96 protein-coding genes, 1 tRNA gene and 2 pseudogenes (2 of these 99 only partly in view) are annotated in these 115,343 nt (G+C 49.5%); 49 read left to right on the plus strand and 50 right to left on the minus strand.

Annotated elements, in window-relative coordinates; genetic code table 11:
- The 10 genes from cooS to DESTI_RS01215 all read right to left on the minus strand — a co-directional run.
- On the minus strand, positions 1–2,617 hold the 5' portion of the coding sequence (gene cooS, locus DESTI_RS31540) for an anaerobic carbon-monoxide dehydrogenase catalytic subunit (protein WP_014808137.1). 683 nt of this gene lie to the left of the window's left edge; the window shows 2,617 of its 3,300 coding nt (coding positions 1–2,617); it begins with the start codon at positions 2,615–2,617; its stop codon lies beyond the left edge, outside the window.
- 54 nt (positions 2,618–2,671) lie between these two features.
- On the minus strand, positions 2,672–2,905 hold the full coding sequence (locus tag DESTI_RS01175; protein ID WP_014808138.1) for a hypothetical protein: 234 nt from the start codon (positions 2,903–2,905) through the stop codon (positions 2,672–2,674).
- A 310-nt stretch (positions 2,906–3,215) separates the two neighbouring features.
- A complete protein-coding gene (locus DESTI_RS01180; protein ID WP_014808139.1) occupies positions 3,216–4,751 on the minus strand; it encodes a 2-isopropylmalate synthase in 1,536 nt (511 codons plus the stop codon).
- A 544-nt stretch (positions 4,752–5,295) separates the two neighbouring features.
- Positions 5,296–6,363 carry a radical SAM protein gene (locus DESTI_RS01185; protein ID WP_014808141.1) on the minus strand — a complete coding sequence of 356 codons (1,068 nt, stop codon included), beginning with the start codon at positions 6,361–6,363 and terminating at the stop codon, positions 5,296–5,298.
- Positions 6,360–7,358, minus strand: coding sequence for a radical SAM protein (locus DESTI_RS01190; protein WP_014808142.1), 999 nt, complete (start codon positions 7,356–7,358; stop codon positions 6,360–6,362). Before DESTI_RS01190 ends, DESTI_RS01185 begins: the two co-directional genes overlap by 4 nt.
- Positions 7,318–8,457 (minus strand): geranylgeranyl reductase family protein, encoded by a 1,140-nt coding sequence (locus DESTI_RS01195; protein ID WP_014808143.1) that lies wholly within the window; start codon positions 8,455–8,457, stop codon positions 7,318–7,320. Before DESTI_RS01195 ends, DESTI_RS01190 begins: the two co-directional genes overlap by 41 nt.
- Positions 8,435–10,012 carry a lipoyl protein ligase domain-containing protein gene (locus DESTI_RS01200; RefSeq protein WP_014808144.1) on the minus strand — a complete coding sequence of 526 codons (1,578 nt, stop codon included), beginning with the start codon at positions 10,010–10,012 and terminating at the stop codon, positions 8,435–8,437. The genes DESTI_RS01195 and DESTI_RS01200 overlap by 23 nt, the downstream gene beginning before the upstream one ends.
- Positions 10,013–10,029: 17 nt before the next feature.
- Positions 10,030–11,463: a dihydrolipoyl dehydrogenase gene (lpdA, locus tag DESTI_RS01205; protein ID WP_014808145.1), complete on the minus strand. Its 1,434-nt coding sequence runs from the start codon at positions 11,461–11,463 to the stop codon at positions 10,030–10,032.
- A 31-nt stretch (positions 11,464–11,494) separates the two neighbouring features.
- On the minus strand, positions 11,495–12,040 hold the full coding sequence (locus DESTI_RS01210; protein WP_014808146.1) for an OmpH/Skp family outer membrane protein: 546 nt from the start codon (positions 12,038–12,040) through the stop codon (positions 11,495–11,497).
- A 369-nt stretch (positions 12,041–12,409) separates the two neighbouring features.
- The gene (locus tag DESTI_RS01215) at positions 12,410–13,045 is read right to left on the minus strand and encodes a hypothetical protein (protein WP_014808147.1); all 636 of its coding nucleotides are present in this window, start codon (positions 13,043–13,045) and stop codon (positions 12,410–12,412) included.
- Positions 13,046–13,318: 273 nt separating this feature from the next.
- On the opposite strand from DESTI_RS01215, the gene DESTI_RS01220 reads away from it, so the two are divergent.
- Positions 13,319–13,765 (plus strand): universal stress protein, encoded by a 447-nt coding sequence (locus DESTI_RS01220; RefSeq protein ID WP_041285863.1) that lies wholly within the window; start codon positions 13,319–13,321, stop codon positions 13,763–13,765.
- Between the two features lie 341 nt (positions 13,766–14,106).
- Here DESTI_RS01220 and DESTI_RS01225 read toward each other — a convergent pair whose 3' ends face one another.
- The 4 genes from DESTI_RS01225 to DESTI_RS01240 form a co-directional block, all read right to left on the minus strand.
- On the minus strand, positions 14,107–14,931 hold the full coding sequence (locus DESTI_RS01225) for a TatD family hydrolase (RefSeq protein ID WP_014808149.1): 825 nt from the start codon (positions 14,929–14,931) through the stop codon (positions 14,107–14,109).
- A 63-nt stretch (positions 14,932–14,994) separates the two neighbouring features.
- On the minus strand, positions 14,995–15,912 hold the full coding sequence (locus DESTI_RS01230; protein ID WP_041285865.1) for a transporter substrate-binding domain-containing protein: 918 nt from the start codon (positions 15,910–15,912) through the stop codon (positions 14,995–14,997).
- A gap of 53 nt (positions 15,913–15,965) precedes the next feature.
- Positions 15,966–16,985, minus strand: coding sequence for a MinD/ParA family ATP-binding protein (locus DESTI_RS01235; protein ID WP_041285866.1), 1,020 nt, complete (start codon positions 16,983–16,985; stop codon positions 15,966–15,968).
- Positions 16,986–17,234: 249 nt separating this feature from the next.
- Entirely contained in the window at positions 17,235–17,588 is a 354-nt protein-coding gene (locus tag DESTI_RS01240) for a hypothetical protein (RefSeq protein WP_014808152.1), read from the minus strand.
- Between the two features lie 582 nt (positions 17,589–18,170).
- Between DESTI_RS01240 and DESTI_RS01250 the strand changes: the two genes are divergently transcribed.
- The 9 genes from DESTI_RS01250 to DESTI_RS01295 all read left to right on the plus strand — a co-directional run bounded on the left by DESTI_RS01250 (position 18,171) and on the right by DESTI_RS01295 (position 29,396).
- Complete coding sequence (locus tag DESTI_RS01250) at positions 18,171–19,106, plus strand: response regulator (protein ID WP_014808153.1); 936 nt, start codon at positions 18,171–18,173, stop codon at positions 19,104–19,106.
- A 94-nt stretch (positions 19,107–19,200) separates the two neighbouring features.
- Positions 19,201–20,145 (plus strand): GAF domain-containing protein, encoded by a 945-nt coding sequence (locus DESTI_RS28240; RefSeq protein ID WP_014808154.1) that lies wholly within the window; start codon positions 19,201–19,203, stop codon positions 20,143–20,145.
- Positions 20,146–20,169: 24 nt separating this feature from the next.
- Positions 20,170–21,912 (plus strand): ATP-binding protein, encoded by a 1,743-nt coding sequence (locus DESTI_RS01260; protein WP_157212073.1) that lies wholly within the window; start codon positions 20,170–20,172, stop codon positions 21,910–21,912.
- Positions 21,909–23,414, plus strand: a complete 1,506-nt coding sequence (locus DESTI_RS01265; RefSeq protein WP_014808156.1) for a hybrid sensor histidine kinase/response regulator — start codon at positions 21,909–21,911, stop codon at positions 23,412–23,414. Before DESTI_RS01260 ends, DESTI_RS01265 begins: the two co-directional genes overlap by 4 nt.
- Before the next feature lie 36 nt (positions 23,415–23,450).
- Positions 23,451–23,527, plus strand: a tRNA-Arg gene (locus DESTI_RS01270).
- Positions 23,528–23,970: 443 nt separating this feature from the next.
- The gene (locus tag DESTI_RS01280; protein WP_014808158.1) at positions 23,971–24,963 is read left to right on the plus strand and encodes a helix-turn-helix transcriptional regulator; all 993 of its coding nucleotides are present in this window, start codon (positions 23,971–23,973) and stop codon (positions 24,961–24,963) included.
- A 161-nt stretch (positions 24,964–25,124) separates the two neighbouring features.
- Entirely contained in the window at positions 25,125–26,204 is a 1,080-nt protein-coding gene (locus DESTI_RS01285; RefSeq protein WP_014808159.1) for a methyltransferase, read from the plus strand.
- A gap of 143 nt (positions 26,205–26,347) precedes the next feature.
- Positions 26,348–27,448, plus strand: coding sequence for an iron ABC transporter substrate-binding protein (locus DESTI_RS01290; protein WP_014808160.1), 1,101 nt, complete (start codon positions 26,348–26,350; stop codon positions 27,446–27,448).
- A gap of 85 nt (positions 27,449–27,533) precedes the next feature.
- Positions 27,534–29,396, plus strand: coding sequence for a hypothetical protein (locus DESTI_RS01295; RefSeq protein WP_014808161.1), 1,863 nt, complete (start codon positions 27,534–27,536; stop codon positions 29,394–29,396).
- 377 nt (positions 29,397–29,773) lie between these two features.
- On the opposite strand, the gene DESTI_RS01300 is transcribed toward DESTI_RS01295, so the two are convergent.
- From DESTI_RS01300 to DESTI_RS31670, 3 genes are all read right to left on the minus strand, one after another.
- Positions 29,774–30,058, minus strand: coding sequence for a hypothetical protein (locus tag DESTI_RS01300; protein WP_014808163.1), 285 nt, complete (start codon positions 30,056–30,058; stop codon positions 29,774–29,776).
- 188 nt (positions 30,059–30,246) lie between these two features.
- Positions 30,247–30,486: a DsrE family protein gene (locus tag DESTI_RS01305; protein ID WP_014808164.1), complete on the minus strand. Its 240-nt coding sequence runs from the start codon at positions 30,484–30,486 to the stop codon at positions 30,247–30,249.
- Positions 30,487–30,642: 156 nt separating this feature from the next.
- Complete coding sequence (locus DESTI_RS31670) at positions 30,643–31,752, minus strand: arsenite methyltransferase/AhpD domain selenoprotein (protein WP_272483271.1); 1,110 nt, start codon at positions 31,750–31,752, stop codon at positions 30,643–30,645.
- A 476-nt stretch (positions 31,753–32,228) separates the two neighbouring features.
- Here DESTI_RS31670 and DESTI_RS01320 point away from each other — a divergent pair.
- Positions 32,229–33,131 (plus strand): annotated as a pseudogene (locus tag DESTI_RS01320) (LysR family transcriptional regulator).
- Between the two features lie 267 nt (positions 33,132–33,398).
- Here DESTI_RS01320 and DESTI_RS28245 read toward each other — a convergent pair.
- Positions 33,399–33,725 carry a PIN domain-containing protein gene (locus tag DESTI_RS28245; RefSeq protein ID WP_052315979.1) on the minus strand — a complete coding sequence of 109 codons (327 nt, stop codon included), beginning with the start codon at positions 33,723–33,725 and terminating at the stop codon, positions 33,399–33,401.
- Positions 33,722–33,970, minus strand: a complete 249-nt coding sequence (locus tag DESTI_RS01330) for a hypothetical protein (protein WP_014808166.1) — start codon at positions 33,968–33,970, stop codon at positions 33,722–33,724. The genes DESTI_RS28245 and DESTI_RS01330 overlap by 4 nt, the downstream gene beginning before the upstream one ends.
- A gap of 418 nt (positions 33,971–34,388) precedes the next feature.
- Between DESTI_RS01330 and DESTI_RS01335 the strand changes: the two genes are divergently transcribed.
- The 5 genes from DESTI_RS01335 (at position 34,389) to DESTI_RS01360 (ending at position 41,678) form a co-directional block, all read left to right on the plus strand.
- Positions 34,389–35,345, plus strand: coding sequence for a TonB-dependent receptor (locus DESTI_RS01335; RefSeq protein WP_014808167.1), 957 nt, complete (start codon positions 34,389–34,391; stop codon positions 35,343–35,345).
- A 344-nt stretch (positions 35,346–35,689) separates the two neighbouring features.
- The gene (locus DESTI_RS01340) at positions 35,690–36,658 is read left to right on the plus strand and encodes a hypothetical protein (protein ID WP_014808168.1); all 969 of its coding nucleotides are present in this window, start codon (positions 35,690–35,692) and stop codon (positions 36,656–36,658) included.
- A gap of 231 nt (positions 36,659–36,889) precedes the next feature.
- Positions 36,890–39,271 carry a B12-binding domain-containing radical SAM protein gene (locus tag DESTI_RS01345; protein WP_014808169.1) on the plus strand — a complete coding sequence of 794 codons (2,382 nt, stop codon included), beginning with the start codon at positions 36,890–36,892 and terminating at the stop codon, positions 39,269–39,271.
- 44 nt (positions 39,272–39,315) lie between these two features.
- The gene (locus DESTI_RS01350) at positions 39,316–40,704 is read left to right on the plus strand and encodes an aminotransferase class III-fold pyridoxal phosphate-dependent enzyme (RefSeq protein ID WP_014808170.1); all 1,389 of its coding nucleotides are present in this window, start codon (positions 39,316–39,318) and stop codon (positions 40,702–40,704) included.
- 599 nt (positions 40,705–41,303) lie between these two features.
- Entirely contained in the window at positions 41,304–41,678 is a 375-nt protein-coding gene (locus DESTI_RS01360; protein WP_169316362.1) for a hypothetical protein, read from the plus strand.
- A gap of 7 nt (positions 41,679–41,685) precedes the next feature.
- Here DESTI_RS01360 and argJ read toward each other — a convergent pair whose 3' ends face one another.
- The 3 genes from argJ to DESTI_RS01375 form a co-directional block, all read right to left on the minus strand.
- Positions 41,686–42,888 (minus strand): bifunctional glutamate N-acetyltransferase/amino-acid acetyltransferase ArgJ, encoded by a 1,203-nt coding sequence (gene argJ / locus DESTI_RS01365; protein WP_014808173.1) that lies wholly within the window; start codon positions 42,886–42,888, stop codon positions 41,686–41,688.
- Between the two features lie 11 nt (positions 42,889–42,899).
- Positions 42,900–43,526, minus strand: coding sequence for an HAD family hydrolase (locus tag DESTI_RS01370; protein ID WP_014808174.1), 627 nt, complete (start codon positions 43,524–43,526; stop codon positions 42,900–42,902).
- A 194-nt stretch (positions 43,527–43,720) separates the two neighbouring features.
- Complete coding sequence (locus DESTI_RS01375) at positions 43,721–45,580, minus strand: acyl-CoA dehydrogenase (protein WP_014808175.1); 1,860 nt, start codon at positions 45,578–45,580, stop codon at positions 43,721–43,723.
- A gap of 634 nt (positions 45,581–46,214) precedes the next feature.
- Between DESTI_RS01375 and DESTI_RS01380 the strand changes: the two genes are divergently transcribed.
- The 3 genes from DESTI_RS01380 (at position 46,215) to DESTI_RS01390 (ending at position 48,689) form a co-directional block, all read left to right on the plus strand.
- Positions 46,215–46,874, plus strand: coding sequence for a hypothetical protein (locus DESTI_RS01380; RefSeq protein ID WP_014808176.1), 660 nt, complete (start codon positions 46,215–46,217; stop codon positions 46,872–46,874).
- Between the two features lie 154 nt (positions 46,875–47,028).
- Complete coding sequence (locus DESTI_RS01385) at positions 47,029–47,751, plus strand: AMIN domain-containing protein (protein ID WP_014808177.1); 723 nt, start codon at positions 47,029–47,031, stop codon at positions 47,749–47,751.
- Between the two features lie 590 nt (positions 47,752–48,341).
- Complete coding sequence (locus DESTI_RS01390; RefSeq protein ID WP_014808178.1) at positions 48,342–48,689, plus strand: cupin domain-containing protein; 348 nt, start codon at positions 48,342–48,344, stop codon at positions 48,687–48,689.
- A gap of 125 nt (positions 48,690–48,814) precedes the next feature.
- Here the strand turns inward: DESTI_RS01390 and DESTI_RS01395 are convergent, their stop codons facing one another.
- The 3 genes from DESTI_RS01395 to DESTI_RS01405 form a co-directional block, all read right to left on the minus strand.
- Entirely contained in the window at positions 48,815–49,111 is a 297-nt protein-coding gene (locus DESTI_RS01395) for a hypothetical protein (protein WP_014808179.1), read from the minus strand.
- A gap of 100 nt (positions 49,112–49,211) precedes the next feature.
- On the minus strand, positions 49,212–49,742 hold the full coding sequence (locus DESTI_RS01400; RefSeq protein WP_014808180.1) for a universal stress protein: 531 nt from the start codon (positions 49,740–49,742) through the stop codon (positions 49,212–49,214).
- A gap of 72 nt (positions 49,743–49,814) precedes the next feature.
- Entirely contained in the window at positions 49,815–50,756 is a 942-nt protein-coding gene (locus tag DESTI_RS01405; protein ID WP_336884485.1) for a two-component system sensor histidine kinase NtrB, read from the minus strand.
- A 95-nt stretch (positions 50,757–50,851) separates the two neighbouring features.
- On the opposite strand from DESTI_RS01405, the gene DESTI_RS01410 reads away from it, so the two are divergent.
- A complete protein-coding gene (locus DESTI_RS01410; protein WP_014808181.1) occupies positions 50,852–52,213 on the plus strand; it encodes an IS701 family transposase in 1,362 nt (453 codons plus the stop codon).
- Here the strand turns inward: DESTI_RS01410 and DESTI_RS01415 are convergent.
- The 4 genes from DESTI_RS01415 to DESTI_RS01430 all read right to left on the minus strand — a co-directional run bounded on the left by DESTI_RS01415 (position 52,208) and on the right by DESTI_RS01430 (position 56,167).
- Positions 52,208–53,551 carry a PAS domain-containing protein gene (locus tag DESTI_RS01415; RefSeq protein WP_014808182.1) on the minus strand — a complete coding sequence of 448 codons (1,344 nt, stop codon included), beginning with the start codon at positions 53,549–53,551 and terminating at the stop codon, positions 52,208–52,210. The two genes, DESTI_RS01410 and DESTI_RS01415, sit on opposite strands and share 6 nt — an antisense overlap.
- A gap of 58 nt (positions 53,552–53,609) precedes the next feature.
- On the minus strand, positions 53,610–53,999 hold the full coding sequence (locus DESTI_RS01420) for a response regulator (RefSeq protein ID WP_014808183.1): 390 nt from the start codon (positions 53,997–53,999) through the stop codon (positions 53,610–53,612).
- A gap of 68 nt (positions 54,000–54,067) precedes the next feature.
- Entirely contained in the window at positions 54,068–55,447 is a 1,380-nt protein-coding gene (locus DESTI_RS01425; protein ID WP_014808184.1) for a (Fe-S)-binding protein, read from the minus strand.
- A 33-nt stretch (positions 55,448–55,480) separates the two neighbouring features.
- The gene (locus DESTI_RS01430; RefSeq protein WP_014808185.1) at positions 55,481–56,167 is read right to left on the minus strand and encodes a hypothetical protein; all 687 of its coding nucleotides are present in this window, start codon (positions 56,165–56,167) and stop codon (positions 55,481–55,483) included.
- Between the two features lie 490 nt (positions 56,168–56,657).
- On the opposite strand from DESTI_RS01430, the gene DESTI_RS01435 reads away from it, so the two are divergent.
- The 3 genes from DESTI_RS01435 (at position 56,658) to DESTI_RS28250 (ending at position 58,482) form a co-directional block, all read left to right on the plus strand.
- Positions 56,658–57,101 (plus strand): DMT family transporter, encoded by a 444-nt coding sequence (locus DESTI_RS01435; protein ID WP_014808186.1) that lies wholly within the window; start codon positions 56,658–56,660, stop codon positions 57,099–57,101.
- Positions 57,102–57,424: 323 nt separating this feature from the next.
- Positions 57,425–57,880, plus strand: a complete 456-nt coding sequence (locus DESTI_RS01440; RefSeq protein WP_014808187.1) for a metal-dependent transcriptional regulator — start codon at positions 57,425–57,427, stop codon at positions 57,878–57,880.
- Positions 57,881–57,969: 89 nt separating this feature from the next.
- Entirely contained in the window at positions 57,970–58,482 is a 513-nt protein-coding gene (locus DESTI_RS28250) for a FeoA family protein (protein WP_014808188.1), read from the plus strand.
- Between the two features lie 113 nt (positions 58,483–58,595).
- Here the strand turns inward: DESTI_RS28250 and DESTI_RS01450 are convergent, their stop codons facing one another.
- Both DESTI_RS01450 and DESTI_RS28255 read right to left on the minus strand, forming a co-directional pair.
- Positions 58,596–59,537, minus strand: a complete 942-nt coding sequence (locus tag DESTI_RS01450) for a GGDEF domain-containing response regulator (RefSeq protein WP_014808189.1) — start codon at positions 59,535–59,537, stop codon at positions 58,596–58,598.
- On the minus strand, positions 59,534–62,863 hold the full coding sequence (locus DESTI_RS28255; protein ID WP_014808190.1) for a response regulator: 3,330 nt from the start codon (positions 62,861–62,863) through the stop codon (positions 59,534–59,536). The genes DESTI_RS01450 and DESTI_RS28255 overlap by 4 nt, the downstream gene beginning before the upstream one ends.
- A 791-nt stretch (positions 62,864–63,654) precedes the next feature.
- Here DESTI_RS28255 and DESTI_RS01470 point away from each other — a divergent pair.
- The gene (locus tag DESTI_RS01470) at positions 63,655–64,434 is read left to right on the plus strand and encodes an FkbM family methyltransferase (RefSeq protein ID WP_014808191.1); all 780 of its coding nucleotides are present in this window, start codon (positions 63,655–63,657) and stop codon (positions 64,432–64,434) included.
- Between the two features lie 30 nt (positions 64,435–64,464).
- Here DESTI_RS01470 and DESTI_RS01475 read toward each other — a convergent pair whose 3' ends face one another.
- From DESTI_RS01475 to DESTI_RS30425, 3 genes are all read right to left on the minus strand, one after another.
- Positions 64,465–65,523, minus strand: a complete 1,059-nt coding sequence (locus DESTI_RS01475) for an efflux RND transporter periplasmic adaptor subunit (RefSeq protein WP_014808192.1) — start codon at positions 65,521–65,523, stop codon at positions 64,465–64,467.
- A gap of 46 nt (positions 65,524–65,569) precedes the next feature.
- Positions 65,570–66,028 carry a ferritin-like domain-containing protein gene (locus tag DESTI_RS01480; protein ID WP_014808193.1) on the minus strand — a complete coding sequence of 153 codons (459 nt, stop codon included), beginning with the start codon at positions 66,026–66,028 and terminating at the stop codon, positions 65,570–65,572.
- 219 nt (positions 66,029–66,247) lie between these two features.
- Positions 66,248–66,400, minus strand: a complete 153-nt coding sequence (locus DESTI_RS30425) for a CsbD family protein (protein WP_014808194.1) — start codon at positions 66,398–66,400, stop codon at positions 66,248–66,250.
- 300 nt (positions 66,401–66,700) lie between these two features.
- Here DESTI_RS30425 and DESTI_RS28260 point away from each other — a divergent pair, with 300 nt between their 5' ends.
- Positions 66,701–68,299: a methyl-accepting chemotaxis protein gene (locus DESTI_RS28260; RefSeq protein WP_014808195.1), complete on the plus strand. Its 1,599-nt coding sequence runs from the start codon at positions 66,701–66,703 to the stop codon at positions 68,297–68,299.
- A 544-nt stretch (positions 68,300–68,843) separates the two neighbouring features.
- Here the strand turns inward: DESTI_RS28260 and DESTI_RS28265 are convergent.
- The 5 genes from DESTI_RS28265 to DESTI_RS01515 form a co-directional block, all read right to left on the minus strand.
- Positions 68,844–70,889 carry a methyl-accepting chemotaxis protein gene (locus tag DESTI_RS28265; RefSeq protein ID WP_169316363.1) on the minus strand — a complete coding sequence of 682 codons (2,046 nt, stop codon included), beginning with the start codon at positions 70,887–70,889 and terminating at the stop codon, positions 68,844–68,846.
- Between the two features lie 877 nt (positions 70,890–71,766).
- Positions 71,767–72,414, minus strand: coding sequence for a PDZ domain-containing protein (locus tag DESTI_RS01495; protein WP_041285873.1), 648 nt, complete (start codon positions 72,412–72,414; stop codon positions 71,767–71,769).
- A gap of 39 nt (positions 72,415–72,453) precedes the next feature.
- Positions 72,454–73,752 carry a DUF401 family protein gene (locus DESTI_RS01500; protein WP_014808198.1) on the minus strand — a complete coding sequence of 433 codons (1,299 nt, stop codon included), beginning with the start codon at positions 73,750–73,752 and terminating at the stop codon, positions 72,454–72,456.
- Between the two features lie 720 nt (positions 73,753–74,472).
- Positions 74,473–74,916, minus strand: a complete 444-nt coding sequence (locus DESTI_RS01505) for a hypothetical protein (protein WP_014808199.1) — start codon at positions 74,914–74,916, stop codon at positions 74,473–74,475.
- Positions 74,917–75,282: 366 nt separating this feature from the next.
- Positions 75,283–75,489 (minus strand): hypothetical protein, encoded by a 207-nt coding sequence (locus tag DESTI_RS01515; protein WP_014808200.1) that lies wholly within the window; start codon positions 75,487–75,489, stop codon positions 75,283–75,285.
- A 311-nt stretch (positions 75,490–75,800) separates the two neighbouring features.
- On the opposite strand from DESTI_RS01515, the gene DESTI_RS01520 reads away from it, so the two are divergent.
- The 7 genes from DESTI_RS01520 to DESTI_RS01550 all read left to right on the plus strand — a co-directional run bounded on the left by DESTI_RS01520 (position 75,801) and on the right by DESTI_RS01550 (position 83,748).
- On the plus strand, positions 75,801–76,217 hold the full coding sequence (locus tag DESTI_RS01520; RefSeq protein ID WP_014808201.1) for a DUF4388 domain-containing protein: 417 nt from the start codon (positions 75,801–75,803) through the stop codon (positions 76,215–76,217).
- Positions 76,218–76,425: 208 nt separating this feature from the next.
- Complete coding sequence (locus tag DESTI_RS01525) at positions 76,426–76,842, plus strand: roadblock/LC7 domain-containing protein (RefSeq protein ID WP_014808202.1); 417 nt, start codon at positions 76,426–76,428, stop codon at positions 76,840–76,842.
- Between the two features lie 109 nt (positions 76,843–76,951).
- Positions 76,952–77,587, plus strand: coding sequence for a GTP-binding protein (locus DESTI_RS01530; protein WP_041286652.1), 636 nt, complete (start codon positions 76,952–76,954; stop codon positions 77,585–77,587).
- Between the two features lie 26 nt (positions 77,588–77,613).
- A complete protein-coding gene (locus DESTI_RS31545) occupies positions 77,614–78,978 on the plus strand; it encodes a hypothetical protein (RefSeq protein ID WP_014808204.1) in 1,365 nt (454 codons plus the stop codon).
- A 44-nt stretch (positions 78,979–79,022) separates the two neighbouring features.
- On the plus strand, positions 79,023–80,753 hold the full coding sequence (locus DESTI_RS01540) for a serine/threonine-protein kinase (RefSeq protein ID WP_169316364.1): 1,731 nt from the start codon (positions 79,023–79,025) through the stop codon (positions 80,751–80,753).
- A 105-nt stretch (positions 80,754–80,858) separates the two neighbouring features.
- Positions 80,859–81,584 carry a flavodoxin family protein gene (locus tag DESTI_RS01545; RefSeq protein WP_014808206.1) on the plus strand — a complete coding sequence of 242 codons (726 nt, stop codon included), beginning with the start codon at positions 80,859–80,861 and terminating at the stop codon, positions 81,582–81,584.
- A 7-nt stretch (positions 81,585–81,591) separates the two neighbouring features.
- Entirely contained in the window at positions 81,592–83,748 is a 2,157-nt protein-coding gene (locus tag DESTI_RS01550; protein WP_014808207.1) for a vWA domain-containing protein, read from the plus strand.
- Between the two features lie 634 nt (positions 83,749–84,382).
- On the opposite strand, the gene DESTI_RS01555 is transcribed toward DESTI_RS01550, so the two are convergent.
- The 3 genes from DESTI_RS01555 to DESTI_RS01565 all read right to left on the minus strand — a co-directional run bounded on the left by DESTI_RS01555 (position 84,383) and on the right by DESTI_RS01565 (position 87,668).
- On the minus strand, positions 84,383–84,589 hold the full coding sequence (locus tag DESTI_RS01555) for a hypothetical protein (protein ID WP_014808209.1): 207 nt from the start codon (positions 84,587–84,589) through the stop codon (positions 84,383–84,385).
- 854 nt (positions 84,590–85,443) lie between these two features.
- The gene (locus DESTI_RS01560; protein ID WP_014808210.1) at positions 85,444–86,214 is read right to left on the minus strand and encodes an ATP-binding protein; all 771 of its coding nucleotides are present in this window, start codon (positions 86,212–86,214) and stop codon (positions 85,444–85,446) included.
- A 359-nt stretch (positions 86,215–86,573) separates the two neighbouring features.
- Positions 86,574–87,668 carry a uroporphyrinogen decarboxylase/cobalamine-independent methonine synthase family protein gene (locus DESTI_RS01565; RefSeq protein WP_014808211.1) on the minus strand — a complete coding sequence of 365 codons (1,095 nt, stop codon included), beginning with the start codon at positions 87,666–87,668 and terminating at the stop codon, positions 86,574–86,576.
- Positions 87,669–87,830: 162 nt separating this feature from the next.
- Here DESTI_RS01565 and DESTI_RS01570 point away from each other — a divergent pair, with 162 nt between their 5' ends.
- Together DESTI_RS01570 and DESTI_RS31875 are read left to right on the plus strand one after the other, a co-directional pair.
- On the plus strand, positions 87,831–88,352 hold the full coding sequence (locus tag DESTI_RS01570) for a hypothetical protein (RefSeq protein ID WP_014808212.1): 522 nt from the start codon (positions 87,831–87,833) through the stop codon (positions 88,350–88,352).
- A 343-nt stretch (positions 88,353–88,695) separates the two neighbouring features.
- Positions 88,696–90,058 (plus strand): annotated as a pseudogene (locus tag DESTI_RS31875) (IS701 family transposase).
- A 248-nt stretch (positions 90,059–90,306) separates the two neighbouring features.
- Here DESTI_RS31875 and DESTI_RS30525 read toward each other — a convergent pair.
- Complete coding sequence (locus DESTI_RS30525) at positions 90,307–90,765, minus strand: hypothetical protein (RefSeq protein ID WP_014808213.1); 459 nt, start codon at positions 90,763–90,765, stop codon at positions 90,307–90,309.
- 339 nt (positions 90,766–91,104) lie between these two features.
- Between DESTI_RS30525 and DESTI_RS01595 the strand changes: the two genes are divergently transcribed.
- Positions 91,105–92,370: a tetratricopeptide repeat protein gene (locus DESTI_RS01595; RefSeq protein ID WP_041285880.1), complete on the plus strand. Its 1,266-nt coding sequence runs from the start codon at positions 91,105–91,107 to the stop codon at positions 92,368–92,370.
- Here the strand turns inward: DESTI_RS01595 and rph are convergent.
- Positions 92,361–93,074 (minus strand): ribonuclease PH, encoded by a 714-nt coding sequence (gene rph, locus DESTI_RS01600; protein WP_041286653.1) that lies wholly within the window; start codon positions 93,072–93,074, stop codon positions 92,361–92,363. The genes DESTI_RS01595 and rph overlap by 10 nt on opposite strands.
- 437 nt (positions 93,075–93,511) lie before the next feature.
- Here rph and DESTI_RS01605 point away from each other — a divergent pair, with 437 nt between their 5' ends.
- From DESTI_RS01605 to DESTI_RS01640, 8 genes are all read left to right on the plus strand, one after another.
- Entirely contained in the window at positions 93,512–93,997 is a 486-nt protein-coding gene (locus tag DESTI_RS01605) for a response regulator (protein ID WP_014808216.1), read from the plus strand.
- A 118-nt stretch (positions 93,998–94,115) separates the two neighbouring features.
- Entirely contained in the window at positions 94,116–95,123 is a 1,008-nt protein-coding gene (locus tag DESTI_RS01610) for a TRAP transporter substrate-binding protein (protein ID WP_014808217.1), read from the plus strand.
- The gene (locus tag DESTI_RS01615; RefSeq protein ID WP_052315981.1) at positions 95,102–95,668 is read left to right on the plus strand and encodes a TRAP transporter small permease; all 567 of its coding nucleotides are present in this window, start codon (positions 95,102–95,104) and stop codon (positions 95,666–95,668) included. Before DESTI_RS01610 ends, DESTI_RS01615 begins: the two co-directional genes overlap by 22 nt.
- On the plus strand, positions 95,665–96,966 hold the full coding sequence (locus tag DESTI_RS01620; protein WP_014808219.1) for a TRAP transporter large permease: 1,302 nt from the start codon (positions 95,665–95,667) through the stop codon (positions 96,964–96,966). The genes DESTI_RS01615 and DESTI_RS01620 overlap by 4 nt, the downstream gene beginning before the upstream one ends.
- Before the next feature lie 359 nt (positions 96,967–97,325).
- The gene (locus DESTI_RS01625; RefSeq protein ID WP_014808220.1) at positions 97,326–97,631 is read left to right on the plus strand and encodes a YggT family protein; all 306 of its coding nucleotides are present in this window, start codon (positions 97,326–97,328) and stop codon (positions 97,629–97,631) included.
- 36 nt (positions 97,632–97,667) lie between these two features.
- The gene (locus DESTI_RS01630) at positions 97,668–97,961 is read left to right on the plus strand and encodes a DUF167 domain-containing protein (RefSeq protein WP_014808221.1); all 294 of its coding nucleotides are present in this window, start codon (positions 97,668–97,670) and stop codon (positions 97,959–97,961) included.
- Positions 97,962–98,176: 215 nt separating this feature from the next.
- Positions 98,177–99,640 carry a menaquinone biosynthesis decarboxylase gene (locus DESTI_RS01635; RefSeq protein ID WP_014808222.1) on the plus strand — a complete coding sequence of 488 codons (1,464 nt, stop codon included), beginning with the start codon at positions 98,177–98,179 and terminating at the stop codon, positions 99,638–99,640.
- Entirely contained in the window at positions 99,619–100,494 is an 876-nt protein-coding gene (locus tag DESTI_RS01640; protein WP_014808223.1) for a UbiA-like polyprenyltransferase, read from the plus strand. Before DESTI_RS01635 ends, DESTI_RS01640 begins: the two co-directional genes overlap by 22 nt.
- Before the next feature lie 158 nt (positions 100,495–100,652).
- On the opposite strand, the gene DESTI_RS01645 is transcribed toward DESTI_RS01640, so the two are convergent.
- The 6 genes from DESTI_RS01645 to DESTI_RS01670 form a co-directional block, all read right to left on the minus strand.
- Positions 100,653–101,045: a response regulator gene (locus tag DESTI_RS01645; RefSeq protein WP_014808224.1), complete on the minus strand. Its 393-nt coding sequence runs from the start codon at positions 101,043–101,045 to the stop codon at positions 100,653–100,655.
- Positions 101,046–101,439: 394 nt separating this feature from the next.
- The gene (locus tag DESTI_RS01650) at positions 101,440–101,841 is read right to left on the minus strand and encodes a hypothetical protein (RefSeq protein ID WP_014808225.1); all 402 of its coding nucleotides are present in this window, start codon (positions 101,839–101,841) and stop codon (positions 101,440–101,442) included.
- 151 nt (positions 101,842–101,992) lie between these two features.
- A complete protein-coding gene (locus tag DESTI_RS01655) occupies positions 101,993–105,148 on the minus strand; it encodes an efflux RND transporter permease subunit (protein WP_014808226.1) in 3,156 nt (1,051 codons plus the stop codon).
- A 15-nt stretch (positions 105,149–105,163) separates the two neighbouring features.
- Positions 105,164–106,393, minus strand: coding sequence for an efflux RND transporter periplasmic adaptor subunit (locus DESTI_RS01660; RefSeq protein ID WP_014808227.1), 1,230 nt, complete (start codon positions 106,391–106,393; stop codon positions 105,164–105,166).
- 610 nt (positions 106,394–107,003) lie between these two features.
- Entirely contained in the window at positions 107,004–107,438 is a 435-nt protein-coding gene (locus DESTI_RS01665; RefSeq protein WP_014808229.1) for a MarR family winged helix-turn-helix transcriptional regulator, read from the minus strand.
- A 58-nt stretch (positions 107,439–107,496) separates the two neighbouring features.
- Positions 107,497–107,964 (minus strand): single-stranded DNA-binding protein, encoded by a 468-nt coding sequence (locus tag DESTI_RS01670; RefSeq protein ID WP_014808230.1) that lies wholly within the window; start codon positions 107,962–107,964, stop codon positions 107,497–107,499.
- Between the two features lie 173 nt (positions 107,965–108,137).
- On the opposite strand from DESTI_RS01670, the gene DESTI_RS01675 reads away from it, so the two are divergent.
- The 6 genes from DESTI_RS01675 to DESTI_RS01700 all read left to right on the plus strand — a co-directional run.
- Complete coding sequence (locus DESTI_RS01675; RefSeq protein WP_014808231.1) at positions 108,138–108,506, plus strand: transcriptional regulator; 369 nt, start codon at positions 108,138–108,140, stop codon at positions 108,504–108,506.
- A gap of 207 nt (positions 108,507–108,713) precedes the next feature.
- Positions 108,714–109,700: a serine O-acetyltransferase EpsC gene (gene epsC, locus DESTI_RS01680; RefSeq protein WP_014808232.1), complete on the plus strand. Its 987-nt coding sequence runs from the start codon at positions 108,714–108,716 to the stop codon at positions 109,698–109,700.
- Positions 109,701–109,844: 144 nt separating this feature from the next.
- The gene (gene ilvC / locus DESTI_RS01685) at positions 109,845–110,852 is read left to right on the plus strand and encodes a ketol-acid reductoisomerase (protein ID WP_014808233.1); all 1,008 of its coding nucleotides are present in this window, start codon (positions 109,845–109,847) and stop codon (positions 110,850–110,852) included.
- 253 nt (positions 110,853–111,105) lie between these two features.
- Positions 111,106–112,329, plus strand: a complete 1,224-nt coding sequence (locus DESTI_RS01690; RefSeq protein WP_014808234.1) for an AAA family ATPase — start codon at positions 111,106–111,108, stop codon at positions 112,327–112,329.
- A 498-nt stretch (positions 112,330–112,827) separates the two neighbouring features.
- Positions 112,828–113,751 (plus strand): respiratory nitrate reductase subunit gamma, encoded by a 924-nt coding sequence (locus DESTI_RS01695; RefSeq protein ID WP_014808235.1) that lies wholly within the window; start codon positions 112,828–112,830, stop codon positions 113,749–113,751.
- Between the two features lie 16 nt (positions 113,752–113,767).
- A protein-coding gene (locus DESTI_RS01700) for a (Fe-S)-binding protein (protein ID WP_014808236.1) crosses the window boundary here: on the plus strand, positions 113,768–115,343 show its 5' portion. 38 nt of this gene lie beyond the right edge of the window; 1,576 of the gene's 1,614 nt are visible here — the first part of the coding sequence; the start codon lies at positions 113,768–113,770; its stop codon lies off the right edge, out of view.

A 115,343-nucleotide genomic window follows, 5' to 3' on the forward strand; every position in this document is an offset into this window, starting at 1 on the left:
ACATGCCACCCAGCATGTAACTGATGGTTTCGTGGCTGAACCCGACAACCATGTCCTGCTGCTCTGTGGGAATCGACACTTTGTTCTTGTCACGATTCGGGAAATTGTCGATAGCGTCTTTTACGATAGCTTTTGCCGTTTCGAGTCCATATCGCTCATCGTAGCTATAATGCTTGTAAGCTCCCTGCATCTTGGCAATCGGGCTGGTTGTAACCACCTGAGTGTGGAAACACTTGGCCAGCTCTGCCAATCCCTGCATGACGCACTGGACGTCCACCACGATGGCTTCGAGAGCGCCCGTGATAACTGCGATTTCCTGCTGCAGGTAATTACCGGCGACAGGAATACCGTGGCGCATCAGGATTTCATTGGAAGTACAGCAAATACCGCCCAGGCTGATACCACCGGTTGCACCTTTGCTCTTTGCATAGGCGATCATTTCCGGATCTTGCACTGCCTGAACGATGATTTCCGACAATGACGGCTCATGTCCGTGAACGATAATGTTTACGGTGTCTTCTTTCATGCAGCCGAGGTTGACTTTGCCGAGGATCGGAACCGGAGTTCCATAGAGAATATCGGAAAGATCCGTGGCGATCATGGAGCCGCCCCAACCGTCGGCCAGGGAGCATTTTGTCGCCAGGCGGATGATGTGTTCCATTTCCTGGTTCACACCCATATGGGTCATGTGCATGACTTCGACAACCGGTCTGTCGATTCCTGCCGGGATGACTCCTTCTTGTTTCCAGATCTCCTGGCGTTTCAGCGGGGCCCGTTTCACGTTCAGGATTTCGCCATCCTGCTGACCGTACTGTTGCAGAGCTCTCTTGCCGACATCAATTGCGATGTCTTTAATTTCGCGGCCTTCAGTGGGAATATCATAGTCCATTGCAATGGCGAAGAGCTTCGGAATGTCTTTGATCTGGTAATCGGGGAGTTCGCCTTTTGCGGCATGCAGGAAGGTGTGAGCGACATGGCGTCCGTGGTCGCTGTGGGCTGCTGCACCGGCGGCAACCATTCTTGCGAAGTTTCTCGCCGCGATGGTTTCAGGGGTGGCGCCGCAAAGACCGGTTCGTTTTTTTCTCTCTTCGGGCGTTTCGTCTTTGCCCTTGGGAGGAAGCACCCGGCAGGGGCCCATGTTGCAGATTTTGCAGCAGGTTCCGCCTTTACCGATGGGGCATGCGGTCATGGTCCGGGCACGATGGAAAGCAGTGGTGTAGCCTTCGCGATCCGCTTTCTTCAGTCCCTCAATCGTTGGAGTATCAATTGCGTATTGAGTCCAATCGGCAGGTCCGACTTCTTTTTTCTTGGGCGGAGGTGCCACTACGGCAGGACCTTCAGCTTTTGCAACCGGGGCATCAGCCCCCATGGCCGTCTTCAATGCCTTGAAGAAGCCGACCATTTCTTTGAGGCCTTGAACATCGTCTTTTGTCAATCCCATTATCGCTTCCTCTTCTTCGACTGCCGGTTTCGCTGCAGCTTTGGGAGCTGCCGGCTTGGTTACAGGGGGAGCTTTCTCCTCTTTCGGTTCGGCTGCCTTGGGAGGTGCAGGTGCAGGTGCCGGTTTTTCAGCAGGTTTCGGGGCTGCCGCCGCCGGTTTTGCTGCTGCGGGTTCGGCCTTGGGTGCCGCTGCTTCGATAAGCTTTAAATCCACTCCCATTGCATCCAGGGTGGTCTCCACCATAATACTGGAAATATATTTGCGAATATGTTCGAGAGTCTTTGGATGTCTCAGGATCAGAAGATCCGAGCCAGCCTGGAGAGCACTCAATGCAGTGATGGCTTCCAGGTTGATCCCGCGAGTTCCTGCCTCGCCCAATTTGGGATCCGCATCCGTAGAAAGTTTGGCTTCTTTGGTTTTCCACACTTCCTCGGCGACATTGTTAATTATGGGATACTGGAGCTTGTCGTCGTTCTGGGTCAGAGCTGCCTGTCTGATCCTCTCCATAATGGAATAACAGTACTCCATACCGTAGCCCACACCACCTGTAGTGGGATCCACGAGTATTTTGTCGTTGGGAACGCCGAGGTTCTCCAGAAGAATGTTCAACTGCTTGGCTAAGTTGATGTCTATCGGCGTATTTGCGGCTACCGTATGCTTGTATGCGATTGCCGCCGCTCCGACCTGCTTGTAGTTGCCTTCTGTTACCGGGCCAATGACCACATTCAAACCGGCGCATGCTTCCGCCACCGCTTTGAGCACTTCCGTATTCTTGACGTCGCTTGACGTGCCCCACACGATCAGCGGAACATTAATGGCTTCCGCCACTTCCTTAGCCACTTTCGCAGCATGCTCGGCTGAAAGATTTTTTCCGTTGGGATCTGTGCCGGTAAGCCAAAGGCACACGGCATCCGCTTTGTACTCGTCGACGCACTTCTTGGCCCAAGCCACTGGATCTCCCAGCACGTCTTTGAACGGAGCCAATGCCTCGGCAGCCCACTCTTCGGGCACTATATCCAAAACCTGCAGCGCTAGTTTCGGCGCATTGGGAGTTTTTCCTTCAAAGGAGTAGAAATTGTAAGCGGTTTCGCCGCCTACGGTTATCTCGCAACCCGGCTTCCCAATTTTTATTTCACGTATTTTTCCCGAATATTTTACTTTTGGCAGTTCAGCCATTTGCCACCTTCCTTGACCTACAATGATTCATGAGGGGTATATACTACGAATGCCTCAGGCGGGATTTTTCCGTTTCTCGCTTCCGAACCACTCTTTCGAGTAGAAATACCGCTCAGCCGAGGTGAGATATCTCATCACGGGTTGGCTCTGCTCACCAACGTTGACTGCATCGATATTCTTTCGCCATTGGTAACGATCTTCATCGGCACCGACAGCATACGTAGGGAGAAGAATTTTCACCTTCTGCCCGTCAAACCTTTCTTTTTCTTCGTACTTGTCTCCGGCCATAGATTCACTCCTCTCTTCTTGGAGATTCTAATTTGTATCGGCAAGATTGCCCTGGGTCTTTTAGCGAGAATCCGAAACTGCGATGGGTAAGCCTTTGCATTATGAAGTAGTATTCGTTTAACTGCAATAGATTTTTGGTAGAACTATTACGATATTACGATTTTAAAAAACACGCGCGTGTACATCGGAAATGCGTTTCAGTCGCGACATTCACAGAGATCGTCGCATAACAAAACTCAACTAAACTGAAGCTTTCTAAGACCGAACTCCCAAACGCAGCGATGCCCTCAAACACGGTCTCTGTTGCCGATCAAAGTCTGATAGAGGGTTTCGGTAATTTGGAAAGATAATCCAACCTGTTCATTGCATTAACCATCGCTTTTGCCGCGGCAACGAGAATGTCTTCGTGAGCACCTTTTCCGATTGACTGATTTCCTTCTTCCTCTAAACGGATGGTAACTTCACCGAGAGCATCCGTGCCTCCGGTAATACTGCTAATGGAAAAGCGTAAGAGTTTCGGTGCCCTGCCAGTCAGCTTCATAATGGCATTGTAAGTAGCGTCCACGGGACCGTTACCGAGTTCTGCTCCGTGGTATTCCACTCCGTCGATCTCCATGCGTACTGTTGCTGTCGGTACCACGTGCGAGCCGGACATTACGGTCAAAGACAGGAGCTTATACGTTTGATCGGATCTGAGCACTTCTTCAGCGATGACGGCTTCAATGTCCTCATCAAACACGGTTTTCTTGCGGTCGGCCAGATCTTTGAAGCGCTTGAAGCTTCTATTTAGCTCATCGTCAGTCAATATATATCCCAATGATTTGGCACGTTCGCGAAATGCATGGCGTCCCGAGTGTTTTCCCAGGACCAGAGAAGACTTGGCGATACCAACGCTCTCAGGATTCATTATTTCATAGGTGGTGCGTTCTTTGATGACTCCATCCTGATGAATCCCGGACTCGTGCGCAAAAGCGTTTGCGCCTACAATAGCCTTATTTGGCTGAACAGGTATGCCGGTAATACTTGTGACAAGTCTGCTGGTGTGAAAAATCTGCTCGGTGACAATTCCCGTGTAATAACCGAAGGCCTCTTTCCGGGTGTTCAGAATCATGGCTATTTCTTCGAGTGCAGCGTTTCCGGCTCTCTCACCGATACCGTTGATGGTGCATTCCACCTGGCGAGCGCCGGCCTTAATTGCTGCAAGCGTGTTTGCTACGGCTAATCCCAGATCGTTATGGCAATGAACCGAGAGGACGACGTTTTCCAAACCTGTAACGGTTTTCTTGACGATCTGGATTAACTCGGACATTTCATCGGGATGTGCATAGCCCACCGTGTCGGGCACGTTGATCGTCGTTGCGCCTTCATCTACGGCAGTCTGAATCACCTGACACATGAAAGCCGGGTCGCTGCGTGTAGCGTCCTCACAGGAGAATTCTACCCAATCGGAGAGCGAACGAGCAAGGCGGACAGCCTGTCCTGTCCGATCGATAACCTCCTGACGCGACATTCTCAATTTGTGTTGCATATGAATATCGCTGGTCGCGATGAAGGTATGAATTCCTGGAAAAGCTGCTTTCTCCACAGCACGCCATGTGGTTTCGATATCTTCTGCAACTGTTCGAGCAAGAGCAACCACGCGGGATTTATGAAGAGCACCTGCAATGAGGGCGACACTTTCTTTATCTCCTGTAGAACTTGCCGGAAAACCGGCTTCCACAATATCAACACCCAATTTCTCCAATTGGCGGGCCATTTGCAGCTTTTCCTGCTGGTTCATGGTAGCGCCGGGAGATTGTTCTCCATCCCTTAGTGTAGTATCGAAAATGAGAATTCTTTCCGCCATTTTTGTCCTCCGGCGGGAGTATTAACCGCAGCGTCGCAACAATGACTTCTGCATATTTTCCGTAATATGAAAAAAGAGCTTCGCAGGACGTTCGTGGCCGAAAGCTTCGGACCGGGAACATATGCGGTTTAGCAATAAAACTATACCGGTTTGAGATCTGAAATTCAACCGATGCACTCGTTTCCATACAGCGAATGCCAATAGGTTGGCGCCCCTGCGGAAATTGTTTCAGAATATCGATCCAAGATCTATATGTTCAAGGCGGTATCGTAACTGCCAAACATTGGGTACGCTCACAGATGTGAGCATGTGTTCGCACAGAGTATCGGGATGTCCATTCAGCAGTCCATCAAATGCTGTCATTGCCACGTCGCTTGCAATGACAAGCGTTAAGGTCGCAGTTACCATGAGGACCCTAAGAATTCTCGTTGTTCACTCTCGAGTGGTTCCGGTGTCGACCTTTTCTGCTTACCCGCATCCTAAACGATTAGGAAGTTTTGAGACAGCCTCCTAGTGTTTGCGCTTATTTGGGCCACCCACGCAATTAGCTGCTGTAATCCATTAACTGAGCTTTTATCAAGGTGAGATCCTCTACATCCGGCGGAAAGGGATAATTCCTGATGTCGGGACCGGGTTTTTCGTTCCCGTACGGACGATTGCAGGCAACTTTTCCGTCAGGTCCGGGGCAGCCTGACGTCTGAAATGGCGTGCCGCTGTCGATCACCTGCTGCATCTTTGCTTCCGGGATGCCGAAATCAATGATTCGTCCGCATTCATCAAATCTCATGAGATCCAGTGTCGAAACATCAGTATCAATCAACCAGCGGGCCAGTTGAATCCGCCTGTATGTCGCAGCTTTCGGAACCGGGTGTTTCTCCATGCGGGAACCTCGTTCGGGAAAGAAACAAAAGAGATGAGTGAATCCCCCCATATTCCTCGCTCTGGATATGGCTTCCACCATCTGCCGTTCCGTTTCTCCCAGCCCACAGATAAGGTGTACACCGGCCTTGTCTCTGCCGAAAACACTCACGCTCTTTTCATAGATATGCCAGTACTTCTCCCACGAATGCGGTCCATGCACCGGTTTGCCTCGGAGTTGCTCGAAAATTTCCGGGATTGCCGCATCAATGGCTACTCCCACCCGATCTGCACCCGCGTGTTTCATTGCTCGTAAATCGTCTTCCTGCAACAGGGTGGGAGAAATGAGCAGAGAAACAGCCTTGCCGGTTTCCCGGGCGATTCGTCTGCAAACGGTCAAAACGTCTGCTTTACAGCGCGGATGGGTAATCATGGAAATACACACGCGACTCACGTGGGATGGCGCATTCCGGATTCCTTCAATGACGTCCGACGTTGCATAGGATTTCCAGGGGACTCTTATGAAATTGGTACCACGAGGAGCATGCTTCTCGGCGGCCAGTCCGCAGAATGCACAGTTGGCTTTGCAGCCTCCCTGGTATGTCAAGAGAAGATTGATGCACCCGAGCTTTGCATTGCGATAAAACCAACCGGGGACGAATCCCAACGTCATCGCAGCAGCCAAAGAGAGCCTCACATGATCCGGGCTTTCCTGAAATTGTTCGGGTTCTGCAACACTGTGGCAGGTATTCATTGGAACCGATCTCCTGATATGTATGTTCCGAGCGAACAGCAAGTCTCACTATAGCAGATTTCAAGCCCGCGTGATTCAGCCTCTCTCAAGCCCTGTTCGGATGGGAGCGCGAGAGAATTGATGCCCGCTGCAACTGCCAAGACATCCAATGTTTTGCGGTACTTTCCACGAGGGCGAGCGCACCCGAGAGACGCTTGAAGCAAAGGCAATTCCAGACGAGCCTTGGCCAAAAACAGCGCAACTTCCAGAGGCGCTGGAGGTTCGACGAACTTCATGGGCGTTTCGGATGAAGGCATTATTACAACCAGCACGTATTTGCTGAGCGGATAATCCCTCAGCATTTCGAGTGCTCGATCTTCGCCGCGTTTCGCTCCGTAATGCAAACCGTACAAGATGTGCGGCACTATTTCCAGACCTGCAAAGGCAAGAGCGTCCATTGTTTTGCGAATGGTCCGGACTCCGTCATCAAGGTGATAGACTTCCCGAACGGTACCATCGTCGCCGATTACATCCACCAGCGCTTGATCCACTCTCGATTGTTTGAGAGCAACGGCAGTGTCCGTGTCAACCTGTCCTGCGTGAACCGTAATTACAAGATCCGTTTCTCGCTTCAGTCTTGAGATTGCCGGGATGAATTCTCGCCAGGGAAGCCTTCCAAGACTGTCACAGCCTCCTGTCACGAGTATTCCGTGGTCGCCTCTGGCAAAGGCCGCTCTGCCATATTCAACGAGGCTTTCCGGAGTCGATGCGTGTGCCATTGTCCGAAGGAGAAAACCTTTGCAGTGCTCACACCCCAGATCGCATGTGCCTCCAGTGATAGAAACAGCCCTGTAACGGCCTCGCCTTCCGTTCACAACAAACATTCCCGGGACGTGTACGGAGAGCGAATATCCGTGAGCCGCACGCGATAGATCCCAGGCTGCACGCAGGAGGTCTCGCTGGTCGGGATTCAACTCAGTCTGCATGACTCTGCCCGACACGATCGTTCGAAACATTTCTTATCCGCTGCCTGTAGCCTTTGAAAGCGATCCAGGTCTGCTCGCAGAGTTTTACATAGTCCGTATCGGTTCCTGTTTTCCAGGAACCCATGATAGTTCTCTTGGAAACCGCATGATCGATCACGCCCTTGTATCGGCCTCTCACTTCGGCTTCGTATTCTCTGATGGGCAGGTCGCTTGAGTTTTTGATTGCAGCCGAAGCTGCACGTCCCGCAAGATCGCCGGAGAACACTGCCTGAGGTATCCCTGCACCGGTTACGGGGTGAGTCAAGCCGGCAGCATCTCCGCAGAAAATAACATTCTCCACGCACAACGAAGGTCGCAATCCTGACACCGGGATAATGCCTCCATATCGGGCGAGAATCCCTTCGCGGATCATACCCGATGTAATGAGAGCGCTTGCCAGGCTCCGGAGCAGGTCACGGACATTCGTATCAGGACGTGCGCCAATGCCCAGATTCGCGACAATTCCCTTGGGAAACAGCCAGCCGTAACCGCCCGAGAATGCCTTATCAAGGAAGATAATGGTTTTCCCTATCGACTCAGCAAGAGGCACCTCAACCTGGAGTCCTTTCAAGAATTGAAAGCTTGGCAGTCCAAGAAGAGACCCTACGGACGACAGCGGTCCATCTGCAGCAATAACAATTCTCGGGAAAAAGGAAATCTCGGACTCCGGCGCTCTCGCAATCCAATAATCGTTTTTGTGTCGAATCAAGCGAGTTCCGGAGAACACACGGGCTCCGGATTCTGATGCTTTCCGGGCCAAATCACGGTCGAATCGGACCCGATCTATCATGTGTCCCGGGGACACAGTTGTCATCGCAGGAATGCAGAGATCCGGGCCGAATTCGGACAGTCCGGTGAGAATCCGGGTTTCCATGGAGTCGACAGATTGGATGATGCAGGATTTGTCGAGATGAAATTCGCCGAAGAGTCGTGAGGGCACGAATTCGCCGCAATGAGGTTGCTCGCCGATGCGCATTTTTGCGTCGATGAGAACGGTATCGACACCCATTTCAGCCGCGGCTCTGGCAGCGGAAGACCCGGCCGGGCCTGCTCCGACCACGAGAACGTCACATGCGATCGTGCGGCCCATGTACAAGCCTCAGTGCTTTTTGCAGCAATTCCATATTCAGGGTTGTCTTGTTCTCGAAATCTCCTCTATAGGCCCTCGTGCCTTTGCCGAGATCGTAGCAGGTGGTGCAATCCAAATTTACGAGGAGACCGCGAACCCCGGTATCCTGCATTTCTCGCTGGTGCTTCGAGTAGAATGCTTCGCAGCACGATCCCACGTACATTGCGTTCCCGTCCGTGCACTCGTTGCTGAGGACGTGCATCAAGTGCTCGAAACTTTGAATGGTTATGGGGAACATGCCGAAAGCTCGTGCAAGATCGAAGCATGCTCCGATTTCGCAATCACCGCATTCATCGCATCCGGAAATTTGCCTGTATGCGCATTCGGGACTTTTGGAACAATAGGGAAGCAGAAGCCATTTGGCCGCGAAACTTTGCAGCTCGTGGGGAGCCAGATTTACCAGAAAAAGATCGTTCACTTCATTCCTGGTCAGATCATGACCTGCGATCAACAACCGGTCCGCTGCAGAAGAAATCGCACATGCCATTTCCTCCGGCCGCATGCCGAAAATGAACCCGTCAGAATGGAGAAAAAACTTCAGGACCGCCTGTTCCAGGGCAGATCGTTCGATCCGCTCTCCTATTAACGCAGCCTCGAGATCATGGATCAAGCGTCCGGGAATGGCGAAGAAATCTCCTACAATAAGCGCCTGTTTGATTCTTTTTCCTCCGGGAGCAGGCCAGAGATGCACTCTCAATGTCCCGGCATCGGTCTGGGTAATGGAACGAAGAGGCTCGCCTTCAGCAGGGGGACGGGAACGAGAATCGATCCATGCATTGCTTTGAAAGTACGGGAGTTGCTCTTCAAGTTTCTTCTGCTCTCTCTCTGTAAGTCCGTCCGGAACGAGGTCCATTCCGAGATCGTTCGCAAAAGATTGCACCAGGACACCTTTGATCGTTTCCAGAGACGGCATTGGTGAGAGCAGGTCCGAAAGAAAACAGATCCGTTCCATGAGCGATTCAATTTCCCGCTTCTTCAGCTTTTCAACGGGAACTCTGAGACTGCGCAGAAAAAGCTCTACTTCATTGTTTACAAGCAGCGTGCCCTGGAACATGAAACCATTACCCAGGGTAACTCCACCTGTTCCGGAGACCTTTCGGCCATTTACCTCGATATCGTTTCGAGGCCGGAACGCCGCCGGAACGCCAAGGTGAGAAATACCTGCCGCCGCTGCCGAGCAGATTCTATGAAGTATGGACTCATACGAACCTCGAAAAGGATCGTCGCCGCGACGTCCGAAGATTTCCCAGCCGAGTCCGGATTCTTGAAACAAAATGCCGCCACCGCCTGTGATGCGGCGATTCACGTGGATTCCTTCCGCGTGGCAGTATTCCAGCCTGATTTCCAGATTCACGTCCTGATGGTATCCCACCAGTGCAGCCGCAGGCTTGAATTGCAGGAACCGCAGCGTAGGCGGGCTCCAACCTTCGGCTATTTCCTCGAGTAGGATGTTATCCAAAGCCATATTTTCTGCAGCAGAAATGCAGCCTGTATCAAGAAGTCTGAATATGCTCACCTTGGCTCCGCAATAGATCAATTTCGCTTTTCCGAAACTTGCTGTGGAATTCCAAACGTCTTCACCCGTGAAGCAGCGTGGAGGGAACCCCCCAACAGTCCCAGCGCTGTTTCCCGCAATGCCTCGGAAAGGGTGGGATGTGCATGGATGGTGTCAGCCAGATCTTTTGCCGATAACCGCATTCTTACTGCCAGCGTCAACTCCGCTATCAGCTCCGACGCCTCCGGACCCAGAATATGTGCACCGATAAGCGAACCCGATGTGGAATCTTCCAGAAGCTTCACCCATCCCCGGGAATCCCCCATAGCTTGAGCTTTTCCATTGGAAGAAAAAGAAAACATGCTCGTACGGAAACTGAGATCGCTCGCTATTGCCTGCTCCTCGGTGAGACCGGCCCACGCGATCTGTGGATGAGTAAATACACAGCTCGGGACGACACGATCTTCAGCAACCGTATCCATCCCTGCGATATTCTCTGCAGCAATTTCACCATGATAGTAGGCCACATGAGCCAGCATTTTTCGTCCCGTGACATCTCCCACTGCATAGATTCCCTCTGTTGAGGTCCGAAGTGTCCGATCCACGAGAACCGATCCTTTTTCCGTTCTTATCCCGAGAGCGTCGAGTCCGAGCCCTGCGGTATTGGGAGCCCGACCTGCTGCAATGAGAACCAGATCCGCATCGATTGTCTTTTCTTTTGATTTCTTTTCGTAAATAACACGAAGCGAGCTTCCCGATTGTTGGAACGCGTCGATGCGAGCACCCGTTTCGACGGTTATTCGCTGGCCGGGCAAAAGACTGGCGAAACGCTTTGCCATTTCGGCATCGACTTCAGAGAGGATTCTGTCGAGAGCCTCGAGAATGGTGACTTTGCTACCCAACGGAGCGAATATCGCCGCAAACTCCTGACCGATTATTCCGCCGCCCACGATCACGAGTCGCTGTGGCACTTGCCTCATGGAGAGGATTTCACGGGTACCGACAATTCCCGGTAAATCAATGCCGGAGATAGGCAATTTAGTCTGTCGCGAGCCTGTGGCAAGCACGAGAGAGCGAGCAGTGAATTGCCGCCCATCATCCATTGTCATGACACCGGGTTCCGGTACGGATGCTCTGCCTTGGATAATTTCCACTCCACCTGCACGAAGCAGTTTTTCCAGGTTGGAGACCATGCCGTTAACAATCGTGTCTTTGCGGTCTACCATCCGGTCAAAGTGTATTTCTGGAAGAGCAGGTATGATGCCGTCTTGAACGGCCCTCTTTGCCCAGCGAAGACCGTCGAGATCCGCGAGCAAAGATTTTGTAGGAATACAGCCGCGGTTCAGACAAACGCCTCCGATCCTTTCCTGTTCCGCAAGGATCACGGTCAGACCCAACTGGCGAGCCCGAAGGGCGGTCATATAACCGCCCGGACCTCCGCCCAGAATACCCATATCATATTGCACGGTCATGATACGTCCTGATTAATAATGTAGAACTACTCTATTTGGGCGTTATTTCCAGGGCAGGCATCGCGTCCAATGCTTTTGTGACCTTTTCCGTGAGATCCGGAACGCCGTCAGAATAGAGCACGACATCACTGTTCAGAATGGCATTAAACTTTTCTTCCTTGGCAATTTTTTCGAGAATTTCGTTTAGCTGAGTTCTCACGACATTGCCCAATGATTTCTGCTTGAATGCTAGCTTGACCCTTATGCTCTGCTGTTCCTGCTGCATCTCCTGTCTCTTGGTCTGGACTTCGTTTTCAAGCTTCTCTTTTTCCTCTTTAGAAAGGGTTGCTTCCCCGGCTTTCAACTGGTCTTCAAGCTTCTTGATTTCATTACTCAGAACCGTCAGCTTGGGAGCGCTTTCCAGTTGGACCTTTTTCATGTCTTCCATTGCTGCTTTTATCCGGGTGGAATTCTCGCTGACAGCGGAAAGATTCACCTTGGCAATCTTCATCTCCGCGAAAGCGGTACTCGTCAGGAGCATCATACCAAGGACTCCAGCCGTGATTGATAGAATCATGAGTACAGTTCGAATTCTCATGTGTAACTCCTTTTTGTGTGGTGAAATCACCATAGAGGAAACTGGTTCGAGTGTCCACGGGGAAATGAGACGAGCTTCACCATCGGGAACAATGAAGATGAAAACCCGGAAAATGGGAGTTGATCTTCCGTGAGCGATCTGGAGCAGTTCTCCTGAATCGCCTACCTCAAAATAGATCAACGGTTATACGAATTGTCAAAATGAATGTCCGACTGAGGAGGAGTAGGTGGGTGCCGGCCTCCGTGCCGGCACATCTTCAAACATGATCAATGATATTGATAAAATGGACCGGCAGGAATGTTCATTGCGACTGGCACTAAGCAATCCCCGGACGCCTGTGGTCCGAACCTGTACGTAGCGACTCAATTGTTACTCCAGACCGATTTTTTTCTCCAGATTCTTTAGTCTGGTCTCGATGGCATTGATCCTGGCAAGTGTCTTGTTGACGAGCTGCGCCAATTCAGCCGAGTTCAAAGGTTTCGATACCCGCGGTTCAACCTGCGGTGTTTCTTCTGCAATCTCGCGATCCGGTGACGAGGTGCTCTCCGCTTGCTGCATTACAGCCACGGTCGGTTCGGCATTGACGGGCTGCGGAGAAACGTTTTGAACATCGGCTTCGGGCTCAGGCTCGACTGTTTTCTCGGCGAGAACGGGTTCCTCTTTCGGCGCCTGCTTGGATTCAGATGCAGATTTTCGATGAAACAGATTTGAAAGTCTTTGGAGTATTTCCGAAGGAGGCTCGTCTTCAGGTCTTTGTGGTTCCACAGGTTGGGCATCTGATTTTTTCTGCTGATTGTCTTCTGACGAAACTTTGAGCGATATGCCTTGAAAGAAACTGTTAAATTCTTCTTTCGTCATCTCGTTTCGCCTGTACATTGGCAAGAGCATCATGGCCAATTCCTGTTCGGATGTTCTGTACTTCTTTATCAACTCATTTTTAGTTGAACCGTTCTTGATTTCTGCAAGAAGTTCCGTGGGGTTAACGAGTTCTTCTAGTCTGGCCATGTAATATATCTCCAACAAAGCATGATTTGCTTTAATTATAAAGGATACGTAGCTGAAAATCAATAATAAACAGGAAGGAAAGAAAACATCCGCCTGTTTCTTTGATCTCGCGTATGACTGCCATCGTTTTTCTCATCATCATGAAAGACGGAAGACAGGATAATTTTCTCAATGGATTTGCAGATTGTGCCTTGCGCTAAGATAACTCTCGCGAAGTATGCTACTATCGATCAGATGCGCCGGCACAGCTCACCTTTCGAAAGGATATCCTTCATGCCAAAACGCATTCTCTATTGCACAGATTTTTCGCATAATTCGCTTCCTGCCCGCGGATATGCCATAGAATTCGCTCGAGCATTCGACGCGGAGCTGATTGTCCTCCATGTGGTGAATACGAAACAAATCGGCTTTCCATCTCTCGAATCCGTACCCGCGGACATGGAACAGCAGTTGCTTGAAATCCAAAAATCGGCAGAGAAGGCGTTGCAATTATTAGAAAAAGAGCTTTCTCGTTCGGTCGACAACGTGCAGTCCCGATTGAGGACAGGTACTCCATTCTATGAGATCGTCAAATGCGCTTCCGATGAAGCTGCCGATTTGATTATCATGGGAACTCACGGGAGAACCGGATTCCCACACCTCATCATTGGAAGTACCGCAGAAAACGTCGTGCGTACCTCCCAAATCCCAGTACTCACCGTGAAATCTTCACTCCAGTGACATCTCGCAATTGATGCTTCGCAGCCAAAGAAGTAAAACCCGGGAAACCCTTCTTGGTAAGAAGTGTTTCCCGAGCCCTTCCCAAGAACTTCTAATATTCGTTTAATTATACCGATTCGCTTTTTGTTTTATAATCTGGCAGGCTGGAGGTATCCTTCGCTCCGGACGACGCAAAGCCGTCTAATCACTCCGCTCAGAACACCTCAGCCTGCGCTATCTTATATGCATAATTGCGAAATAGTATTAGTTATTTTTTCAATGGAAAAAATAACTAATTAAACGAGTGTTAAAAGTTTTTTGGAGGGTTTGGGAACCTTTTTTACAAAAAAGGTTCCCTGATCTTACTGCTTTGAAAGCGAAGCATCAACTGCGAGACCGAAGAAGTGCCGGGCGTTTGTGGTGGTTAATTCGCACACGGATTCGTACGGGATACCGAGGACTTCTGCCACTTTTTTCGCCGTATAGACGATATTAGCCGGTTCGTTGTCTTTTCCCCGGAGCGGTTCGGGCGAGAGAAACGGGCAATCAGTTTCGAGGAGGATACGTTCTTTGGGGCACTTCTGGGCTATGGATCTGAGCGCATCGTTTTTCTTGTACGTGACAGTTCCCGGGATAGAAATGTGAAAACCCAAAGCTACTGCTCGATCCGCGTCGGCCTGAGTGCCTGAAAAGCAGTGAATGACGCCTCCTGCCGGATACGGTGCGGATCTCTCGAGTATCTCCAGCCCTTCTCGATACGCGTCTCTCAGATGTATAACAACCGGTTTTCCCAGGTTTTTGGCCAGGCTCAATTGTTCTTCGAAGATTCGAATCTGTATGTCCCGGGGTGAATGATTTCTAAAGAAATCAAGTCCGATTTCACCATATCCCACTACCTTCGGGTGTTTCGCGTAGATTTCCATCTGTGACAAGCCGGCAGCCGCGGCTTCTTTCGCGTTGTGCGGATGAAAACCTACACAGGCGTACACATGAGGAAACCGTTCTGCCACATTCAATGCTCGTTCAACATCCTCTAGATCGATTCCTACAGTCACGATGGCTACGATCCCGGCCGAAACCGCATTGGCAACGACTTGCTCGCATCTTCCGAAGAGAGGGTCCAATTCCAGATGCGCATGAGTATCCACGAGCATCGGTTTCGATGTAGTTTTTCCAGAATGTATCATTCAATAATCCTTATGAAAAAGACTGCGGGGACAGTAACGGTTATTTCTCTTTTGCAGAATGCATCATCTCGGAGCGCGCAGATCGAGAAAATAATCGTGCAGCCATTTCTTCTTCGTTTCCTCAAGTCTCCCGTCCCCTTTCACCTGCCGAATGAAGTGATTCAGCCAGTTCAGCCAGTGAGCATCGTTCGGACGAACAGCCCAGGCCATTGGTTCGAACGAGAGCGGCGCGAAGTTGCTCGTGAGAAACTGAGAATGTGTTGCACACGCAAGGCGAATAGCAAATTCCTCATCGATGTACGCGTGTGCCCTTCGTTCCAGGACTTCTTTCGCAGCATGTGCTCTGTCAGGGAATTCCCGGTATGAAGCCTCCGGCAGAAGCTCTTTCAACCGCAGATCTCCCAGACCGCCAGGAACCGAAACAACAAAGATTCCGCGTTGATTCAGATCCTGTATTCTTTTGAATCGTTCCGCGTTCATGGAGTGTACCAGGAACATGCGGCCCGTTTCCAGCACGGGTATGGTAAACATTGCCTCGGCATTTCGCTCGGATGTAACCGTCATACCGGATATGACCACATCCGCGTTTCCTGCCACCAATGACGGGAGGAGTTCTTGCCAGTTGTTGCGTACGATTCTGAGCGCTACTTTCAAACTTTTTGCCGCCATTTCAGCCATATCTGCATCAAAGCCGATTACGCTGCCACCATTCCCGGCCATTTGGAACGGGATATAACCCACTTGCATGCCGACCCGTAGTTCACCTCGCTGCTTTATTGCCTCGAGAGTGGACGATCCTGTTCCGGAAGTCAATTTTCCTGCACCGGACGTCTTTTCAGCGCCCGATGGCATCGGTGCGGATTCCGGAGAAGCCGGCGGCGCCTGTGGAATTTTCTGTGTCGATTCGTTTCCGCACCCGGCACACAGGGCACAGATCCACGCGAGGATCAGGAAATATCCCATTGATTTGGAAAACGTCATGAATCAGACCGGCAGGAAAAAATCTGCGGTTCCGGAATGGAATCGCAAACGTATTATGGCGCGAAATTCACTCCGGGAAAAGCATTGAAATCACCATTGCACCGAATGTGATCGAATCCGAGATTGCGAGAGACCTCCATGATCTCCCGGACGTCTCGATAGAAATTGCGAAAATCAACGGAATCCACCTCATCTGCGCTGAGTGCTTCCATCAAAGTCTTCTGCAAACAGTGATACTCCTCCAGTCCAGCAGCACAACAGGTTTTCTCGCGTCCGATATTCTCTCTCTGGAGGTCTACCAACAATGCCTGGAGGACTTGTCTGAGCCTGCCTTGATATCGTTCTCTCGTCGCGAATTCTATTGCAGTGGCAAGTTGCACCAATTTCAACGAAGTCTCGGAGGCAGGATTCAAGGTGATAAAAGGGACGCGAGCATCTCGCGCCTCAGGCACAGAGGGCTCTTCAGGGACAAACCAGGCGCAATCCATAGGAATCCCCAGCATTCTGGCAAAATCGTGTTCCAGACGATTGCACATGATTTCCGCAAGTTCAGGAGCCGGAGCCCTATTGAGAATGACGTGGATGTGCTTGCCTCGACAAATATCGGCAAGGTTTCGGATAAAACGAAAGCTCTCGGAAGCCTCCACCTGTTCCGGGGTTATCACTGCGAGAACATTTGACGCGGAATCAAGAACCGGAATCAGACTGTCGGGAACTCCTTCAGGAGCATCCGCAATGATGAAATCAGTCTTCTGCAGTTCATCGAGACGGTCAAAGAGCAGCTTGTTTTCGCGCTCGCCGATTATCGAAGCTTCATCAGATTGGACTATAAGATCGAGATTATTGCCGCAGTGAATGACTGCTTCTTCAGCGGAACACAGGCCCGCTGCAAAATCGTAGGTCGAGTGGAGAGGTTCGATTCCGAAATAGGAGCACATTCCGGTCTTTGAATTACCCAATTCGACAAAGGTAACGCCAAAGCCCATGAAACCGAGAATGGTCGCTATATTGAAGGAGAGGAAAGTTCTTCCCGGAGCGCCTTGGCCACCAGTGAAAGCGACAATTTCACACATAGAAGACTCCTTCGAATACAATAATATCGTCAATATTACCATATTTACATTATCATGACAACGAAACAGAATAATATCGGTTAAAATAAACTGATATCACGGTGTTTTTAGACGATGTTTTATAAAAAGGACAGTCTATTTCTGAAGAAAAAAGAAAGGCGTGGGCCGGAATCCCGGCCTGAGTGTCACATAGGATTATCTATAGCCTTGAGTTAAGGTGAAGGGTTCAGAGAGGGACCGCGTATGCGGTTAGTGGACGTAATCCGTGCATCCCGGACAACAGTTTTCAGACATTACGGTGCGAATAATCTCGGGTTCGATAATGCTCATGCAGGTTTGGTCGTCTATCTTGGTTTCGATAAACGACACGAGGTTTTCGAAATCACCTTTGGTGATCACGGGAAATTGATCTGATCGATCGGACACGTAGTCCAATGCCGTGAAATTTCCGGTATGCGGATCGACCTCTCCGGAAATTTGGACTACTTCAACGTTTTCGCCGGAGGTGTACCGGCCGACAATGGCTAAACCTCTGGACTTTGAAAAGTAGAGGATTGCCATTTTGTAAATACCGGAAGACTGGAACAGCTCAAACGGATTCATCGCATTTTCCTATATTTGAGAGAACTCATGTGTAAGGATTGTTGGTGAGGTTAATTTATCAGCGCGAGTGCCAGATGTCAAGTCCAACAGCAACTTTAGGTTGTTTCAGGTGACTTCGACATGCACCGGGTGAAGTACCGATTGGATGTTCCAGGTTTCCCTCTCGGGAATTGCCGTAAGAACGGGGCGAGGTATTATCTACAAAAAAAATCAAACTCTGTACGGCCTTTACAAAAAATTCTTTCTTTTTCCGATCGAGAATGTCACAGTGGAAAGAAGAAACGTATATGTAAAGTCAATCCGTACTATGACGGTGTTTCCTCGTCCAGGCATAGTACGAAATTCCTTGTCCGAGGATTCATATATACCTGCCAATTCCCCGTTGTTTTCTGAAACCGAACCCTTTAAACGAGCAAACCCGCTCGAGTCTTCTTTGCAGATTTCCGGACGGAACTTCTCAAAACGGCGTTGACTCCGGTGAAAGGTGACTAAACATTATGAGTGTGGCCGTAAGCTTCACGTGCAAAACTTTCTCCGAAGCGGGATTGCAATGTAACGTCTGAGCTGCACAAGGAGGATTGTATGAATGCTACGAGAGACCTACATGCGACAATTCTGGTAGTGGATGACGAACAGATCGTTCATGAAAGTATACAGAGAATACTGGACCAGGACGGGCACCGGGTAATCAGTGCGATGAGAGTCGATCAGGCTCTCCAGGAGCTTGAAAAGAAGCATTTCGACCTGGCACTCACTGACCTGAAGATGCCTGGAACCGGCGGGATGGAAGTGGTGAGAGCCATAGCAGAGAACCACCCGGACATGGGAGTGGTGGTTTTCACCGGTTTTCCCACAGTAGATTCGGCAATCGAGTCCATGAAATTGGGCGCACTGGACTATCTTCCCAAACCGTTTACACCGGAAGAGTTGCTTCAAGTTACGCGTAATGCTCTGCAGAAAATTGAGAAATTGAAAAAAGAGCGGGAAATGGAAAAGATCTATGCCGAGGCCGAAAAGGCGTTGAAAGCGAGTCTCGATCTACGTGAAATCTTCGATTTGATCTGTTCGAGTGTGTCTCGGCTCTTCAATGTCACAGGAAGCGCGGTCTTGATGTTCCGCAAGAAGGACCAGACCCTGGAACTCGCAGCTTCTTGCGGGTTGAGCGAGATGTACGTAAGAAAAGGAGCGTTGGACAGTTCAAGAAGCATTGCTGAAGCGATGAAATCCGGCCGGGCGGTTTTGGTTCAAGAATCGGAATTTGACTTGAATCTTCAGTACCCCGACGAAGCGAGAAACGAGAAATTCTCTTCTGTTCTTTCCATTCCTTTGAAGTTGGAAGATTCTGTCTTCGGATTTCTCAGGCTGTATAGTACCGAAACCCGCACCTTCAGTGATGATGAACTGGATCTTCTCATGAAGTTTGCCGAACAGGCCACTCGCGCCCTGGAGAACGCGATGACGTACGAGCGAGTCCGAACGGAAATCGAAGAGCTCAAAAAATACTTGCCTCAAACGTGATTCCTGTCGGAATGCACGAGAAGAAGCAGTATCGCATGAATTGGTTGTATTCGTTTTCCGACCGCTCTGATCTTAACGTGTGGAGGAGGACACAATGGTAAAAGAACAAGAGAAGATTCTGGTATTGGATGATAAGGACATCGCTAGCGACAGCGTACGCCGGATTCTCGAATCCGAATATATTGTGCATGTCTCCAACTCGGTCTCGGACGCTCTGAACATGCTCCATAACGGCGGTTTCGACCTGTTGATCACGGATGTGAGAACACCTGACGCCAAGGATCTGAAGACCATGGAATCTGTTTCCGAAGTGGATCCCAATGTCTCGTTCATTGTGATTACGGAATCCTCGACAGTCAATTCAGCGGTCGAAACAATGAAATCGGGAGCAGCAGATTATGTGACAAAGCCCTTCACTCCGGATCAGCTTACCGATTTGGTACATCGAGTCCTGGAGAGTCGTAAGATTCGTCTCGATCAGAATTTTCGAGACCGGCGTTTTGAGGAGTTGAAGAGAAAGATTTCTTCTACTCTGAATCTCAAAGAAGTGCTGGGATTAATCGTCGAAGGTATCGTGACTATGGCAAAAGTGAAAGGAGCCACTTTGAGTCTTCTGGATAAAGACCGTGAAATGCTGAGGGTCTATGCCTATTCCGGCTTGAGCAAGGAGTATGTCGATAAAGGACCGTTGGATTCTTCAAAGAGCATAGGAGAGTCCATCATAAGCGGGAAAGACGTGTGGGTCGAAAATGCCGCCACCGATCCCAGACTCCAGTATCCGGCCGAAGCGGTAAGAGAGGGAATCTCCTCCATACTGAGCCTACCTTTGATTGTCCGAGGTATCGTAATAGGATGTCTTCGGGTGTACACTGGAGAGGTCCGGACCTTCAGCAAAGATGAGATTGACTTTCTACACAAATTTGCCGACCAGGCCGCGATTGCCATTGAGAATGCCCGGTCGTATGAAGATGTGATGGATGAGTACGAGGTGATCAAAGACGATCTGTGGGATTTCTTCGACCCGTATGGGTATCTTTAAATCCGGAGAACACAAGAATCTCAGGTGCGCCCCGGTTCTATAAACCTGCTGAAAGCGTGTGGCATGATATCCGAGAGCGGATCTGAAACCACTGAACGATTCCATGATCGGGATAGTGAACGATCCCGGCTTGAAAAAGCCATACCTATTTCTTCCCGGCAACCCGGTTGGATTGTAAACAGTATCTATCTATTGGAGAAGATCCTGCCGAAAGCCCTCAAACCTCGGCCGGGTGTTCTGCTCTCATTCAAGAATAGAATACTGCTCAGTACTTTCCTGGTCATGATCGGGGTAGTCATTACCATCGGGATAATACTCCAGGTCACAGTTTTCCCCCAATTGGGCGGGGATTCCCCAGCAATCAAATATTTGAAAGTCATTCACCTCTTTGTTAGTCTGGTTGTTATCGCATTGAGCTGTTTGTTTATCGAGCGCATTTCAAAGAAGATCACTATGCCTCTGATCGAGTTGACGTCGCGTGCCGATCAGATCAGCCGTGAAGCGGGCGCAAGCACTGCGTCCTCCGACCAGTCCGGGAATGATTCCCTGGAGCAGAACGAAGGGGCTGTCCTTGTTCAAGGAGACGAGATCCATCAGCTCACAGTTTCTTTCAACAGAATGCTCGTGCATTTAAAAGCGTCTGAAGCGCGGCTGAGGGAATCGGAGGAAAAATATCGATTCCTCTTCGACAACGGGCCGTTTCCAATCTTCCTCATAGACGCGGAAACCACGATGATTTTGGACGTGAATGCGAGAGCAGAGGAGGACTATCAGTACGCACGGGAGCAACTCCTTGCCATGAGCTTCGCTGACTTGGGGTTAGACCAGGACAGGAAAGCAACTGTGGCACGGTTGCAGCAGCTCTTTTCTACGGAAGTGACGCTGTTGCCGGTCATGCAACACCGACGCCGGAATGGCTCGCTGTTTATGGTGAATTACCAGGCTTCGTTGATCACATATCAAAATAGACCGGCAATCATAGCTGCGGTTTGGGATGTAACGGAGCGACTGGAGAAGCATTCTCAGCTCATTCAAGCCGGAAAGATGGCAACCCTGGGAGAAATGGCAACCGGTATTGCTCATGAGTTGAATCAACCACTCAGTGTTATACGTCTTGGCTGCGATTATTTGCTGAAAACGACGCAGATGGGAAAATCTCTCGCATTCGATGACATGAAGAACATCACGGAAGACCTTACAGCGAGCGTTGACCGAGCATCGAGAATCATCAACCATCTCAGACAGTTCGGGAGAAAAACCGATGAGACTATGACGAGGATTGACATCAACGACCCCATTCGGAACGTATTTACCCTCCTTGGCACTCAGTTGGAAGCGAACAAGATAACATGGAATCTGCGGCTCTCAGAGGACTTGCCTCACATCATAGGCGATGCTAATCGGCTCGAACAGGTGTTCATGAATCTGATCCTGAATGCGCGGGACGCAATGCTCTCCGGGGACTATACAACCTGTGAGGAACGGGAATCGGAACATGTTATTCACATAGCATCGAATTCTGAACGGGGCAGGGTTGTGGTTACCGTTTCCGATACCGGGCCGGGCATTCCGCAGTCCATTCGAGACAAGATATTCGAGCCTTTCTTCACAACCAAGAAGATCGGTGAGGGAACCGGTCTCGGTTTATCCATCAGTTACGGCATAATTCGAGAACACAAAGGTACCATAGAAGTAGAACCTCATTACAAAAAGGGGGCTTCTTTCCGGATGACGTTTCCTGTTCCTGACATCGGAGTTACCTCATGACAAAGATCCTGGTTGCAGATGACGAGGAGAGCATACGCAATCTTATGCGGATGACCCTGGAGCTTGATGGGTATCAGGTCTTGATGGCCCGGGACGGTTCGGAAGCCGTGGAAGTTTTCCAGAAAGAGGCGCCTGAACTGGTGTTACTGGATGTAAAAATGCCGGGCCTGAACGGCATAGAAGTACTGAGCCGTATCCGTGCCAAGGACCCGGACTGTGAGGTAATCATGATTACCGGTCACGGCGATATGGATATGGCTGTGGAATGTCTGCGCAAAGAAGCATCCAATTTCTTGACGAAGCCCATCAGCGAGGAGTTGTTATCCTTGTCTCTGAAACGTTCGTTGGAGCGCCTGTCTCTGAAAAAGAAGCTCAAACGATATACTCGCAATCTCGAAACCCTGGTCCGTGAGGCGAATGTGGAACTGGAGCGCGCGTATCAGTTCAGGGAAAATATCATTGAGAATTCGCCCGATGCAATTGTATGCATACGCAAGGGAGGAGAAATCACCATATTCAATTCCGCTGCGGAAAAGCTTCTCGGTTACAAAAAATCCGAAGTCATAGGCAAAATGCATATCACCCAGGTGTATCTGCCTAGCGAAGCAAAAAAGATCATGAAAGATTTGCGATCCAATGAATTCGGTGGACCGGGAATCCTTCAAAAAAGAGAAATGACCCTTCTGGACAAAGAAGGAAATCATATTCCCGTGTACATTTCCGCTTCCATACTCTATGAGCAGGGCAGAGAAGCAGGTTCCATGGGCGTGTTTACCGATCTCAGAGAGAAGAAGAGACTGGAAAAACAGCTCCTGCGATCGGAAAAGCTTTCTTCTCTGGGCCAATTGGCCGCGGGTATCGCTCACGAGATAAACCAGCCGCTGACCGGTGTGCTCACCTTTTCCCATTTGTTGCTTCAGAAGGTGCAAGATGATGAAGAGAGCCGGAAAGACCTGGAAGTCATCGTGCGGGAGACCACCCGGATACGAGGGATTGTGCAAGGCATTCTGGATTTCGCGCGCGAAAGCCCCGTACAAAAGACCCAACAACACGTAGAGGATATCGTGGATAGTACACTGGAAATTCTTGTAGGCCAACACAAGTTCTTCGGCATAGAGTTGGTGAAGGAATATGATGCCGAGAGTCCGGAAGTAGTATTCGATGCAAATCTCATGGAACAAGTGTTCATGAACATTATACTCAATGCCTTGGATTCGATGGCAGGATCCGGCACACTCACAGTGCGGACTCGTCGTACAACAGAAGCTGTTGAAGTGGATTTCACCGACACGGGAAAAGGAATGCCCGAAGACATTGTTGAGAAAATTTTCGATCCATTCTTCACCACAAAAGATTCCAGCGAAGGGATGGGAATGGGTCTAGGGTTGGCCATAAGCTACGGAATCGTAAAAAACCACAACGGAGATATTGTGGTAAACACCAGACAAGGTAAAGGAACTACCTTCACGGTTCGCCTTCCTTTACCAGGTAAAACGAATTGACACACGTTTTGGTATGGATTACAGTGAAAAAACTGTGCGCCCGTAGCTCAGTAGGATAGAGCGCAACACTCCGGATGTTGAGGTCGAACGTTCGAATCGTTTCGGGCGCACCAGAGAGCTCATCACATTTCTCCAAATCCCCCACAATGACATTGAGAATAGTGAGGACCTGAGATTCTAGTCTTCGGCTGTATCAACCTGCGCGGGTGTAATACGGACCTGCGTTCATGCGAAATTGAAACGGTCCTGGTTGGGGCAGACAGGAGTGTCCACATGGACTTGGCCGCAGAAGTATTGGCAATTGCTATAAAAATCACCCTCTGAAACCACCCCAAAAGCGCTCAGTATTATTTCATGGAGGGAATCAGGAAGTTCTTCTATTAAGTAGCACAATATGATAAAAGGTAGCACCATAACCTGGGGAACATATGGTGCAAGAACGGTCACGAACCCGAGCAACGCTCTCTTTACCAAAGCCGCCTTCCTTTAGACGGTCTGTCATACATCTTGAGCGATTGCCAATTGGGATTACGGACAGTGAGGACAAAAATTGACCATGAAAAGAGAAGATCCCGCGGCAATGCTTGAAAACGGCCTCGCTGCACGCCATCTCACGATGTCTGCGAAGAATGGAGTATCAGGTACGCTCGCCAGCGAGGTATACACTTTTAGGCCTGGTCTGTACCTGGTCGTAAGCGAAACGCTCTCCGAATCCCCTTTGAAAGCCACTTTTGACATTGACGACGGTCCTGTTCAATTCGGCTTTACGTGTCACGGCAAAAACAGATGCTTGTATAACAATGGAGAATTCAGGAGTCAGATCCACTCCATGGCAGCGGGCTCCAACGGGATATTCCATCTGCCTAAAACCACAGGTATCATCGAGCGTCCTCAAGGTGAGTACGTGTGCGTGGCATCGATTGTTGCGGCCCCGGATTTCCTCCATTCTTATTTCAGGGATGTCCTGGATCGGATGCCCAAACGCTTCAGACACATTCTTGAGGGAAGCCATCACGGTCAGTTTGCATGGTTTGGTTCCAACAGTCCCGCAAAGGTAGGAGCCTTTTCCGAAATCCTGCATTGTCCTTACCCGGAGGAGTATCGGGCTCTATTTCGAGAAAGTCGAGCTCTCGAATTTCTGGCGATTCAGATAAGAGATTTTGTTGATAGTGAGCGAGGAAAAGCTCTCTCGCCAACTCCTTTGCGATCCGATGACGTCGAACGCATACGAGCGGCTCGAGATCGTCTCATAGCTGATCTCGAACATCCACCGAGTCTGCAGGAACTAGCCGCCGCAGTGGGAATCAATGACAGAAAACTTAAGACTGGATTTCGACAAGTGTTCGGCACGTCAGTGTTCGGTTATTATCGGGAATACCGCATGCAAGCGGCACACGAAATTCTTCAGACCGGTAACGGCAATATCACCGAGGCCGCCATGGCGGTCGGGTATCAGAGCCTGAGCCACTTCAGTCAGGCTTTTCGCAAACGTTTCGGACTCCGACCCAAGGATTTTCTCGCGAAGCAAAGCAGACGACTGAGGTGGTAAAGAGTTTGGAAAAAATTGTCCCGCTATCGACAGTTTTGGACCCGCCGGGGTTAGCAGGGATATGCATACTCGTGCATATTCGGACCATCACTCTTTCTCTCTGAATGTACAAAACGGACACACAGGCTTTTTCTTTCCTGTGCTGCATGAGTAGGTGACGAATGGAACGAAGCATTCCTTGCGCAATGCCTCTCGAAGATGTTTACCCGTTGTATAACTTCATGAGCAAGTGCTCCAGAACCTTCAAACAGTTTTGCATCTTATCCGCTGCTCTAGATTTGAAGCTTTTCGACCTGATCGATGAGCGGCAAACTCCCGAGCGTCTATCCGAGATCATCGGTGCGGATCGGTCGATGATCGAAGACATGTGCGAGATCCTTTCACACCTTGGGTTCTTGGAAAAGGTGACACAAGGATATCGAAACACTCCTATAAGCCGGTCGTTTCTTCGGGGGGCCTCCCTCTGGAATCAGGGAGAAGTAATCAAGAATCTCCAGGCTGGATTCGGGCTATGGGAGCGTCTTACGCAGATATGTCGAGACGGCCCTGTCAACATGAACGATGACGAGCTTTTCGCAAAAAACAACTTCATCGACTCTCTGCAAGCCGAAATTTTAACAGGAGAACTGCAGAAAACCGTGTCGATCATCTCGGATCTACCCGAATTCACATCCGCGGAAAAGCTTCTCGATCTCGGAGGCGGACACGGTCTGTATGCCATCGCTTTTAGTACCCTCAATCCGGGTCTCAGAGCATTCATATTTGACCTTCCCGGACTCGAACAGTCTGCCAGAGCTATGATGCAGCGTTTCCATGCGACGAACGTGCAGTTTGTGCCGGGCAATATGTACAAAGACGATTACGGGAAAGAATACGACGTGGTCTTTTTCTCATATAGTCCGGGAGGAAGAAGCCCGTATATTCTACAGAAAATACACGGTTGCCTCAAAACCGGCGGACTCTTCGTAACCAAACATGCATTCTACGCGAATGAGGAAGGATCCAAAAGCAGATTGCTCGATCTGGAATGGAAGCTGACCGCTATGAAAGGGATTCAAAAGGATAAGAGGATCTATAGCTTTGTCGGCGATTTGAGCCTTGAGGGATACAAGGCGCTTCTGGAACAGAAATTCACAATCCTCAAGATTGCTGAAGCACCGGAGTTTGGGAGACCGGAATTGAGCAAATTCGGAGACACTCTCGATTCTATCATTATCGTGGCAAAAAAGAAGCATTCCTGAATAGCATTATTTCACTCCCCTTATCTTAATGGAAGGGCTGAAAGCTGTTGCTGTCTGTCTATGAGGAAAATCTTAGGGTTCAAAGAGAGTGAAGTCCTTGTGTTTTGTCGAGGCAGGGGACCTGAACCGCAGAGGAGAATCAAATGAAGAGATGCGACCGTATTGGACCCATTCTCGCGATTATGATGTTCGCACTGTTCGCAACGAACCTTTGCCCCGCAGGGGACACGATAAAGGTGATCGACACTGCTAATAGACCGGTCGAAGTCAAACTGGACCCGCAACGAATAGTCTGCCTGGCACCAGGAACCCTCAGACTTGTCTGCCTACTGAAAGCAACCGACAAACTGGTGGGTATCGAGGATTTCGAGAAAACAGTTCCTATGACTCGACCGTACATCATGGTCAATGCCGAATTGACCAAGCTGCCCATTATCGGTTCCGGCGGCCCGGACAGCATTAACCGCGTACCGGATCTGGAGGCGCTTCTGAAAGTTCGTCCGGACATCATTTTCATATCGTACATGGAGCCGTCAAATGCTGACGATCTCCAGAAAAAATTGAGTATTCCCGTGGTCGTCCTTACCCATGGACGATTTGCATCCTTTGATGAAAGGATCTTCGATTCCTTGCGTATCTTGGGAAAGATACTGAAGAAAGAACAGCGAGCAGAAGAAGTTATCGCGTTCATCAATCAGGCAAGAGAGGATCTGCACAAACGCTCAGATGGAGTGAGCCCTGACAAGAAGCCGTCAGTCTATGCGGGAGCCATAGGGTACAAAGCGGTACAGGGCATAGAAAGCACGGATACCACCTACACTCCTCTCGAATGGGTGCAAGCAAGAAACTCTGCAAAATCGGTGTCCGATAAGGGCCACCTGTTCATAGATAGAGAGAAGCTGCTGACCTTGAATCCCGACGTGATCTTCATCGACGGCGGAGGATTGAACGTGATCAGACAAGACTTTAGGAGGCGCCCCGAATTCTATAAGAGTTTGAAGGCACTCCAGAATAAAGAAGCGTATGTGCTCTTTCCGTTCAACTACTACGTCACAAACGTTTGTATTGCCATCGCCGACTCCTATGCGGTGGGCAAAATCCTGTATCCGGAGAGATTCTCCGATATCGACATTTCACATAAGGCGGATGAGATCTTCACTTTTTTGTACGGCAAGCCTGTCTACGAGAAGATGGTGAAGACTTATGGGACACTGGGACAGAAAGTGGATCTCGACCTCCAATGAGGGGCCCGGGAGAGCCTTGAGCGATAATGTCAATTCTCTTTACCTGCCGTGAGGCATTTTAGTTCGATAAAAGTGGGAGGAGCGTATGAAAAGGGCGTCGATTGTCCTTTCGGTGAGTCTGCTTCTGGCAGCCATTGCCATCCCTGCTTGCGGCTGGGAGTTCTCCTTGACGGGGGAAATGGAAGTTCGTTACCGCTATTTTGCCCGTACAGGCGGTGCGGACCTGTTCGGTGTGGCAAACCCTTCAGCACACGGCTATAATGATGGCGCCATTGGCTTGGCGGGCTATTATGGTGGGGCAAACCAGGTGTACGCCCAGGGTTTTTCGGCCAAAGGTGCCGATGCAGCCGTAAACGATTATCGAATCTGGTTGTATCCCGAATTCAGAATTAATAACGCCATTCGACTAAGGGGCGAGTACTGGGTTACAGGAGGAAATGTTCGAGGTTCTTATGACGGTCCCGGCTATGGACCCTATGGCGGGATCGCGGGGGGACCCTATCCAACAAATCCGTGGTATGTAAATAGAGGCCAGCAAGGATGGTATCAAAATCCGGCTCCTACAGGATTAAAAAACGGAATGGGAACCGGTCTTTGGGAGAAGTTCTGGTTGACTGCCCAAACCCCCTGGGGACTTATCGTTTTGGGCAGGAGAGGCCTGGAGTTCGGGCTCGGTTGGAGCATGGCGCACGAAAGCGATTCAGATGCTGAAATGGTCGGTCTGATCGTGCCCTACGGCTCCCTCAAGTTTCTGCTCTTTCAGCAGTTGTACGACAATAACTGGATAAACCCCAACGGGTCCCAAGTTCTGGCACCGTCGGCTTCCATAACGGGCGGCATGTTTCCAGCAGCGCTGGCAGCCCCGACCGATCAGAACGGTACGCGTGATATGAATGGCGCCTGGGCTATAACCTATAGGTCGGGCGATCTCGATACAGGCACGTGTGCCCGATATGTGTTCTACCGAAATGTTCACTGCTATTCGATAGCGAATCCAGGTGTAGCTCCTGTTCCTGCAGGTCCGAACCGGGCTGACGATGCGTCCAATTCGATTGTGCCTTTTCTCTTCAGCGGAACCGGTCTCTCGGGAGCACCGACGTATTCCGATGTGAATATTTGGCAGCAGATCTATTACACCAGATATTTTAACGGCCGCTTCTTCTTTAATGGTGAGTATGTAATGAATGTTGCTGAGGTGGCCCGCAAAGGCGGACGTCCAATTTCTGGTTGGCAGGATGCCTGGATGATAGAACTTGGCGCCATATGCGGTCCTGCAAAGCTCTCATTGGCAAATTTCTACAAGAGCGGCCATGACCGTCGAGGCGGATATTTGAATACGACCGCCCCCTTGGGAAGGACAGCCACCGGCATATTTGTCATGGACCGTTACAATGAGTTCATGGTATTCGGTGGTTCCAACGAAGCAATTAAACCGTACAATTTTCTCATGGGAATCTACGGCGGAGGGAACAATGGGTATGATGCTCGCGGACTCGCGTGGTACACTGACTTCCTGGCTTACGCGACTCGGCTCGATTATGCTGTAGCCGCAAATTTGAATGTTTTCGGAACGTTTATTTACGCAACTCGAGCCAGCAATACATCTACTGCCATCGGTCAAAATAGGGGAGGAGTCTCCAACGCCATGTACCGTGTCCATCCCGGTTTCAATTCTGCTGGAACAGTGCAAACTGCCGCCGTGCCGAACGTGCCGGACAATTATCTCGGGTGGGAAGCAAATCTGGGAGCAGATTGGAAGCTTCTGGAAGGGTTAAATTTGCACTGCTTGTTCGCCTTTTGGCAGCCGGGAGACTGGTTCAAATGGGCATACGTGGACTACAGCGATGCGACTACGACAGTAGTCGGCGGGACCGCATATCCCGTGAACCCGCATCGAGGCATCGATCCGTTGGTCGGCTTCCAGACCAGTGTGGTGGTCGGTTTCTGATATTGAACGAGAGATAAACTTCGGATGTTGCCCGAGTCCGTACGTTCGAATCGTCTCGGGCGCACCAGCAATCATTGAGGATTCAGGATACGTCTTGAGTCCTTTTTTATTGGCGGATGACTCATATCGATTCGTTTTTTTTCTCAAAATCTGAGAGGCTGGAGGCATCCTTCGCTCCGGACGACGCAAAGCCGTCTATTCACTCCGCTCAGGACGCCCCAGCCTTCGCTATCTTAAGTGCATAACTGCGAAAGGTATCAGAGATAACCCCTGACGGGGCGGGATTTTTTTCCGGACGTGGTGCATTCATCCTTATCCCGGCGCCGAGCAAAACCCAATTCAGTTCATTGTGACTCCACATTTCATCTCTGCAAGAGTCATTCACACTCCAGGTCGCGATTCATCTTGGATCGCAACGACGTCCATTTGAGACTTTCGGCAAAATTCTTCCATTTATCCGGCCCAAAAGCTGCCACACTTCCAGCGGAGTCCCAGATTATCACAACGGTCCCGTTTAACCCGGTAGAAGCCGCAGCAGCCCGAAGTTTGGCCAATTCTTGTTCCCTGTGCTCCTGGGCACGCTTCCCGAACGATCGGTCCACTGGTACAAGGATAACGTTTTCCCCCTCGTGGGTAAGCTGCGCCACTCTATATTTGGCCATTATGCCCTCCGTTTAGGTCTATTACAAGCTGGTACACCCCGTCTTTGAACGTGTTGGATATTACGCGACTTTCAAAAGGTGAAAACTTTTGACTCAGCCGCCAAGCCGATCATTGTCTTGGCAGTATCCAGTTTCGCCGTCTCAATGAGATCTTTCTCGTCAATCTGACGAGTCTTGGCACAGGGGACTCAGACGTAAAACGGCACTTTTCCTTGCACCAGGAAATCCATGTAGGTGTTCATCTCATCGCCGGTCGGAGCTACTACGTTTTCTGCCATCCCTTTTTTGGCGAAAACCACTCCATCGTCTACAAGAAAGATGCTGACCTCATGACCCTCTTGCCTCGCTATATGAGCCAATTGCATACAGCGTGTCGCCCGAGTAGGGTCCTCTAGTCCTCGACTAAGAACGAAAAGGAATTTTGCCACTGATATCACCTCCTGAATAAGCTCGCTTCGTTAAGTAAGTGCCCTTTTCCACAACGTCCTCGTGTTCGATCGAACATCAGAAGTTCGTCTATTAGAGATCTGCTGAGAATGAGGCCGTCACCTCACATCCGCTCATCCAGAGCGGGCTGCACCAGCTCAGGGTGCGCAAGCGCTCGCGTCAGTCGTGGAACCATCAGCGGAATCGATACCTGCACTGCTTTTCGCTTCGGTCGACGAGCCTGAGCACGTGTCATGAAGAATCTGAATCTTGGTCGCTCCTACCGTCATCGCTACTGCGGCTGTCTCTTGAAGTTCCTCATCCGTTGCGCCGAGTTGCCTTGCGACTGCAAGGCAGTAGCGGGTTCACGGATCGCATCCCGCGGATAATGATGCCCCCAGTGCGATCAGGTGCTTGGTCTTGCGATCTAATGCGCCCTCACTATATGCAGCTTCGAAGAATTCTTGATACTTGTCGAGCGTTGCCATTGAGTCCGACCTCCTCTCAGAGATTGGCGTTTCAGGTTTCAGAGTCTTAAACAGGACTCCCCTTGTAATCGGGGAGCTATTGAACCCGGTCTCCGAGACTATCTCAGAGGAGACAAAACCAACTTGTTTCAGTATCTCCAGGAAATCCTTTCCTGATATAGCTCCGCCCATTCATCCCGACCAATTATCGATCCGCGCTTTTACATCCTCGGATAGAGGCCCCGTGAGCACCTGATCAGCCACGACAAGATGCCCACCGGGCTTCAGCACTCTAAGTACCTCTTTAAGAGCCTTTGGTTTATCCGGAATGAGGTTAAAGGCCCCACTGGAGATAACGACGTCAAAGTCTGCGTCACGGAAAGGCAAGTCCTCTGCGGAGCACTCCTGAAAGGATACGTTTTTGAGATCGGTTCTGCTTAAGTTCTCCCATGCCCTCCCCAGCATTTCAGAGCTCAAATCTATGCCGACGACCCTTCCTGTCGGTCCTGTCATTATGGCTGCCACCAATGCGTCTGTACCTCCGCCGCAGCCAATATCCAGAACGCTCTCTCCCGGAGTTATTGCTCCTGTTGAAAAAGGGTTTCCTACGCCGCAGAACGAGTCCAAGACGGCCTCGGGCAAGGATCCGAGAATGTCCGGGTCATATTTCAGAGCAGCAAGTCCTTCACGACCTGTAGGGTAACTGAAAAGGCCGTCGGGATTGACGGCAACTTTGGAATATTTTTCGCGAACACCCTCTTCGATCTTCTTTCTATCCTCGGCAGTGAAGCCATATTTCATGTTTTTAGTATCCTTTAGGAAAGTTGTAGCGGTTATCGAAAGTCTTGACCGAATCCAATGCCTGTAATGGTAAGAATCAGTAGCGCCGGCGTCTCTGCCGGTGAGAACTGGTTGATTTGTTTTGTGAATTGTCCACCGGCACGGAGGCCGGTGCTACTGATAGCTGGGAGCTGCTCTTCACAATCCATGATTGCTTTCGAGAATCGGCATATATCTTCGTAAGCTCAAAGTCTCTCTGGCAATCCCCTCTCTAACGTAGCGTTCTTTCAAAATATCCGGAGTGTTCTCTGAATTAGTGTTCGGCACATAATCGGCAGTAAGCAGCGCTTAACGATATTCCAGATCACATCACAAGGAAAAGTCACAAATCACTGATGCGGTCGCCTAGTAAAATGATAAAGCTTTGTATTGATGTGTCAAACGAATTATAATCATAGTAAGCATGATAAAATCTCATCAACTCGGAGGATGGCTTTTTGAATCTTTCTCAACTGGAAACTTTCGTAACTGTGGCTCGAACTGAAAGTTTCACCAAAGCCGCTTTGTTGATCTGTCGAACTCAATCGGCAGTGTCCAGACAAATGCAGGATCTGGAAAAGTCTCTCGGGGTGCCACTCTTCGAGAGAATCGGTCGAAAAGTGTCTTTGACCGCGGCTGGCAGAATTCTTCTCGAACAAGCCCCTCGTCTTCTTCAGCAGGCCCAAGACCTTACGGAACGACTTCGAGACTTTAACCAGGGTGTCGGAGGGGAACTTCGCGTAGGGGGTACTATTTCTGCGGCCAGTACTTTCCTTCCACGGATATTGGCCAAGTATAAACGCTCCTATCCTTCGGTAAGTCTGAGCCTCCAACCGGGGCACACGCAAATGTTGATTCAGAAACTGCGGAGCAATGATCTGGACGTTGCTGTTCTCGGATGCGAGTCGATGGAATCAGATATGAAGACAAGCTCCCTGATCTCCGATGCGATAGTGCTCGTGGCAGCGTCTGACCATCCGTTGGCAGCCAAGAGGTCTGTCACACCGAATGAACTGAATGGAATGGAATTCATGTTCCGCGAATCCGGTTCAGATTCCCGTAACTTAACAAAGCAGTGGTTGGTGGACAACAAAGTGGACGTGAAAACCCTGATGGATCTATGGTGACCGGATATCATAAAGCGCCTGGTAGGCGCTGGATTGGCCTTGGCCGCATTATCCGAAGCATCCGTTGCAGAGGACCTGAGGCAGAAATCGCTATCCATTATACGCGTTCATGGTTGGCCTTTAGCAAGGACAATGGCGGTGGTGCACCACATTCAAAAATACGTGGCTCGTCCACTTCAGGGTTTCTTGGATGAGGTAGGTTTTCAGAGCCACTCTGTGTTAACGCCGGTTTAGGAAATACACGCCGGATGTTGGGGGCGTACGATCGAATCGTATCGGGCACCACCAACTCTCCCAAGCGCTCCAGCAGTTCTCAGCTCAAGCCCCCAAAAAGATATGACTGCCTTATGTGATTGAAATTGATTACATCCAGGCCGAGACTTGAAATCAACCCCGCGAGCTTGAAATCTTCCGTCACTACGAGACACTCGCTTTTCGCCATCAGCAAAATCACCGCGTCAGTCAACCCGCACTTGTTGAAATAAGGATGAGCACAGGCTGTTACGCTGGTGAATATTCCTCAGTGAGAATTGCAATCTGTTCACCTAATTGCTTCCGAAAGTCTGAGTTCGAGGCTCCTGGAAGTTGACCGGCCAGATTGCTCACTTCGGTCATAATATTCGGGGTAGTGATTCTTTGCTTGAAGAAAGTTAGTAACTTCTTGATCAGATCAAAGTCTTTGGTCGTGAATTGCTTGACTCTCTTGAAACGACCAATTTGCGCTATGTCGAATTCACCTATAAAATAAAGGAGAAGCAAATTTGTGTCGATGAGAACCCGTTTATTAGCATACTTTGAGATGAGATCATCAACGTAACGAGGAGTCATTGCAGAGTCCGAATTTTCATGGCAACAACATCACCACTGTCGGCTCTTACTTTGAACGATTTATAAATCCTGCTTGTTCCCAACCGATCTGCATCCCACCCAAGAGTGACGTACCAAAACTGCTCGTCATCCGATAATTCCACTTCTTCCACCAAAAGGCCCGGCACCAGAGAAGCCCAGCCTTTGCCGTAAAGTGTCGCTGCGTAATTCACGGCATTGTCGACCGCTGTCTTTACATCGATCATAAAAACCTCCAGGAGGCTAAATTGTACCAATATCAGACTTCCGGATAATAAGTCAGCGGACGACCAAAATCAATGTAGAGATATATCCCTCGTTTGGACATCAAATCTCAGAGAGTTGGACTTAAGAGCGGCAGTCCATTTGGTCATGTTGGGAACAAAGCCTTGCGAAATTTTTTCGATCCAAGCGCAGCAATTCACAATGGCCCTATAAATCGGTAACCAGCACTACTTTATCGCTTTACCCTCATCGTGAACAAAAAATAATCAATATAGTGCCTTATTTCATTGACTTGCTGACGCTTTTCGCGTACAAGCATAATAACTATAGTCAGAACAAACGTAATGTTGTTTCGTAGAACGTAGTATTTCTGCTCGGCTGCCAGCTCATTGTAGTATGTAGTTGAATGAGGAGAATAGTATGGATTTTAGGACTCGTTCAAAGCAGTTTGTCTGTTTGATGGCCATCCTGTTCGTTTGTGCTTTTTCCGCTTCTGCACATGCTCAAGGCTTGTTTGGTGCGGGTCTCCCCGGGCTTCCCTCCTTTGGATTTCCCGGAGGGATCGGAGGGTGCGGTGAGAGAGCATGCCCTGCAGGTGGATTGGTCGGGTACATAGGATGGATGGAGAATCGAGAAGGCACCGAGATTAGTGGGGATACGACGGAGACTACGATCTTCGCAGCTTTTTCCGCCAAGCACAAGTACCCTGAACGCGGTCTTTGGTTAGGCCTCATCGGGTCGGGCTGCCTGTCAGAACAAGTTTCTCTCCTGGCCTCAGGCTGGTATCTGGTTCCTTCCAGACAGAATGAAGTTGAGATTTATGATTGGGGCTCTTCCAGACGCAATTGGGACACGGACCTTCAATGGTGGTACGTGGACGGTCTTTTCGCATTCGGTAAACAGTTATCTCTCCTTGCCGGTTTACGGTTCGACCGTTACTCAAACAAATTCAAGAATCCGTCAAATGCCATTGCGGTGGTATCAAATCCCAATGACACTGCCGACGTGAACTCCGACGGCTGGATACCGCTTGTCGGCACACAATATGTCTATGCCGATACCACTACAAATCTTACGGTGCGAGCTGTAGGGTTCCCTGTGCTTCTGGGTAACTTCAAGTACAGAGAAGCGGTTGGAGGAGCAAACGCACTGGAGGGCAGCGGGAATTGGAGGGGTGGCTACTTCCTGGAGATATTCGGCGAATATTCAAAGAGACTGGGTCCAGGCACAATTGGCGTATTTGGCCGCTGGAATGGTACCGAAGGGAAAACTCATGTCGATATCCAGGCATTACCACTTGCAGGCAGCAGCGACTTTGACATCAGTTTTCGGAGGATAACGTGGACAGTGGGTGGGAGTGTAGGTTTGAGTTTTTAATCCGGACTTGCTGAAGCTTCCCCTTACTTTGATTGCGGATGAGGCAATCTGCCGCGTTTCAAACAATGGCTATGACCTCCAAGACTATTGGAGGCCTTTTTTCGCCGCATACTCGCCTTAGGCTCTCCCGGGCAACGACCAAAAGGCGCATTTCTCCTTTTGTGTCAATTTTTAGTTTCAAGTCACACGGTAACCACTCAATCCTCCATGATTTTTCTGTTAATAATCATTGACGATTTAAGTTAGTTCTGATATAATCTGCATAGTGCATTGAAAGCTATCACGTTTATCCGGAAACACTCTTTGGGGTGGCCTCCGCCTTGTGATTGCTCTGGAGGGGAACTATGGATTCTTTATTCGGTCGGTCACGGTTTTTCGTGTGGGTTTTACCCATAGTGTTTTGCATGCTGTCTGCCTCAATCGTTTTCGGTCAAACATTCGGGCCGCCGCTATTCGGTATGCAGCCGTTTTCAGCAAACCGGGGCTGCCCGCCTCCTTCGTGCGGTGACGTAAAAGAGCCTTCACTTGCTGGGAACTTTTACGTTGGTTGGATGGAGGATCGGCGGGAGACTTCCGTTTACCTTGACGGGACCGGTGGAACCCTTCTCGGTGCAAGAAACGCCGAACATCTCTATCCCGAACGAGGATTATGGCTGGGTGTCTCCGGATCGTTTGGGCTCAATGAACGCGTATCGGTCCTGGGGTCGGGATGGTATCTTTTTCCTTCAGATAATACCGGATCCGAAACCTACAACGAAGGGGGAGCACGTAGGGCCTGGAAAAATCAGAGGCAATGGTGGTTTGTTGACGGATTTCTGGCCTACAGCCCACAAACTACTTTTTCCCTTCTGGCAGGCGGGCGTTTCGATTACTACACCACAAAATTCAAAGATGCATCAGAACCTGCCGGTGTGGCCAGCTCCCCGGATGACACTGCGGACGTTATTTCCCAGGGATGGATTCCTCTGGTGGGCGGACAATATGCATATACCGGGCCGGGAAACAATCTGGTTATAAGAGCCGTAGGATTTCCCTTGCTCCTGGGAAATGTCAAGTACAATGAGACGTTCAATGGAGCTACTCATTTAGAAGGGCGAGGCAATTGGTCGAGAGGCTATTTCTTTGAACTGTTCAGTCAATATGCTTTCAGTGCGGGACCGGGTTTTGTTGGAGTGTTCGGTCGATGGAACGCTACCCAGGGGAAAGCTCAGGCGGAAATCGATGCACAACCTGCTGCGGGCAGCCAAGACTGGGAAGTTGTGCTCACAAGATCCTCATGGACTCTGGGAGGCACTGTAGGCGTATCTTTCTGAGGCCGCTGCTTAAGGTGAATGGTAAAAGCAGCGGTTCGTTTTCTCCACCGAGAAAACGCGATAATGACATGAGGTTTCCAAAATGCGGCTCGACAAACGGTCGGGAGCCGCATATTTTTTTTGTATAATCCCCCAATCGGACAATCTACACCATTCCGCATCTGTTATTGTGAGTCTATCTCATTGGTGCTATTGTCATTTCCCGACTCAATTTTTCCAGGATGGTGGTACGTGTCTTTTCTCTTTATAAACGTGAACCATGACGTTGGATACGAATCTTCGGAGAGTATACCTATTTCGCTCGGCTATATTCTCGCAGCCCTCAAGAGCCGAGGTTACGACGGCATCATATTGGACGATCTTAGAGACAGGCCTCTAAGCCTGAACGTCCTGGAAAAATGGATACGACGCCTGGACCCGTCGGTAATAGGGTTTACTTCCTATCAATCAACCATAGAGAGAATCCGGTTCTTCTGTCGATACATCAAATCCAGACACAGGAGAATCCAGATCGTTCTAGGCGGTCCTCAGGCAGTGCTCATGCCCTCGGAGGCGCTCCGGGAATTGGAGGACGTGGATGTGCTCTCCCGTATGGAAGGGGAAACCGTCCTTCTGGAAATGGCGGGAGCACTTACTGCAGGTCGTCCTATGGAGTCCGTTTCAGGAATAACCTGCCGATGTTCCGGAAAAATAATCGATACGGTCAGCGATCTTGAAATTCCTGAGAATCTCGATGAGTATCCGTCTCCGTACTTGACTAATATTCTGAATCTGGAAGGTAAGACGACCGCTATTCTCTTATCTTCGAGAGGTTGCACGCATGTATGTTGGTTCTGCATTACTCCGGGTATCTGCAAAGGAAAAGTACGGTACCATTCTATCGATCGCGTTTTGGAGGAAATGCGTGTCCTTGCCAGTCGCGGAATCGAGCGATTCTGGTTCGCTGATCCCAATTTCACGGAGGATCGGAATAGAACAGAAGAATTGCTCCGACGCAAAATGGAATCAGGCATTACTACTCCCTTCTGGTGCCAGACAAGAGCGGACCTCATAGATGCAGGACTTATGAAAAAGCTTGCTGCTGCCGGAGCCGATACCATTGCATTCGGTCTCGAATCCGGTAGTCCCGGCGTATTGGAGAAAACGAAAAAAGGCATTTTGCTGGAACAACTCAGAGAAAATGTTGCGGCCGCTCAGAGCCTAGGAATGGAAGCAGAACTGTTCTCTATCTTTGGTTTGCCGGGAGAAACGGTGGACGACGCAAGACAGACCATGGAATTCGTACGTTCTTTGGGAATCCCCATTCAGTCCAATTCCGGTTCGCAACAAATGCAACTTTACTTCGGGTCCGTTTATCAGAAGAATCCTGCCAAATTCGGGATATTTCCGCTAAACGGCCATAGACCCGCGTACCTATCTGTGGGGGATCGATTCACAACAGATTACATGAATGCATCTGAAATGCGAAAAGTACGAAATCTTTGGGTCCTGGCCAACGAACAGATGGAAATGGATGTCTATTACAAGCAGCGGACATTCGAAATACTGGATTTCCTGCTATCTAATAAGGATGACCTGAAGGATGAACCGACGCTCCATGCGTACGGTGCTCTCACTGCATCTGTCATCGAGGAATTCGATTTGCTGCAGGATTTCCTCGACGGGTATTCCAGACTGCAGACCGATGGTTCTCAAGAGGTAGACCAATTGGTCTCGGCCTTGAGTTTCTTTCAGGAGACGGATGAGCCTGCGGGCCCTGAAGACCGGGTCATATTCGATTCCAGAAGCTGGATTGACGGAGTACCTTTTACGGGAATTTCGGGCAAGTTCTGGGATGTGCTCCTGGGACGAGGTCTGCTGCTGCCGGAATTTGAATTGGGTTTTCTCGGTGCTCGACAGGGTGATGATAGGGAATTCTCATTCGTCTTTCCGGATGATTACGGACAGGAAGAATTGCGCGGCAAGAAAGTGGACGTTCAAGCGAAGATACACAAGATTTTCAAATCGAGACACGTTTCGAATTTGGCTGAGTTCCGGCGCCTCCGCATAGAGAATCACTACAAATTCCAAGACTTGGATCTTCTGAGGGATCAAAACGAAATCCTGTATTATTTGGCATTGAGAGATTCGGATACGGAAGCGTTGCTCAGAGCGCCGAGTCACTTTCTCGCATACTTGCACAAACTCGCGAAACTCGGGAAACGTCAGCAGGTTGCGAATCTTGCAGCCCTGGTGAAAGGAAAACCCACTGCCCTCAATGCATTGGCGGATACGCTGATAACCGTCGGGAAATACGATTGGGCTCTGGAATACTACAAACAGCTCGAAGAAGAGCTTCCTTCTTCGATGCTGAAACAGGTGCGCTGCCTGTTGCAGCTCGGACAGCCTGAAGAAGCGTTGCGCATCATGGATCATATTCCGGAATCTTCTGATCTGGCGTTCCAGGAAACTCTGCTTCAGTGTCTGAAAAGTGCAAAACCCGAATCCAATCGTATTCCATCTCTGGAGCATCACGTCCTCAATCTGAAGGTAAACGCGGCTCTGGGGCGAGAAACAGCTTCGCGCAGATCCCAATCCGGGCTTCCGCCACTTGTACATGGGGAGACTGAATAATTGTTGTGAGGAATTGAGCAACGGGTACTGAGGCCCAAATAGTCATGAAAACCATAGCTCAGGAATTCATATCGGACAGTAGGATTCGCGAGGCGAAACAGAGCATGCTTTCGACTCTTGCCGAGTATCAGGCAAGAATCACCGGTATACGACCGCCAAAAGAAGAATTGCGCGAAACCTACGAAGAGACTTTATCGCAATTCGGAGTAGCACGAGGAGCTCCTTTGTTCTTCCCCTTCCTGGGAAGCGGTATAGGGCACCGTGCGTTCGTGGAACTTGCTGACGGCAGCGTCAAATACGATTTTATCTCCGGAATCGGCGTTCATCATTTTGGCCACAGCCGTCCGGAATTGGTTGAAGCTGCAATCGATGCAGCCCTTTCCGATACGATCATGCAGGGTAACCTACAGCAAAACCGGGAAAGTGCAGAAGTGGCAGACATGTTGCTCACTGCCGCCAACAAAAAAGGAGCTTCCCTTCAGCATTGCTTTCTCACCACCAGCGGGGCAATGGCAAACGAAAACGCTCTCAAGCTCATCCTTCAGAAAAAGTGTCCCAGAGATCGCATTCTCGCCTTTGAAGGGTGCTTTGCCGGCAGAACCCTTTCGCTTTCGCAAATCACCGATAAACCGGCTTTCAGGGAAGGATTACCTTCCACGCTGCACGTGGATTACGTTCCTTTTCTGGACCATACCAGGGAAGAAGAAAGCACGCGGACAGCCTGCGCGCATCTTCTTGGATATCTGGAACGATACCCGGGCAGGTACGCTGCCATGATTTTCGAGACCGTCCTGGGAGAGGGCGGATTCTATCCCGGATCTGAGATATTCTTTCGGTCTCTCATGAACATCCTCCGGGAAAACGAAGTAGCCATACTTCTGGATGAGATCCAAACCTTCGGTCGAACAAACGAGCTTTTCGCCTTTCAGGCATTCAGGCTGGACGAATTCGCCGATGTGGTTACCGTCGGGAAAGCCACTCAGATTTGTGCGACGTTGTTCCGGTCGGACTTCAATCCCAGGCCGGGACTGCTCAGTCAGACCTTCATAGGTTCAACCTCGGCACTGTTCGCGAGTCGCGTAATTCTCAGAGAATTGCAGGACGGCGGTTACTTCGGTCCGGACGGGAAGATTGCGCAATTCCATGATCGCTTTGTCGGCCACTTGCAGCGGATTCAAACAGAGTATCCGGGAATCCTCCAGGGGCCATTCGGCACCGGAGCAATGGTGGCGTTCACTCCTTATGATGGAAACCCGGAAAAGGTGAAAGAATTCGTCCATGCACTCTTCGATGCGGGAGTCATCTCATTCTATGCCGGGCGGACCGGCTCAAGGGTTCGGTTTCTGCTTCCCGTTGCCGCAATAGATTTCCAGGACATCGATGCTGTCGCGAAAATCGTGGAGACCACGCTTCTCAAGGTCGCGCACCCCTGATGCGAGCTCGAATCGGGGAGGAACTTCTTGTAAGAAGTTCCTCCCCGAACCCCACTTCAAGAACTTTTGGCACTCTCCGGAACCCAATTTCCTGGTCGGAAATTCGGGTTCCGGCGAATGATAAAAGCTTCTTGGACGTGGCTTGGGAAGAGATTCTCTACAAAGAAGGTCTCCCAAAAATCTTCTATCGAATGCAAAATGGCATGAGGCCACCACATTCAAGCGATCGTAATATTCACTTTGATCATGAGCACTTTTCTTCCTTATTCCTACCATTGTCCTCGTGGCATGGCCTCTTCTATACCGATTCTCGAAAGTAATCACGGATTGTGAAGAGCAGTTCCCAGCAATTGGTAGCGCCGGCCTCCGTGCCGGCGAACAATTCACCAAACAAATCAATAAGTTCTCGCCGGCAGGGACGCCGGCGCTACTGATTCTTCTCATTGCAGGCATTGGATTCCGTCAAGACTTTCGATAACCGCTATACCTGTCTGGCAACCATTTTGACGAACACTGTCCCCATGGTTACTCTCTAATTAAGTAAAATGAATGTAACGGAATGTGAGACCTACAGGTCTTTTCGGTTCCGTAAAGGAGATATGATGAATCGCACATACATATACGCAGGGACAGCTATTCTTCTCATGAGCATGATTTATCCTGTGTCGGCGCAACTCACCGAATTCATTCCCGGGCAGTTGTGCGGATCGAACGATTTCGGCATTCGACTGCTGCAATACGGTGATGAAAGCAGCAGTCGAGAGTTGTGTCTACAGGATTGCAGGTCTCGTTACGGTGGAGACTTGTATTCGAATAGCGTAGAGCGGGGCCCAGAACTCCAGGCTCGCGGTGGTTTTCGGGGCGGCGGTGGATACCAACCCGGATATTACCAATACGCACAATGCGTGAATAGCTGCGAAAATCGATTCTGGAGAGAATTCGATCGTCGCATGAGAGATCTCGAGAAAGAATAACTAACGATCAGGAGCGGTAATCCGCGTTAATGGAAACGTATTCTTCCGAGAAGTCGGTAGTCAGTACGGTTGTAGAACTGTTGCCCATTTTCAAATCCAGCTCGACCGTGAATTCGGGCTGCTGCATAGCCGCGTGCGCGGCGGTTTCCCAATCCTCTGAAACAAGAAATCCATTGCGCACGATTGGGATGCCGCCGATAGAAAGGTCGAGATTGTCCGGACGAAATACTACCCCTGCACGACCCGCACTGCAGACAATGCGTCCCCAGTTCGGGTCCTCTCCGTGAAACGCTGTTTTCACGAGAGGCGATTCGGCAATCTTTCGTGCGACCTTGAGCGCATCAGCTTCATTTTTCGTTCCAAGCACGTGAATGTCGACAACCTTGGTCACACCTTCCCCGTCCCGTACTATCTGGCGGGAGAGATCCCTGCAAGCAGTTTTGAGAGCCGAGAAAAAGCTCTCCTCGTCGGAACTGTTTTGTCCCAGATCGATTGCACCTTGATGACCGCCGCTCAACACCAGCAAGGTGTCATTGGTGCTCGTATCGCCGTCTATAGTTACGCGATTGAACGTTTCCGCAGCAGCTTGTACGAGAAATTCCTTTAGCAGCGAAGGCGGGACTTTTACATCCGTGAGAATTACGGCCAACAACGTGGCCATATCCGGAGCAATCATTCCGGCTCCTTTGGCCATGCCCAGGATACGGAAGGGAGTGGTGGAAGTCTCGCTGTCGAGAATGCCGGTTTTCGGTTTTGTATCCGTGGTCATAATGGCGTGCGCCACATCCATGTACGAACTCGAGTCCAACCGTTCTACCAGAGGCGGAATTTTCGGTCTCAGTCTTTCCATAGGAAGCGGGTTACCTATGACACCCGTGGACATGGGAACGATCAATTCAGGACTAATGCCCAGTTTTTTCGCAGTGAGCTCTGTCAACTCGTAAGCGTCCGACTTGCCCTGAGCGCCTGTGTAAGCGTTCGCGTTGCCGGAATTCATGAGCGCAGCCTGACAGAGTCCTGACTGCAGGCGTTCACGGACAATTTCTACGGGTGCTGCGCAGACCAGGTTCCTCGTGGTCACCGCGGCAGCCTGTGCGGGAATATCTGATGCAATGAGCGCCAGATCGAGCCGTTCCGTGCCGGCTTTCTTCACCCCGGCAGCAATGGCGCTGAATCGAAAACCTTTGATGGGTTGATTATTTCCAGTCAATGTTGTTCACCTCAAACTCGTTCGTGCACTCCCAATGCATGCAGTTCATCGAGCAACTGCATGCGGTCTTTATAAACTATGCCTGTCATTCCCAGGTTGACCGCTCCCAGGACGTTTTCTTCGATATCATCAATGAACACTGAAGTCTTGGGATTTATCCCGAACAGCTCCAATGCCTTTTGAAAATAGAAAGGAGAGGGTTTCATGGAATTCAGCTCAAACGACAATGCTGCGCCCTTGAAAAACGAAAGCCTGGGGTACTTTGCAATAATGTAGCGCCAGTGTGCTCTACTGGTGTTCGATGCAAGCCATGCTCCGTAATCGTCACTCAAGGATTCCGCGAGATCGGCCATTCTGTCATCCAACGTAAAAATCGAGCACCACATGTCCCGAAATTCTTTTTGATCGATAGGTGTATCCAGAATGGCCGTCACTATTTCGTGAAATTTGGCGAAATCGATCTTGCCCGTTTCCAGAGCCACCGCGGGCCCGTAAAAGAGCGATTCGAATGCAGTAGGTCTGGTTTCTTTCATATGAATCAACTCATCAGAAAGGTGCGGAATCAACCTTTCAAATGCATGATCCCAGTTCAATGGTACTAATACATTTCCCAGGTCGAAAATTATATCTCGTATCATGTCATCAATTCCTTTGAAAATACCGCTGTCATAACGCCACTGCTAACAGATAATAACATTTTGCTCTGAAATGGACTATAACGTGAAGACACCTCTTCAGCGATACGAGGGAATTGATGCCATCAACTCGATGTTGACACTGCCCAAAAGTCGAATGGCTCACAAATACGAGATTGCTGGACCCATCCGGAATATCATATCCTGAGAAACGCTTCCTTGGGCAATTCCAGAAATCCTGTCCCGCTCTGCATGATCGCCTTTGCTTTTCCTTGCGCCAGAGAGAGCACACTTTGGGAAAAGAATTCCGCTGAAGCTATCTTCCCCAGATAAAAAGCCGCCTCGCGATCGGACTCGGCCAGCTCTTTTTGCTTCTCGGGAGTTCCGGCTCCTGCATTGGCATACATAGCCTGGAGCTTTTCATCTGCGATCTCTGCCTGCCACAAAAGCATGAAGCCTATGGTCAAATCTCCAAACAATTCCAGGTAAGGAGTGGCATACAGCACTGGTACGGCATGTTCTCCGGACATGGCTTTTTGAGCGAAATACACGGTTGCTTCGATGAGATGGGATTTCGCTTCATCCACACGGGCTGCAATGGGTTTGAGTCTGGGATTCTCGTTCACTCTGGCAACCAGTTTAGACACTTCTCCTATGAAAGTCTGGAACAGAGCGCCCTGGTTCATCCGGAGCTTACGGCCCACAAGGTCCAGTGCCTGGATTCCGTTTGTTCCTTCGTAGATTGAAGTTATCTTCACATCCCGCAGGAATTGCTCGACAGGGTATTCATTGCAGTATCCGTATCCTCCGTGGATCTGCACAGCTAATTCAGTGACTCTGAAGCCGATATCAGTGCTCCATGCTTTGCAGATGGGTATGAGCAGGTCCACAATACCCCGGTATTTTGCAGCGTCGTTTCGATCCGTACTGCATTCCGCGAGGTCGACGCATTTGGCGACGTAGTAAAGCAGACTCCTCATGCCTTCGGTGACGCTCTTCATCCACATGAGCATGCGGCGAACATCCGGGTGCTCTAAAATTGGGACTTTCGGTGAATCGGGATCTCTGATGGCAGAGAAATGAGGTCCCTGCAGCCGTTCGTTTGCATATCGCACGGAATGCATGTAAGCAGCGGAGGCAAGTGCTAGGCCCTGTAAGCCCACCAGCAGCCGTGCTTCATTCATCATGTGAAACATGATACTCATTCCGGAGTTTTCCGGGCCGATCAAATATCCGACACAATTATCTCGTTCCCCAAAATTCAGAGCGCATGTCGCGGAAGCGTGCAAACCTAATTTGCTCTCGACAGCTACCGTGGTCACATCGTTATCCACTAATCGGCCGTTCTCGATCCGTTTCTTCGGCACAATGAAGATGCTGATGCCTTTCGTGCCTGCAGCCGCACCTTCCACTCTGGCAAGCACGAGATGAATGATGTTCTCGGTCAGATCCTGATCGCCTCCGGTGATGAAAATCTTGCTGCCGGTAATGGAATACGTTCCATCCGGATTCAAGCGGGCTTTTGTTCGTAACGCACCGACATCGCTTCCGGCCTGGGGTTCGGTAAGGCACATGGTTCCGCACCATTCCCCGGAAACCAGCTTCTCCATGTACGTGCTTTGTTGTTCGGGATTGCCGAATTTTTCAAGAACCCTGGCAGCGCCTATGGTCAGACCGGGATATCCCATGAACCCCAGGTTGGCAGCTATCATGCATTCGGTTGCTGCGCAGCCGATTACAGCAGGGACTCCTTGACCGCCCGATTCCTGATCGATCGACAGACTCGGCCATCCGCCCTCACAGTAAAGCCGCTGTATCCTGTGGAATGATTCGGGAACCCGGACCTGCCCGTCTTTCAGGTGCACGCCTATCTTATCGCCGTCCGCATTGGCCGGCCAGAGCTCATTTTCAGCAAGTTTCCGGGCTGCATCCAATACCATGTCAAAGACTTCAGGTGAAAATTCTCCGAATTTCGCGATTTGACAGAGGTCCTCGACTTTCAACTGTTCATACAGTACGAACTGAACGTCACGTTCATCTACCAAAAGATTTGCCATATCGATCTCCTCTTGTTCGTAGACCGGCCTGCATAAATTCGAGCGCTCACGGTCTCTGTATCGGTATCTTGGAAGTTGAAACTACCACGCGGTTCTTGATCGGGTTGCGGGAATTTCCTTATGTTTTCTGCGCCCCCGAAGCTATTCAACACCATGTAATGGGAGAAATCAAAAGAAAACATGAAAGTCAGAGCACGTCTAGGGAGAGCTGTGTGCAGCAGTCCGGGACGCCCGATCCCGTGGTGCTTCTCTTGATCTTTCGCAGAGAGCGACGTAAGATTCCACAAGAAGAAATGCAATCAACGGTCTTGACAGACATGATCACAATGGAAGTCTATTCTGCGATTCGGTTCCGGACCAGAGTATCAAGATTTTCAACGAGATAGCATAAGGAACTTTTTACACGTGTAAACATCCGTGTTTCAGGCCTTCCTCGATCCAAAATTTTGATTGCAGGATAATTCCGTTATAGCCTTTGCGAAACACAGACTTCTCAGTTTCTGAGCGAAAATTTCTGCTGGCAAAGATCGAGGATTCAGGCTAATACACTATGCGGACTCAAAAGCCAAAGAACACGTCCGGACGAGTACCACCCCGATCATAAGCGACTCCGGACGGTTTCTCGGGATATAGAATGTTTCGTTTGATCCTCGTGATAGGAACGTCAGTAGCAATTTTGTGCGGATGCATAGTCCCTGTGCAGGAAGCCCGCAAGAACCCCGGACTGAATTCCGAGACTCCATCCAATGATGCAGCCGATCGAGTATCCGGAAACGGTCAATTGATCAAGCCTTACATTCCTTCAGAACGGGTCTCGAGTGAATCCCGCACGAAAAGCAGGGTTTCGGAACCTGTGCAGGCGATATCAACCTCTTCACCTGTCGTTGCGGAGAGTAACGCAGAGGCTGCTCCCAACCCGGTCGTTGCGGAGAGTGGTGCGGAGGCTCCTCCCAAAATTGAACCGTCGCCGGTTCCTGAAGCTTCCACTACGAAACGTCAATTTGAAGATCAACAGGTAAGGGCTGCCGCAATTGAACTGGCACGTAGTTACTCGGGCATTCATAAGCTCAAGCTGTGCTTCGCGGTCAAAGAAGACGAATGGTGGGCTACTCTGTACGAAAGTACCGGCAATGCATTCGAATTGAAACGATATACCTGGAATCGAGAGCAGGAGAAGTTTCAGCCCTTCCTTGTGCCAAAACGTATCAACGGCGAGCGCCTGCAGGCCAGCCTGGGGGAACAGGAACCTGACATGGCCTGCGAAGTGATCGATCCCACTCCCACAGAGCAATAGTTTGAACAGTTTACTTTAACTTATCGCGATATGTAGCTTTTACTCTTGTCATTTATGCTCACTATGTGATATTCTTGCCTCAGCCCGGTGTCTCTCTCACGAGACTCGTTTCGTGAGTTTTGACCGGTGATTTCTCTCGGATTCCGGAGGGAATATGGCGTTCGTGAGCAGGTTCACGGTTTGCGTGAGTATCTTTTCTGTTGTTTTTCCTCTTGTCTTTACTTTGAATGCCTTTGCGTATGGTGAAATAGCCGACATAACCATTACCCCCGATGGAAAAAGGATCTCCATACGAATCGAAGGACGAATTGGAAAGTATTCCGCGCACACTTTGCAAAATCCTGCGCGGCTCGTGCTCGATTTCGAAGACACGGGTTTATCGAAAGAGCCTGCAATTTCCGGGACCATGGCTTCGGGCATAGATATTCGAACGGCAAGAAAAGGGACTTCAGCGAGAGTTGTCATGAATCTGGGGAACCGTCCACTTCCGGATCACAGAGTAACTGTGGTGGGCAATCATCTTCTGGTATTTTTGAATAATTGGTCGAATCCTGCAGGAACGGCCCAGCAAGCAAAAGAGCAACCTCCTAAACAGGAATCACAGGAACCGACGGTTCTGTCCGGTTCCAAAGACCTGCATATCAAGTCTGCCGAAGTCCTAAACGGTCAGATTGTGCTGAAGGTCGTGCATCGAGCCGATCAGTCCCGCATTTATAAGATAGAATTGGGAGTAGATTTCGATCAACTCGGATTCAATACCGCGAGCATACATCCACTCTCATCATTGCAGCGCGATGCTGCTGTTCAAAAGCCCGCACAGAAAAATAGCCAACCAGGAGGGCCTCGCAAATCGGCAACACCTTTAGCGGGCTATTAACCAGCGGCTTATGCCGATTCACTTTCTTTTCATGATCTGGGAGGCTGGAGGTATCCTTCGCTGCGGACGACGCAAAGCCGTCTAATCACTCCGCTCAGGACACCCCAGCCTTCGCCATCTTATGTGCATAACTGCGAAAGGGTATTAGATGTCGAGCACTCGTTTCTGAGCAAATCATTCGTATTCCAAAAACACTGAAGATTTCCGCCAGACTCTTGAGATAAAGCGTGAGTGCTTATATTAACATTGCTAATAAAAGTGTAAGTGGCTTTTATGGCAAGTGTATAAAACAGTGTCCAATTGGGAAAAGCACTTCTCGGCAATTGGTAGGTGCCGTGCCTCCGTGCCGGCACATTTTTCAAAGACAAATCAACCGGTTTCGGGCCGGCAGGAACGCCGACCCCTACCGTTTATCTAAGGCACAATGTATTCAAAAGGTCAGAAATTATGTCATCTGCTATAACTATTCAGTTGCAGTAGATGAGGCATTATGAAGACGTTAGCAGAATACGAGCATCAAATGGATTACCATGATCGCGCAATCGTTTGGACCTAAGAACTGTTCTGATACAAACCGAAGGAGGCTTACCGTGAGCGATTTCCCTTTAATCAAAAATGTGCCTTTCTCAGAGACTCTCGTACTGACAGACCTGGTTGAATATCAAGAGGGTCGCGTCGTAAGCAGGACGTTTGTTCAAAATAAGCTTATCAGCTTTACTCTATTTGCATTCGACAAAGGAGAAGGACTCAGCGCCCATACGGCATCAGGCGATGCCTTCGTCCAGATTCTGGATGGAGAGGCCCTGATCAACATCGGCGGGAAGGATTTTGTGGTTAAGACAGGAGAAGTGGTGGTAATGCCTGCAAATGTCTCTCATTCGCTGGAAGCGAGAGAGCGTTTCAAAATGCTTCTTACAGTGGTTAAAGGAGAGGGTTGATTCGGAGAGACTAAGCGATTCCGCGTCTCGCGGGACAAACGCCTGACAAATGTGAGCGAAGTACGGAGATCGTATGAGGGTTCATTCTTGAGCCGGAGCTGTTCCGGCCCAAGATATGGCTGGTGTCAGGAAGTCTTTTTCTGGGGAATGTTCGAGGATTCCGCACTATTTTCCACCTGATCCCAGGTGCTGACATTCTGGATACTTCTTGAGAGGCGGTGATACTGCCAAGCCAGATGACAATGAAGGATCACGTCTTCAATGGAATCTCGAAGGTCACACATGGTGCCGTGCGTGCCTGCAGTCTCCTCTTTCTCAGCTTCCTGTTTGACGACGCCGTCTATTTTCATGAGGGATTCAAAGATCTTGCCGAAGCATTTGTGCACGTGAAGTTCGAATTCCTCTTTGTTCGCGAATTTCATTACTCATCCCCTTGGGCTTAAGCCTCATTCAATGTAAGACAACCAGTTTATCCGGTTTGACACTCGATAGCAATGGCAGGAAAACGAGACTACATCGGATCTAGGAGCCGATGGGTTTCCATTTCCCTTCCGGGATGAGAAGTTCAGCGACTCTCTTCTCCGCTTCCCCATTCAAATAATACGAATCCGCCTGATCGGGTCCGATCAAAACGAGAGGTCCTTTGAATTTGGCGCCGAATTCCTCGATAGTGGTAGTACCTCCGAAAGCCGCGTGTTTCGCGTTGTACCCGATCACGAGAATCTCATAATCCCCTTTCTTAAAGCACTTTCTGAGTTCCCATTCATCATTGCCCTCGCAGAGCCGGAATCCTACTTCAACATAGTCACCCAACCGATCCTCGAAGCTTTCTCTCAATTCTTTGTCTTTTTTCGCTATCAGCTCCGGCGTAACCGGTGCGGTTTCCGTTTTTTCGGCATCCACAAAAACCACGTCTCTTCGAAGCATGTACGGTGATTCGAGAAAATGAAAAATATTGAGTTTGCACTTGTAATGGCGCGCCAAATTCAAGGCATAATCAAAGGCCCAGTCTCCCTGGCGTGAGAAAATGGCACACAGACCTATTCCATTCATTTTGCCTCCTGTTTTCCGTCTGACAAAATCAGATAAGTTTATGACGTCAGCCCTTGTCTTCGTTATCATCTGTTACAAAACCGCAACGTGTTGTCCGTCGTCAGGCCTGAGAGGTACCCGAATGAAGAATTCGGTACCTTGTCCCGGTGAAGATTCGACCCATATGGTCCCTCCATGCTCCTCAATGACTTTTCTCGTCACTACGAGTCCGAGTCCGGTCCCTCTGGAGCCCTTGGTAGAGAAGAACTTCTTGAAAAGGTTTTGTCGCACTTCTTCAGGCATGCCCGGGCCATTATCCTTGACGCTTGCTATGAGATTGTCGTTTTCTACCCGTGCGCTGATTTTGATCCATCGCTCCTCGATTTCGGGATCTTCGCAGCAGGCCACTATCGCGTTGGATATGAGATTAGCTATCGCGCTGTGGATACCTTTCGGATCCATGATCCCGAGCGAGAGCTCGGAAGGAAAATCCCGTATCAGAGTAATACCTTTCGCTTCTGCCTGATCCAAATAGAGATCGTAGATTTCAGACAAAATCTTGGACGGGTCGCATGACTGATACTCGGGTTTTCTCTCCTTGGATGCATACAGGATGTCTTTCACCAAATCCGATACTTTGCTCACGTTCTTTTTGACCATTGCCCAGCCGGATGTGATTTTTGACTGATTCTCAGTCCTGAGTCCAGAATCCACGACGTAGACTCCGCCTTCCAGGCCAGACAGGATATTTTTTACCGCATGTGACATACCGGCAACTGTTTCTCCCAGTACTGCGAGTTCATTCTGGAGCAGCTTTACTTCGGTAACGTCCGTGCACATTTCCATGACAGCAGTAATTTCACCTTTTTCGTCGGAAATGGGCGAGGTATGCGTAACCATGTATACTTCTTTGCCTGAATGACTCCAGACTTGTTCCGACGAGTGCGCATGCCCGTCCAGGAACGTTTGCTCTACCGGACAATTCTCGCATTTTATGTCCCGCCCCTTGTACCTATAGTTTCGCCCTTTTTGTATTCTGGACGGTTAGATGGTGAGATAATCCTTGAAAAAATAAGGCGTTCCGCACATACCCGGTTTTGTGTAAAGATTCTGGGAAGGAGGAACGCCAGTTGAAGAGATCTATACCAGATCCGTTCGGGATTGACGAGATTCATTTCAGAGCGTGTTTCAGCGCACCGAGTTTCCGTATCTTCGTTGCGCTGGTGGTCGGTTGGGTGCTCACTATGGGCAAGCACACTATCAGCCAGGTGATTCTGACCATGAGACTCCATGAATCCAAGCACTTCGCCAGCATCTACCGATTCCTCGGCAAGGGACGATGGGAGACTGACTTTGTCTCCTATTTCGTCTTCAGAATGTTGGTAGAAACGCTGATTGCAGAAGGGATCGAGATCCTTGTGGTGATTGACGACACCTTGAACAAGCACACTGGCAAGAAGATCTGTGGCGCGGGCTGGCAGCATGATGGTTCACTCCCAAAGCATACTAAGCAAAAGGGGTATGGAGTGTGCTTTGTCATCATAGGACTGGCGATTCGCCTTCCCGGCATCAGCGATCGCATGTTTTGTCTGCCATACGCTGCCCGCCTTTGGTGGCCGCCAAAGGCCAAGTTTAATCCCAAGAGCCTGCCCTACAAGACAAAACCCGAACTTGGATTGGATCTTATAAATCTGACTCATTCATGGCTCCAAGAGGGAGAAAGACTGAGAATTGTGTTCGACCTGGGATACTGCTGCGATACCATCCTCAAAGCACGACCCAAGAATGTGCACATTACAGGGAGGCTGAGAAAGGATGCAGCTTTGTTCGCTGTGCTGGAACCTGCTCCATTTACAGTGATGGGCAGACCTCGCAAGAGAGGCGCTCGACTGCCCTCCCTGGAAACGATGTTCCAGGACCCCAATCTGGGGTGGAATGAGATTAGGGTCTTCTGCTATGGAAAACAAACTAAGCTCCTGATACATCAGTTCACGGCGCTATGGTATCATAGCGCAGGGCAACAGCCTCTTTCGATCGTGTTGTGCCATGACCCGGCCGGCCACCATGCCAATATGGTGTTTTTCGATACGGACCCTCAGGCTGCACCACAGCAGATTATCGAGCGCTACGCTGCACGCTTTAGCATTGAGATGACCAATCGAGAGACCAAGAACCTCCTGGGTGCGGCTGAACCTCAGTGTCGGAAAGAGACCTCGGTAACCCGTGCCCCTATGTTTGCTTACTGGGCCTACTGCTTTGTAGTGCTTTGGTTCGTTGGGCAATTCGTCACTGCAAAGAACCTCGTTGCCGACCCGGCTCCCTGGTACTGCCGGAAAAAGTCGTTCACCTTTTCAGACATGCTGGCAGCAGCTCGAAGGAGTCATTTCTCGCTGAGAATTTATTCGAAAGCCAGCCGAATCAATAAGTTCGAAAAACTCAACGGCCCGCGCTCCACGCGCGGACTCGACCATGCAAGAATCGCGAAACTATAGCTTGTACACGGAATAACAATGTTTTCCCCAGCTACTTCCGAATTCTTCGGCAAAGGACTTGTTGAAGAAAGCAATCCTGTACGAGCGGTCAACCACGGTTAGATAACATGGGACATTCTCTATGAGATGCTGCAGCTCAGACTGCTTCTTTTCCAATTCAAGTTGGAGTTTCGCTATTCGGGTCACGTCCACGGACATTTCCAAAACCTCGGAGACGCTTCCCGTTTCATCATATATCGGAGCGGTATTCACAATAACATGAACCGTCTTTGCCCTATTTGCAGTGCACCATGTTTCTTCGCTGCGGTGCGACAGCCCGTCCGAAAAAGTCCTCTCGACCGGGCAGGAAAGGCACTTCTGTCCTTTTCCTTTTTTCCCGGCAAAACACTGCATTCCCGTCTGATTTCCGAATTCTTCCGTGAATGCTTCATTCGCTCGAACAATCCGATAGTCTCGATCTATGACAGTCAGAAAGCAGGGAACCTTTTCAAAGAGTTCCTTGTACATTCTCCTGCTCTGTTCGAGTTCCCTCGTGCGCTCGTTGATTTGCCTGCTCATAGTATCGAAGGAACGCCACAGGGTTGAAATTGAATCCTTTCCTTTCCGAAGAGGCTGGGGCTCGTACTCCCCTCGGGCCATTTTGAAAGTCTGTTCTGCAAGGTTCCGGAGCGGTCGGCTCACCAGGAATATGACTCCAACACCTATGATAGTAGAGACAAGAATGAACAAGAAGAAAGCGAAAACATAGATCTGTCGCGCATGATTGACTATCTGCCGCCTCAATCCTTCCAGAGGCATTTTCACTTCCAGAGCTCCCAATACCGGATGGGATTCCGGATGTGCATGGCATGCGGCAGTTGAACAGCTCTTTGTATTTACCAGAGGATTCACGACATTGAGGATCTTTCCGTCGTCGGCAAATTCGTACCTCACGGAGGAATTGGTTCCCATATTTTTGAGAAGCGGATTGGCTTCGGAATCCCCCTTACTCCCCAGAATGCCGTTTTGCACATGTTTGCTGGTGTAATGCAGAATCCCTTCTCTATCGTAGATATTGATTTCTTTGAAGCCTTCTTGCTCGCCAATGGCCTGAACGATCTCCCGGATGACCTCCCTGTCCTTGGTCATCATGCCATTCCAAATGGCAGCCTTTATCACCTCTGAATCTTTCAGGGCTGCGGCCACCCTTTCTTGCACAAGATTTTGTTCCTGAATGGAAAGACTGTGATACGTGAATGCCACAAGTGTGAGAAATACGGTCAAGCCGGCATAAAAACTCAGCTTGAAACGAAGTTTTCCCGAGAAGTCTTTGAAAAATCGTATGGCATCGTTCAGCATTTTGTATAGGTTTTATGGTTGTGGGGGGACCAGGATATCCCCCCTCGTATCCGAGCGCCTACCCGAGAGCCTTCTTAATCGCGGACAGTAAGACGTCCTTATCGACCGGTTTTTCAATATATGCCTCAGGTGGCTTGATAGCTCTTTTTTGTATCCATTCCTTGAAATCCATGCTTGGAACATCGTCTTTCCCGAATCCGGTCACCATGATGACGGGAATATCTTTTATTTCATCATCCTTTCGCAATTCTCTGTACATCTTGATTCCGGTTTTATTGGGCATAAGCAGATCGAGCGAAACAAGGTCAGGTTTTTCAGACTTGCACATTTGAAGCGCTTCTTCTCCGTCTGCGGCAGTAAGCGTCGCATATCCGTTATCTTCGAGCAAGGTCGTCAAGAATGTGACCATATCAGGCTCGTCATCCACCACCAGAATTCTTTTTGGCATTTGAACCTCCTCTTCTCAAGAAAATCAGGGCTATTACCTATATACTACTTATTTGCTAAAGTTTCCAGCTAAAGAATGAGAGCCGGAGATAGCAGTTCAGCGAGATTCATGACCTTGGCTTCTATATGGTAATGATCGACAATTTCTTTCAACTGGTCCGTGCAATTGTGACAGGACTGGAGTACCACATTTGCCCCTGTCGCGCGAATCTCGTCAGCCTTGATCTTTCCGGCAGCTATTCGACGTTTTGAGAACTCCGACATCGCAAGTGCGCCTCCACCTCCTCCACAGCAGAAGCTCCTTTCTCTATTGTGTTCCATTTCGACAAAATCGTCCACCGCAGCGTTAATAACGATCCGCGGTTCCTCCAGAATACCCCCGGAGCGAGCTATGTTGCACGAATCGTGATATGTGAATCGATGACCTTTCCACACGGATTTATCTAATCTGATTCTGTTCTCCATGATAAGTTTCGCCATCAGCTCCATCATGCTGGTGATCTTGAATGGGACGCCACCCAACCAATTGGGCAATTCCCACCTGAGCGCCCGGTATCCGTGCCCGCACTCACCAGAGAGAAGGTACTCGCAACCCAGGCGTTTCACATCTTCAGCTTGCCACATGGAGAAAAGCCGAGCGTCCGCATCGTTGCCATTGAAAAGTGCGTAGTTGGTAAGATCCCAATAACGTGAGGAAATAGTGAAATCGACTCCCGCTGCATTCAATACTTTCGCACTGGCCTGAATAGTCAGAGGATAGTACTTGGGTTCTCGAGGATTCAGGGTGAGAAAGTACTGAGCACCTTTCTTGTCGATTGGAATAGTATAGTTCTCGCAGCCTTCCTCATCTTGGAGTTCTTCTTCTATCCATTCGATTGTCTCGATGAACTCGTCTTGAGGAACGGCCATATTGTTGCCGTGATTGTAATGAGTATCAACGGTTTCCTGGAGATTCGCCGGGCATCTGCCAACCTGCTGCATCATGCTTCGGGCCGCGCGTACCATCATCCCGTAATCGACTCCCATAGGGCAATTATACGTGCAACGCCTGCACATGGTGCACCCGCCGAAAAGCTTATCGAACATTTCTTCGGCAAGTTCGCTGGTGAGCGGCTGTGCTCCGACAAAGGATGGGAAAATTCGGCCCATCCAGTCGTACCTGCTCTTGTACCATTTGCGAAATCTATCCGCTTTATATGCCGGCACAAGGGTTTTGTCCTCGGGAATCGACACACTGTAATGGCAGGCATCACTGCACATTCCGCAATGAATGCAGCCGGCGAGGGAGGTTGCAACCACTCGATTTAATTTGGATGCAAGCATGGACTCCATTTCCGCCAGCATCTCGGGCGTGAATTCCTGTTTCAGAGGCCATATTCTCTCTTCCGGCGAACCTAGTTTTTCGGGGATTTCTGAACCGAAATCATTGCTTTCTTCAATCTGTGACATACTTCCTCCACAGTATAATGGTAGATGTAAGACTTAAACCCACGTAGCTTTAGGATTGTCCTTGTTCAAAATTCCCCGACCGCCGAACACCATGCCGAAATTGACCCTTCCAAAGGGATACAGGACATAATGGGAGATCTTACTGAATGGGACGTAGATAAGGAAAAATGTGGTCATGAGGAAGAATACCCACATGGCGAGAGTTTCCGCTTGCCCTTGGGTCCAGAACCAGAGAGCCACAACGCCTACTGCGAAAAAAACGGTCATAAGGCTTATCGCGAAATAATCGTCAGGCGAGCTGATTATTTTGATCTCAGTCACTGTCAGTCGTCGATAAATGCGCCGCAGCCCGATCAGGCAAGCCAGTCCCATGAACAGCATGATTACGCCCGTAACGGTCGGCGTCATGACCGAAGGTGCCAGCGGAATGATGAAAGTGGCTCCGATGGTTAAAGCAACAGCGATATGGAAGATCATGAATTCAGTGTAAAAGTACAGGTTTTTCGAAGTGCTCTCCATATCCCAGGGTCTCAACACATTAAATAGAGAGTGAATTGACCCTCTTACCCGGTCGCCCTTTAATTCCGCGCGTTCCGCGGGGAAGGGCTTTTTCAAAAGCGTCGAAATTTTGATGATGTACATGAGAGCCATGAAACTCAACGCAATATATTGAACCGGCTCCTCGAGAATGTACAATGCATGGCTAACCGCGTTTTCCATAGGCATCCATCTCCTTATCTCTTTTTCAGCATGGTAAGGATCGTCCTTGAGTCCTCAGTCAGAATACGAAAGATCTTTAGGGCAACACCGGTGATGCAATGCATATGCCAAGAAGAGATGCTTGATTTCGGACCGTTTGCAAATGGAATTGGCTGAAAGTTGAAGGGGCAATCTCTACTGAATCGATGTCAGAATTCTTTACATCTTGTTAAAAGAACAGATAGGCAGGACATCGCGGACGGTACTTTCTTCAAATAGGATTTGACAACACTTGCCGAAGTGTTTTGGACCCAATCCGGTCGAACATGTATGGACTGAAAACGGGATGAATTCATGGCATGTTATGAGAGAACTCTTAAATGGCTCAAAAATAAGGTAAATGTCCGGTCTTTGACTTTTCGAGAAGAGAGAATCACTTTTGAAGCGGAATAAGGCATAATGGAGTCCGCTTGCAAGGGGTCCGTTGGAATCTACTGAACGAGGGACACATATGGAATTTTGTTACATTCTTCTTGCTATGATTGCAGGAGCATGCGCTCCGGTGCAAGCCGGGATCAATTCGCAGCTCAGGTTATGGACTGACGATCCGATTGTCGCGGCAACCATATCCTTTGCAGTGGGGACTTTGGGTTTGCTCGGGTATGTTTTCGTGTTGAAAATTCCCTGGCCTCCTTTTTCTACTGCAGGCAGTCTGCCGTGGTGGCAATGGACCGGTGGGTTTTTGGGAGCTTTTCTCGTTGTAATTACAATCATTCTAGCACCCAGAATGGGCGCGGCAACCATGATCGGATTTCTGATTGCCGGTCAAATGCTTGTGAGTCTGGTGCTGGATCACTTCGGCCTAATTGGCTATGAGATCCGACCGGCAAGTCTTGTCAGGATAATCGGTGCTGCCCTTCTCATTGTTGGGGTCGTGCTCATAAGAAAATTTTGAAAGAGCCCTGTTGAATAAGATTTACAGCGAGCGTACGCTCAATCACATGTTGTCACACGTAATAATGCTCTCCGTATTGTCTCTCCCTAATATTGCCCCCTAAAACTGGAGAAAGCCCTTTTTTGCAGGCGATTTTCTTTGAGCTTTACGATGAAAGCTGAATGCGGATTCCCTTCTCAAGACTATTTGGGGCGGCATCGCAAAATGGATCGCTGTTTTCGTCCGGTTGGAAAAGCCTTGACAAGATTTTTTTGAGGCTCTATAGATAGGCTTGTCTAACAAAGATAGATAGCTCTATCTCATCCTTGTCATAGGAGGAGCTTATGGAGTCACCGACAGCTCTTAACGCAGTTCAAGAGGAATACCTTATAGCAGCCCTGCTCTTTGAAAAAAGAAATTTCCGTGTCCCGATTGCGGCACTGGCAAAGCATTTTGGGATACATTTCTGCTTCGCACGCGCAGCGGTTAACGGGTTGGTGAAAATCGGCCTTCTGGAGCTATCGCCGCACTCTGGTGCTCGGCTTACGGTAGAGGGTGGAGTGAGAGCTCGTGACATTGAGCGTCGGCGGACCGCAATTGTCGAGGCATTGTCCGAGACTCTCGACTTGGATATGAAAACCGCCGAAGAAGCCGCTCGCAATATGAGAAGGGCTCTCTCCCGTTCCGATGTAAATCGGATCATGTGCTCCCGTCTCCGGCTTCGTCAGTCCACGTTGATGGACAGCGTAGAGCCCAACTCCGAAAGACGTACTATCGTGTCTTTCCCTTCATCTGTATAGGTTCTTGCCACAGGCGGGAGCGCCTCATGGCCGAAATAACATTTACAGTCAGATGTGGTCACTTTCGATATTCGTAGTGGAGAAATGGTATGTGGGAGATTTCAATAATTGTCGGCATGGGATTAGCAACAGGCCTGTTTCTTCTGAGAAATCAGTTGCGCAAACTTGCTGTAGGCGATACTGAACAGTACTGCTGCAAAGGCGAATATTCGCCAGTGAATTCTTATTGTCAAAATACTAAGCCGCTAATTTCAGGTAACTGTCGCGGTTTCGAGGCTGACCCCTTGGACAAAAACCCTTCGGCAGCGGAATCAAGGTCAACCAAAAGTCGCGACCCGATAAAAGGACTCTCTGCCCGTTCTCTCCTCAGCATTGAACCCGGGAGAACGGGAACAGTGTTGGCACTTACCGGCGGACGTGAATTTGAAGCCAAGCTGATCAGCATGGGATTTAATGTAGGCAGTGAGGTCACAATATTAAAGAACGGAGTCGGCGGGACCGGTCTTCTCGTCGCCACGGGAGACACTCGCTTGGCTATCGGAAAAGGAATCGCTGAACGAATAGTCGTGGCAGTAGATTCTACGGATGAATCGATAGACTAATACCATTTCGCAATTGTACACATAACATGGCGAAGGCTGGGGTGTCCTGAGCGGAGTGATTAACAGCTTTGCGTCGTCAGAGGTCTATCAAAGTCGGTTCGTTCTCGATTGGATCAGTTTATAACGTCGAGGCACTTACTATCGGTCGCGACAAGCTGAACCTCTATTCGATTCCGTCCGTTCTTCTTGGCCCTGTAAAGTGCTTCATCCGCCGCATGGACGATCGCGTCGAGGCACATCGCTACTTTGCCGTCGACACACGTACAACCGAAACTCATGGTCCGTAGAACTTTCTGCGTGTCACGAGCACAGTCATCCAGAATTGCTTTCCTGAGTCGTTCCGCCAGACTGATGAGATCTCCTTCACAACAATCGGGCAAGACTACCAGAAACTCTTCTCCTCCGTAACGTCCGATCGAATCATGGGATCTCAGGTTTTCTCTCATCGCCCGGCCTATGCTCCGCAGGACTCGATCGCCTACAAGATGACCATAGGAATCATTGATGCGCTTAAAGTAATCGACATCGGCAAGAATTACCCCCAAGTTTCCGCCCGATCGAGCAGATCGATCCAATTCCTTGCGGAGAATGTCCAGGATCGCAGAATGGTTCCACAGTCCTGTGAGGGAGTCTTCCTGGGCCCGCTGTTCGGCGGCTTGACACGCAGCCATGAGATCTTCCTGCAATTCCAGGATTCTCGTTGCCGCCCTGAGACGGACGCGAAGCTCTACCGGATCGAACGGCTTGGTAACATAATCGTCAGCCCCGGAATCGAGTCCCTTGATGATATCGTCCTTCCTGCTCTTGGCAGTGAGCAGAATCAGGTACACGTAAGGACGATCTTTCAGGGCGCGTAATCTGCGACAAATCTCTATCCCTTGAAGCTTCGGCATTTCCCAGTCAAGCAGTGCAAGCCTCGGAGGTGCGTCCTGCATGAGGAGATCCCAGGCTTGACTTCCATCCTCACAGCCTAGGACCTCATGTCCCCATTGCTGTAAGCTCGCCTCTACCAATCGTCTGAAGAACCTGTTGTCTTCAGCCACCAGTACTTTCATTTCCCGTCTTTCCTCATTGCCTCGGATGGCAGCGCTGCAAAGACTCGACTAAGTTCCTTCTCTACCGAGCGCAGTCCGGGCTCTGTCCGGACCGGGTCCGAGGAGATCGCAATCCGCTCGAGTTCAGAAACGGCGTCAAAGGCGTATTTTGCCCCCAGTCCGCCAACCATTCCCTTCAGCGAATGTGCCGTCGACCTAATTTCCTCAAAATTGTTCGATCCCACTGCAAGCTTGAGATCGATCAAAAGCTTGGGGGCATCTTCCCGAAAGATATCGAGCATTTCTTTCACGAGAGCCTCTTGACCTCCCACCGCATCGAGGAGAGATTCCAGATCCAGTACGTCCAACAGACCGGATGCGGCTTGTCGAGTGACATCTTCAGCGGTCTTTGCATCGGATGCAATTCCCTCCAGTGCGCAGAACAATTCTTCACTGCTGATGGGTTTGGCGACATAACCGTCCATACCTGCGTTCAAGCATCGCTCCCTATCACCAGCCATTGCGTGAGCAGTCATAGCCACTATGGGTATTCGGGGAGCACCGTTTTTCTCAAATGCTCGTATGGCTGCGGTTGCTTCGAACCCGTCCATCAGAGGCATCTGAACGTCCATGAGGATCACGTCGAAACCTCCTCTGGTGTACGCTTCGACAGCTTCTGCCCCGTTTGGAACTACAGATATGGAGTGCCCCATTCCCGAGAGCATTCCTGATGCCACTTTTTGGTTGAAAGCATTGTCCTCGGCCAGAAGGATTCGAAGCGGACGTTCGGTTTTACGTACTTTCCGGCGTGCGGTCTCTTCAAGAGAAGAATCGCTCTTGGCTCCGGAAAGCAGCTCGTGGATCGCTGAATACAGATTGGACTTGTGGATCGGCTTGAGGAGGCATGTCTCTATACCTGCTGCCCTGCATTTTTCCGCAGAATAGTCCGGGAGAGCGGATGTCAACATTATGATATGGGTTGAAGCAAGTTCGGGGATCGCTTTGATCGCCTCAGATACTTGAAAACCGTCCATTTCCGGCATCATGCAGTCGACCAGGACCATTGCGAAGGGGGTACCCATCTTGTAGCGCTCTCGAAGTGTCTTCAAAGCCGTCCGACCATTGTCCACGGCAGACGGGATCATGCCCCATTGAATCAGTAATTCTACAAGAATTCTACGATTCGTCGCATTATCGTCCACTATGAGTACGCGAGTTCCCTTGAGGGTCCGAAGATCCTGTGAGACAGGGATCTCGGGCGGTGCAGAATGAATCTCCATGGGAATGCGAAAGTTGAATACGCTGCCTTTTCCGGGTGAGCTCTCCACCCAAATATTGCCGCCCATCAATTCTACCAACTGAGAAGAGATAGCGAGCCCCAGGCCGGTTCCTCCATAAGTGCGGGAAGTGGAGCTGTCAGCCTGCTCGAATGCGCAAAAAACTGTTTTCTGTTTTTGCCGGGGAATCCCGATGCCTGTGTCCGATACCTTGAAATGGAGAAGCACCTGGTGAGCACTCCTGGATTCCTCTTCCACTTCGACCAAAACCTCTCCTTTGTGAGTGAACTTTATTGCGTTTCCAACCAGGTTGATTATGATCTGGCGTATTCGTTCCGGATCACCAATAAGATGATCGGGAATACCGGGAGCAATGCGGCATACCAGTTCAAGACCTTTTGCATGAGCTTGAGATGCCAGACTATGCACGGAACCGCATACGCAATCCGTCAGGCTAAGGCCCACGAAGCTGATCTGTAGTTTTCCGGCTTCTATTTTGGAGAAATCCAATATATCGTTTATTATTGCCAATAATGAATGGCCGGACGTCTCGATTGTCTGGATGTACTCCCGCTGCACAGGGGTCAATTCAGTATTTTGTGCCAATTCGGCCATGCCGATGATGGCGTTCATCGGTGTTCGTATTTCATGGCTCATGTTTGCGAGAAACCTGCTCTTGCTCAAGTCTGCTTGCTCGGCTTGTCGCTTCGCCTCTGCCAATTCGGTCACATCAATGAGGTTGAGGATCACTCCTTTGTAATCGTTATTGTCGAAAATGGGCCTGGCACGAATCGAAAGATGCAGAGAGTCGAATTCATGACTTACGTCTGCAGGAGTTTTTCTCGCTCCCCGTCTGTATTCATCCATAATCCCCTGGATCACCGGGCGGAGCTCGTCCCAGAGAATGCAATCAACTAAACGGCTGCCGACAACACTAGCTCTGTCAGCATCTGTCCACCTGAGGAACCAACCATTTGCCTCTGTCACGATATCGTCGGGACCGGCAAAAACCACCCCCTCCTCCATCCCTTCAATCAGTGAACGGAGTTTTCGAGCTTCGGCCGACGCGCGCTTATGAGCATCCTCCAGTCTCATTTCTGCGAGCTTCTTCTCCGTGCAGTCTTCAAGTAAACCCTGAACTCCCGTTATCTTTTCATCGCTCGTGCAGAACGGTGCGAGAAAGAGCCTGAGATAAACACTGCTGTCGTCAGGGAACGAGTATTTGAGTTCCGAGATAGTATTCTGTCCCTCTTTAAGGCATTGGAGAATGCTTTTGGCTGCTTCTCCTTCCCTGAAGAACATGGAAGCCCACGAGTTTCGCCCTGTGTGTGAGTCATCCGCAGACGAAAGCATACTCTCGAGAGCGGGATTCCTGTCTCGAACGATACCTTGTTCGTCACACAGGAAAATCCCGAGAGGCGCGTTCTCCACAAGGGTCCGATATCGAATTTCGCTTTGTCGAAGAGCTTCCTGAGCCTGTATCCGTGCAGTGATATCCTGGTAGGTGACTATTAGCTCTTCTCCCTCCAGGGCTACTGCCTGAAAAGTCAAAATCTTGTCTATTCCTAAGCTGCTTCGGCAAAGAAATTCTGCACTGTGAGTTGCGCCAACAGGAAGACTTCTTGTGGCATCTTGCCATTCCGATACTGCTGTTTCCCATGAGTCGGCATCCGGACACGTTTTGAGAAAGAACACACCCTCATGACTGACTTCTTCCAGAGAATATCCGAACATCTCTCCGAATGCCGGATTCAGGTGCTGGAACGTTCGATTGCTGTCAAGTATCGCAAGGCCGAACGGAACCCCGTCCACTAAGCGCTTGAAGCGCCACTCACTCTCTCTGAAAGCTTTCTCGCGTTTTGCAACTTCTGCTATGGCACACAAACCGAGAATCGCAATTATGCAATGAGAAATGAACACTACGGAGACCAGACTACGCGGAGCACTTCGTACGAACGAAATCTCTCCGAGACCAAAGCAGAACACCACAACTATCCAAGCTGTGAAAAAGAAATAATGCTGCCTATTGAACAGCTTTCCCAAACCCTCATCCTTGGATGACGATGACATGACAAATCACCTATATTCTTGAAGCGGCCTCACGATAACCAGTTATGTATGGAACTTCGGAAAGGCGTCCGCTCCGGGCACGACTTCCGAATCATTGAAGCTGTCCCTTGGGAGTTCAAATTGGCTATGACAAATTTGACCTGAGATTTTTCATTTCTATAACAATTTCAGGGAGCCATGTCTCTTCGAGTAGGGAAACGAAAGGGTCCCGGGTCAGACGACGCCAATATTCTTCTTTCTACTTTGATTAGTTATGTCTAACGAAACTAGCCATCACTGTCAAGTAAAAAAGCTGAAGTTACCGGATATCGCCAGGCCACATGGATTTTCAGAACAAAACCTGCCAAACCGATCGGTATGGATCCCGACACATTGGTACTGTCACGAATTGATGAAAAGGAGTGTCGCAAGAAAAAAGGTTTGCTGCTTTTTGCTCTCATTGGTTCATTGTGTTCGTTCGGTTCTGTTTCCGAAGCGAGGAGAGATCTTGCGAGAGATAAGCAAGAAGATGTGCATATCCTGTGTTGCTTTCAAGATGTCAATGACTGAAACACGAAAGGAGAGATTCGGTGACGTCGCTTCGCTTCTCGCAATGACAACCTCGAAAGGTTGTTTCCCAAAATAGTCGAAGGCTTACTTCTCGAAGCATTTTTTTATCGACATATTGCACGATTCGTGGCAAAAAGCCTCTCACGCACGGATTTGTACTACCACGACTCAGCTCCTTCAGTATCGTTCGGGCAGGTGCCTGAAACAGCAAGAGTTCTTCATTCTGGAATACAGGAATGAACATGATAAAGAGCATACTGAAACGTACCCCTTTGTACCAAGCATTGAGATTTGTGCGCAGCAAAAGAGCTGCGAGAACATGGACTCCATTCGACAAGAGGATGTTGGATTTTTACCGACAATATATCGGTCCAGGAGACCTTTGTTTCGATATTGGCGCGAATATCGGTAACCGAACCAAAATATTTCTTGCTCTTGAAGCTCGTGTCGTGTCGGTTGAGCCACAACGCGATTGCGCAAGTCTCATCACAGCGGCCTATGGAAACGATCAGAAGCTCATAGTTGTGAACAAGGCAGTTGGTGCCACACATGGTCGAGCCGAGTTGGTCATTTCCGATGCCAGTCCGCTTGCATCTCTTTCGCGTGAATGGATTCATGCAGTTCAAAATTCAGGCAGGTTTTCAGACTATTCCTGGAGTCGAACTCAGTGGGTGGATGTCATCACTCTGGATGAACTCATAGCTGAGCATGGAATGCCGCGGTTCATCAAGATCGACGTGGAGGGCTATGAATATGAGGTACTCAAAGGTCTGACCCAACCGGTGGACACACTTTCACTGGAATTTACCCCCGAGTTTCTCGAGCAGACTATGATGTGCATAAAATATTTGAAATCTCTCGGTTCCATCGAACTAAACTATTCGCTTAAGGAGTCCATGGAACTTTGTCTGGACAAGTGGACTAACGGTGACGCGATCGCGGATATTCTGAAAAGATTCCAGGGGGACAACATAATGTACGGAGACCTTTACGTGAGATTTTTGCGTCGGCTGGTTCGGTAACTGAATCTCTCATGCATAAGAATATGCATCTTATTCTATGACTATTTCGTCTCCGGGGTTCAAACCCGACAGTATCTCCACCTTTCCATTTTCCATTTTGCGGCCTGTTTTCACGTGACGAATCTTCACTTTGCCGGACTCGAGCACACGAACAGATTCCAGTTGGCCGACCGTACTGATGGCGGAAAGCGGCACCAGTATTGTCGCGCTCTCCCGAGTGTTAAAGGAGACAATCCCGTACAGCCCGGGAACAAATCCCTGGGATCCCGTTACCGGAGCCTTAATGGTGATAGTCCGCGTCTTTTCATCTCTGATGGGGACAACCTCGCGAATGGTTGAAGATTGCCTGACATTGAGAGACGGAACCGCTACCGTGACAGGGGTGCCCACGGTAAGGTATGGAGCGTACTGTTCCCCCACTGCAGCTACGAGCTCCAACGTGTCCGGAACGTACACGCTGAACAGATTCCTTCCGGGTGTCGCGAGATCGCCGAGATTGATGGTCCGCTCGCCGATGATGCCGTCAAAAGGCGCTGTTACGGAAGCGTAAGAAAGCAGAGTGGCTGCTTCATCCAGAGCCGCCTTGGCCCTGAATTCCGCAGCCTTTGCCGTTTCGAACCGTGCGACAGCATCATCGTAGTCTTTTTTCGCAATGGATTCTTTTGCAAAGAGCGTCTTGTATCTCTCGAAATCGTTACCGGCCTTCACCAGGTCCGCTTCTGCGCTTTCCAATGCCGCTTCGGCTTGTCGTTTTCGTTCCTGTAATTCCTTGCTTTCCAGCCGAAGCAATTCTTGGCCTTTCGTGACCTTGTCGCCCGCATCGACGTTCAGTTCGACAACATAGCCGGAAACCTTTGCGGCAATACGCGCCGTTTCCCTGGGCCACACCGTTCCGGGCACAGACACCTGTCCCGAGCTTTGAACAACTTCAACCTTCTCGGTTTTGAATTTTCCTGCATTGGCTTCAAGACCAATCGTTTTGCCCGCCGGTACTTTGGGATGAAACCCTCCCTGAATCCACACGAGAGCTATCACGAGTCCGATTGCTGCAACAGATGCACTTAGGATATTCTTTTTATTCATATTCATGGAATGGTGGCGCTTTAATCAGACTTCGGCGACACCGAAATCATGACTAATTTTCAGACAGGATGATGTCGTCGTACTCTATCTCGAAGCGGAGTTTGTGCTTAGCCTCTTCCTGAGCCAAAGATAGAAAGACCGCCTTCAAGTTGGCATCCTCAGTGGCTTCGGACAAATCAGTGTACATCTTGAATGCTTTTTTCTCTTTCTTCATGGCAATGACAAGAGCCTGTTGATAATCGAGCCGTCCGGTGGGATCTTCAACGTCTACCAGGTAATCGGAGATTTTGAGATCGAGAACTTTGCTTTCCGAAGGCATGAGAAGCTTGCCTGCTTTTATATCGATAAGCTTTTTCTTGTGACCGGCTTCTTCTTTTGCGAAATCCTGAAAAATTTTGCTCATCCAGGGCCTATCCATCTGATCGCTTAACTGGATGTAGAAATCGGCAGCCTTTTGTTCCTGCTCTATCGCAAAATCCAGAATTTCGTCCACGGACTTCCATTGCTCCATATTTCTCGTACCTCCCGTCGTGAGTGTTCTTTCTCTAGAAGAACCACGTCTACTTTACATTTATCCCATATCCCCGGGAAGAGCGCCACCGAATTTTACGGCCGGCTGTAGAGTGAGACCTTCTGCGGGAAAACAGGTGAAGATTCTTCCATTCTAGTTGCTTTCCCGCACAGGTCAACACGAGACTCATCCGGATCAAGCATTGCCAGTTTTATGCGATTAGAAGCGGCCGAAGAAAGACTGAATCTTTCCAACTGCCTTGTCAAGGGTTCCTCTCAAGACGTAAGAATAGCGGTGGGTCAAACGACCCCATGACTGGAGGAAAGCTCCTCTCAATTCTCGAAATTTTCCTTTCGGAAGATTCGTGTTCATAACATTAGCTCCTCAGAACAAAAGTATACTTTCATAACGTTAGATTCCGGAATAGACTCAGGCGATTCATTTTTTTAAAGTATCGCAGCATGCTACAATTATATTGAATAAAAGAGCTCTGCAGATTATGCTGTGTCTTCAGATTCTTTTTGAGAATTTGAGAGAATAGCAGGGAATGCTGCGGTTCTCGGACAGTCCGATAAGCACCGAATCCCTTTTTTTCCGATTACACGTACTCTGTTAAACAAACTATCACCTGACCCTCGTCTTTTTCCGGGTATCTCAGGAGGTCGGATTTCCATGAACAATCTCAAGCTAAGGACTATGCTTGCTGTTGCCGGATTAATTCTGGGCTTGATAGTGTGCATTATAGGGATATTCCTGCAGCCGTTCTTGCAGAATACCGAGGACGATGTATCCATCAATCGAGCCGTCCGAGCGGCACAAAAAGAGTTGAGCCGCATGGAAAGCGGGCTTGTCGGCTATATGATATCAGGGCGACAAACGTATATGGATCGGCTGACTGCTGCACGAAAAAACCTGGAAAACAATTTGACTGAGCTGAAGAAGTCCCTCTCCGGGAATCCCGAACACGAGAAACGCGTACAGGCAATCGGGAATGCACTTGCCCTGTGGCAAAATAAGGTCGTTGAACCGGCAATAAATCTGAAGCGGAAGAAGGAGATTTCGGAACAAGAAATCCGGTCTGCAATCACCGGCATTGTGGATGACGATTCTCTGGGGTCTATTCGTTCTCTGTTTCTGGAGCTTGCAGCAATTCAGCAAGAGTCGGGGACTCCATTAGTAGGAAAGACTCTGAAAACTCATTGGAAGACTGTAATCATCGCTGTCCTTATGGTTTTGATCCTGACTGTCGGAACGTTTTATCTTATAGGTTACCATATCGCCAAAGGGATGCTGCAAGTAGCGGAAATGGCCGATGAGGTCCGTAAAGGAGAACTCTTCAAACGGATAGATCTGTATGGTTTTCAGGAAGCCACGATCCTCAGCACAACCTTTAACAAGATGGCTGAAGGGCTCGGTCAATCCACTCGATTGATCCTGGAAGGAATCAACGTCCTAAAAACCTCTGTGAATCAGATTGCAGCCGCAGCTTCCGAATTATATGCGAGTGCAACGCAAACTGCTTCAGCAGTCACCGAGACCACATCTACCGTTTCGGAAATGGAAGGCACCGCAAAAATCGTAAATGAGACGGCGCGGAAGGTTTCGGAACATTCACGTAATTCCGACGAGACTGCAGAAGAAGGTACCCATGCTACCAAAGAAACCGTTCAGAAAATGAATCTGATCAAAGACAAAATGGAACTTGTCCGTTCCACAGTCATGCATTTGAGCGAAACAACGAGGTACGTGGAAGATATTATTGCAGCAGTAGACGATTTGCACGATCAATCCAATCTCCTGGCAGTGAACGCGTCCATGGAAGCTGCACGGGCCGGGGAGCACGGCAGAAGCTTCGGAGTGGTGGCGCATGAGATCAAGTCGCTTTCCGATCAATCCAGGGCGGCAACTGAACAGGTGTCACGCAGTCTGTACGATATCAGAAAATCCGTTGCAGCCGTTGTGTCCGCAACCGAGGAAGGGGCGAAAGCCGTGCAAAGCGGTGTGGAGCAGAGCCAAACTGCCGGAGACTCGATAGAAAAGCTTGCAGGGAGCATTCGGGAGTTTTCTCAAGCATCGAATCTTATCTTTGTCTCAACCGAAAAACAGTTTGCAAGAGTTGCGCGGGTCTCGTCAACCATGAAGGGAGTGGAAGCAGCCATGAATTCCAGTTTGCAGAGCACAACGCAACTGGAAGATGAAGCGAGAAGACTCGAGCAACTCGCGCTTGCACTTCAGGGATTGGTGCAAGAGGGCCGTGCAAAAGCGTCCTGAGACGATTTCACAATGAAAGGCGGGGTTTGGTATCCTGCGAAACCTTCATAAAGCGGTCTTACAGAAATCTGATCAACCGGGAGCATAGAGCGATTGTCAAAAATTCTGACGTTTGTTCCTACGCTCGAATAGAACATACTAGTAGGGACCGGCGTCCCGAGACTGTCTCAAAATTCTCGTATGCACCATCGTGCCACGATTCATCATCCTTGTAGGGGCAGGTCTCGTGCCTGCCCTCCCGCAATGACCGGCACGGAGGCCGGTCACTACCGGGCACCCACGAGGGGCGCCCCTACAATCAGGCCGTGAAGACGATGAGAACTTCGTGACACGATCTGGGGTAAATTTTGACTTTTGAGACAGTTTCTCCCTGCCGGTCCATTCTATCGATATCATTGATCATATTGAAGATGTGCCGGCACGGAGGCCGACACCCACCAATACTCCTATCCTCAATCAGACATTCATTTTGGCAATTCCTATATTTCAGCCTATCCCCTCTCGTCTTCCTCCAAGAAGAGGGGATGTGCCGGTAAGTCGGCAACTATGCTTTCTTTTCCAGAATGTACACTGCGACCAACTGCTCGAGCTGTGCAGCGAGATTGTCGAGATTTTTCGTTGCATCTTGGATCTGGTCCATTCCCGACGAGTTCTGCTGTGTTGCGGATTCGATGTTAGCCATTGCCTGGGCAACTTGGGTTACGCCGAGGGTCTGCTGGTCACTCGTGGTCTCGATCATGTTTGCAGCCTGTGCAGCGCGGGCAACGGTTTCCGATAGTGTCTGAATCGCTTCTCCTGCTTTTTCGGATTGCTGCACGCCGGCTTCCACTGCTTTGGTTCCCTGTTCTGCTGCAAGCACGACTGCATTGATTCTCTGTCTCGTGTCCATGAGAAGGGAGCGAATACGCGTGGTAGCTTCCGCAGATTGTTCGGAGAGGCTCTTAATTTCATGAGCCACTACTGCGAAGCCTTTCCCCTGATCACCGGCCCTGGCCGCCTCAATGGAAGCATTGACCGCCAGCAGATTGGATTGATCCGCAAGGTCATTGACTGTTCCGATAATGTTTTCGATACTTTGACTATGTTCACTCAACATGACTACGGTTTCGCCAATGGTTTCCATTTGCTGCCGGATCAAACCCATTCTGTCAACAGTCTCGTCAGTAGCTCGTTTTCCGTCTTGAGAGACTTCAACGGCTCGATACGAGCTTTTTGCAACGTCTTTTGCCGTTTCGCTTGCCAGCACCGCAGCTTGTTTCACCTGTGCCACGGTGGTTACCGTCTCCGCCACCGCGGAGGAGGTCATGGAAGCGTTCTGAGCGAGCTGGTAAACAGTGGAAGAGATTTCAGCCGCAGAGGTAGAGAGAACATTGATCCCCTGAGATACCTGTCGTATTCGGGACCGCAAGGTCGCTACGAGGTTTCGAAGCTCTACCACAAGCGATCCGATTTCGTCAGTTCTCTTGAACTCCGGGATCTCGACCGTTAGATCGCCCGCGCTGAGCTCCCTGAGACGGCCTGCAGTCTCCGTGATAATCTTTATTACCGACCTTGCGAGAATGAAGGCGATCAGCGCGACGAGAAGACCGATAACCGGAACAATCACCAACACCCATCTGCCGAGCGTCGTAACTGGTGCAAACGCCTCGTCCGCGTCGATTTTCACGACAATGCCCCAATCAAAATCTGCTCCTAATGAGGGTTGCTTCTTGAGACCCAGGGGTTCCCATGCTGTAAGCACCTGTTTTCCACGTGTTCCTTCAGTCTGGCCGATACCCGTGCCGCCCTTCACAGCCTCTCTCGATGCGAGGGTATCGACTTTTTCTTTAAGGATCGAGCCGGGATTCCCTCGGGCATTGGAACGCATGATCAAGTCTTCACCGACAATAAACGCGTCCCCTGTTTGGCCGATTTCCGCAGTCAGTGCCATGAGAGAATCAATCTTCTCCGGGCCGATCCGCAAGGCCAACATCCCCAGAAATCCTTTTCCTTCTTTGATTACCGGAACCCCTATGAAAGCCGCCGGCGCGCCGATCGGCGGGTAAAAGCTGAAATCAGTAACGGCAGGTTTGAGCGTACGACTTACTTTCTCGTAGAGTTTGCTCAAAGCGCTGCCGCGCAAAAGTTCGCCGTCGAGTTCCTGAAAAAAATCTTTCTGTCTCTTCACACTGTAACTTACGTGTCCTCGACCTACGCCTGTTATCCCGAGAAGATCATGCTGAGCTTCGGTTGGTTCATAAAGCGAAATCCAACGCTTGAAGTTGGCATGCATTTTCTCCACGATACTCTCGTACTTTTCGCTCTGGGCCTCCAATTTGACTGCCTTATTCTCCGAATCTCGCACAGTTGCGTAAAAGGAGAGTATTTCAAAGGCTTCCCGCGCGGAATCTCCGCCTGCCAGAAAGGTCATTTCCGTTACACTAACGAGGAGATAATCGAGTATATTCTTTGAAGCAAGATCTCTGGCAGCACCCAGTTTCTCCAACTGAGCTTCCTGCAACGTTCGGCTGGCGTCCCTGAAAGACAAATATCCGACGAGAGCGGCTGGTATTAATGACATTAATAAACAGAACACTACCACTTTTCTCATCAAGCTTCTTTTGATACCTGTCAGCACGGATAGTCTCCTTTCCGAAGCAGCTCTCTCTGGTTCATTACTCATCTGAATGCGGTGCTATCAATGAATCCTTTCGAGATTGCAGAAATTTCACATTTATTCGAGGGGGTCAGCGCATTGCGGTGCACAGGACTGCTCTGACAACTTATGCCGATTCGCTTTTCTTTTCATAATCTGGGAGGCTGGAGGTATCCTTCGCTCCGGACGACGCAGAGCCGTCTAATCACTTCGCTCAGGACACCCCAGCCTTCGCTATCTTCGGTGCATAACTGCGAAATGGTATTACATGGCCTGTTAACGACCTCAGGATCAATGTTCCTGACGATAAAACAGTCTCCGCAGCTTTCCACGTATCAGTGGCTCCTAATACGGAATTCCCAGTATACCTCAGTTTGGTGAGGTTGCAGCCGTCAGTCAGTTTTCGAGCTTGTGCAGTTTCGTAGAGAGGCGAAAGTCATGTTCCCGGAATACTGGTACCCTATTACGAACGTATGATTTGAACCAAACTGAGAAACATCGTTCCCCTTACAGCACAAATATATTGCGAGAGAAGGACTTATCAGTCATCCGGAAAAATGGAACCTACAGTGAATATGAGCGACACGAGTGTAGTTCGTGATGCCGTTTGGAATAAAGAGCCTCTCTATAGCGAATCGACAGATGGACAAACTCTGTTTGAACGAATCCAGATTATTATTCCCACCATCCGGCTGTCAAGCTGAAAGAGTATTCATCGGTATTTTCAAATTTGTAAGTAAACCCGAACGAAATAAGCAAGCCGTGATTTCGAGTTAATGGTTATCAAAATCTCGAGAGAATAGGTGACGCCCATCTGCCTGTGGACACAACACTAAATCACCAGAGTATCTTTGTCGGAAAACACCTGTCGGACCTCTTTTCTACGGAAGAAGATAAGATTGTATGCAAAGAACAAAAATAACAGGAACCCAAAAAACTTGGAGATGAGAGACTTAAGATCCTGTGCAGGTTGCATGATATTGAAGAAGCACGAGACGCCGCTAAGTGCAGAGAAGATAAGGATAAGAATGATGACCCACCCTCTTCTGTACCGCAGCCCGAAGTATATTGCCCAATAAACTGTCGCAACAAAGACTCCTGACAATATCGTCCACGTTTCTGATCTTACAATCAAAACAGGCAGGCCGATAATGCAAACGATTCCGATGAAAAGATACGTCTTCTGAATTTTCTGGAGGACATTCATAACATTGGAAGGATCTTCTATTAAGGTGTTTGTGGCAGAAATGCCCAGAGGTCCCTGGGGCAGTATCACCGAGTACTTGGAACCGTTTCTCAAATAGACTACACGACTTCCGATTCCTTTATATGTTATTCCGGTAGTCAGGGCCGTAAGTTTGTCGACCGTAAGGTCTCCAATTCCCCTGTACTGAACGATCACATCACCTTCCTGCATGCCTGCTTCTCGGGCACTGGACTCAGGACTGAATCCCAGAATCAAGATTCCGCTGACTTTCATCGGTTACCCCTACAGATGAAATAGCCGTCAGGTGCCTACTCAAATGACAACTTTATATAGGATGAAAATGAGGACGATCCATCCTATGATAAAAAGCACCGGCTTCCATAGAAACGTATAGGAATCCCAGGCGTTCGTTTGAAAATACTCCTGAGTCACCAGGAAACAGAGGTGAACGGGCGAAAGCATCATACCCACGATTCCGAAGCCGTACGCAAGTATTGCATATGGTAGGATGCTCTCTCCAGCGGGAAACAAAGTGGCCACCAGGGGCAAGGAGGATCCAACGAAGCCCAGAGCCAGACCCGTTACAAGTCCGGCAATCAGGGGCAAAAGTATAATTACTGCAATCTCGGGGATTCTGTATGCCTGAAGCTCAACGCGCATTTTGTCGATTGTGCCCGATTCCGTGAGCACTCCCTTAAATGCCATGATCGAGAAGACCATCAGGATGATGGAAACAATCCCGGGATTCAGTAAAGCGCCTTTCACATCCTCCCGCTTCATTGCGTTTGCAGCCACGACGTACATAATGCCGGCGGCCAGTGCACCCGCCATACTAAGCTGTTGCGGAAGATGCACAGAAATTTCCCAGTATTTCGTTCCAGCATCGACGCCTGCCTGCAGGATGAACATGAGCCCCACCACCGCAGCGATGGGAAAAAAGGCCACGCCGAAATCCAACAAACCTCTCGATGAAAACCGACCTGTACCAAAGCCGTCGACCTGCAGGGCAGGCAGTATGAACAACACCCCCGCAAGGAGTGCTCCGAAAGTCGCAGGTACTTCAGACACTACGAATTGCCATGTTGAGATGCCGAAGATCGATACGGCAAGAATGAAGCCGGGGTAGAGAGGCCAAAGAAATTCCAGAACGTGTCTGAACCAATAATTCACGATCAACTTGAGTTCAGGTTTTACTCGAGCTTTTCCCAGAGCTGTCTCCACCATGGGTGCGGAAAACAATGCGCCCCCCGGCATGGGAAGAAGTCCGATTAACGCAGGTAACACCACCAGGGTTACTCCCGGAGTGGGAGAAATAGCTTTCACCGATGAAACGATACTGTCAAGGCGGCCGCTTCGTCTCAGGAGGTCGCTAAACACGACTATGAGCGATATGGCCAAAGAAAGAATGAGAACAGGAAGAGATAGAATCTCCTGAGCCATAATACTCAAAACGGCATACAGGGACAGTTTCGTCCAAAGGCCGAGCATAATGCTGATAACTGGGAGACAAACGTACAAAGGGAACAGACGATTAAGGGCCAGTAGCGCCGCAAACGTCAGAAGAATTTTCAACAAGGCAGGAAGGGAAAACAGAAATGCTATATCAATCATGGTCTATGTAATCTCTCAATTTCAACTGCCGATTGGCTCATATACCGTCATCGGTCGATAAGTGGGCCCGCTTCGCTCCATGCACCTCAGGGATTATGTGAAGCGGGGGCATGATTTTGCGCCAATGCAGGAAGAAAAGCAATGCTCACACCGTTCGCTTTTCTTTTCATAATCTGGGAGGCTGGAGTATCCTTCGCTCCGGACGACGCAAAGCCGTCTGATCGCTCCGCTCAGGACACTCCAGCCTTCGCTATATTATGTGCATAACTGCGAAATGATATTCGCCCCATTTTGCTGCAAAACATTGCCAAAGTGTGGGATCCGGAGGAACCGGGGGCCATGGCAAACGCGTAACATTGGCCATTTGAGGTGTTGCCACAGTATCTCATTAATAAAGGGGGGCACAAACCGGAATGAGCATTCCCGTTTATCACAGTGACTTCAAACTAACGAATTGACAAAATTAGTGCCGAATGAGGATTAGGAGTATTGGTGGGTGCCGGCCTCTGTGCCGGCACATCTTCAATAGAATCAATGATATCCGGAAGATGTATCGGCAGAGACGCCGGTCCCACTAACATCTTGTATTGGAGCGTGGGATAAAAATGCCAGAATTTTTTTGCAACTGCTCTAACAGAGCTCACGGGTTCGTCAGGACGAGGAGAAGGACATACCCCCTAAACGCAATGACCCGTGGGAACGTATAGGGGGGGCATATCCTTATTTTCCGCATACGGGAATGGCCTCGACCATGTATGTCTGTGGCAGCATGACAGTTCTACACACAGGTCTGTAAACCACATTGTACCAGGGCACACACTGGGGCTCATAATAGACATAGGGCACTTTCTGTTGCACGACCTGGCAGAAAGGTTGAGGGCAGCACTTTGTGCAAGGATCCTGACCGCAGGGCCGGCCTACGGGTGTGCCTTTCAATAAGACGTTCTGTATCCGATAGCCCACTTTCTTCACGGGCACCATACGAGTAGCCGGCTGAACTTCAGCAACCAATTCCGTTTTCACGCATGGAACCATTTTGGTAATCAATGTACGTTGCGGACACGGTTGTGCCACAGGTCCGCAACCCTGCATGGCTTGAACGGGCCCGGAAACGCAAGCCAGAAAGAGGACGGCTGCAACAACCAGAACCATAACCCTTTCCATGAGGACCTCACTTTATTTTGATCTTGTATGTCCTTGCGGACATTAAACAATTATGATTCTATCATAATAGATAGCAATTCTCAATCGATAAATGCAAAAAAGAACCTATTGCTTGAAATTACTCCCCTCAAGCTCTGTACAAACGAAAAGCCCGACGACAGGACATCAGAAGCCGTCAGGGCTTCTCTCAAGGATAAAATCTGGTATGGTGATTTATGGGGCCATGTCTTAGCATAAAGTCGGTTCAGGATAAAACAAAAAAACGACTCGAAGGCTGAACATTCTGAAGGCGCTTTAGGAGCGGTTCCATTGAGAATCTGTCAGTTCGTCGGGTAACAGACTCCGTTTTCAGGACGCTCGAGAAGATCATTCTCCCTTCTTGTCTTTCATCAGATCTCCAACGCTTTGTACCAGGAGATAGCAGAATCCCACAAAGACCAGAGCGCGAATCAGGGTGATGGTTTCGTACAATCCTTGTGCAAGAGAATCATAGAGATAGTACCCCATGATGACCATGCCTGCGACACAGATCATAATTTTCAAGATGGGGTTAAGGAATTTAAGACCGGCCATGCATACCTCCGCAAAGCAGTTCCGAATGGTGTTCATAGAAATAGCATCTTTTGATCGATAACCCTAACGCAATGTTTTTCCGCCTATTCTTTGCACGGAATTAGTGGGTGAGAATGTCAAACGTTAGAAACACTTACTCCCAATGAAATGCAAAAAATTCCCGGAAAATCGCGAGATTTAGTCCGTCATGCTGGAATTTATTGATTTTATTTTACAACGCTGATATAGTCGCGCAAGATATCGGCTTGACAAATAAGATGGAATCTAAAGGGAAAAGCACTGTTCATAGTGTTTAGGAGAGTTGGTATGGAATGAGGTGCAGTTTTCCGGCATCGGTCCCAACAGATGTCGTAAAGCTGAAATCCGGGTATGGAACCACCCTCCGTAAAAGGGCAAATTCATTGAAAGCGAAAAGCTTCAGCGGAACTATCACGAATACGAGTCTCTATGACATTGTGCAGTTGATTTGCATAGGCCGAAATACGTGCAGGATGCACGTGCGCAGCGGTGCCCGGAAAGGTACTGTTTGTTTTCGGGAAGGCGAGATCGTGCACGCCGAAATATCCGATATGCATGGGGAAGAGGCTTTTTACGCTATCCTATCGTGGGATCTCGGCGTTTTTTTCTGTGACAACGATCCTTCGAAAAGTGAAACGATACATGAAAGTTGGGATTTTCTTCTCATGGAGAGTATGCGGCGACTCGATAGTCTACGTAACGCTTCCTAGAAAATTTGCTTTAGAAACCCATAGTGACATGCCCGAGTCGGCGCGTACTCCTGATTTGGGCTGGCGCCTGCAAAAAATGGAGCCATAACGGACCTTAATGGAAAGACGGATGGCTGAGTTTCACGTAATGAGCCGAAGTGGCCCACAGGAGCCGAAGCAAGAGCATGGTTTCTCTAGACAGATGCCACTACTGGATTGAGTGAGAAAAATGGCAGACTTGGTATTAACGAAACAATCTCTCGACCGTATCGATGAAATTCTCGGTAATCTTCTGGGACGCAGCGGAGCGCATACAGTCCTGTTGATAGACAAAGCAGGTCAGCTAATCAGTTTCCAGGGATCCATGGATCAGGAAAAAGTGGCTTCTTTAGCAGCATTGACTGCGGCCAATTACGGGGCTACAACAGCGATAGCTCGCTTGTTCGGAGAAGAAGAGTTCACGCTCCTTTTTCACAAGGGCAAAGTGGAAAATATCCATTTCTCCAATGTCGGCGACGAATATCTCATGATAACGATCTTTAACAACAACACTCACTTGGGTTTGGTGCGATTGGAAGTAAGGAAAGGTCTCGAAGAGATTGAGGCGATGTTTGCCGAAAATCTACGGCAGTGGTTCAACACCTGAAAGTTTTGACGGTTCTCGCTGTCGGGAGAGTGCATCAATGGTGAAGGGGTGGAAGTCCCGGTACGACAGCGGTTCTCTTTCCGGTCAACAGTGTCACAGGAACGTTTGGATGGCGATTATAAGTTTTCGGTCTGACGAAATTCATTGCAAGATTGTCTACTACGGTCCGGGTCGCGGTGGGAAGACAACGAATCTTATTGCGATTCACAAAGCATTGGGCGATCAGGTGAGGGGGGAACTCCTCTCCATCGATACTTCGGGGGACAGAACCCTGTTTTTCGACTTCCTTCCCATGGATCTGGGCAGTATTGGAAAATTTAGAATAAAAATATCCCTTTACACCGTACCAGGCCAGGTGCGATACAATGATACTCGAAAACTGGTGCTCAAAGGAGTCGACGGTATTGTTTTCGTTGCAGACTCTCTTGAGGCTCGAAAGCACAATAATGTAGAGAGCTTTCAGAATCTTCAGGAAAATTTGAAGGAACTGGGCAAGAATATTCAGTCTCTGCCTGTGGTGCTGCAGTACAATAAGCGGGACCTCGCAGGTAGCAAAGTGGCAATCATACCTTTGGAGGAAATGGATAAGGAACTGAATCCTCAAAATTATTTTCCGTCATTCTCGGCAAGCGCTCTTAAAGGTGATGGAGTACGAGAGACTTTTAAGAAAGTTTGTATGATGACCGTGGTGGATGTCAGTACGCGTCTCCTCAAGGACAAAGGCATGAGCCTAACTGGATCGTGAGCTTTATTGATCGCGCGGAGAACAACGTGACTGAACAAAAATACAAGTCACCCGAAGAATTGGGCGAAGCTGTCGGACGCAAAATCGAGGAGCTGTTTGGTGGCCTTTTTTCAGACGAAAAACCGGAAGCGACTGAAAAGGCCGCCTCTCAACAAGTAGGGTCAGGTGCGGCGCTGGCACAAGCTGTTCCAATGGCCGCTCCAAAACCTACGCAGGCGGTAACCCCGCCCAAACCGGCTCCGGCCCCTCAACCCGAACCCAGAATCGCACCCGCTCCCCAGCCCGAGCCTGTACCCAAATCTACACCCGCACCGAAACCGGCTCCAGCCACGGCCCAACCGGCAAGAGCGGCCGCCCCGGCTACTGCGGCGAATCAAGCGCTTGGAAAAAAGAAGATACTCAATTCTTTTGATGACACTATAGAGCAAATCGAAGTCATTATTCTGAACCTGGAATGGGAAGTAAGTCCCGAGTCCGTCAGAGAGCTTTTTCAGAAATTCAAAGGCCTCGAACAAATTTTTTCATCCGATGGTCCGGGCAAGAGTATTCTGGCAATGAACATGCGTATTTTGCCGCGGTTCGATCGCCCGGATTCAGTTCCTCACCCATCATTGCTGAGATTTCTTCAAGACAGTGTCACTGCATTGAAGGCGCTTAACGCTGCGCCTACACGGCCTCCCAATAAAGCCCTTGTTACATCCATAACAAACAGCTATCGTCAGATAATGGCCGCGGTTGCCCAACCGGCCCAACCCACAGTCGTGGTCGATCGTTCCAACGAACCCAAGGACAAACGAGTATTGGTCAGCCAGATGGGCAGCGCTATTCGTTCGCTCCAGGAAGTCAGCCAGCGTCTGTCGCGAATACTTGGTGTTTTACGCCAAGGAGGCGATATGTCGGTGGAAGAAATGACTCGAAGACTGGGAACGCTCGAACACCTCTTATCCGAACGTGTAGGACATCTTTCGGATCTCAATGGGGAATTATTTTCCGGACCTCTCGAATCCGACCGGCCGTCCAACAGCGGCGTATTGCTGGTGATTTGGGCCGGGATTCGTATGGGATTGCCTTCTGGATTCCTTACAGCTCTCTATCTACTCACCCGAGAGCAGGCAGAAGCATACATGGATAGGCAGTCTCTTAATTTAGGATCACGCACGGTTCGGCGTTTGCCTTTGTCCAGGCCGAAGAACGCCCCGCGGGTCCTTCCCAAGTGGTTGATCCATTTTTCTTTCGGCCAAACCGATTTCTATGTGCTTGCGGACCAATTGGTAGGATATCGTCTGGCGCCTCCTCATATTGATATTGAAAGACAGGGAAAAGTGAGAATCGGGAAAGAATTTTATACCCTAATAACGCCTTCGCTGTTGGGTACACCAAGCGGTTCATGACGGAAAAAGAAACTTCAGGTCCGGAATTTTCGAGGAACAGGCAGGTGGCTTTCGAACCTGTTACGTTCGGCCGTTACCGTCTGATCGATCAGATATCGAAAGGCGGTATGTCGGACATCTTCCTGGCAAAAACAACCAGTGTGGCCGGTTTTCAGAAGCCTCTCGTCATCAAGAAACTCCTTCCCCATTATGCGAACAGACCTCGGTACGTCAAACGGTTCATCAATGAAGCCAAGACGCTTGCAAGGCTGAATCATTCCAATATCGTGCAAGTCACCGACATGGGAGTCATCGATTCGGAGTACTACATAGCCATGGAGTACGTCGAAGGTCGAAATGTGGCTCACATTGTTTCCAAGGCTTCCCGAAGCGGCCGGAAGCCTTCACTGGATTTCGTGGTGCACATCATTCTCGAAGTAGCCAGAGGCCTGGCATATGCCCACAGGCGAAAAGGTCCTGGAGGCGAAAATCTGATGCTCGTGCATCAGGACGTGAACGCATTCAATGTCATGGTATCCTACGAGGGTGAGGTAAAGATCATTGATTTCGGCATTGCACAGGCATTGCTGGATAAAAGCAACAAGAAGGGATTTCCGGTAGCTGGAAAGCTCCTGTACTTTTCCCCCGAGCAAATCCAGAGAAAACCTTTGGATAGGAGAGTGGATATCTACGGAACGGGTGTGCTTTTCTACGAACTCCTTGCAGGGGAACGTTTGATCACCCACCAGGAAACCGTCAGCGAGACCATCAGGACAATTCTCCAGATGGATATTGCCAAGAAAGTTGAGAACAACTCCCAGATTATCCCGGAATTGAAGCCGATTCTCATCAGATCCATGGCGCTCGAGCCGGAAAACAGATATCCCTGGATGGAAGATTTCATTCAGGACGTCCGGCTTGTGGCGAAAGATCTGGGTGTTACAACGAATTTCCCCAATATTGTCTCTTATATGAAAGAGCAGTTCACGAGAGAGCTCGTCCTGGACAGACGCAGAATGAAAAAGCTGCTCACTGACGAATCTTCTCGGAAAGCAGCAACAGGAGCTAACTCTCAGAATCCCGAAGTCAAAAAAAGAGCATTGCCGCTGTTGAACCGTCTCATGAAATTGAGATCCGGGTCATTCCGGGACGTTCCGGGAGTCGATTCAGCGGAAATCGAAGCAGGCTTGAGAACGATTAAGCTGGACGAGGGAAGGACTGTTTTTCGGCAGGGAGATATCGGATCGGACGTCTATGCGATTGAAGAGGGACGAGTCAAACTCTATTTTGAAATAGATAGAATTCGGCAGACCATAGGAGTGCTTGGGCAGGGCGAGTTTTTCGGGTTTTCTTCATTGTGCGAAAATAGCAGATCCATATCCGCCGTAGCGCTGGACAATTGTTCCCTCATCGCGGTGGATAGTGAGTTGTTTATGAAATTGATGGGCAACGATTCTGCCCGGGAAACTATCATTCACTTTCATAAGCGTAAGCAATATTTGTTCTCTCTGCTTGAAAATGCGCTCCTGGAGGATAGTCTGTCAAGGCTTATACACGCGTTGTTGTTCTTTTTGCGCAACGGAGAACCGGGAGACGGAAACAGAATACAAGTCGCGGAAATCAGTGAATTGTTCCACATCGAACCCACCAATCAAATGTTAAAATATTTGGAAAAATTAAAATCTTTAGGCATCCTCGACTATGACAAACGTTCTATTCAAGTAAAAGACTCTGAAAAATTGGAGAACGTCTGCAGCATTCTTTCGGGTCGTGGAAAACTCACTCTTAAGTTATAATTCGGGTCAGCTCGCAGGAGTGCTCTGGAGAGTGTGCCTTGCATCTCGCCGGAATGCGCATCATCTCAGTTGCTTCTGTCCGGCAACCTCACAAGGAGTCCTCACATGAACATTATCGTAATCAATGCCGCTCCACGCATGGAAGCGGGAAATACTCAGGCGGTTCTCAATCCATTCCTTGTGGGGGCCCGCCAGGAAGGCGCAAAACTCGATATAGTCCTCTTGGGCAAGAAGAAAATCAACCAATGCTTGGGCTGTTTTACCTGTTATGCGTCCACACCCGGAGAATGTGTGCATGATGACGACATGCCGGCGATAGTTGCAAAGATTAGCGCCGCCGATATCATGATCCTGGCAACTCCGGTATATCTTGACGGAATGACCTCACTTGCAAAGTCTTTCGTAGACCGGCTGGTAATATTCCTCGATCCCCATTTCGAGCAAACGGAGAACGGACTCCGGCACCCGCTACGTATGGCTTTTCCGAAAAAGCTTTTTCTCGTTTCTGTTTGCGGTTATCCCGGGTTATCCAACTTCGATCCGCTGGTTCTGCACACTCAAAGGATTGCCAAGAATTTGCACTCCCAATTTGCGGGAGCTTTGCTCAGACCTGCGGTATTTTCTATCCTGCTCGGCAAGAAATATCCGGATCGGGTAAAAAACGTTATGGACGCTATACGGATAGCCGGCGCCGAATTGGTACGGAATGGAGGAGTATCCGAACAAACACTCGCCACCGTCTCAGGGGACATTTGCACGGTTGAAGAGCTTATGAAGACAGCGAACAGCTACTGGGACAAGGAACTGGCATCACAACCACGATTGTGGTAATTGGTTCTTGAAAGCTCTAAGTTTAAAACCAAACTACTCGGTTCATGCCAAGCCGGCCCACGATATCGTGAAAGTTCGCGTGTTATCCCGCTACATCCTTCTGCTCTTGAAGTATCCATCCCAATGGTTCACATGGGCATGCCTGCTTGTGCTCGTATGCACCGGTGTGGAGACCTGCCCCGCAGGGGGAGTTTTGCATGTATTTCCTCCGAGCGTACAGGACGAAACCTTCGCGATCGCACGGCAGGCGGTGCTCGTCTCCCGGACAATAGTCACCGTTACCGATTCTCATATCGAGTATCGGATCGATCAGACTTTTCATAACAACAATGATTTCCCCTTAACGGGTTTGTTTATACTCCCCTTAAGTCGAGACGAGCATCCTGAAGATCTTGAGATTCGTGTGGATGGAGCGATCTCGCCCGCAGAAGTCCTGAGTCCGGAAGCGTTTCTCTCCCTTTTGAAAGAGCTGACGCTCTCCATGAAAGACCCGTCTCTTCTGGGGCTCGCGGGCAGAACCGTGGCTATTGTTCGGCCTATTCACATGGGTATTCGCGGTCAAAAGACTTTCAGATGCCAATTCAAGGTCCCTGTCACCACTGAGAGCGACGGACTCGATCTGACTGTTCCCCTGGACGGCGAACAATACAGTATCGGCGTAATCGGTGAACTGGACATTCGCGTGCGGATCAAGTCTTCACGTCCAGTCAGGAGTCTCTTTTCATCAAGCCATGCTATCGCGATTACCCGAGAATCCCCGTACAGATGCATGGCCGCTACAAAGCTTACGGACAAGGCGGTCAAACAGCCATTCCATCTCATTGCAACTTTTTCCGATGCAGATCCGGAATTCCGGGTGTTTTCCCATCGTGACAATGGGAAAAAAGGCTTTTTTATGGCGCTGATTCCGCCTCCGATTGCACCATCGAAAGACCGGCAACCCGAGAAAGACGTGGTATTTCTGATCGATGCATCGAGAAGCATGAGTCCCGCGGACCTCGCTGCTGCCAAACGGACTGTGATTTCAGGTGTGGAAAGGCTTCGGCCCGGGGATCGGTTCAACGTGATTGTGGTGGACACCCGCACCAGGATGCTCTTTGAAAAGCTCGTGCCGCTTTCCGAACATAACGCGGCCCGTGCAGTGGGTTTCGTAAATGCTCTTCAGAGGGGTGGCGCTACGGATCTCTATAATTCCGTGATTGGAGCCCTGGAGCAGTTCAATTCCCGTAAGAGACCCGGTTTTGTGGTATTTGCCGGAAACGGCCATGGAACTGTTGGGATCACGAATCCAGAGACAATCCTTGAGCATGTGCAAAAGAGTAACCGTTTTCGTGCTCGAGTCTTTACTCTGGGATTGGGCATGCACAAGGATATCGCATTCCTTGAAAGAGTCGCGGCCTTCACCAAAGGAGCGTCCTTCAACGATCAGGGAAAAGAGGATTTCGAATCACTGCTTAATCGCCTGTTCTCCACCGTGTCTCCCCCGCGGATGTCCGAAATACAATTGGAGTTCCCGGACATATCTCCTGAGGAAGTCGATCCTGACCCCATACCGGATCTCATCGGAGAAGAAAATATTGTCCTGCTCGGAAGATACTCGACCAAGGGAGACGTACCCTCAAAGATTAAATTGAAAGCCAAAGTTCAAGGCCGCGCCAAAACCGTTACCAAGACAATCGTTTTTCCGGAAACAAGCGCTCGAAACACCTTTCTTCCGGGCTTGTGGGCTATGAGAAGAATAGGGGGACTCTTGCAGAAAGAGCGTATGAGAGGTGCGGAATACGAAATCAGAGATGAATTATCCGGTCTGGCAAAAGAGTACGGGTTCCGGCTGCCAGCGCCCGGAGGTCCGGTTCAGAAAGAGCTGAATGAGCTTCTCTGGCGTTTCAAGACCTCGTACACTCAGACAGACCTGACGGCCGGCGGATGTAAGATAGTCCAGGGCAGAGTCTTTCGGCTGTCTCCTGAAGGAACCTGGATCGACAGTAATTGTGTCGCTCCAATGAATATGAAAACAGTGCAGTTTCTGAGCGACGCCTATTTCGATCTGATCCGACAATCGCCGGACATTGGAACGTTTCTCGCAATTGGACCCGATTGCGTCATTGCGATGGAAAAAGAAGTGCTCCGGATAAGATCCTCAGGCGGTCCAAATACTCCATAATACCGATTCGCTTTTCTTCTCATAATCCGCGAGAGGCTTGGAGGTATCCTTCGCTCCGGACGACGCAAAGCCGTCTAATCACTCCGCTCCGGACACGCTCCAGCCTTCGCTATGTTATGTGCACAACAGCGAAATGGTATAACATGAACAGACCTCACCCCAGCCTCCGCGCCAATGAATCAACCGATGTTCCAGGCAGAAAGACTAATTCATTTCCAGCATTGCCAAATTAGTGTCTGATTAAAGAAGAAATTGGTAGCAGCCGGCCTCCGTGCCGGCGCCTCTTTAAAAGAATCAGTTGCGTCTAATAGAATAGGGCGGCATCGAACGTGGGATAAGGGTCAGAATTTGAGCAGTTATGACGTTGCTCAAAGGTTTGAAAGTCATCATATACTGTCCACAGAAAAGGATTCTCAAAATTACTCCCTTCGATGTACATAACTACTCATTTTCCCTCATGGAAATGAGTAGTTACTTTGAAACACACGCGAGTATTTATTTGTGATGTTTGGCGAACTGCAAGCATACCGCTTTGCATTCGGGGCAAAGGGTATGAAAGAGTCCTTCTTTTATGAAAAGAGTGCCTTTTCCATTCCGCTTCCTTCCAGCATGATTCGGCACCGAAAGAAAGGCGCTACTCTTCGAGAGCAGCCAAAATGGGGCAATTCGCGCACGGCAGCGTCCTGATTCTCGCCTCGCTCATGGATTTTTGAGTTCCGGAGCTCTTTTGCATTTTTCTTGAGATCTCAATGCACGTATCGCGAGTCCAGCGACCTTTCAGCGGTTTACATTCTATAAGCTCGTGAGCTTCCAACCAAGCTTGGGGGTCGGTAAACGACATCTGTCTCTCCCGTCTTAGCAACCCCGTACCACACCCGAACAACTCGTAGCCTACAAAAAACACATCCCAATAAATGGAAAAAATGGTTCAGTTTTCAGTATAGAGGTTCTGTGTGAGAAGTCAAGAAATTGTGGGTCAAGCGAATAATGTGAGGTGAATTCAGGTTGAAATGAACAGCATTGCGGCTTTCTATAGTCAGTGCCAAAAATTCTGTCGTTTATCCCGCGTGTGAATTACAGGATATTGGTAGGGACCGGCGTCTTAGCGTCTTGAAACAGTCTCAAAAGTCGAAATTTATCCCAGACCGTGGCACGAAGTTCTGGTCGTCCTGCTGGGCTGATTGTAGGGGCGGGCCTCGTGAAACAGTCTCAAAAGTCGAAATTTATCTCAAATCGTGGCACGAAATTCTCATCATCTTCGCGGCCTGATTGTAGGGGCGCCCCTCGTGGGTGCCCGGTAGTGACCGGCCTCCGTGCCGGTCATTGCAGGAGGGCAGGCACGAGACCTGCCCCTACAGGGATGATGAATCGTGGCACGATTTGTTCTGCATTCAAGACTTTTGAGACAGCCTCCTCGTGTCCGCCCAAACAAGGGTAGGCACTAGGCCTACCCCTACGAAGATGGCGAATCGTGGCACGATTTGTTGTGCATTCGAGAATTTTGAGACAGTTTCTCTCTGCCGGTCCATCGTAGCGATATCATTTATTAATATTGAAGATGTGCCGGCACGGAGGCCGCACCTACCAATACACTTTTTCTGAATCAGACATTAGTTTTGGCGGTCAAGCCATTCCATTGGAATCGTGGGGGGACATTCTTTATAACGAAATGTCCCCGAGCTTGTACCAACTCTGTTAGTTCAATAAGCCGATTTTCTGAAGAATCTCTCGGACGGCCTTGTAGGATGGAGCTTCCGCATCAATTTCGATAAGCGGTTTTCCCTGCAAATCGAGATCTACCAAAACATCATCGTACGGAATCATTCCTTCGGGAGAATACGGGAGCTTATTTATCTCCTTCTTTGTTCCTTCGGGAAGATCCTCGACCGATCCCTGAACCCGGCTTAGAATGAGATGTTTGTTGCGGACGCGGCCACCCAATTCATCGATGAGCTCAATGATACGGCCGATGGTTCGCAGGCTCCGAGGGGCAGGGTCCGAAATTATGAAGAGATGATCCACTTCTTCTTCGGTCCGCCGGGACAGATGTTCCATACCCGCTTCATTATCGATGACCACAAACGTATAATTTGACGTGAGTTTGGCGATTATATCCCGCAGTATGTTATTGGCCATACAATAACACCCAGGACCTTCAGGTCTTCCCATGGACAGAAAATCAAGGTTTTTCGTCTCTTCCAGGGATGCCTGGATCTGATACTCCATGAAACGATCCTTGGTCATGCCTCCCGGAATGTTGTCTCCGATTTTTCTTGTATCTTCACGCACACAACCAACGCTCCGAGGCTGCCTTATTCCCAGCACCTCATGGAGATTCGAGTTTGAATCCGCATCTATCGCCAAAAGCGGCTTCTTGCCGCCGTCCACGAGAGCCTTAATCATAAGCGCAGTAATGGATGTCTTTCCCACTCCGCCTTTACCTGCAACCGCCAATGTTGTTCCCATGTGAAATCCTTCTTTTCCCAACGTTAGGTATACCAGTGCTATGGAGGCAGTAAATCTGGCGAATCTTTTCTGCAAAACGGATTATGCTGTCAGCTAGGTTCCGGATTGAAAGCATCGGTTTTATCAACTGTAATTACACGGTCTTGGCTTTGCGGGCGCTACTGTAGGGGCAGGTCTCGTGCCTGCCCTTCTCGGAATGACCGGCACGGAGGCCGGTCGCTACCGGGCACCCACAAGGGATGCCCCTACCTGATCCGTCCCCTGATCGGCCGGACCAGGAACAGCCACGTCCAGAATTTCTGATTGACTCTCAGCTAAACTAACGGCACAACCCATTCTGCAAAAAGGCTTTCCTGTTCTTACTCCTTTGCTTGCTTACGAAAGCGATCTTCTCCGAAATATCGGTCCAGTCCGCCAAGCAGCTCATAGGCTTTTTGTGCTTGAGGCACGCTCAAGCCTGCGCAGCCGCACGCAGGGGTGACGATCATGTGCTCAGTGAGTGCTTCGCGATCGATCCCGCATGATTCCAGCGTGTTCAGTCCTTGATCCATTCTCCGGACAATGTCTCCCACTGATTCGCGCTCTACCTGTTCGGTATTCGGTACAGCTCCCCAGGCAAGAACTCCACCGCGTTCGAGAAAATCGCGAAGCTCTGCAGCATAGATGGTCAGGGATTCCAGGTAATCGACAGCGTCAAAATTGATGATGCGAGCCGTGGATTCCATCAGCATTCCCCAATCCGTGTTGCCGCAGCAGTGAATGCCGGGAATACCGCCCTGAGCCAGAATCATGGCAATAACTTCATCCAGCGATTCTATAACAGCTTCCTTTGAAAGGCCCAGAAACGCGGAAGAACCGTACGCACTCAAACTTGGTTCATCCAAGAAGATAATCACGCGATCCGCAAAATGGCTGAACGTTTGAATCAGCCAGGCGGCTTTCAATCCCATGCCTTTGACCGCAACGTCTCGAAAGGTGTCATCGTAAAAAATGGGTTTTCCTCCCTGGTCCGTAACAGTCAATCCAAAGCTCAAAGGACCGGTAACCTGCACTTTTACAAAGGGGTATCGTTTTCCACGAGCGTTCAACCGGTCCAGAAAAGCATGAATTCCCCTGCCGAAGTCATGAGAGACCGCAAAGTCCCGAGCAGAACCTCCATCGCTCACCTGGAGATAACCCGCATAAAACTGCTCCAACTCCTGGAGATAATCCCCGGACGTATCAAAATGATACGTAAGGTTTTCCAGATCGACACGAAATCTGGGCAGTCCTTCGCTGAATTGAATCCACATCTGTTCTCTTGGATCTGCCACTGACAACTGGGGGCAATGGGGTGCCCTGGGCAGAGCATCCATGATCAACTCAACCGCAGCATCAGGGTCTGTATGAGGGAGACTTCCCACACCTGTTACCAGGATATTCGGCAGATTCTGAGTGTCCTCGTATCGTGTCATTTAAAACCTCTCTGCGAAGCGATCAGCGGGTCTTTCCAGAAAACGATCCCGTGCCAGTACTTATTCATGGAGAAGAGTGAGATGTCAAGCACACGAGAATCCACCTTGACCCCTAACCCGGTGGAAGATATCATGAATCGATAATTTATCGAGGATTGCATTATGCCCCGAAACCGAACCGTATGGGTACATCCGGCAAGCTATACGTACAGCTTCAATCGACCGGAGAAGACAATCGAGACCATCTGGAGCGCCCGAAGAGGGTGGGGCTACCTCAAAAGAAGAGACATGTGGATTGCTCGAGACGTGTCTACCGAGGAACTCGAGGCCGGCGGGTACGAAGCTCTGAAATCTCCCGACGATTCTGCAGTGAAAATATGTGCTCATTGCGGACTCTATATGAGCGATATTCCAGGCTCTCTCATGAGCAAACACATGGCGGAATGCGGGGGTCTCGGAGAGGATTGGCTTTCTCTCGAGGACGCGGTCATCCATGATATCCGCGTCAAGAAATATCACGCGAAAATTCTTGCGCAAAAAATGCAGGAGCAACAAGAACTCGAGGAACAAGAAAAACGCGAACGATTTGATCGCATCCGAGAGGATAACGCGGCACGACAGACTGCGAAGGATAGGAAAAAACGATTGAAACAAGAAACCCGGGAAGAATTGCGCAATCGCTGATGTTTCGCTTCGAATCGGGATCTCAATAACTCCCTATAGCAGTTGCCAGATTAATGACCGGTTGAAGATTTAGGAATATTGGTGGGTGCCGTGCCTCCGTGCCGGCACATATTGAATATGATCAATGATATCGATAGAATGGACCGGCAGGGACGCCGGTCCCCACCTGCAGCTTCTATTGGAGCATGGGATAAACGTCAGAATTTTCGGCAATCGCTATAACGTGCTATAGTTTCGCCCTTTTTGTATTCTGGACGGTTAGATGGTGAGATAATCCTTGAAAAAATAAGGCGTTCCGCACATACCCGGTTTTGTGAAAGATTCTGGGAAGGAGGAACGCCAGTTGAAGAGATCTATACCAGATCCGTTCGGGATTGACGAGATTCATTTCAGAGCGTGTTTCAGCGCACCGAGTTTCCGTATCTTCGTTGCGCTGGTGGTCGGTTGGGTGCTCACTATGGGCAAGCACACTATCAGCCAGGTGATTCTGACCATGAGACTCCATGAATCCAAGCACTTCGCCAGCATCTACCGATTCCTCGGCAAGGGACGATGGGAGACTGACTTTGTCTCCTATTTCGTCTTCAGAATGTTGGTAGAAACGCTGATTGCAGAAGGGATCGAGATCCTTGTGGTGATTGACGACACCTTGAACAAGCACACTGGCAAGAAGATCTGTGGCGCGGGCTGGCAGCATGATGGTTCACTCCCAAAGCATACTAAGCAAAAGGGGTATGGAGTGTGCTTTGTCATCATAGGACTGGCGATTCGCCTTCCCGGCATCAGCGATCGCATGTTTTGTCTGCCATACGCTGCCCGCCTTTGGTGGCCGCCAAAGGCCAAGTTTAATCCCAAGAGCCTGCCCTACAAGACAAAACCCGAACTTGGATTGGATCTTATAAATCTGACTCATTCATGGCTCCAAGAGGGAGAAAGACTGAGAATTGTGTTCGACCTGGGATACTGCTGCGATACCATCCTCAAAAGCACGACCCAAGAATGTGCACATTACAGGGAGGCTGAGAAAGGATGCAGCTTTGTTCGCTGTGCTGGAACCTGCTCCATTTACAGTGATGGGCAGACCTCGCAAGAGAGGCGCTCGACTGCCCTCCCTGGAAACGATGTTCCAGGACCCCAATCTGGGGTGGAATGAGATTAGGGTCTTCTGCTATGGAAAACAAACTAAGCTCCTGATACATCAGTTCACGGCGCTATGGTATCATAGCGCAGGGCAACAGCCTCTTTCGATCGTGTTGTGCCATGACCCGGCCGGCCACCATGCCAATATGGTGTTTTTCGATACGGACCCTCAGGCTGCACCACAGCAGATTATCGAGCGCTACGCTGCACGCTTTAGCATTGAGATGACCAATCGAGAGACCAAGAACCTCCTGGGTGCGGCTGAACCTCAGTGTCGGAAAGAGACCTCGGTAACCCGTGCCCCTATGTTTGCTTACTGGGCCTACTGCTTTGTAGTGCTTTGGTTCGTTGGGCAATTCGTCACTGCAAAGAACCTCGTTGCCGACCCGGCTCCCTGGTACTGCCGGAAAAAGTCGTTCACCTTTTCAGACATGCTGGCAGCAGCTCGAAGGAGTCATTTCTCGCTGAGAATTTATTCGAAAGCCAGCCGAATCAATAAGTTCGAAAAACTCAACGGCCCGCGCTCCACGCGCGGACTCGACCATGCAAGAATCGCGAAACTATAGATAACGTGAAACGAACCGAAAATATCGCCAGTGTAAGTTGATATAACTACGTGATGAGAGAATTGCAGACAGAGGCTCAATGAAAAAAAAGGGGGACGCTGAACGTCCCCGAAAATTAGGAGGAATTGGGGTTTGTGTTATAGAGAGGATCCCACTTCATCCTCTCCGCGCTGTGATCAGAGGTGTGTGATTGTCCATACCCTTGGAACGCACCCTGATCCAGATGTATTACGGTTGGAAAGCTGTCGTTAGAAAGTGCATGCCCCACTTGACGGTTTGCATTTGGTTATTACAGGCGGAGCACAATTGTAGGGTCCACATGCCTGTGGAACACAAGAAACTGGAGGAGCACACGACATCTGAGGCGGCATACATGAATTGACGGGTGGTGGTCCGCATGGTCCGGACATTGCTCGAGGAGCATACGTTGCGGGAGGAGCGAGAAAGCCGCCCATCACCGCCGCGGGAATGCCAATCACAAACCCGCATACGCTGGTGCAGGCTCCGAGAATGCTACCGCACAGACCCAAGGGATTTCCGAAGCCGGGACCGCCGCATGACGAAGGAGGCGGACCGCAAGGATTCGGAGCACACTGAGCCGGCCCTGGAGCACACACAGGAGGACCTCCAGCGCTGGCTATCGATACCATGATGAGCGATGCGAGCAACAGTACGGACGTGTACCGAGAAGCGACTGAAATCACCATACCTGATCCTCCTTGTACAGATCCTTCATGCAAGACTTGAGGGCATAGACTCAAGCGAAGGTATCTGAATTTAGCCCTTTGGTGGGCTTCGTTGAATGGGGGCTTTAACATGGCCTAAAATGTACTGTCAAGTAAAAATATTTGATTGAGCATATTTATGACAAAAGAATGGATAATCGCTGACGCGCATACAGTAACATAGCGACTTAACAAGGGATATTGGCTTATTTAAGAAACATTTGTTTGTTATTGAAATAACAATAAATAGACAAAGGAAGTAAGTTTATGTTACAATATAAGTATCTAAGACTAGAAAAGAGAAAGGCTTGGTTTATAACAATGAGCAAGTTTCTGTTATTGTTGATATTGGCTGTCATTATCCCTATGCAGGCGCTCGCTCAAGAAGATGCAGTCGATCTGTACAATCGGGGGGTTGAAGAATTGAAACAGGATCGCCTGGACGCGGCAATCGACTCTTTCACTCGTGCCGTCCAACTGGACCCGCTGGATCATCTTTCGTACAACAATAGAGGAGTTGCATATAAGCGCAAAGGATTATTCGATAAAGCTATAGCTGACTACTCAAAAGCCTTGGAAGTAAAACCCGATTATTACTTCGCTCTTGCGAACCGCGGTACCGCGCGATTCAAGAAGGGCGACCTCGACGGGGCATTAAAGGATTTGTCCGACGCAGCAAAGCAGGGAAAGAAAGAGAGCGCCATTATCACGACGCTCGGAATTGTGCGGAAAGAAACGGGAGATCTGGATCAGGCTCTCAAGGATCTCAAACAGGCAGTTTCCCTGGCGAAGAAGAATACGCGAGCCTATATTGCTCTCGGGGAACTCTACGAGCTTCAAAAGGACTATTCCAAAGCTTTGGACTCATATACCAAGGCTGTAGAACTGGGAGATCTGAAGGAAGCCGGCCCCCAACTCAAGGAAAAGATCGGTTCCTTGCGAAAAACCTATGCGATGGAATTGCACCAGGAAGGGCTGAAGAATTATCGAGAAGGCAATGAGAAACACGCGATTACCATATGGAGCGCAGCCCTGAAAATCGAGCCGGACTTTTCCCCGGTTTTGCGAGATCGAGGTCTCACATATCACAAAATAGGAAAATATAAGCAAGCAATTGACGATTTTGATACAGCCATCAGTAAAGAGCCTTCCAATGCCGAGCTCTACCGGGTGAGAGCCGATGCGTTTTACCGCTTAAAGCAGCCGGATCGTGCGCTTGCGGATTATACTCAAGCTTTGCAGCTCAATTCCCGGGACTCGATTGCATATAACAACAGAGGTCTTGTGTATCATGAGCAGAACGATCTGAATAAAGCACTCGAGGATTACAGCAAGGCTATTTCAACCGATCCTGATAATCCCGTCTTTTTTGAGAACAGGGCTCTGGTGTATCTCTTGAAAAAACAGAATCAAAAAGCGCTTGAGGATTACCGGGAAGCCCTGAGACTCACGAATGAAGAAAGTCGGCGAACCGCTCTGCAACAGAAGATCGATAGCACGGCGCAAGAGCTGGAGACAGAAAAATCTCCAACTGTACCTTCACCTCAGGAAAACTCTGAAAATCGTGTTGTGCCGTCTCAACTTTGAACCGCTTTTTTCTGGAGATCACGAACAGCGTTAATTCCTCTTTGTCCCAGGCGGATCAGCCGGTTCATTGCAGTAAGGGAAAACGGGTCTCCTTCCGCTGTGGCCTGTACTTCCACGAGCTTGCCGCGGCCTGTCATAACAATATTCATATCGACTTCGGCACTGGAGTCTTCGTCATAGTTGAGATCCAGCAGTTCCGTACCTTGCACGATGCCTACGCTTATCGCTGCAACCGAGTCAAGCATGGGGTCTCCGTCCAATCTGCCTTCTTGAGCCAGACGCTTCAACGCCTCATGAAGAGCAACCCAAGCACCGGTTATGGAAGCCACGCGAGTACCACCGTCAGCCTGGATGACGTCGCAATCTACGGTGATGGTGCATTCTCCCAGAGCATCCAGATCCGTTACGCAACGGAGGGATCTGCCGATCAGACGTTGAATCTCCATGGTACGGCCCCCGATCTTCCCTCCTCTCTCCCTTGGAGATCGGGTGAGAGTCGATCTTGGCAGCATGGAATATTCCGCGGTGACCCAACCTCTGTTCTGATCCTTCAAGAAAGAAGGCACCCTGTCTTCTATGGTGGCTGCACAGATCACTTTGGTCTTTCCGCTTTCGACCAGGGCGGACCCTTCGGCATAATCCAGGACGCCGACTTGTATGTTCCACGGTCTCAACTCGTCAAATTGGCGGTTATCCGGTCGCACGTAGTTCATAACCTTTCCTTTCAGAAGAATGTCGGTTTTTTCGTATACGCACTTCCGCCACACGATGCAACTATTTTACCGTATATCGAAGTCGTTCAGTCAGGCGTTCAACTTTTGGGAATGTTCGCGGGATTGAGTGACTGCTGACACGAATTTTGTTGCGATTCTCCTTCAAAAAATTCAGTATAATGAATAAAACCACATGAAAGAGTCTCCTTTAGGTTACTCACCGAGGCATTATTTAAGCATTATTTTATTGTATCGACTTTGAGACTTTGTGGGAAATTATTGAGTACTCCGAAGGAAAGCGGTTGACACCAAGCGGCAATTTAATTACCCTTAGAATACATATCGTCGCTATGGCCAAAGTTCAATCTCGTGAAAAAACCGATGCACGCATCGGCTTCTCCACTCAATCTTAGCAGAGAGATTAGGCCGTGCCCCATCGAGAAATCCTTAAAGGTAAGCGTATCCTTGCCGTTGACGATGAGCCCGATGTACTTGAGTTGGTTCGGGAAGCACTCATTGAAAGCGAAGTGACTACGGCCAGGAGCTTTGAGACCGCTAAGCAGCTCATCAACTCCAAACAATTCGACCTCGTCATACTTGACATCATGGGTGTTGACGGTTTCGCTTTACTCCAGGAATGCACCGACCACAATTTGCCGGCAGCTATGCTCACGGCCCATGCCGTAACCGTTCAGAGTATCAATAAGGCGATGAAATTGGGTGCTGTCTCTTTTATCCCCAAAGATGAACTTGTAAGATTACCTGAACTTGTGGCAGAAATACTGGAGGATGTGGCAGCCGGGAGAAGTCATTGGCAACGTCTATTTCACAGGTTGGGCCCTTTTTTCAAGGAACGGCTGGGACTCACATGGGAGGACCTGGAAAAGCCGTCCTCTCCCCCGTATAAATATTGATGCTGAAGTTGGCACGGTTTCCCGCGTGTAATGGCGCGAGGATCTTGTCTGTACCGCGAATAGGAAGCAGGTTTTTTTACGAATCAGCCCTTCAGGGCAATGCCAAAGGAGATTAAGCATGCGTAAAAGGTTCTTGACCGTAATCCTGGGACTCGCGATGCTCATGGTCATTTCGACTGTGGGCTATGCCAAAACTGTGGAACTTACGTACTCTATTTTCTTCCCGGCTACTCACGGTCATACGCTTCTTGCCACTGAGTGGGCAAAAGAAATTGAGAAGAGGACTAATGGTGCAGTTAAGATCAACATGTTCCCCGGTGCAACCTTGACCCCCCCGGATCAATGTTACGATGGTGTTGTGAAAGGTATTTCCGATATCGGAATGTCCGTTCTCAGCTATACCAAAGGAAGATTCCCGCTCAGCGAAGTTATAGATCTTCCTCTCGGGTACACCAAAGGGATCCAGGTCACCAGGCTGTGCAACGCGTATTACGACAAGTTTAAGCCGAAAGAATTCGATGACGTGAAGATCATGTACCTTCACGGCCACGGTCCTGGCATTTTTCACACGAAGAAGCCCGTTGAGAAAATGGAAGATCTCAAGGGAATGAAGATCAGGTGCTCGGGAACCAGCGCCAAGGTGGTCGCCGCTCTTGGAGCCACGCCGGTGGCGATGCCTCAGAATGAGTGCTATGACGCTCTGCAGAAAGGTGTTGCAGACGGCGTGGTTTCACCCATTGAGACGCTCAAGGGATGGAAGTTCGCGGAAGTGATCAAGTCTACCACACAGAATTTCGGTTCCGCGTACACTCTCGGATTCTTTGTAGCCATGAACAAGAAGAAATGGGATTCTCTGCCCAAAGACGTTCAGCAGACAATCGAACAGGTAAATAAGGAATGGATCGATAAGACCGGAAACGGGTGGGACGAGTTCGACAAAATTGGCACGGAATTCACCTTGTCCAAAGGGAATAAAGTAATTCCTCTCTCAAAAGAGGAAGACGCAAAATGGGCCAAGACGGTTAGCCCCGTATTGGATGAATATGTTGCAGCCATGAAAGCCAAGGGTCTCCCCGGGGATGAAGCGCTGAGTTTCTGCCGAGAATGGCTCAAAAACAATCCATGATTGAAATGAAGTCTGCCGGACTCCCAACAATGGAGTCCGGCCTTACGGTAAATACTGTGAAGAAACCAAGTTATCTGGCTGGATTGGCTCGAACTCTTTCCCGATTTCTCTTCGTAATAGCTGGTTTCGCGTTGACCGGAACCATGCTGTTAACGGTTGCAGATGTGATCCTTCGCGCGTTTAAGCGACCGATTCTCGGCACGTACGAATTGGTTGGGTTATTAGGAGCAGTGGTAATCGCGTTCGCTCTACCCCAAACATCTCGCCTGAAAGGCCACGTGATGATGGATTTCCTCACCGGGAAATTGCCTGAGACGATACAATTCGTTCTGCATGCAATTACCCGATTGCTTGCTCTGGCCCTGTTCGCAATCTTGGGCTGGAACCTGTGGTTAATGGCGAATGATTTTCATCGTGTGGGGGAAGTTACTCCTACTCTGCAACTTCCCCTCTACCCCATTGCCTACCTGGTGGCCCTGTGTTGTTTTGTTGAGTGTCTGGTGCTGTTTGTAGACATGCTGGAAAAGAGAGACATGGAACCATGAGCTTTGCCACAATCGGCCTTCTGGTCATTCTGTTGCTCTTTGTTTTTTTCCTCATGGGGCTTGAGATCGGCTTTTCAATGGCCCTGGCGGGATTTATCGGTTTTGCTGCCATTGTCAATGTAGATGCCGCGTTCAATCTCGTGGCGAAAGACGTGTATTCCGTGTTGTCTTCGTACGGTTTTACGGTCATACCAATGTTTGTGCTCATGGGGCAAATCGGTGCGAGCGGCGGCGTAGCCCGCAATTTGTACGATTCCGCTTACAAGTTCATCGGACACGTGCCGGGCGGTCTCGCAATCGGGACCGTTGCCGCTGCGACAGTTTTCAAAGCGATTTGCGGCTCTTCCCCCGCAACCGCTGCAACGTTTGCAACCATAGCTGTTCCGGAGATGGATCGGTACAATTATGACAGAAGGCTCTCCTGCGGAACCGTCGCAACCGTGGGAACGCTGGGAATACTGATTCCGCCGAGTGTAGTGCTCATCGTGTACGGAATACTCACTGAGACTTCTATCGGCAAGCTGTTTCTGGCAGGGATCCTTCCGGGACTCATCGTTGCTTTTTCCTTTGTGATGACACTCTTCGGGTGGAGTGCCATGAATCCCCATCTCGGCCCCAAAGGTGAAAAATCTTCCTGGAAGGAGCGATTCTCATCCTTACCGCCTGTCCTGGTGGTGCTCTCGATTTTTCTCATCGTTGTTGGCGGTCTCATGATGGGTTTTTTTACTCCGACCGAGGCCGGAAGCGTTGGAACCTTTGCAGTTTTGATCCTCACGTTGTTCAAGAAAGACATGGACCTGAAGCGCTTTGTGCAAGCGGTGTCCGAGACTCTACGGATTGCCTGCATGGTTATTATGCTCATTGCCGGAGCTACGATTCTGGGTCATTTCTTTGCAGTAACCCGGACGCCATATATTGTTGCCGGCTGGCTTGAAGGTCTTCAAGTAGATCGCACGGTCATCATGTTGATTATCATTGCAGTGTATCTCATAGGTGGGTCTTTTATTGAAGACTTGGCCTTTCTCATTTTGGCGACTCCTATTTTTCTCCCCGTAGTCCTCAAAATGGGTTACGACCCTATCTGGTTCGGAGTCATCATCAGTGTGGTAACCATGATAGGAGTGATTCTTCCCCCCATGGCGATTAACGCCTTTGTTGTCTCGGGGGTATGCAAGGAACCGGTGGGTACTGTGTACAAAGGCATTTATCCGTTTATCGTAGGGATGAGTCTGTGCCTTCTGCTACTCCTGTTCTTTCCTCAAATTTCATTGTGGCTTCCCAATGTGCTCATGCCTTAATCAGGGCTGACGCTGCTTTATGCTAATGTGCGTTCAAAGAAGTAATCCCGCCACTGGCGGGAGCAAATCCGGTCCCGGCATGTCTCCGAACGAAGTCAGACCGTGCCGTTCGCAGCGAAGGAGATTTGGCGGGACCGGCAAAAAACAGATCTCTCAATATTCCCTCTATGAAAGCACATTGGCATTATAGCGCGAATGCCCGTCGAGCAGAATTTCGATTTCCGACGAATTGACACGGGTTCTCTAAATTGATAACGTGGTTTTCCGAGAGAAACCAAGGCTGCCGATGTGCTCCGCATACGAAATGCAGCGGAATCGCTTGGGAACTGTGGATTTATATTTTTCGGGCAGGATGAACAATGTTTGTAGTTGCAAATTTTCTCAGTGCATTTGCCGGTGTTCTGGACATAGTTCTCGAAATCTACATGTACATAGTCATTGTCTCGGCACTCATTTCATGGGTAAATCCAGACCCGTACAATCCCATTGTGCGATTCCTTTACAGTGTCACAGAACCTGTTTTTTCCTGGGTTCGCCGGATCTTGCCGTTTCCTGCCATGGGCATCGATTTCTCCCCCATAATTGTGCTCCTGGTTATCTTCTTTCTGCGCCAGTTTCTCGTGAGGACTCTCCTACAAATAGCCGGCAGTGTTGCAGCACAGTGATGGAATACCTGCCGTTTTCTGTCGGGAACTGTAAGCATGGAATTCATACGTGAACACCGGAGCGGCGTTACGCTGGCTGTAAAGGTGGTTCCGAATGCTTCCAGGAGTGAGTTGCGTTTCGATGAGAGGCGTCTGATTGTTCGTTTGGCCGCACCTCCTCTGGAAGGAAAAGCCAATCGTGAACTCATAAAAATCATTGCCAAAACACTGCGAATTCCCCAGGGCTCTGTCGAAATACTTCAGGGAAAAACAGGGCGGGAAAAAGTTGTCCTCATTGTCGGGGCTGAGAAGCAATCTGTTTCAGACTTGCTTCTGAGGATTTTGGGATAGACGGATCAATCGATCTGGGGGGAACTTCTTTTGTAACTGACCATAGCCTATACCATTACGCAGTTGTGCACTGTTTTATACACACTTGCTATACACTTTCCAATTCAGCTTCTCTTCGTAATTCTTTCATGCATAATCATTTTGACTTGATCCGCTGAGGCTAATTTTCTAAAATGACCGGCCGGTCATCAAAGAACTTTCCGGAAGGAAATTCAATGGTATTCCAGGATCTCAGAGAATTTATAAGCTATCTCGAACAGACGAATCAGTTAGTTCGGATATCGACTGCTGTAGACCGTGATTTGGAAATAACCGAAATTGCGGATCGAATTATGAAAGGGCCTGCAGACAGAAACAAAGCGATTCTGTTTGAGAATGTAGAAGGTTTTCCAATTCCTGTGGCCATCAATCTTTTCGGGTCCGAATCCAGAATGGCTGCGGGTTTGAATGTGAATACTTTGGATGACCTTAACCATAAGCTAACTCACCTCATTGATTTGAAAGTTCCTAAAGGTCTGCGATCGGTCTTGGCTCGAGGTGCCGACATCCTGACAGCATTGAAATCCGTGGGCTTGAAACCAAAGATGGTTCGATCTGCTCCATGTCAGGAGGTTGTTATCACGAAGAATCCTAGCCTCGACATTTTGCCTGTACTTAAATGCTGGCCTAAAGACGCTGGTCGCTTCATTACACTGATGCAGGTGATCACTCGCGATCCTGTCACAAAGATACGCAATGTGGGAATGTACAGATTACAGGTTCTCGGACCGGATCGGCTTGCGATGCATTGGCAGGAGCATAAAGGCGGAGCAGAGCACGAGCGAAAAGCCCAGGAAGAAGGAATAACGCAGATTCCTGCGGCAGTGGTTTTGGGCGGTGATCCTGCCAGCATGTGGGCGGCGTCGGCACCTATGCCGCCGGATTTGGACGAATACCTCCTGGCCGGATGGCTGAGAGGCAAGCCTGTAGAGTTTGTCAATTGCGTGAGCCAGCCACTTGAAGTGCCCGCCAATGCAGAGATTGTCATCGAAGGCTACGTCGACCTAACAGAATATGCGGACGAAGGACCTTTCGGAGATCATACGGGATATTATACGCCCAAAGGATCGTTTCCAGTATTTCGAGTCACAGCGATAACCCATCGGGAAAATTCCATCTATCCCGCTACTGTCGTGGGGATACCTCCTATGGAAGATGTCTACATGGGCAAAGCCACTGAGAGGCTATTCTTGCCCTTGATAAAACTGTTCCTGCCTGAAGTTGTCGATTACCACATGCCTCCTGCGGGTGTATTTCACAATCTGGTTTTGGTCAAAATAAAGAAAAAGTACCCGGGACATGCCCGAAAAGTGATGTTTGCGATATGGGGCATGGGTCTGTTGATGTTGTCAAAAGCCATAGTTGTTCTGGACGATTGGGTGGATGTTCACAATTTGTATGAAGTCGCCTGGCAGACTCTTGGAAACGTGGACTGGGAACGGGATATTCTCGTGGTACATGGTGCCGTGGACCAACTGGATCATGCCTCATCGAAGCAGTCGTATGGAGCTAAGATCGGAATAGACGCCACTGCCAAAACCAATGAAGACGGTTATTCGGCGAGCTGGCCGGAAGTCGTTCAAATGAGTCCTGAAATCAAGTCTCTGGTTGACAAAAAATGGAAAGACCTAGGTTTGTAATTCGGCTATCCAGCGTCCGTGTCTTCCTGGAGATGATCAAATTCGAACATACTGTATTTGCGTTACCATTTGCATATACAGGGATGTTCCTCGCGGCCAGAGGTCTGCCTGACTGGAAGGTTGTCCTCTGGATTACCGTAGCTCTGGCTGCGGCACGCACGCTTGCAATGACTGTGAACCGAATAGCCGACAAAGAATACGATGCAAGAAATCCGCGGACTTCAGGCCGAGCGCTTCCTTTGGGTTTAGTGGACCTCAAAACCACTATCATCGCTGCCTTCATTTCTTTCATGGTATTTGAATTTGCTGCATGGAAGCTGAATTATTTCGTCCTTATTCTTTCCCTTCCTGCACTCGTATTTTTGTTGGGCTATCATTATACAAAGCGTTTCACCTGGGCTTGTCACTGGGTTTTGGGATTCACTGACGGAATAGCTGTGGCAGGTGGATGGGCTGCTATAAAAGGAACCATCGACTGGCCTGCCTATGTGTTATGGTTTGCTGTAACCTGCTGGATTGCAGGAGTTGATATAATCTACGCATGCCAGGACATTGATGTGGATCGGAAGGAAGGACTCCATTCGATTCCATCAAGATTCGGAGCCTCGATTGCTCTGCAGATTGCACGAATAAACCATATTCTGGCGGTTGCTGCACTTTCGTTTGCGGGCTTAATTATGGATCTGGCGTGGCCGTATTGGTTTGGTGTTATCTTGACTTCAATACTTTTGATTTATGAGAATGTTCTCGTCAGTGCTGACGATCTTTCAAGGCTGGATTATGCATTTTTTAATATTAATGGCTACATCAGCATGTGTTTGCTTGCAGGCACGATATGGGCAATCTTTATTTGATAAAAGAGGTAAGATTTGGGGAACCTTTTTTGTAAAAAAGGTTCCCCAAACCCTTCCAAAAAACTTTTAACACTTGTCTGAGTTGTTGTTTTTTCTATAGAAAAAACAACAACTCAGAATGCTAGAAGTTCTTGGGATGGGGGTCGGGGAAACACTTCTTACAAGAAGGGTTTCCCTCCGATCAACTCCTGCACTATTTCCAACAATTTTCTAATTTCCACGGGTTTTGTGAGTATTTTGTCAACACCGTGAGCGAGTGCTTTCTCAGCAATCAAGGGTTCGGAACCCCAGCCGGTCAAGAGAATGAATACCGGTTTCGGTATCCTTCGTCGAGCGGAGGATTCAGTAATCCGTCTCGCCACTTCCCACCCATCCATTCCAGTCATTTCTATGTCGGAAATGATGACATCTATATGCGTGTTTTCAAATATTTCCAGTCCCTGCAAGCCGGATTCCGCGGTGAACAGATTTTGCCCCAGTTTTTTGAGACCTCTTTCCATCAGAGTCAGCAACGGTTTCAAATCATCGATAAGCAATATATTCAGCTTCATAATTACACACGTGTTGACTAGAGCGGTTGCCAAAAATTCTGAGGTTTATCCCACGCTTCAATACAAGACATTAGTGGGGACCGGCGTCCCTGCCGGTCCATTCTATCGATATCATTGATCATATTGAAGATGTGCCGGCACGGAGGCCGACACCCACCAATACTCCTAAGAGAGAAAATCAAAAAGAAATTTCCCGTACGAAGTGTTTCCCGAACTCCATCTCAAGAACTCTTCCCCATTCGCCGGGAACCTGGCCCGGGTCGAATTCCCGTCTCCAAAATCAATTTACTCATTTAAAGAGCGGGATGTACTCGCAGAGGAATCTAATGACCGCAAGGGATCCGGTCAAATATCATTATCCGGCTACTAAGTTCTACTTTCAGTAAAAGATCGACTATCGGGTAAGGGTGTACTGAGAACACATGTCCAGGAGCAAACCTCGTGTCTTTATTCGCTTTTCCGTAAAATCTTCGAATTTAGGATCAGAGCTGTTCCGAGTCACGGTTTCTTCCGTGTAGTCGGCATACTTGAGCGCTTCAGGTAGGACAGCCGCTTTACCGTACTGTTTCAGGATTGTTTCCAATTTCGCCCGAGCTTGATCGTATTGCTGCGTTCGTTTTGTTTTGGCAGATTCGGCTTTCGCTGTCTCAATATCAGCTACATAAACGGTTATGGCACGACACACTTCCAGTGGTAATTGCCCGAATTTCGAACTCGCTGCATCCTGAGCCGCAAGTGGCGTAATGTGCACCAATGCAATAATGACTGCAATGAAAAAAGGACGTAACGTTCTCATATCCTGAACCTCTCCTCGGTCTACTCTGCTACAGTGTTTGCCAAAAGTTTTGTCCGATTTAAATCCCCCCAGCCCCCCTTATTAAAGGGGGGGAGAGGGGATTTTTCGACTAACATCTGCGCTGAGTTTCGGTCATTTATTTTGGCAATGACTATATTCTCCCGGCAGTGCCCGTGTCGTATGTATCGATGCCTGTATCGGCAGAGCCGCTTTTCCCTTTCTTCTTGAATCGCTGCACTGCCACGTAGAGAACCGGAGTAAAGAATATGCCCAACATGGTCACTCCCAGCATGCCGAAGCATACAGCGGTTCCTACAGCCTGTCTGCTGGCGGCTCCGGCTCCTGTTGCCGTGACCAGGGGCAATACGCCGACAATGAAAGCGAATGACGTCATGAGTATTGCGCGAAAACGCAGCTTTGCTCCTTGCACCGCCGCCTCGAGGGTCGACAGACCTTTTGCTTCCTGGTCGCGTGCGAATTCCACAACAAGAATGGCATTCTTGGCAGATAAGCCTACAAGGAGCACGAGTCCGACCTGAGTATACAGACTGTTGTCCAATCCCCGAAGCGTAAGCCCAACAACTGCCCCCAAAACCGCCAATGGAACCACTGCCGCCACCGCAACGGGATCGATCCAGTTCTCGTACTGTGCCGCCAGGATCATGATGACAACCACAATAGCCATAGCAAATACCAGGAACACCTGACTCCCGATCTTCTGCTGCTGGAACGCTACTCCGGTCCATTCTGCACCCGCCCCCGGAGGCAATGTCTGTTCAGCCAGATTCTCCATCACCTTCATGACTTGGCCTGAGCTGACACCCGGTTCGCCTTCACCAATGACGCGGATGGCAGGATACATATTGTATCTGTCGATACGAACGGGGCCCGATGAATAATCCAGGCTGACCAGAGTCCCCAATGGCACCATCTTCCCTTCAGTGTTCTTCACCTGAAGATTCTTTATGTCGTCCATCTGAGACCGGAACCTGGGCTCTGCCTGAACGGTTACATGCCAGGTCCGTCCGAATTCATTGAAATCATTAACGTACGTTGAGCCGAGATATGATTGCAGCGTATCGAAAACGGACTGCAAAGGTACTTTCAGGCTCAGTGCCTTCACTCGGTCAACATCCGCAAAGACTGAGGGTGCTCCCGCTCTAAACGTCGAGTTTACAGCCGATAGCTCTCCTTCCGCTTTCCCTTCTCTCACGAATTCTGCGGCAGCATCCGCCAGTCTTGTGAGTCCGACTCCGGATTTGTCTTCAAGCCAAAGTTCTGACCCGGCACTCTGTCCCAGTCCCACGATGGGCGGCAAAGAAAACGGGAACACGATGCCGCTCTGGATATGGGAAAACTTCTCCGCCAGCTCGGCCACGATAACGTCCTTGGATCTTCCCTTTTTAAGTCGTTCATCCCATGGTGCCAATGCAGCGAATCCGCTGCCCAGACTCGGGCTGTTTCCGTCCAGAATAGAGTTGCCGGGGGTTACGGAAAAGTACGTAATTCCTTCCGTTGATTTCAGGATTTCCATAACCTGCTTCAAGGTGGTGTCGGTCCGCTGGAGGGAAGCTCCATCGGGCAATTGAGCGTTCAAAAGAATGAGCCCATCATCTTCATTGGGAAGAAATCCCGAGGGCACCCGTGAAAAGGCGAGGTACGTCAATCCCAGAGCACACGCCCAGACGACAATCATGAGAGGTACATGCCGGACCAGATAGGAGACAATAGAAGTATAGCGATGTGTTACCTTTTCGAAAACCTCATCGAATTTTCTGAAGAAAATGTTTTTTTCACCCGTGTGAGGTCGAAGCCATAACGAACACTGCACAGGCTTCAAAGTCATGGCGTTGATGGCGCTCAGCAAGGTGGTCATAGCTATGGTAAGAGAAAACTGGCGATAAAGCTGACCTGAGATTCCTCCCAGGAGAGCTGCGGGAACAAATACGGCCATGAGTACCAGTGTGATACCGATAATTGCGCCGGTAATCTCATCCATCGCTCGTATGGAGGCTTCTTTTGCTCCAAGCCCATGCTCCCGCATATTTCGATCGACGTTTTCCACCACTACAATAGCGTCGTCCACAACAATGCCGATTGCCAGGACCAACCCGAAAAGGGTGAGCATATTTATGGAAAACCCGAATGCATACAGAACGGCAAAGGTGCCAACGATAGATACGGGAACGGTTGTTGCGGGAACCAGAGTGGCACGCCAATCCTGGAGAAAGATGAACACCACGATGAACACCAGGACAAACGCTTCAAGGAGTGTAATCACCACTTCTCTAATAGATGCCCGCACGAATGCGGAACTTTCGTACACGATCTGGTAATCAACGCCTTTGGGAAAATCCTTTTTCAGAGAATCCATAAGGCTGTGGACTTCGTCCGCCACTTCGAGAGCATTCGAGCCCGGAGTCTGGTACACGATCAGGGTTACCGCGGGCTTTCCGTTATAATAGGAACGAGTATCATAACTTTTGGCTCCAAGGTCGACTGTGCCCAGATCTCTTATGCGGACGACACTGCCATCTTGCCCTGTTTTTACGACTATGTCCGAGAATTGTCCCACATCGGTCAAGCGTCCGAGAGTGTTTACGGGAAGATCGAGATCCTGATCTTTGGGAGCCGGCTCCTGACCGAGACGTCCGGCAGCGACCTGGACGTTTTGACTCTTTAGCGCATTCACCGCCTCATTTGTGGTGAGACTGTTGTATTGGAGCCGATTCGGATCGAGCCAGACGCGCATGCTGTAGTCTTTCGTAGGAAACATTTGCACGTCGCCTACGCCTTTAAGCCTGCTGATCTGATCCTTAATCGTGGTCGTTACGTAGTTGGTGAGAAACAGATCGTCGTACGAACCATCCGGTGAATACAGACAAAGAACGGTGACGAATGAAGTCGATGCCTTCTTCGTCACGACACCCTGGCGCTGAACGTCCTGAGGCAAAGACGACATTGCCCAGTTCACGCGGTTCTGAACCAGCACCGTTGCCATGTCTACATCGGTGCCCAGGTCGAAGGTGACACGCAGCGTATAGGACCCGTCCCGGGCACTTGTGCTTTGCATGTAGATCATGTTCTCCACGCCGTTCACCTGCTGCTCTATGGGAGCAGCTACGGTGTCGGCCACGACCTGCGGGTCTGCACCGGGATAGGAAGCGGTCACCTGGACCATGGGTGGAGCAATGGGCGGGAACTGGGAAATCGGCAAAGTGAAAATTGCCACGCCCCCGGCAGCCATAATGAGCAGAGAGATTACTGATGCCAGAACCGGTCTGTTGATGAAAAAACGACTTACCATGATCTCTCAGCCCTCTTAGTCTTTCTTGGATGCCGGCTGAGTTTCAGGTTGCGGGTTCCGGGCGACAGTTGGTTTTACGGGATTGACCTTCGATCCCGGTCGTGCCCTTTGAATGCCGTCAACAATCACGTTATCCGTATTTTTGAGACCTTCTTCGATTACACGCATACGATCGACCCGTTCACCGATCTTAACCCGTTTCTGGTGCACGACCTGCTGTTCGTCTACAGTAAATACATATTTGCCGCCCTGATCGAATTGGAGAGCAACATCCGGAACCAGCAAAGCCTCGCGTTTTTCCAGAGGAACACGGACCCGTACGAACATTCCGCCCATCAGCAGCCCGTCAGGGTTCGGAAAGATGCCCCGGACTTGAATCGTCCCGGTAGACTGATCGACTGTGGTATCCGCGAAGTCGATTCTTCCCGTGTGAGGATAATCCGATTCGTCGGCCAGACTGATGTAAACCGGAATGTCCGGTGGCAACTGTGTGACCGGATCTGGTTTCTTCTTTGCCTTGCGGCGCACCAGCAAGAGGTCCCGTTCACTGATATTGAAATAAACGTACACTGAGTCGTCATCTACAACGGTAGTCAGAAGCGTTTTTTCCGTGGCTCCCACCAGATTTCCGACGTCGACCAGATTGCGACTCACCCTTCCATTGATGGGAGAAGTTACCTGTGTCCACTCCAGGTCGAGTTTCGCCTTGTCCAGTGCAGCATCCGCCAAATCCACGTCAGCTCGGGTGACGTCTCGTTCCGCGGTTTTTTTCTCCAGTTTCAGTGCACTAATAGCCTCTTTGCTTTCCAATTGCTGAGAGATCTGCAGCTCGGTTTGACTCAGCTTTGATGAGGCCTTTTGCGCCTCCAATTTGGCCTTACTTTCCTTGACGGAAGCTTCATACTGTCTGGGGTCTATGACGAACAGCAAATCCCCGGTCTTCACCTTTGCTCTTGGTTCAAAACAAATTTTCGTGAGAAAGCCGGGAACTCGAGCCCTGATGTCCACCGATTCAAGCGCCGCAATATTGCCGGTATATTCCAGATACTTGGTCACTTCTTTTCGAACCGGTTCAGCGATAGTTACCTCGGGGGGCCTAATTTTCTTCTTGGTGGATTCGTTTTGACAGCCGGAAGAAAAGAGAACCAAAAAGATGAGAAGAACGATCGGAATCTTGATTATCTGAGGTACAGCTCCCTCACGAGATGTTTCCCAATTGAACAACGCAGATTTCACCGGATTCATGAAGCTCTCACACACGCGTTTTTCCGCTCTAAAAAACATCAAATCTTGATGATTTGCTGTGGAACAAAACGTTCCGAAAGAAGTCTTCGCAATGTTACTGAAGACTCAGAATCAACAGAAGTGATGATTGCTAACCGCTAAAGTGCGATTCTTCATCACTCAAAACCACTCGTCCGCACCATAGCACAGATGCTTGCCTGCACAGGAGAAAAATGCTTCAGATTGAGCTTATTATACGGATTCGCAATCAGAAGAGTAAAACCGCAAATCTTGCCGTTCCAAAAAGACATGATGCTACGCTTGCCGATAGACAAATAGCCAGTTGAGTGCTGGTAGTCTTCGATTGTCTACTGCGACCGGTAGGATGTTTGAACTGGTTGTGGCGGGTTTTAATTGACAAACCAGAAAGAAAAGCTCCAGGAACTGGGATTGTCCGTCTGAAATTACATTTAGATTCCCACAGGTTTAGTCTTTTGTTCTCGACTGTGAGTGAGCGTCGGATTCGGATTTTTCAATGGCGGGGGTCCGTAAATTCGGAGAGAGGACTTCTTCAATCTGGTAACGGATGAACGCGGGATTATGGGAAGACACCAGAATACGGGCAAAAAGATTATCGAATGTCTCTCAAGAGCCTCTTTAAGAGTAATCGTTCCTCAAGACTCAAATCTCTGAGGATTTCCCGGTTCGCCTCTTCCCTTTCTCTGAACAGATCCTCACTTAAGCTCTTGGCTTTCTCCGTTAGATAGATGCGGAGCACTCGTTTGTCATCCGGATCGGTTTTCTTGGAAATCCAGTCTTTTTCGGCCATTCGGTCGAGCACGCCTGAAAGGGTCGCACTGTCGAGAACCAGTTTACCGGCAAGATCCCCGGCCGACAGCCCCTCTTCCGATACAACGGCTTCCAATACGAGGGTTTGGACAGGCGTGAGCCCGTACGCGTTGAGGCGCTTCTTTATATTTGCATGGGCTTTTTGATAGGCCTTTGCAAGAAGGAACACGATGCAGTCTTGATACACATCCACAACTCTATTCGCAGACCTTCTCATTCGTGAGGTCAGAGGAAAACAGTCTGTCTACAATCGTTCGGTTCAGATGGTTACGAGCTCAGAATGGAATTTCATCTTCCGGTGGAGGAGGATAGTAGTCATCGGAACGCCTCCCCGTAGAAGCCGGCCGGGATCCTCCGGTATTTTGTCTCCTCGGCTGCTCTTGTGCAGGACGGCTCTGGTTTTGTCCGCCTCCGCCCAGCATGATGAGATCGTTCGCAATGATCTCTACACTGGTCCTTTTGTTTCCGTCCTGATCTTCCCATTCCCGGGTTTGAATACGGCCTTCGATGAATACTTGTTTACCCTTGCTCAGGTATTCGCCGCAAATTTCCCCCAAGCGCCCCCATGCAACAATTCTGTGCCATTCAGTTTTGTCCTGCTCGTTACCGTCCTGGTCTCTCCATTGGAAAGACGTGGCCAAGGTAAACGTTGCGACAGCTTTCCCGGACGCGGTGTACCTGAGTTCCGGATCTCGGCCCAGATGACCGAGTAATATTACCTTATTGAGAGATTTTTGGGCCATGACAATCTCCTGAAAAAGTGCACGCCATGCGCGCCTTGAAGCCGAACACGACATCCTGTTCGAAACATGGACCGATTGTCAAGCATGAAGCCGAACCCGCGTGGCATTCATCGCTAAAAACGCGATCTTCCGATGTGTTATAATATGTCGAAAGACGTTTCCGTTGAGACCCGATGTCTCAACGAGCAGACGCGAGTCCGGAATTTTCCCAAGTTGCCCCGGAGGATATCCTGACTATCCGAAAAAGAATAGCACAACTCCTGAAAGCGGGTGAGTTTACTGCGCGTGACATTTCACGCATTCTCCATATATCCGAAAAAGAGGTATACGAACATTTGCCTCATGTGGAGAAGTCCTTGGGAAACGAACACAATCTGATCGCCAAACCTGCTGCTTGTTTGGACTGTGGATTTGTGTTCAAGAAAAGAACACGTTTTACCACTCCCGGCAAGTGCCCTGTCTGTAAATCCGAAGGAATTACTCCTCCAATTTTCGGAACTGAAAGGCAAGATGACAGCATCTGGGAAGAAGACGAGAGTTAAGAAAATTGTACAATATATCAGGCTGAACAGAAAAGTGCGCGGTTGACATTTGTGAGAAAACAAGACCGTATCTATGTCGTGGCTTCCACAGGTCCCGGAAGAACGCATAAAAAACAAGTCAAGCTCTGTTGCCATGAGCAAGAATGACTTAAGATGATTATCTATATGGCACGAGCATTGACTCAATAAAGTGACTGCAGGTGGGCAATGTCTGACGGAATAAAGCCTTTGTTGGCGGATAGTATCTGTGAGTACAAAGAAGATGTTTTGATTCCTGTTCAGGAAGAGCGTCTCCGAACGGTCGTCCAGGAAATGGTGCATTCCTGTAGGGAAGCATCTACCGTGGATAACGTGGGGGCTGCACTGATTCCGTCAAAGGATGAGATCATCCGCATACTGAATATCCTGCAGGATGTCTTATTCCCGGGATATTTTGGTAGACAGGAGCTGAATCATTCCACTCTCGAATATCATCTCGGTCATGAAGTGGTAGAGCTGTTTGAGCTCCTTTCGGCTCAGATTTCCCGGAGCATTCGTCACGAGTGCCGCCGGACCGATAGCCTGTGCGTCCAATGTGTGAACAAAGGTCGCGAAGAAGCGCTGATCTTCTGTGAAAAATTGCCTGCGTTGCGGCGAGCTCTCGCAAACGATGTTCGTGCCCATTACGATGGAGATCCGGCAGCTAAGAGCCTCGACGAAATCGTTTTTTCCTATCCGGGTTTATATGCGATCTTTGTGTACCGTGTCGCTCACGAGCTTTTCTTGAGAAAAATACCTCTCATGCCGAGAATCATGACTGAACATGCACATTCTCTGACCGGCATAGATATCCACCCCGGAGCCACCATAGGCACTGATTTCTTTATCGATCACGGCACCGGCGTGGTCATCGGCGAGACAACAGACATAGGAGATCGCGTCCGGATTTACCAGGGGGTCACTCTCGGGGCGTTGTCCGTACCGAGAGGTTCGGAAGGAGGAAACGAGCTCAGGGGTAGAAAACGGCATCCTACCATTCAGGATGATGTTACCATATATGCACAAGCTACCATATTGGGGGGACAAACGGTGATAGGGGCTCGTTGTATCATAGGAGGAAACGTCTGGCTTACTGCCTCAGTGCCTCCGGATACTACGGTCCTTATCGAAGCCCCGCGACACGTTTTCAAAGGTGAAAATCACGAACGTGGTTGAGACTCCGGGAGGAGCCTTCATGGCATGAATTTCAAAAAAAACAGTTTCAACTTCTGTAATGCTTGAATGCATTAATCCTTTTTGATAAAATCGCACGCCAAAATGATTAGTGCGCCTATTTATTCAAGTTTTGGAGAAAAAGAGTTGGCCAAGATATTCTATGACCGGGACGTTAACCCAGCGGCCCTGGAACGTAAGACTGTTGCTATTATCGGTTATGGCAGCCAGGGGCATGCACATGCTCTGAATCTGAACGATTCTGGAATAAAGGTTGTCGTAGGATTACATAAAAACAGCAAGCGGTGGGACAAAGTCACCTCGGACGGACTTCAGGTCCTGGAAGTGGATCAGGCAGCCCAGGCCGCCGATGTCATCATGATTCTTGTCCCTGATGAACTTCAAGCCGCCCTTTACAAGGAAAAGATCCACTCAGCCATGGGAGCGGGAAAGTCCTTGGCTTTTGCTCACGGATTTAATATCCATTTCGGGCAAATTGAACCGCCTGAAGACACCGATATTTTTATGGTAGCCCCAAAAGGCCCCGGGCACCTCGTTCGCCGCATCTACAAAGGCGGATTCGGAGTTCCTTCGCTGGTGGCCATACATAGAGACGCATCGGGAACCTGCAGGGACACAGCTTTGGCATATGCTCGAGCGCTCGGCTCTACTCGTGCCGGGGTGATCGAAACGACCTTTGCAGAGGAAACTGAGACCGATCTTTTTGGAGAGCAGGCAGTTCTGTGTGGAGGCGTTACCGCTTTGGTCCAAGCGGGTTTCGAGACATTGGTGAACGCCGGATATCAACCCGAGATCGCTTATTTCGAGTGCCTTCATGAACTCAAACTCATCGTGGATTTGATCTACGAGGGCGGAATAGAGCGTATGCGCTATTCTATCAGTAACACGGCCGAATACGGAGACCTTACCCGGGGTCCTCGTGTTGTGGACGAGCGGACTCGCGCGGAAATGGAAAAAATCCTTCAAGAAATTCGATCGGGAGAATTTGCTCGCGAATGGATTCTTGAGAATTTGGCAGGTAGACCTAAATTCAAGGCGCTGGAAAAACTAGGAACACAGCATCCCGTAGAAATAATAGGGAGTCGCTTAAGGTCCATGATGAGCTGGATTTCAGCGCCATTAGAGGAAAAATAGACAGCGGAAATATCGCGGCATTTTAAGCCGCGACACCGCTGGTCCCGGACGTCATTCTTTGACAGGGCTTTCGAAAAATATAGGCCGGTCGTGCCGTCGAACCTCGCCAGTTGAAGGAGTCAATTTCAAGCCGTGACTTCGAAAGGGAGTATTTTTGCTCTATCGGATTCGCGGCTTGCATGCGTACTTTGGAGGGGGAGCGGTTACTGTCGTTGGGCGCGGGAATCAGAAGTAAGAAAGGAAATCCCACCGCATGATCAAGAATATTCGGATTAAAAATTTTAAAAATTTCCGAGAAGCAGAATTTGATGTCAGGCCGCTAAACATTTTCATAGGCGCAAACGGGTGCGGCAAATCAAATCTCGGGAATTTTCTCCTCATGCTGAGTTTCCTTTCGTCGGGTCCCTTCAGCAGCGCCTTCGGACCGGGTCCTTTCACGTTTCGTCAGACGCTCAGCCGTAGGGAGAAGAATGAAACCGCGGCGCAGGACCTTGATCTTCATTTTGAAATCACTCTCGAAGTCGAGGGCGTAAATTACGTTTACACGTTGATTTTCACGGAAATTCGCAGAAACGAATACCTCATTAAGGAAGAGACTCTTCAGGAAGTCCAAGGAGAAATTCTGTTCACCATCGGGGACGTTAAAGCAAGAGAATCCAAAATGGCCCAAATGAGGAAAGGTCATGCCTGGAATGATGCAGAAAAGAGGATTCGGTCCGTGGCCCAGTACCTTTCCAAAATAAAACGCTACAGATTTATCCCGGATCTCATCAAGAAACCAACTCCTGTACAGGACTCATATCTTCTCGACCACACAGGAGAAAACCTGGCGGCAGTCATCCATTTCCTGGAGCGAAATCATCCCGAGAATTTTTACAGGACAGTCCAAGAAGTGAAACGTGGTGTTCCGGGAATCAGGAGAATCTTCACTCCGCATCTGGGAGATCCTCATCAGGTTGGGATCGGAGTGGAAGAGACAAGCAAGTCGGGTTATTTTGTCGGTCCGCAGCTTTCCGATGGATTTCTCGTGTTTCTCGGACTCTGTACACTCTTCAATTTGCCGGATCAGCCCCGCATCTTCTTCATCGAAGAACCGGAAACATATTTGAACCCTAATCGGCTGCGTATTCTGTACGGGCTCATGCATCGGTTCCACGCGGTGAATCCTGGAAAACAGGTTTTGCTAAGCTCCCATTCACCGTATTTCATTGATTGGTCCGACGAGATCCCGGAAGAATTGACGTTGATGAACGAGAAGAGCGGCTGGATAGAATTCAGGAACCTCAAAGGTGTTAAGGATCTTCGCTATTTCCTCGAGGAAGACCCCTGGGGTCAGGACTGGGTTGCAAATTTCTTCAGAGCCGATTTTGCTGACGAGCCATTGCCGGAGATGAAAGAAGAAATGGGAGAAGAGGACGATTCCTACTACGCTTCATGGGATCGAGAAAATGATGAACAACAGGCGGGGGAATTTTAACTACCGACGGTCGAATATCCCAAGAAAAAATTGCAATAATCAAACCTTTATGACAAAATAAAAGACTCTGATTTGAACCCGGATGACGAAGTCGCTGCGGGTGTTTTCCTCTGAAAAGACCCGCGCCCCTGATCGAAATAATGAATTGGAGACCTGACGGTCCGAACAAAGCCCTCTCGACTGGAGCCACAGGCTCTGGTGTGCCTGAAGATTTGTACGCTGACTCTGTCGAGATCCCGTCTTTTCGGAAGCGAAAATTCGCGCCTGAATTTGATTGACAGACGAGATGCGAGCATCGAGTGCCCCCAATCCTGGTGTTCGTTTCTGGAAACTCCCGGTAAGTAAATAGGAATCCTGATAGTTCGGTCAAAGCATGGTGAAAGTGTCAAGTCAAACTACTGGAAAAAAATACGAGAACATGGTAGAAAAAGTTCTTCGGTTTTTCCCATCGCAAGACGAGTTCGTCGTCATATAAACCCCGGAAGGAGCAGCAAGAAAATGGAGGTCCTGAAGCTTTTGACCTACTTGAGCGGTGCAGTATTTGTGGTGGCATTCGCTGTCAAGCTTATCAAATACTTCACTATGCCCATGCATGTTAGGTGGGAGCTCTATCCAGTGCCGCACGAGGGAAAACCCTATGGCGGATCATTCTACGAAGATGTCGATTTCTGGAAAAAAACAAGACACAAAGACCATATGGCGCAATACAAGTTTATGGTACCGGAAATCCTCTTCATCAAAGCACTCTATGAGGACAACAGGCCACTGTGGTATTGGTCTTTCCCCTTTCATTTCGGACTTTACCTGTCCATAGGCGGTCTCGTTTTCCTCGCTATCGGCGGTGTCCTGGAAGCACTCGGTCTGCCCCCCTCGACGTCGGCGCTGGCATCTCTGGTTCAGGCATTGACTCAGGTGCTCGCCGTTATCGGATTTATCCTCGGAGCCATCGGAGCAGTGGGCCTCATTATCAAGAGAATGACAGATCCCATGCTGAACGAGTTCTCTGCTGGAATCGATTACATGAACTTGGCTTGGCTGGCAGCCATTTTTGTAACCGGCTTTCTGGTATGGCTCAAAGACCCAGGTTTCGATGCATCAAGACAGTTTTTCGTGAGCCTGATCAGCTCCAAACCAGCTCCGACGCTCAGCGGGATGCACGTCATTAATCTGCTGCTGTTTATCGGATTCTGGGCTTACTTTCCGTTCACCCACATGACCCACATGGTTTCAAAGTACTTCATGTGGGATAAAGTGAAATGGGACGACAGTCCCAATGTGGGCGACCCGGGAATGGATGCCAAGATCAAGGAATATCTCGGTTATCCGGTTACCTGGTCTGCTCCTCATATTCAGGCGGAAGGCGGGAAGAAGACGTGGGCCGATGTGGCCACATCGAATCCTTTCGCTGGCGAACAGAAATAAGCGGAGGAATACGCGAATGAAACCCGAAGATATATCCAAAAAAGCCGAGCAGATGGTCGAGCTTAAAGTTGAAGATCTTACTCCTCTTCCTCCTCCATACGATAAATATGACGAAGAAACCTTCACACAGTTGACTCCCGACCAGAAAACAAGATGGGAGCACTCGCTTGACGGCGTGAGCGCGCTCAACTTGCCCAAACCCCAATCCCCTGAAGAAGAAGAGAAGCTGGTCCGGTCCTTCCTGGAAGGTTTCAAGAAATTGCTCTCAAAAGAGAACAACTGGACTTTTCTCCAGCCTCTTACTCTTTCACTGGAGTACTGTGCAAAATGCCAGACGTGTGCCGATGCATGCCCGGTGTACGAAGCGAGCGGTCGCAAGGATATCTATAGACCGACATTTCGAGCCGACGTGCTGAGAAAGATCGCCAAGAAGTATATTTCTCCCGGCGGAAAGTTACTTGCCGGATTCCGAGGCCACGATATCGAGTTGAATTGGGATTTGGTGGCAAGACTGGCAGAGTTGGCGTATCGATGTACCCTGTGCAGGCGCTGTACTCAGGTATGTCCAATCGGCGTGGACAATGGACTGATTACCCATGAACTGCGTAAAATCTTCAGCATGGAAATGGGAATTGCTCCTGAAGAGATACATGCCAAAGGCTCGGTCAAACACCTGAGATTCGGTTCCAGCACCGGTATGATCAAGGCTGCCGTGGAAGATATAATCGAGTATCTTGAAGACGATATCGAAGAAAAAACCGGTAAACAGATCAAGATTCCCATCAACAAGAAAGGCGCTGACATCCTGCTCGTTCACAATGCCGGCGAATTCATGGCATGGCCTGAGAACCCCATGTCATTCGCTATCCTCTTTGACGCGGCAGGTATCAACTACACACTATCCACGGAACTCGTGGGGTATGATGCTGTCAATTACGGGCTCTGGTATGACGATGTCCAGTTTGCCCGCGTTGCGCTTAAGCATCTGGAAGTTGCTCGGGACCTCGGCGTGAAGAAGATCGTCATCGGCGAGTGCGGCCATGCTCACAAAGCATTGTCAGTCATCGCTGACCGGTTGCTTCCGGGTGAGCAGATGATCCCCAGGGAAAGCTCCTATACACTGCTCTGGGACATCGTGAAGAGTGGAAAGATAAAGTTTGACCCGTCAAAGAACGACTTTCCCGTGACCCTTCACGATCCGTGTAACGTGGTGCGCCTCATGGGAATCGTCCAACCCCAGAGAAATGTCCTGAATGCAATCTTTCCTCCAGGGCGATTCCGGGAAATGACTCCGCATGGCGTCCAAAACTACTGCTGTGGCGGCGGATCGGGATTCGCCATCATGCAGAGCGGCAATTTTCCCGATTGGCGACGGCTGGTTTCCGGAAGAAAGAAACTGCAGCAATATCTGAACGCATTCCAGGGTGAAATGGATCCCTCAATTCGGAAAATGATTTGTGCCCCGTGCTCTAACTGCAAAGGGCAGACTCGTGATCTTCTTGAAGGATATGAGGTCTTCGAGAAGACAGGTATCTGGTACACAGGTCTTGTCGAACTGATGGTCAACGCCATGGTGGATCAGGAAAAGCCGT

It is taken from the genome of Desulfomonile tiedjei DSM 6799 (assembly GCF_000266945.1).
GTDB lineage: Bacteria > Desulfobacterota > Desulfomonilia > Desulfomonilales > Desulfomonilaceae > Desulfomonile > Desulfomonile tiedjei.

Coding starts and splice junctions, on each gene's coding strand:
- DESTI_RS01180 (WP_014808139.1), bottom strand. CDS start 4,751: ATGGCGGAAAGAATTCTCATTTTCGATACTACACTAAGGGATGGAGAA.
- DESTI_RS01615 (WP_052315981.1), top strand. CDS start 95,102: ATGGCTCAAAAACAATCCATGATTGAAATGAAGTCTGCCGGACTCCCA.
- DESTI_RS01265 (WP_014808156.1), top strand. CDS start 21,909: ATGACAAAGATCCTGGTTGCAGATGACGAGGAGAGCATACGCAATCTT.
- DESTI_RS01380 (WP_014808176.1), top strand. CDS start 46,215: ATGTTTCGTTTGATCCTCGTGATAGGAACGTCAGTAGCAATTTTGTGC.
- DESTI_RS28265 (WP_169316363.1), bottom strand. CDS start 70,889: ATGAGAAAAGTGGTAGTGTTCTGTTTATTAATGTCATTAATACCAGCC.
- DESTI_RS01220 (WP_041285863.1), top strand. CDS start 13,319: ATGCCAAAACGCATTCTCTATTGCACAGATTTTTCGCATAATTCGCTT.
- DESTI_RS01670 (WP_014808230.1), bottom strand. CDS start 107,964: ATGGCCCAAAAATCTCTCAATAAGGTAATATTACTCGGTCATCTGGGC.
- DESTI_RS01330 (WP_014808166.1), bottom strand. CDS start 33,970: ATGATCGATGTAAAGACAGCGGTCGACAATGCCGTGAATTACGCAGCG.
- DESTI_RS01690 (WP_014808234.1), top strand. CDS start 111,106: ATGATCAAGAATATTCGGATTAAAAATTTTAAAAATTTCCGAGAAGCA.
- DESTI_RS01395 (WP_014808179.1), bottom strand. CDS start 49,111: ATGAAATTCGCGAACAAAGAGGAATTCGAACTTCACGTGCACAAATGC.
- DESTI_RS01660 (WP_014808227.1), bottom strand. CDS start 106,393: ATGAATCCGGTGAAATCTGCGTTGTTCAATTGGGAAACATCTCGTGAG.
- DESTI_RS01595 (WP_041285880.1), top strand. CDS start 91,105: ATGAGCAAGTTTCTGTTATTGTTGATATTGGCTGTCATTATCCCTATG.
- DESTI_RS01370 (WP_014808174.1), bottom strand. CDS start 43,526: ATGATACGAGATATAATTTTCGACCTGGGAAATGTATTAGTACCATTG.
- DESTI_RS28240 (WP_014808154.1), top strand. CDS start 19,201: ATGGTAAAAGAACAAGAGAAGATTCTGGTATTGGATGATAAGGACATC.
- DESTI_RS01240 (WP_014808152.1), bottom strand. CDS start 17,588: ATGAATCCGTTTGAGCTGTTCCAGTCTTCCGGTATTTACAAAATGGCA.
- DESTI_RS01250 (WP_014808153.1), top strand. CDS start 18,171: ATGAATGCTACGAGAGACCTACATGCGACAATTCTGGTAGTGGATGAC.
- DESTI_RS01500 (WP_014808198.1), bottom strand. CDS start 73,752: ATGATTGATATAGCATTTCTGTTTTCCCTTCCTGCCTTGTTGAAAATT.
- DESTI_RS01695 (WP_014808235.1), top strand. CDS start 112,828: ATGGAGGTCCTGAAGCTTTTGACCTACTTGAGCGGTGCAGTATTTGTG.
- DESTI_RS01185 (WP_014808141.1), bottom strand. CDS start 6,363: ATGAATACCTGCCACAGTGTTGCAGAACCCGAACAATTTCAGGAAAGC.
- DESTI_RS01520 (WP_014808201.1), top strand. CDS start 75,801: ATGAGGTGCAGTTTTCCGGCATCGGTCCCAACAGATGTCGTAAAGCTG.
- DESTI_RS01285 (WP_014808159.1), top strand. CDS start 25,125: ATGGAACGAAGCATTCCTTGCGCAATGCCTCTCGAAGATGTTTACCCG.
- DESTI_RS28260 (WP_014808195.1), top strand. CDS start 66,701: ATGAACAATCTCAAGCTAAGGACTATGCTTGCTGTTGCCGGATTAATT.
- DESTI_RS01475 (WP_014808192.1), bottom strand. CDS start 65,523: ATGAATATGAATAAAAAGAATATCCTAAGTGCATCTGTTGCAGCAATC.
- DESTI_RS01650 (WP_014808225.1), bottom strand. CDS start 101,841: ATGAGAACGTTACGTCCTTTTTTCATTGCAGTCATTATTGCATTGGTG.
- DESTI_RS01415 (WP_014808182.1), bottom strand. CDS start 53,551: ATGCTGAACGATGCCATACGATTTTTCAAAGACTTCTCGGGAAAACTT.
- DESTI_RS01295 (WP_014808161.1), top strand. CDS start 27,534: ATGAAAAGGGCGTCGATTGTCCTTTCGGTGAGTCTGCTTCTGGCAGCC.
- DESTI_RS01235 (WP_041285866.1), bottom strand. CDS start 16,985: ATGTGTGAAATTGTCGCTTTCACTGGTGGCCAAGGCGCTCCGGGAAGA.
- DESTI_RS01430 (WP_014808185.1), bottom strand. CDS start 56,167: ATGGAAAACGCGGTTAGCCATGCATTGTACATTCTCGAGGAGCCGGTT.
- DESTI_RS30425 (WP_014808194.1), bottom strand. CDS start 66,400: ATGAACACGAATCTTCCGAAAGGAAAATTTCGAGAATTGAGAGGAGCT.
- DESTI_RS01400 (WP_014808180.1), bottom strand. CDS start 49,742: ATGAATGGAATAGGTCTGTGTGCCATTTTCTCACGCCAGGGAGACTGG.
- DESTI_RS01385 (WP_014808177.1), top strand. CDS start 47,029: ATGGCGTTCGTGAGCAGGTTCACGGTTTGCGTGAGTATCTTTTCTGTT.
- DESTI_RS28255 (WP_014808190.1), bottom strand. CDS start 62,863: ATGTCATCGTCATCCAAGGATGAGGGTTTGGGAAAGCTGTTCAATAGG.
- DESTI_RS01340 (WP_014808168.1), top strand. CDS start 35,690: ATGGATTCTTTATTCGGTCGGTCACGGTTTTTCGTGTGGGTTTTACCC.
- DESTI_RS01280 (WP_014808158.1), top strand. CDS start 23,971: ATGAAAAGAGAAGATCCCGCGGCAATGCTTGAAAACGGCCTCGCTGCA.
- DESTI_RS01655 (WP_014808226.1), bottom strand. CDS start 105,148: ATGGTAAGTCGTTTTTTCATCAACAGACCGGTTCTGGCATCAGTAATC.
- DESTI_RS01425 (WP_014808184.1), bottom strand. CDS start 55,447: ATGTCACAGATTGAAGAAAGCAATGATTTCGGTTCAGAAATCCCCGAA.
- DESTI_RS01450 (WP_014808189.1), bottom strand. CDS start 59,537: ATGAAAGTACTGGTGGCTGAAGACAACAGGTTCTTCAGACGATTGGTA.
- DESTI_RS01195 (WP_014808143.1), bottom strand. CDS start 8,457: ATGGGCCGCACGATCGCATGTGACGTTCTCGTGGTCGGAGCAGGCCCG.
- DESTI_RS01530 (WP_041286652.1), top strand. CDS start 76,952: ATGGCGATTATAAGTTTTCGGTCTGACGAAATTCATTGCAAGATTGTC.
- DESTI_RS01635 (WP_014808222.1), top strand. CDS start 98,177: ATGGTATTCCAGGATCTCAGAGAATTTATAAGCTATCTCGAACAGACG.
- DESTI_RS01360 (WP_169316362.1), top strand. CDS start 41,304: ATGATGAATCGCACATACATATACGCAGGGACAGCTATTCTTCTCATG.
- DESTI_RS01515 (WP_014808200.1), bottom strand. CDS start 75,489: ATGGCCGGTCTTAAATTCCTTAACCCCATCTTGAAAATTATGATCTGT.
- DESTI_RS01610 (WP_014808217.1), top strand. CDS start 94,116: ATGCGTAAAAGGTTCTTGACCGTAATCCTGGGACTCGCGATGCTCATG.
- DESTI_RS01290 (WP_014808160.1), top strand. CDS start 26,348: ATGAAGAGATGCGACCGTATTGGACCCATTCTCGCGATTATGATGTTC.
- DESTI_RS01665 (WP_014808229.1), bottom strand. CDS start 107,438: ATGAGAAGGTCTGCGAATAGAGTTGTGGATGTGTATCAAGACTGCATC.
- DESTI_RS01630 (WP_014808221.1), top strand. CDS start 97,668: ATGGAATTCATACGTGAACACCGGAGCGGCGTTACGCTGGCTGTAAAG.
- DESTI_RS01210 (WP_014808146.1), bottom strand. CDS start 12,040: ATGAGAATTCGAACTGTACTCATGATTCTATCAATCACGGCTGGAGTC.
- DESTI_RS01350 (WP_014808170.1), top strand. CDS start 39,316: ATGAAAACCATAGCTCAGGAATTCATATCGGACAGTAGGATTCGCGAG.
- DESTI_RS30525 (WP_014808213.1), bottom strand. CDS start 90,765: ATGGTGATTTCAGTCGCTTCTCGGTACACGTCCGTACTGTTGCTCGCA.
- DESTI_RS01420 (WP_014808183.1), bottom strand. CDS start 53,999: ATGCCAAAAAGAATTCTGGTGGTGGATGACGAGCCTGATATGGTCACA.
- DESTI_RS01565 (WP_014808211.1), bottom strand. CDS start 87,668: ATGACACGATACGAGGACACTCAGAATCTGCCGAATATCCTGGTAACA.
- DESTI_RS01470 (WP_014808191.1), top strand. CDS start 63,655: ATGATAAAGAGCATACTGAAACGTACCCCTTTGTACCAAGCATTGAGA.
- DESTI_RS01375 (WP_014808175.1), bottom strand. CDS start 45,580: ATGGCAAATCTTTTGGTAGATGAACGTGACGTTCAGTTCGTACTGTAT.
- DESTI_RS01335 (WP_014808167.1), top strand. CDS start 34,389: ATGGATTTTAGGACTCGTTCAAAGCAGTTTGTCTGTTTGATGGCCATC.
- DESTI_RS28245 (WP_052315979.1), bottom strand. CDS start 33,725: ATGACTCCTCGTTACGTTGATGATCTCATCTCAAAGTATGCTAATAAA.
- DESTI_RS01525 (WP_014808202.1), top strand. CDS start 76,426: ATGGCAGACTTGGTATTAACGAAACAATCTCTCGACCGTATCGATGAA.
- DESTI_RS01640 (WP_014808223.1), top strand. CDS start 99,619: ATGGAAAGACCTAGGTTTGTAATTCGGCTATCCAGCGTCCGTGTCTTC.
- DESTI_RS01620 (WP_014808219.1), top strand. CDS start 95,665: ATGAGCTTTGCCACAATCGGCCTTCTGGTCATTCTGTTGCTCTTTGTT.
- DESTI_RS01675 (WP_014808231.1), top strand. CDS start 108,138: ATGTCTCAACGAGCAGACGCGAGTCCGGAATTTTCCCAAGTTGCCCCG.
- DESTI_RS01495 (WP_041285873.1), bottom strand. CDS start 72,414: ATGAAAGTCAGCGGAATCTTGATTCTGGGATTCAGTCCTGAGTCCAGT.
- epsC (WP_014808232.1), top strand. CDS start 108,714: ATGTCTGACGGAATAAAGCCTTTGTTGGCGGATAGTATCTGTGAGTAC.
- lpdA (WP_014808145.1), bottom strand. CDS start 11,463: ATGACCGTGCAATATGATATGGGTATTCTGGGCGGAGGTCCGGGCGGT.
- DESTI_RS01625 (WP_014808220.1), top strand. CDS start 97,326: ATGTTTGTAGTTGCAAATTTTCTCAGTGCATTTGCCGGTGTTCTGGAC.
- DESTI_RS01440 (WP_014808187.1), top strand. CDS start 57,425: ATGGAGTCACCGACAGCTCTTAACGCAGTTCAAGAGGAATACCTTATA.
- DESTI_RS01435 (WP_014808186.1), top strand. CDS start 56,658: ATGGAATTTTGTTACATTCTTCTTGCTATGATTGCAGGAGCATGCGCT.
- DESTI_RS01300 (WP_014808163.1), bottom strand. CDS start 30,058: ATGGCCAAATATAGAGTGGCGCAGCTTACCCACGAGGGGGAAAACGTT.
- DESTI_RS01215 (WP_014808147.1), bottom strand. CDS start 13,045: ATGGCCAGACTAGAAGAACTCGTTAACCCCACGGAACTTCTTGCAGAA.
- DESTI_RS01230 (WP_041285865.1), bottom strand. CDS start 15,912: ATGACGTTTTCCAAATCAATGGGATATTTCCTGATCCTCGCGTGGATC.
- DESTI_RS01555 (WP_014808209.1), bottom strand. CDS start 84,589: ATGTCGTTTACCGACCCCCAAGCTTGGTTGGAAGCTCACGAGCTTATA.
- DESTI_RS01190 (WP_014808142.1), bottom strand. CDS start 7,358: ATGTTTCGAACGATCGTGTCGGGCAGAGTCATGCAGACTGAGTTGAAT.
- DESTI_RS01570 (WP_014808212.1), top strand. CDS start 87,831: ATGCCCCGAAACCGAACCGTATGGGTACATCCGGCAAGCTATACGTAC.
- DESTI_RS01560 (WP_014808210.1), bottom strand. CDS start 86,214: ATGGGAACAACATTGGCGGTTGCAGGTAAAGGCGGAGTGGGAAAGACA.
- DESTI_RS01645 (WP_014808224.1), bottom strand. CDS start 101,045: ATGAAGCTGAATATATTGCTTATCGATGATTTGAAACCGTTGCTGACT.
- DESTI_RS01545 (WP_014808206.1), top strand. CDS start 80,859: ATGAACATTATCGTAATCAATGCCGCTCCACGCATGGAAGCGGGAAAT.
- DESTI_RS01505 (WP_014808199.1), bottom strand. CDS start 74,916: ATGGAAAGGGTTATGGTTCTGGTTGTTGCAGCCGTCCTCTTTCTGGCT.
- DESTI_RS01175 (WP_014808138.1), bottom strand. CDS start 2,905: ATGGCCGGAGACAAGTACGAAGAAAAAGAAAGGTTTGACGGGCAGAAG.
- DESTI_RS01480 (WP_014808193.1), bottom strand. CDS start 66,028: ATGGAGCAATGGAAGTCCGTGGACGAAATTCTGGATTTTGCGATAGAG.
- DESTI_RS28250 (WP_014808188.1), top strand. CDS start 57,970: ATGTGGGAGATTTCAATAATTGTCGGCATGGGATTAGCAACAGGCCTG.
- DESTI_RS01225 (WP_014808149.1), bottom strand. CDS start 14,931: ATGATACATTCTGGAAAAACTACATCGAAACCGATGCTCGTGGATACT.